The 100,506-nt window shown below is 32.4% G+C and carries 82 protein-coding genes (2 of these 82 cut by a window edge); 24 read left to right on the top strand and 58 right to left on the bottom strand.

Annotated features, from left to right (window positions below; genetic code table 11):
- From PBN93_RS01495 to PBN93_RS01450, 10 genes are all read right to left on the bottom strand, one after another.
- Positions 1-483: the 5' portion of an SDR family NAD(P)-dependent oxidoreductase gene (locus PBN93_RS01495; RefSeq protein WP_077398767.1), read on the bottom strand. The gene continues 282 nt to the left of window position 1, outside the view; only the first 483 of its 765 coding nucleotides appear in the window; the start codon lies at positions 481-483; the stop codon falls past the left edge of the window.
- A 42-nt stretch (positions 484-525) separates the two neighbouring features.
- Positions 526-2,151, bottom strand: coding sequence for an MFS transporter (locus PBN93_RS01490; RefSeq protein WP_271081247.1), 1,626 nt, complete (start codon positions 2,149-2,151; stop codon positions 526-528).
- A gap of 157 nt (positions 2,152-2,308) precedes the next feature.
- A complete protein-coding gene (locus PBN93_RS01485) occupies positions 2,309-3,013 on the bottom strand; it encodes a FadR/GntR family transcriptional regulator (protein ID WP_271081246.1) in 705 nt (234 codons plus the stop codon).
- A 190-nt stretch (positions 3,014-3,203) separates the two neighbouring features.
- The gene (locus PBN93_RS01480) at positions 3,204-4,106 is read right to left on the bottom strand and encodes a polysaccharide lyase family 7 protein (protein ID WP_271081245.1); all 903 of its coding nucleotides are present in this window, start codon (positions 4,104-4,106) and stop codon (positions 3,204-3,206) included.
- A gap of 10 nt (positions 4,107-4,116) precedes the next feature.
- Entirely contained in the window at positions 4,117-5,091 is a 975-nt protein-coding gene (locus tag PBN93_RS01475; protein ID WP_013619881.1) for a PKD domain-containing protein, read from the bottom strand.
- Between the two features lie 25 nt (positions 5,092-5,116).
- Positions 5,117-6,562 (bottom strand): RagB/SusD family nutrient uptake outer membrane protein, encoded by a 1,446-nt coding sequence (locus PBN93_RS01470; protein ID WP_271081244.1) that lies wholly within the window; start codon positions 6,560-6,562, stop codon positions 5,117-5,119.
- 25 nt (positions 6,563-6,587) lie between these two features.
- The gene (locus PBN93_RS01465; protein ID WP_271081243.1) at positions 6,588-9,689 is read right to left on the bottom strand and encodes a SusC/RagA family TonB-linked outer membrane protein; all 3,102 of its coding nucleotides are present in this window, start codon (positions 9,687-9,689) and stop codon (positions 6,588-6,590) included.
- Positions 9,690-10,038: 349 nt separating this feature from the next.
- Positions 10,039-12,300, bottom strand: coding sequence for a heparinase II/III domain-containing protein (locus PBN93_RS01460; protein ID WP_271081242.1), 2,262 nt, complete (start codon positions 12,298-12,300; stop codon positions 10,039-10,041).
- Between the two features lie 3 nt (positions 12,301-12,303).
- On the bottom strand, positions 12,304-14,634 hold the full coding sequence (locus PBN93_RS01455) for a chondroitinase-B domain-containing protein (RefSeq protein ID WP_271081241.1): 2,331 nt from the start codon (positions 14,632-14,634) through the stop codon (positions 12,304-12,306).
- Between the two features lie 451 nt (positions 14,635-15,085).
- Positions 15,086-15,850: an exodeoxyribonuclease III gene (locus tag PBN93_RS01450; RefSeq protein ID WP_077398752.1), complete on the bottom strand. Its 765-nt coding sequence runs from the start codon at positions 15,848-15,850 to the stop codon at positions 15,086-15,088.
- Between the two features lie 156 nt (positions 15,851-16,006).
- On the opposite strand from PBN93_RS01450, the gene PBN93_RS01445 reads away from it, so the two are divergent.
- Positions 16,007-16,957, top strand: coding sequence for a bile acid:sodium symporter family protein (locus tag PBN93_RS01445; RefSeq protein ID WP_077398750.1), 951 nt, complete (start codon positions 16,007-16,009; stop codon positions 16,955-16,957).
- Between the two features lie 33 nt (positions 16,958-16,990).
- Here PBN93_RS01445 and PBN93_RS01440 read toward each other — a convergent pair whose 3' ends face one another.
- The 4 genes from PBN93_RS01440 to gcvT are packed head-to-tail and all read right to left on the bottom strand — an operon-like array spanning position 16,991 to position 20,194.
- A complete protein-coding gene (locus tag PBN93_RS01440; RefSeq protein ID WP_271081240.1) occupies positions 16,991-17,278 on the bottom strand; it encodes a 4a-hydroxytetrahydrobiopterin dehydratase in 288 nt (95 codons plus the stop codon).
- 59 nt (positions 17,279-17,337) lie between these two features.
- Positions 17,338-18,171, bottom strand: a complete 834-nt coding sequence (locus PBN93_RS01435; RefSeq protein ID WP_271081239.1) for a sugar nucleotide-binding protein — start codon at positions 18,169-18,171, stop codon at positions 17,338-17,340.
- 15 nt (positions 18,172-18,186) lie between these two features.
- Positions 18,187-19,101 carry a glutaminase gene (locus tag PBN93_RS01430; RefSeq protein ID WP_077398743.1) on the bottom strand — a complete coding sequence of 305 codons (915 nt, stop codon included), beginning with the start codon at positions 19,099-19,101 and terminating at the stop codon, positions 18,187-18,189.
- 7 nt (positions 19,102-19,108) lie between these two features.
- Positions 19,109-20,194 (bottom strand): glycine cleavage system aminomethyltransferase GcvT, encoded by a 1,086-nt coding sequence (gcvT, locus tag PBN93_RS01425; RefSeq protein WP_077398741.1) that lies wholly within the window; start codon positions 20,192-20,194, stop codon positions 19,109-19,111.
- A 237-nt stretch (positions 20,195-20,431) separates the two neighbouring features.
- On the opposite strand from gcvT, the gene PBN93_RS01420 reads away from it, so the two are divergent.
- Positions 20,432-21,082 (top strand): SDR family oxidoreductase, encoded by a 651-nt coding sequence (locus tag PBN93_RS01420; protein ID WP_077398739.1) that lies wholly within the window; start codon positions 20,432-20,434, stop codon positions 21,080-21,082.
- On the opposite strand, the gene thrC is transcribed toward PBN93_RS01420, so the two are convergent.
- The 12 genes from thrC to PBN93_RS01360 form a co-directional block, all read right to left on the bottom strand.
- The gene (gene thrC / locus PBN93_RS01415; protein ID WP_271081238.1) at positions 21,079-22,374 is read right to left on the bottom strand and encodes a threonine synthase; all 1,296 of its coding nucleotides are present in this window, start codon (positions 22,372-22,374) and stop codon (positions 21,079-21,081) included. The genes PBN93_RS01420 and thrC overlap by 4 nt on opposite strands.
- Before the next feature lie 29 nt (positions 22,375-22,403).
- A complete protein-coding gene (locus tag PBN93_RS01410; protein WP_077398735.1) occupies positions 22,404-23,156 on the bottom strand; it encodes a shikimate dehydrogenase family protein in 753 nt (250 codons plus the stop codon).
- Entirely contained in the window at positions 23,128-24,147 is a 1,020-nt protein-coding gene (locus PBN93_RS01405; RefSeq protein WP_077398733.1) for a DUF368 domain-containing protein, read from the bottom strand. The genes PBN93_RS01410 and PBN93_RS01405 overlap by 29 nt, the downstream gene beginning before the upstream one ends.
- A gap of 5 nt (positions 24,148-24,152) precedes the next feature.
- Positions 24,153-25,166: a DUF368 domain-containing protein gene (locus PBN93_RS01400; RefSeq protein WP_077398731.1), complete on the bottom strand. Its 1,014-nt coding sequence runs from the start codon at positions 25,164-25,166 to the stop codon at positions 24,153-24,155.
- A gap of 36 nt (positions 25,167-25,202) precedes the next feature.
- Complete coding sequence (locus PBN93_RS01395) at positions 25,203-26,597, bottom strand: tetratricopeptide repeat protein (protein WP_077398729.1); 1,395 nt, start codon at positions 26,595-26,597, stop codon at positions 25,203-25,205.
- 101 nt (positions 26,598-26,698) lie between these two features.
- Positions 26,699-27,880, bottom strand: coding sequence for an aspartate aminotransferase family protein (locus tag PBN93_RS01390; RefSeq protein WP_271081237.1), 1,182 nt, complete (start codon positions 27,878-27,880; stop codon positions 26,699-26,701).
- 7 nt (positions 27,881-27,887) lie between these two features.
- Positions 27,888-29,609, bottom strand: a complete 1,722-nt coding sequence (locus tag PBN93_RS01385; protein ID WP_271081236.1) for an OstA-like protein — start codon at positions 29,607-29,609, stop codon at positions 27,888-27,890.
- Between the two features lie 134 nt (positions 29,610-29,743).
- Entirely contained in the window at positions 29,744-31,015 is a 1,272-nt protein-coding gene (locus tag PBN93_RS01380) for an adenylosuccinate synthase (protein ID WP_271081235.1), read from the bottom strand.
- Positions 31,016-31,028: 13 nt separating this feature from the next.
- Entirely contained in the window at positions 31,029-31,478 is a 450-nt protein-coding gene (locus PBN93_RS01375; RefSeq protein ID WP_013619861.1) for a Fur family transcriptional regulator, read from the bottom strand.
- A gap of 43 nt (positions 31,479-31,521) precedes the next feature.
- Positions 31,522-33,726 (bottom strand): RelA/SpoT family protein, encoded by a 2,205-nt coding sequence (locus PBN93_RS01370; protein ID WP_077398721.1) that lies wholly within the window; start codon positions 33,724-33,726, stop codon positions 31,522-31,524.
- Between the two features lie 43 nt (positions 33,727-33,769).
- A complete protein-coding gene (locus PBN93_RS01365; RefSeq protein ID WP_408612192.1) occupies positions 33,770-34,996 on the bottom strand; it encodes a M48 family metallopeptidase in 1,227 nt (408 codons plus the stop codon).
- A gap of 46 nt (positions 34,997-35,042) precedes the next feature.
- Positions 35,043-35,846 carry a TrmH family RNA methyltransferase gene (locus PBN93_RS01360; protein WP_171974445.1) on the bottom strand — a complete coding sequence of 268 codons (804 nt, stop codon included), beginning with the start codon at positions 35,844-35,846 and terminating at the stop codon, positions 35,043-35,045.
- An 87-nt stretch (positions 35,847-35,933) separates the two neighbouring features.
- Here PBN93_RS01360 and PBN93_RS01355 point away from each other — a divergent pair, with 87 nt between their 5' ends.
- Positions 35,934-36,743, top strand: coding sequence for a DUF6503 family protein (locus PBN93_RS01355; protein WP_077398718.1), 810 nt, complete (start codon positions 35,934-35,936; stop codon positions 36,741-36,743).
- Between the two features lie 76 nt (positions 36,744-36,819).
- On the opposite strand, the gene PBN93_RS01350 is transcribed toward PBN93_RS01355, so the two are convergent.
- The 3 genes from PBN93_RS01350 to PBN93_RS01340 form a co-directional block, all read right to left on the bottom strand.
- Positions 36,820-38,115 (bottom strand): amidohydrolase family protein, encoded by a 1,296-nt coding sequence (locus PBN93_RS01350; RefSeq protein ID WP_271081234.1) that lies wholly within the window; start codon positions 38,113-38,115, stop codon positions 36,820-36,822.
- Positions 38,116-38,145: 30 nt separating this feature from the next.
- Entirely contained in the window at positions 38,146-41,103 is a 2,958-nt protein-coding gene (locus tag PBN93_RS01345) for an amidohydrolase family protein (RefSeq protein ID WP_077398715.1), read from the bottom strand.
- Between the two features lie 137 nt (positions 41,104-41,240).
- Positions 41,241-42,308, bottom strand: a complete 1,068-nt coding sequence (locus tag PBN93_RS01340) for a DUF3810 domain-containing protein (RefSeq protein WP_077398713.1) — start codon at positions 42,306-42,308, stop codon at positions 41,241-41,243.
- Positions 42,309-42,384: 76 nt separating this feature from the next.
- Between PBN93_RS01340 and PBN93_RS01335 the strand changes: the two genes are divergently transcribed.
- Positions 42,385-43,836, top strand: coding sequence for an aminoacyl-histidine dipeptidase (locus PBN93_RS01335; protein ID WP_271081233.1), 1,452 nt, complete (start codon positions 42,385-42,387; stop codon positions 43,834-43,836).
- Positions 43,837-43,911: 75 nt separating this feature from the next.
- Here the strand turns inward: PBN93_RS01335 and PBN93_RS01330 are convergent, their stop codons facing one another.
- The 4 genes from PBN93_RS01330 to PBN93_RS01315 form a co-directional block, all read right to left on the bottom strand.
- Positions 43,912-44,991, bottom strand: coding sequence for a glycoside hydrolase family 5 protein (locus PBN93_RS01330; RefSeq protein ID WP_271081232.1), 1,080 nt, complete (start codon positions 44,989-44,991; stop codon positions 43,912-43,914).
- A 123-nt stretch (positions 44,992-45,114) separates the two neighbouring features.
- A complete protein-coding gene (locus PBN93_RS01325; protein WP_077398707.1) occupies positions 45,115-46,290 on the bottom strand; it encodes a peptidylprolyl isomerase in 1,176 nt (391 codons plus the stop codon).
- A gap of 21 nt (positions 46,291-46,311) precedes the next feature.
- Positions 46,312-46,857 (bottom strand): gliding motility-associated peptidyl-prolyl isomerase GldI, encoded by a 546-nt coding sequence (gldI, locus tag PBN93_RS01320; protein ID WP_077398705.1) that lies wholly within the window; start codon positions 46,855-46,857, stop codon positions 46,312-46,314.
- On the bottom strand, positions 46,854-47,870 hold the full coding sequence (locus tag PBN93_RS01315) for a DHH family phosphoesterase (RefSeq protein ID WP_077398703.1): 1,017 nt from the start codon (positions 47,868-47,870) through the stop codon (positions 46,854-46,856). Before PBN93_RS01315 ends, gldI begins: the two co-directional genes overlap by 4 nt.
- A 150-nt stretch (positions 47,871-48,020) precedes the next feature.
- On the opposite strand from PBN93_RS01315, the gene PBN93_RS01310 reads away from it, so the two are divergent.
- Together PBN93_RS01310 and PBN93_RS01305 are read left to right on the top strand one after the other, a co-directional pair.
- Complete coding sequence (locus PBN93_RS01310; protein ID WP_077398701.1) at positions 48,021-49,055, top strand: alkaline phosphatase D family protein; 1,035 nt, start codon at positions 48,021-48,023, stop codon at positions 49,053-49,055.
- Positions 49,056-49,168: 113 nt separating this feature from the next.
- Positions 49,169-49,588: a nucleoside-diphosphate kinase gene (locus PBN93_RS01305; RefSeq protein WP_013619847.1), complete on the top strand. Its 420-nt coding sequence runs from the start codon at positions 49,169-49,171 to the stop codon at positions 49,586-49,588.
- A 75-nt stretch (positions 49,589-49,663) separates the two neighbouring features.
- Here PBN93_RS01305 and PBN93_RS01300 read toward each other — a convergent pair whose 3' ends face one another.
- The 3 genes from PBN93_RS01300 to recF form a co-directional block, all read right to left on the bottom strand.
- Entirely contained in the window at positions 49,664-49,960 is a 297-nt protein-coding gene (locus PBN93_RS01300; protein ID WP_271081231.1) for a DUF721 domain-containing protein, read from the bottom strand.
- Entirely contained in the window at positions 49,960-50,385 is a 426-nt protein-coding gene (locus PBN93_RS01295) for a hypothetical protein (protein WP_077398697.1), read from the bottom strand. The genes PBN93_RS01300 and PBN93_RS01295 overlap by 1 nt, the downstream gene beginning before the upstream one ends.
- Before the next feature lie 122 nt (positions 50,386-50,507).
- Positions 50,508-51,587, bottom strand: a complete 1,080-nt coding sequence (recF, locus tag PBN93_RS01290) for a DNA replication/repair protein RecF (protein ID WP_271081230.1) — start codon at positions 51,585-51,587, stop codon at positions 50,508-50,510.
- A 124-nt stretch (positions 51,588-51,711) separates the two neighbouring features.
- Here recF and PBN93_RS01285 point away from each other — a divergent pair, with 124 nt between their 5' ends.
- The 6 genes from PBN93_RS01285 (at position 51,712) to PBN93_RS01260 (ending at position 56,937) form a co-directional block, all read left to right on the top strand.
- Positions 51,712-52,479 carry a tetratricopeptide repeat protein gene (locus PBN93_RS01285; protein ID WP_077398693.1) on the top strand — a complete coding sequence of 256 codons (768 nt, stop codon included), beginning with the start codon at positions 51,712-51,714 and terminating at the stop codon, positions 52,477-52,479.
- A 7-nt stretch (positions 52,480-52,486) separates the two neighbouring features.
- Positions 52,487-52,969, top strand: coding sequence for a 6,7-dimethyl-8-ribityllumazine synthase (gene ribH, locus PBN93_RS01280; RefSeq protein WP_271081229.1), 483 nt, complete (start codon positions 52,487-52,489; stop codon positions 52,967-52,969).
- 173 nt (positions 52,970-53,142) lie between these two features.
- On the top strand, positions 53,143-53,433 hold the full coding sequence (locus tag PBN93_RS01275; RefSeq protein ID WP_077398689.1) for a riboflavin synthase subunit beta: 291 nt from the start codon (positions 53,143-53,145) through the stop codon (positions 53,431-53,433).
- Positions 53,433-55,310, top strand: coding sequence for a DNA mismatch repair endonuclease MutL (mutL, locus tag PBN93_RS01270; protein WP_271081228.1), 1,878 nt, complete (start codon positions 53,433-53,435; stop codon positions 55,308-55,310). Before PBN93_RS01275 ends, mutL begins: the two co-directional genes overlap by 1 nt.
- The gene (locus tag PBN93_RS01265; protein ID WP_271081227.1) at positions 55,310-56,053 is read left to right on the top strand and encodes a rhomboid family intramembrane serine protease; all 744 of its coding nucleotides are present in this window, start codon (positions 55,310-55,312) and stop codon (positions 56,051-56,053) included. The genes mutL and PBN93_RS01265 overlap by 1 nt, the downstream gene beginning before the upstream one ends.
- A 2-nt stretch (positions 56,054-56,055) precedes the next feature.
- Positions 56,056-56,937 (top strand): rhomboid family intramembrane serine protease, encoded by an 882-nt coding sequence (locus tag PBN93_RS01260; RefSeq protein ID WP_077398683.1) that lies wholly within the window; start codon positions 56,056-56,058, stop codon positions 56,935-56,937.
- Positions 56,938-56,980: 43 nt separating this feature from the next.
- Here PBN93_RS01260 and PBN93_RS01255 read toward each other — a convergent pair whose 3' ends face one another.
- Positions 56,981-57,139 (bottom strand): hypothetical protein, encoded by a 159-nt coding sequence (locus PBN93_RS01255; RefSeq protein WP_271081226.1) that lies wholly within the window; start codon positions 57,137-57,139, stop codon positions 56,981-56,983.
- On the opposite strand from PBN93_RS01255, the gene PBN93_RS01250 reads away from it, so the two are divergent.
- A complete protein-coding gene (locus PBN93_RS01250) occupies positions 57,132-57,974 on the top strand; it encodes an endonuclease/exonuclease/phosphatase family protein (protein WP_271081225.1) in 843 nt (280 codons plus the stop codon). The genes PBN93_RS01255 and PBN93_RS01250 overlap by 8 nt on opposite strands.
- Here the strand turns inward: PBN93_RS01250 and PBN93_RS01245 are convergent.
- From PBN93_RS01245 to udk, 11 genes are all read right to left on the bottom strand, one after another.
- Positions 57,957-58,271 carry a DUF6122 family protein gene (locus tag PBN93_RS01245; RefSeq protein ID WP_077398679.1) on the bottom strand — a complete coding sequence of 105 codons (315 nt, stop codon included), beginning with the start codon at positions 58,269-58,271 and terminating at the stop codon, positions 57,957-57,959. The genes PBN93_RS01250 and PBN93_RS01245 overlap by 18 nt on opposite strands.
- Positions 58,264-58,896, bottom strand: coding sequence for a WbqC family protein (locus tag PBN93_RS01240; protein WP_077398677.1), 633 nt, complete (start codon positions 58,894-58,896; stop codon positions 58,264-58,266). Before PBN93_RS01240 ends, PBN93_RS01245 begins: the two co-directional genes overlap by 8 nt.
- A 132-nt stretch (positions 58,897-59,028) precedes the next feature.
- Complete coding sequence (gene lepB, locus PBN93_RS01235; RefSeq protein WP_077398675.1) at positions 59,029-60,723, bottom strand: signal peptidase I; 1,695 nt, start codon at positions 60,721-60,723, stop codon at positions 59,029-59,031.
- 102 nt (positions 60,724-60,825) lie between these two features.
- Positions 60,826-61,527: a 4-hydroxy-tetrahydrodipicolinate reductase gene (dapB, locus tag PBN93_RS01230; RefSeq protein ID WP_077398673.1), complete on the bottom strand. Its 702-nt coding sequence runs from the start codon at positions 61,525-61,527 to the stop codon at positions 60,826-60,828.
- A gap of 2 nt (positions 61,528-61,529) precedes the next feature.
- Positions 61,530-62,177 (bottom strand): DUF5683 domain-containing protein, encoded by a 648-nt coding sequence (locus PBN93_RS01225; protein ID WP_077398671.1) that lies wholly within the window; start codon positions 62,175-62,177, stop codon positions 61,530-61,532.
- Entirely contained in the window at positions 62,170-63,075 is a 906-nt protein-coding gene (locus PBN93_RS01220) for a ParB/RepB/Spo0J family partition protein (protein ID WP_077398669.1), read from the bottom strand. Before PBN93_RS01220 ends, PBN93_RS01225 begins: the two co-directional genes overlap by 8 nt.
- The gene (locus PBN93_RS01215; protein ID WP_013619830.1) at positions 63,075-63,848 is read right to left on the bottom strand and encodes a ParA family protein; all 774 of its coding nucleotides are present in this window, start codon (positions 63,846-63,848) and stop codon (positions 63,075-63,077) included. The genes PBN93_RS01220 and PBN93_RS01215 overlap by 1 nt, the downstream gene beginning before the upstream one ends.
- 189 nt (positions 63,849-64,037) lie before the next feature.
- Positions 64,038-66,185, bottom strand: coding sequence for a methylmalonyl-CoA mutase (scpA, locus tag PBN93_RS01210; protein ID WP_271081224.1), 2,148 nt, complete (start codon positions 66,183-66,185; stop codon positions 64,038-64,040).
- The gene (locus PBN93_RS01205; RefSeq protein WP_271081223.1) at positions 66,178-67,542 is read right to left on the bottom strand and encodes a methylmalonyl-CoA mutase subunit beta; all 1,365 of its coding nucleotides are present in this window, start codon (positions 67,540-67,542) and stop codon (positions 66,178-66,180) included. The genes scpA and PBN93_RS01205 overlap by 8 nt, the downstream gene beginning before the upstream one ends.
- Entirely contained in the window at positions 67,535-67,867 is a 333-nt protein-coding gene (locus PBN93_RS01200; protein ID WP_077398663.1) for an FtsB family cell division protein, read from the bottom strand. Before PBN93_RS01200 ends, PBN93_RS01205 begins: the two co-directional genes overlap by 8 nt.
- Before the next feature lie 7 nt (positions 67,868-67,874).
- Positions 67,875-68,483: a uridine kinase gene (gene udk, locus PBN93_RS01195; protein WP_077398781.1), complete on the bottom strand. Its 609-nt coding sequence runs from the start codon at positions 68,481-68,483 to the stop codon at positions 67,875-67,877.
- Positions 68,484-68,609: 126 nt separating this feature from the next.
- Between udk and PBN93_RS01190 the strand changes: the two genes are divergently transcribed.
- The gene (locus PBN93_RS01190; RefSeq protein ID WP_262487727.1) at positions 68,610-69,851 is read left to right on the top strand and encodes a multidrug effflux MFS transporter; all 1,242 of its coding nucleotides are present in this window, start codon (positions 68,610-68,612) and stop codon (positions 69,849-69,851) included.
- Between the two features lie 3 nt (positions 69,852-69,854).
- On the opposite strand, the gene PBN93_RS01185 is transcribed toward PBN93_RS01190, so the two are convergent.
- Both PBN93_RS01185 and PBN93_RS01180 read right to left on the bottom strand, forming a co-directional pair.
- Complete coding sequence (locus PBN93_RS01185) at positions 69,855-70,931, bottom strand: anhydro-N-acetylmuramic acid kinase (protein ID WP_271081222.1); 1,077 nt, start codon at positions 70,929-70,931, stop codon at positions 69,855-69,857.
- Positions 70,932-70,934: 3 nt separating this feature from the next.
- Positions 70,935-72,674, bottom strand: a complete 1,740-nt coding sequence (locus PBN93_RS01180) for a glycoside hydrolase family 3 protein (protein WP_271081221.1) — start codon at positions 72,672-72,674, stop codon at positions 70,935-70,937.
- Between the two features lie 134 nt (positions 72,675-72,808).
- Between PBN93_RS01180 and murQ the strand changes: the two genes are divergently transcribed.
- From murQ to trhA, 3 genes are all read left to right on the top strand, one after another.
- Positions 72,809-73,624, top strand: coding sequence for an N-acetylmuramic acid 6-phosphate etherase (gene murQ / locus PBN93_RS01175; RefSeq protein WP_271081220.1), 816 nt, complete (start codon positions 72,809-72,811; stop codon positions 73,622-73,624).
- Between the two features lie 454 nt (positions 73,625-74,078).
- Positions 74,079-82,502 carry a T9SS type B sorting domain-containing protein gene (locus tag PBN93_RS01170; RefSeq protein ID WP_271081219.1) on the top strand — a complete coding sequence of 2,808 codons (8,424 nt, stop codon included), beginning with the start codon at positions 74,079-74,081 and terminating at the stop codon, positions 82,500-82,502.
- Between the two features lie 87 nt (positions 82,503-82,589).
- Positions 82,590-83,198 carry a PAQR family membrane homeostasis protein TrhA gene (trhA, locus tag PBN93_RS01165; RefSeq protein ID WP_271081218.1) on the top strand — a complete coding sequence of 203 codons (609 nt, stop codon included), beginning with the start codon at positions 82,590-82,592 and terminating at the stop codon, positions 83,196-83,198.
- 6 nt (positions 83,199-83,204) lie between these two features.
- Here the strand turns inward: trhA and PBN93_RS01160 are convergent, their stop codons facing one another.
- On the bottom strand, positions 83,205-83,633 hold the full coding sequence (locus tag PBN93_RS01160; RefSeq protein WP_077398651.1) for a DUF4268 domain-containing protein: 429 nt from the start codon (positions 83,631-83,633) through the stop codon (positions 83,205-83,207).
- Between the two features lies 1 nt (position 83,634).
- A complete protein-coding gene (locus PBN93_RS01155; protein ID WP_077398649.1) occupies positions 83,635-84,312 on the bottom strand; it encodes a ZIP family metal transporter in 678 nt (225 codons plus the stop codon).
- An 86-nt stretch (positions 84,313-84,398) separates the two neighbouring features.
- Here PBN93_RS01155 and PBN93_RS01150 point away from each other — a divergent pair, with 86 nt between their 5' ends.
- Complete coding sequence (locus PBN93_RS01150; RefSeq protein ID WP_245799567.1) at positions 84,399-85,562, top strand: THUMP domain-containing class I SAM-dependent RNA methyltransferase; 1,164 nt, start codon at positions 84,399-84,401, stop codon at positions 85,560-85,562.
- 101 nt (positions 85,563-85,663) lie between these two features.
- Here PBN93_RS01150 and PBN93_RS01145 read toward each other — a convergent pair whose 3' ends face one another.
- Genes PBN93_RS01145 through rlmD form a run of 3 tightly spaced genes read right to left on the bottom strand, consistent with a single transcriptional unit; the run spans position 85,664 to position 88,388 of the window.
- Positions 85,664-86,449: a DUF6048 family protein gene (locus PBN93_RS01145; protein ID WP_271081215.1), complete on the bottom strand. Its 786-nt coding sequence runs from the start codon at positions 86,447-86,449 to the stop codon at positions 85,664-85,666.
- Positions 86,430-86,936: a DUF6452 family protein gene (locus PBN93_RS01140; RefSeq protein WP_271081214.1), complete on the bottom strand. Its 507-nt coding sequence runs from the start codon at positions 86,934-86,936 to the stop codon at positions 86,430-86,432. Before PBN93_RS01140 ends, PBN93_RS01145 begins: the two co-directional genes overlap by 20 nt.
- A 39-nt stretch (positions 86,937-86,975) precedes the next feature.
- Positions 86,976-88,388, bottom strand: coding sequence for a 23S rRNA (uracil(1939)-C(5))-methyltransferase RlmD (gene rlmD, locus PBN93_RS01135; protein WP_271081213.1), 1,413 nt, complete (start codon positions 88,386-88,388; stop codon positions 86,976-86,978).
- A 255-nt stretch (positions 88,389-88,643) separates the two neighbouring features.
- On the opposite strand from rlmD, the gene rocD reads away from it, so the two are divergent.
- Positions 88,644-89,924, top strand: coding sequence for an ornithine--oxo-acid transaminase (gene rocD, locus PBN93_RS01130; RefSeq protein ID WP_271081212.1), 1,281 nt, complete (start codon positions 88,644-88,646; stop codon positions 89,922-89,924).
- A 28-nt stretch (positions 89,925-89,952) separates the two neighbouring features.
- Here rocD and PBN93_RS01125 read toward each other — a convergent pair whose 3' ends face one another.
- Positions 89,953-91,005, bottom strand: a complete 1,053-nt coding sequence (locus PBN93_RS01125; RefSeq protein ID WP_077398638.1) for a S66 peptidase family protein — start codon at positions 91,003-91,005, stop codon at positions 89,953-89,955.
- Between the two features lie 39 nt (positions 91,006-91,044).
- Complete coding sequence (locus PBN93_RS01120; protein WP_271081211.1) at positions 91,045-92,352, bottom strand: carboxypeptidase-like regulatory domain-containing protein; 1,308 nt, start codon at positions 92,350-92,352, stop codon at positions 91,045-91,047.
- A gap of 223 nt (positions 92,353-92,575) precedes the next feature.
- Between PBN93_RS01120 and bshC the strand changes: the two genes are divergently transcribed.
- From bshC to PBN93_RS01095, 5 genes are read left to right on the top strand one after another with little or no spacing between them, the layout of a single operon-like run.
- Positions 92,576-94,177, top strand: coding sequence for a bacillithiol biosynthesis cysteine-adding enzyme BshC (gene bshC / locus PBN93_RS01115; protein ID WP_077398634.1), 1,602 nt, complete (start codon positions 92,576-92,578; stop codon positions 94,175-94,177).
- A 5-nt stretch (positions 94,178-94,182) separates the two neighbouring features.
- Positions 94,183-95,553, top strand: coding sequence for a pyridoxal phosphate-dependent decarboxylase family protein (locus PBN93_RS01110; protein ID WP_271081210.1), 1,371 nt, complete (start codon positions 94,183-94,185; stop codon positions 95,551-95,553).
- Between the two features lie 51 nt (positions 95,554-95,604).
- Positions 95,605-97,140, top strand: coding sequence for a glutamine-hydrolyzing GMP synthase (gene guaA, locus PBN93_RS01105; RefSeq protein ID WP_077398630.1), 1,536 nt, complete (start codon positions 95,605-95,607; stop codon positions 97,138-97,140).
- A gap of 2 nt (positions 97,141-97,142) precedes the next feature.
- Positions 97,143-99,560, top strand: a complete 2,418-nt coding sequence (locus tag PBN93_RS01100; protein WP_171974444.1) for a LysM peptidoglycan-binding domain-containing protein — start codon at positions 97,143-97,145, stop codon at positions 99,558-99,560.
- Positions 99,561-99,563: 3 nt separating this feature from the next.
- Complete coding sequence (locus PBN93_RS01095; RefSeq protein ID WP_271081209.1) at positions 99,564-100,100, top strand: DUF922 domain-containing protein; 537 nt, start codon at positions 99,564-99,566, stop codon at positions 100,098-100,100.
- A 61-nt stretch (positions 100,101-100,161) separates the two neighbouring features.
- Here the strand turns inward: PBN93_RS01095 and PBN93_RS01090 are convergent, their stop codons facing one another.
- On the bottom strand, positions 100,162-100,506 hold the final stretch of the coding sequence (locus tag PBN93_RS01090; RefSeq protein WP_077398624.1) for a lipocalin family protein. The gene runs 480 nt beyond the window's last position; the window shows 345 of its 825 coding nt (coding positions 481-825); the start codon falls outside the window, past its right edge — the gene reads right to left on this strand; its stop codon occupies positions 100,162-100,164.

Genomic DNA, 100,506 nt, shown 5'->3' with positions numbered 1-100,506 from the left:
TTTAGAAGTTCCGTAAATTCCTGCTCCTGGTCCACCAGCTGTCCAACCAGCGTTAGATGTATAATTAATTATAGATGGGTGTTCTCCTTTTTTTAAATATGGAATGGCCGCTCTAGAAGCAAAGAATACAGAATCTAAATTTAATGCCATAACAAATCTGTAAAATTCTGTTGTCATCTCCTCAAATCTAGATCTACCTCCAAGGCCACCTGCGTTATTTACAAGCACGTCTATTCTTCCGTACTTTTCACCAATTTTTACAATATTTTCAGTTACTAATTCTTCTTTAGTAACATCAAAACCAATGTATTCAGCGGTAATGCCATCATCAGTAAGTTCTTTTACTCTTTTAGCCCCAGCTTCGTCGTCTATACCGTTTAAAATAACAGTGTAACCATCTGTTCCTAATCTTTTAGCTACTTCAAAACCAATACCTCCTGTGGCACCTGTTACTATTGCTATTTTTCCTTTGTTCTTGCTCATTTCTATGTGTTTAATTTTTATTTAATTTGTTTTTAATTGATATTAATTTTTAGGTTTTAATGGTTGTATTTTAGGGCATAATATCCAAATAGCTAATAATGCTATTATTGCTAATGCCCCACCTATTAAAAATGCAGGTGTATAATTACCACCTTTAGTTATAAAAGTAACTAATAATGTAAGCCCAGCGGCACCCAGTTTTGCGGCCATACCAGAAAAGCCAGAAAGAGTACCAACTATTTTACCGCTAAATAGGTCACTTGGTAATGTTTGTATATTTCCAATTGCAATTTGAAATCCAAATAGTAATATGGCCATAATTACTACTGCAATTAATGCTGCAGTATTTCTAGCATTATTAATTTCAGATAAAGTGGCTAGTGCTGCAATCCCGGAGTCTGTAGGTGGGCCATATTTTGGTAATAAACGTTCTTCTTTTGTTGTTTCTGCTTTTGGTGTTTTCCAAACAGCAGATTGATATGCTTTATTAAATGTTGGATTAGATTTAATTTCATTAATGCTCTTTCCTGCAATACTTTTGATAAAATCTTTATCCGCTTTTAGATCCTTAAATGCATCATTATCCATTATTTTTTTTACTTGAGGATCTGCCATTGTTAAAGCTGCAGATTTCTCAACTCCAAAAACTCCTAAAATTTGAGGTGCACCTGGGTATTTTAATAGAATAAAACATGGAATCATTATGATACATCCCAATGTAATAACATACTTACGAGTCTTGTCTACAGTCCAAGCCGAATTAAGTTTCTTTTTAGCAAGAATACCTCCATACCATGCACCAATCATAGCACCTACATAAGGTACCCAAGCAGAAAATGCAATTTCTTTCACATTCATACCAAATACCTCCGATAGGTAAATAGGAATCCAAACAATAAACAGCCACCAAATAGGATCAAGTGCTGCTGAGGCAATTATTACTCCCCAACTTTCTTTATGTTTCAGTAATTTCCCGGTATCAGGGACATATCCATCATCATAATTACCATCTTCATCTAGATCTTGATTTTTTTGACCAGAAAGGATATATTTTTTTTCATCTTCTGATAACCAACGATGCGTTTTAGGTCCTGACTTTACAATAAATAGCCAAGGTAATAACCATAATAAACCTAAGAAGCCTACAACAATAAATATAGATTTCCAATCTAAGTAAGCAGCTAAGATTCCTATTATTGGGTAAGCAACGATACCGCCAATGGCAGCTCCAGAATTAAAGATTCCTTGTGCAAGAGCCCTTTCTTTTGTAGGAAACCATTCAGCATTTGCCTTTGCTGCGCCAGGCCAGTTACCTGCTTCTGCTATTCCTAATATAGATCTAAAAACACTAAAGCTAAGCATACCTTGTGCTAATGCATGTAATATGGTTGCAAAAGACCAAACTCCAATAGAGAGTGCAAAACCTATTCTTGTTCCTACCCAATCAAAAATTTTACCAAAAAGGGCTTGCCCACTGGCATATGATACGATAAATACTGTAGATATAGTTCCAAATATTACTTTATGACCATCTTGATCCATTTCAGGGAATAAATCCTGAGCAATTTTTGGCCACAATGCTCCAAAAGCTTGTCTGTCTATATAGTTTATAACCGCTGCTAATGCAACAAGTCCTACTACCCACCATCTTAAACCTCTTACTTTCATATTTTTAATGTATAAAAGGAGATAAATAGTTTATTTTAAAAGATAATGCTTGCAGTTTTGCATAATTTACCTATAAAATTTACTTCCCTCCTTAAGTGTTGTATATTATTAAAATGGTACTACGTGCAATATGTACCAGTTTAATAGTGTCAATTTGTTATTTTATATTATAGCAATATTGATATAAAGAATTAAAATGTTCTTTCATTTTTTGTTTACCTAGCATTGAGTCCTGTTTTTTTATTGCTTCATAAATTTCTGTATGTTCTTTAATTCCTTTAACTGTTTGATCTTTATCACAGACGTGATATTTTTCAAAATTGATAATTATTTGTGGAGTTATTGTTAACATAAAAGTATTTATAGTACTATTACCACACGCTTTTGCTATTGCTAAATGAAATAATAGATCTTCTTGTACTGCATCTTCACCGCTTACAGCTTTAGTTTCATAAGCATCTAAAGCAGCCTTAATATTTATTAGATCTTCTTCTGTTCTCCTTAAAGCAGCTAAACGAACAGTTTTTAATTCTAGTAAAATTCTTGTTTCAACTAAAGATTTAAAGTCTTGACTTTCTAACCTTAGTATGTCATCTATCATTCCGTTTAAAGCAATAACACCAATATTAGCGACAAAAGTTCCGCTCTGCGGAATTGATTTTAGTAGACCATAGAATTCTAATTTTTGAATTGCGTCTCTTACATTACTTCTGCTAACTTCAAATTTATCAGACAGCATACGCTCAGAAGGTAATTTGTCTCCTGGCTCCAAATTTTTTAAATTAATAAGATCTCTAATATTACTAATTATAGAGTTCTGTATTTGTTTGCTATCATTTGTTGGTTGTGCTTCTAACTTCATAATAAAAATTATTAACTTTTAAATGGTCTTAAACTAGCATTAAATATTAAATGTTTACTTAAGATCAAAAATAGTTAAGTTTTATTAGCTGTTATTGATTTTTAGTGTTTGTTAACACCAGAACTATAAAGCACTGGTGATAACAAAAACTAGAACTAACTATACGTATTACACGTAACTTAACTAAAACTTATTCTGTAATATTTAATTCATAATATTTAACTTTTGCATAAGAGTTTTTGTCTCTTGACTGAAAATAATTACCAGCTTTAAAATAGTTTTCAAAAACACCCCATTTTTTCATATGTATGTTTTCATATACTTTAAATTCATTGTTATTTAAAGAAACAATCATTTTTCCTTCAGATACTTTAACTTCTAGTGTGAATTTTTTAAAACCAACTTCTTCATCAAACGTGTGTCCTTCATCGTCAGTCCAAGCAGTTTCGTGTAAAATTTCAGTATTGGTTAAACTTAAACTCTTTAATTTTTTTGTTTTTACTCTAATTTTTCCATTCTGCCAATAAATTTTTAGCATTGGAGGAGCATTATTATCTTTTTGACCAATTAATTCTTTTTGTTGGTTAGTAAGTCTGCCGTGTATTTGCATAATGATGGTTTTGTGATATTTACCATTACTATCTTTAGAAATATCTTCTACAGCAAGCTTACCTTTTAACTCTCTACCTTGTTTAAATGTCCAATTAATGTTATTACTACCTGGTTGCATTTGCTCTCTAAGTTCTGTTCTAGAGTACTTAGTGTTTGCAGTAGTAGCGTTGCTAGGGTAGGCATAAAAAACAAGCGCACCAGAAACAGAGTCATTATACATAAATGGCATTAGTGTTTTGTTTGTGGCATAATTAATTATTTCTGGAGGCTCTATTTCTGTAGGCTTACCAATAGGTAAAGTAACTTTCCAGTGACTTAAATCTATTTCTGGCAACTTGTATTTTTTCTTTTTTCTTTTTTTCTTTTTAGTAATTTTAGTATCCGTTTCTACTACGCTGCTTTTTGCGGTTTGACAAGCAGCGGTAGTAGTAAGAAATACAATTGATAGTATAGTTATTATTTCTTTACGGAAATTCTTCATTTTTTTAATATTATGGAGCTGGTACAATACTAATATTATCTACGTAAGTATCACCTGTACTAACATTATCTATCCAAATAGCAATTTCACCAGTAGCGTTTGCTTCAAACTCAAAAGTTACTTCTGTAAAATTATTTTTTCCTAGAGCAACATCTCCATCAGCTTCAGCAATAAAACCAGTAGCTTCTAGTTCACTAGCATTATCCATCCATCCGTTAAGTATACCAACTCTTACTTTATCTCCATCGTTTTTAAGTGCGTAATGAAATGTTACAACATATTTTGCATTAGGCGTAACTGTTAAAGCTTGGTAAGATGCTCTATCATTACCTTCTCCTGTAGCAGGATATTTTGCTCCTTGAGTTTTTCCTGATGAGCTATCAAAAGGAACTGCATAAGCACCATCTGAACTTGTTTGGTGTACAGTTGCTCCTAAAATTCTCCAACAGTTAGTACCGTCGTTTTTTGGATCTTTAGGGGTTCCGTCTGCTTGTATAAATACACATCCAAGAGTATCACCGCCTTCTTCTGTACCATCTTCAAAAGCCCATTCTGAAATTACGGGTGTGATGACTGTTGGAACTTCTGGCTCTACAACTGTAATTGTTTCTGTATAAACACTTTCTACTCCTAGGTTGTCTGAGGCTGTTAATGTTACAACAAAATCGCCTTCTCCAGGAAAAGTGTGTTCTGGTTCTACTTCTGTAGACGTAACTACTTCTCCTGAATTATGTACAAACTCCCAGTTGTATTGTGTAGCACTGTTAGATTGATTACTAAATGTATATGTTTTCCAGGCATCATCTGAACCAGTGTTTTGACTTGCTGCAAAAAATGCTGTCGGAGGAGTTAAATCTTCAATTGAAGCTGTGTCTGCAATATCATACTCTAAATCACAAGAAGAAAAAGATATGATTAGTAAAAAGACTGCAGTTAATAGTCCTGCAGAGCTTTTTAATTTATTAGTATTTCTATTATTTTTCATAATTATATGTTTAAACTATAGTTTTTTAGTAACCAGGGTTTTGTGTTAATACACCTTTACTTAAGCCTATTTCTCTTTGTGGAATAGGTAATAACAAGTCTGTAGAAGAAAAACTATATCCATTTTCTGTAGCAAATTCTGATAAAACATTTACAGCTTCTCCCATTCTAATTAAATCAAACAAACGTTTGTTCTCAAACGCAAGTTCTACACGTCTTTCATTTAGCAATTCTTCTTTTGTAATAACACCGTCTTCATCATCAGGTAAGCCAGCTCTATTTCTAATAGAGTTAAATGATGTAAGTGCATTTGAGTTAGAGGTAGATTCACCACCGCCTAAAATGGCTTCTACATGAAGTAAAACAATATCTGCGTATCTTAAAACAATCCAATCATTACCAGCAGCTTGTGCATCAGAACTAAAAGTTCTTCCGTTGTCTCCACCGCTTTCTCCGTTTGGCAAATATTTAATTGCTTGGTTTTCTGTAGGCTGAAAAGGGTCTACTCTGTATGTATATTGAGTTCTGTCTCCACCCATTTCTTCTAACGCAGCAACAACATCTGTAGTAGCGTAGTTTACGCCACTAGTTCTGCCAACAGAGTTTAACCATTCTGCAGAAAAATTTTGACTGTTATTATTGTCTCCTTGTTCATAACCAATAGCAAAAATAACTTCGTTATTAAGTTCAGAGAAGAAGATATCACTGTAATTGGTTAATAAACTATAACCTCTTGCAGGGTTCATAACTTCCTCGCAAAGCAATTGCGCTTGTGCATAGTTAGGAGTTGGTAGAGATAAATATACTTTGGCTAGTAAGCCTTGTGCAGCAGCTTTAGAAGCTCTGTCTTTATAAGTATCATCTAAATTATCTACAGCAGTTTGTAAGTCTGCAACAATTACATTGTAAATTTCTGCAGAGTTAACTCTTGTAAAAGCTGTTTCTGTATCTAATGGTGCAATAACGTTAGTAACTAAAGGAACATCGCCATATAAACGAACCAAATTAAAGTATGCGTAAGCTCTTAAAAACTTAGCCTCACCTTCAATTTTACCAGCAGTAGCTTCTGATGCAGAACCAATGTTATCTAAAACAACATTTGCTCTAAAAATTACATCGTAAAAACTTCTGTAATAATCAGCTACAATACCGTTAGTAGCTTCTATAGCAAAACTTTCAAACTGTGCAGCTTCTCCTTCTTGACTTTTTGTTCTTGTATTATCACTACGCATTTCTGTAACGTAAAACTCTACTTGTGTTGCGTGGTTTAAGTTAGAGTTTGTAAGCTTAGATGCATTTACACCTTGCAAACCGTCGTAAATATTAATTATTGCAGCTTCTAATTCTTCATCGTTAGAATAAAAAGCATCTCCGCTTGTACCAGTTTTTAGTTCTGGTGATAAAAATGAATCTTCACAAGATACAGAGAAAATTGTAATGACTATTAATGTTAAAAATTTAAGTTTTTTCATGATTATATATTTTTAAATTAGTAGTTTAAAATTCTATGTTTAAACCTGCTGAGATTGTACTGAATACTGGAGAACCAGCTCTTTGGTAACCATAAGTGGTTGCAGATGTAGTATTAATAGACTCTGGGTTAAAACCAGTATAGTCATCTGCTGTTAGGTACATTATGTTTTGTGCAGATACATAAATTCTTGCGCTTCTAATTTTTAATTGAGATGCAACATCTTTACTAAAGTTATACCCAAGGTTAATATTACGTAATGCTATGTATGAAGCATCTTGAATAATGTCATTAGTAAATATTTTTTGTTTAATAAATTCTTGATTAGGAGTAGTTAATACATAATCTCCTGTAGGACCAGTTACAAAATCTTGAGAACTGTTAAAGTGGTTAAATATGTATTGGTCTCCCATATTTCTAATTTCTGCTCCGTGGCTACCTTGAAACATAAAACTAAAATCAAAATTGCCTATTTTAAAGTCGTTAGATACACTCCACACAAATTCTGGGTAAGGATTTCCTAATATAGTTTTATCATCATCATCAATAATGCCATCACCATTTAAATCTTTCACATAAACATCTTGTGCTTCACCGCCTACTGGGTGAAAAGGATTGTTTAAAAATTCTAAAGGAATGTCTCTTTCTACAACCCACCCGTAAAAAGATGAGATAGGGTTACCTTCTAAATTTATCCATTCTGAAGCTCTTTTAGAATCTACATTTTGTATTTGTCCGTTAGAGTCAGCAAAATCTGTTAATTCATTTTTATTGGTAGATGTAATAAAAGTTGTTGTCCATTTAAATTTAGGACCAGCAACGTTTCTAGTTCTTAGTTCAACTTCTACACCAGAGTTTTCTACCTCTCCAATATTTACAAGAGCATTAGTAAAACCAGTTGTAGAGGCAATTGGGTTATTTAGTAGTAGTTGGTCACTAGTTCTTTTATAGTAATCTACAGAACCAGATAAAATATTACCAAAGAAACCAAAGTCTACCCCAGGGTTAAACTCTACTTGTCTTTCCCATTTTAAATCTGGATTAGATATATTTAAAGGGTTAGCAGCATTTGTAACCACACCACCTGTAACACCAGAGGCAATAGAATTGTCTATTAAAGATAGGTAAGGGTAGTTGTTAATTAAGTTATTACCGGTTCTAAAAGAGTTGTTACCAGTTACACCATAACTAACTCTAAATTTAAGGTTATTAATTACATCACTATTTTTTAAGAAGTTTTCTCTAGAGATGTTCCAACCTAAAGAACCTGCAAAGAAGTTACCATATTTATTGTTTGGACCAAATACAGAAGCACCATCTCTTCTAAAACTAAAAGAAGCTAAGTATTTGTCTGAATACGCATAATTTACTCTTGTAAAGAATGATAGTAATGTACTTTCGTACTCTTCTTCATATTCATTAGTAATGTCATCTCTGTTAATGTAACGAGAACTATCATCTGTATAACCTTGTGAGCTAATAGTTTCAAATTCTGTTTTATATTGTTCACCAGATGCACCTAATACTATGCCAAGATCATGCTTATCAAAAGTTTTGTTGTATGATAATACATTATCTAAAGCTAAGTGTTGTGTTCTGGTATTTGTACTATCTAACTGAGCAGCACTTGCTCCGTTTCTGTTAGCCTCTACACCTTGCCATCTTTGTTGTCTGTATCTTTGGTAATCACCAGAAAGTGTAGTTTTAAAGCTTAAATCGTCATTAATTTTGTATTTAGCATAAAAGCTACCAAGAATTTTACTTCTAAAATCTCTACGGTCTCTTTCTAGTACTTTTGCAGCAGGGTTAGTGTTAGAAGTGTTACTAATACTTGTACCTCCACTGTCTGCAGGAGCACCAGCATCTAAATCATACCCATCAAAATGGTATTGTAAAGCATAATCGCCAACTTGTACGTCTGCCCATTTACCACCATCTTGCACTCTGTTTACAAATTGTATAGTGTTTTCATCATGGTAAACTGGTAGCCATGAAGGTTGTCTTAAAATATCATGTGTACTACCATCAAAACGTCTACGTTCTGTGTAAGAAGGAGTAGCACTAAGACCAATTGTTAAGTTATCTGTAACATCATAATCTAATCTAACTTTTACACTGTATTTTTTAAAATCATCAGTAAGTAAAACCCCTTCATCATGGTTGTAGTTTAGGTTTGTACTAAATCTTAATTTATCATTACCACCTCTAATACCTAAAGAGTGGTTTGTAATAATACCACCATCAAAAATAATTTCTTGCCAGTTGGTATCTACGCCAATTAACTGTTTGTATCTTGTACGGTCTGAAAGTGTATGTGTAAACTGTAATTCTGCAGCGGCAGTTTCTGCTACTGTAGAGTAGTAAGCATCACTCTGTCTTGCTGTTTTAACACCAGTTAATGTAGAGTAGCTAAACCTAGTTTCACCCGATTTACCAGATTTTGTAGTAATTTGTATAATACCATTACCACCTCTAGAACCATAAATAGCACCAGAAGCTGCATCTTTTAAAATTTCAAAAGATTCAACGTCATTCATATCTAAAGAACCCAAATAGTCATTAGGAACCACAACACCATCTACAACAACTAGTGGTCCAGAGTTACCTGTAATAGAACCTGTTCCTCTAATTCTAATTGTAGGATCAGAACCAGCTTCACCTTCTGTAGCTTGTATGTTAACACCAGATACTTGACCTACTAAGGCATCATCTACCCTAGAAACAGCAATTTGTCCTAAATCTTCGTTTACTACTTTAGAAATAGAACCTGTTAGGTGAGATTTTTTTTGTGTACCATAACCAATAACCACAACTTCATCTAACTTACTAGCATCTTCATCTAAAGTAACATTAATGGTAGTTTGGTCTGCTACAGTAATACTTTTAGTAATAAATCCAATAAAAGAAAATTGAAGAACATCACCTTTTTTAGCTTTAATTTCATAGTTGCCATCAAAATCTGTAGTTGTGCCTGTAGCAGTATTTTTAATGATAATGTTTACTCCTAAAATAGGTAAGTTGTCTGCAGAAGAGACTACCGTACCTTTTATAGGAAAGCTTTCTTGAGCTATAGTTATAGCACTACAAAATAGTGTCATAACCAAAATTAGCTTTGTTTTTAAGTTCATAATTAATTGTTTAGTTTAATTGAGTTAATAGTGTTCTGCAGTAACTAAAAACCAATTCTCTAGGCTAAAAGCAAATAATCATTACTTTTGTAAAGAATATGTTTTTATACTACATATTTATTACTTCCCTCCAAAGAAGTATTTGTAAAAGGATAGGCGTGCACCTATCCTTTTTTTGTGCTCTATTTAAATTTGGTTAACCAAACTGGTTAACCAGTTTATACTTTTCGAATATATGCAAAAATTTTGTTAAAAAAAAATTTAATACATATAAATGAGTTTTTTAAGTAAAACTCTCTGTTATAGGTAGTAACGGGCTTTTAATTTTGTCATATGCTAATAAATTAAGTTAGTTAAATATGTATGGACCTACCCAGTTAAATTCTTTATTATTTACACTAATAGTATGTGTAGCGTTCTTATCTGAGTTTGTATTACAAATAATAAAAAGCTTAGACTGTTTATTGTTATTTGTAATACGTATGGCACTATAGTTTTTACTATTTAACACTGTTTCTATTTTAGATATACTACTGTAGGCATTTATAGAGAACTCGGACACCGGACTATAACTACCGTGTGCTTCTATTGAATTTACGTATAGTGCGTTTTTTGTATTATTTTTTCTGATGATTAAAGTAGGATCTCTTCTTAAATTGTATTCTGGATCGTTAGCACCAATTCTTGCAAAAATAATTTTGTCTGTTGCTTGTGTAGCAGAAGTTAAAGTGTAAAATACATTATTGTGCATCCAATTAAATTTTAAATTATCCTTAGGAGCATCAGCTAAAGCCTCTACAAATAAATGTTGGTAGCCATTTTTGGTTCCAAGTGTTTTTAATGTATTTTGTTGATTATAATTTAAATTGGTTTGCATTATTTGACCTTGGTAATAAAAAGGCAAATCGTATTTGTTTGGAGATGTACCAGAAACATTGAAAATATCTAAAACAAATGGCTCTTGTATAAAAGTTGTATCTGAAATTAAGGCTAAAGTTCTGTGTAATTCCGTGCCAGGGTAGGCGTTATTTTCTTTAGCGCTAACCACTTTTATTTTTTTAGAAATATTAAATAAGTATTGGTTAGAATGATTTTTGCTACCTACACTGTATTCGCCATTAAAATGAGAAGTTTGGTTTTGCACTATTGTATTGTGAGCTATGGTTTGTTTTGCCCAAGTAGTATTTTCTTTTAAGTAATTACCACCACCTTTTTGTTCTATATTAACAAACCTTGCCAAGCCATAATCTTGTATAACCTCTGAGCCATTATTAAACATAAAAAATGATAATTTGTCGTAATGACCGTGGCTTAATCCTTGGGCAGTGTACTTAAAAATCACTTCTAAATTTTTATTGCGTAAAACAGTAATTCCTCCTTGTTTGCCGTTAGGCCCATCTGTTAACGTAACTGATTTTTTTATAAAAGGTTTTTCTAATTTATTTTTTAAACCTAAGGCTACGGCTAAGCCTGTATCGTCTAAATTAACTTTGTTTTGTTTTTTAGCAATGTTTAATAGTTCTGGTTTATTGCCTCCGTAATGGTAAGCAATATCTACAGCAGTTACCAATTCTCTAGAGAAATAAGACATTCCTTTTTGCGCATCATTAATTGTGTAGAACTCTCCATCTTTATCAGTTAGGTTAATTAATGCTTCTACAGCTTTTGTTAGTACTGCATTTTTATGCTCAAAAATTTTAAGTTCAGGTTTTTTATTTTCTAGTGCTTGTGCAAAAATTAAAAATGGGTACATAGCATACCTTTGGTAATAAGGACCTTCAGTATAATAGCCGTCAGGAGAAAAAGGTTCATCTAAATTTGCTAAAAAACCTACCTTTTGATTTTTATTTTTTATAAAGCCACCATCATCATCTTTTAAATTAGCAGCAATAGAATCTGTTTTTAATCCGTAAAGTGCTTTTTGTAATAACTCATCATTATCCATTACTAATGCAATCATACCAACAGCAACATTACCCCAGGTACTATGGTTGTGTACTCTATTAAAAAACTGTGGATTTTCTTCTGATATAAAATTAGCAAACGGAATAAATAAATCTTTTTCTAAATGATCTCTTTCTTCTTTAGATAACCAATTATAAATACAATCGTATGCTTGGCTAGCATATACCAACCAATTAGAGTCATTTAAGCACTGCCAAAAAAGTTTTCCTCTTGCATAAGATCTTTCTTGTGGGTGTAAAGGAAGTGTAGGGTACAATTTTGCATACTCTAGAAACATATCTCTTACATATACGGCATATTTTTCATCATCTAAAATTTGATAAAGAACACCAGCTTTTTGTAATATTAAAAAGTTCTTTTTGTGCTGTTCATGTGTATAGCCTCCAGAAAAATCTTTAGGGATAGGAACAGCAATACCTTTACTAATCTCCGCATTTACTTCTTGTTTAACATCTTCTAAAGTTTTATCAAACAAAGGTATTGTGCCAAGTTGAGCTTTAATATTTTTTACACCTTGTGCGGTAAGTATTAAATTTGGATGGTTAGTTACTTTTTGTTCTTTTGCTTTAGTAGCAACTACCTTATCTTTTTTGCAAGCACAAAGACAGCATAAAAGAACAATGTAAATATATTTTTTTACAATCATTATTTAATTATTACTTATTACACCTAAATTTTTACCGTCGGTACCATTGTTTAAAAGGCCTGTATTATTACTAGACAGTGTATAGCTACCTTTATTAAAATTAGGAGCTATATTCCATAGGTTTTTTACATTGTATTTTTGGTCGCCCGTAACTACTAGACCATCAGACTTATAAAAATTATTGTTTAAAATATCTACTATTGGCTCGCCAACTACTAAATGCATTTTTAGTGATTTTGTGTTGTTAAACAAGTTGTTGGTAATAGCATTAACTTGTACGCCATACAAATTAATGGCAGCGTTGTATTTGTTTCTTTTACCATACCCAATTTCATTAAAAGTGTTATGATCTAGTTCTAAAAATGGCCCAAAAGTACTTTCATCTTTTCCACCCCTGTATAAACTTAATACGGCTCCATTTACATTGCTAAAGCTGTTGTTTTTTATAATCACATATTCTGCATTGTAAATGCCAATATCTTCTGTTTCTTTATCTAAAGCCAATACGTTACCGCTAATGGTATTAAATTTTGAGTTTTTAATACTAATTGTATCTGCAAATGTGTTTTTGTAAACCATTACAGCATCAAAAGAATGATTGACATCTAAGTTTACAAAGTCACAATTATCTATAAATAATTTGTAGTTCTTATTCATAGAATACTTACTAGTTGTAATCACGGAATTTCCTGTTCTGTCTGGAGCGTTTTCACCATCAAAATTAATTCCATTTAGTTTTAAGCTACCACCATTATTAATTTCAAATAGGGTTTTCTTTTCAAACAATATGGTTGGTTTTTTATTTGAGTTTGATATTACACTTATAGGGTGATTAATAGCAATTGTTTTTGATAAAGTATATGTTTCACCAGCAGTAAGTTCTAATATATCTCCGGCAGAAGAATTATTTACAGCATTAAACAATGTATTTAAACCAGGTTCTACTGTAATTTTTTTTCCAGATCCAAATGCTATAGCAGTATCTTCTTTAGAGTACCAGTTAACACCAGTATCTTCTTTTTTAAGAATTGCGTTAGGTAACTTAGCGCCTGCTGTTATGTTAGCTTCTGTAGGAACTAACAATCCGTCTGTGTTTTTTTTCCATTTTAGATCTTTACTAACAAAACCTGTTTCTGTAATAGATTTTATATTTTTACTAATAATGTTATTTTTAAATGCTATACCACTTATGTCATCATAAACCGTAAATATAGAATCTTTACTTTCATTGTAAAATATGTTGTCTTCCATAATAGAATTAACAGGAGGAGCGCTACGTTCCTCATCACTACCAGCGCATAATTGAATGTGGTTGCTATTAACAAATGTGTTATTTTTTACAACAGCATCTTTAACTTGGTCGTACCTATTAATTGGTGAGTTGTAAATACCGTTCATTATAACAAAGGCACCTCTAAAACGGTATCCTGTTAAACCAATGCCATAATTATTTACTACAGTTTGTTCACCGTTAATAATTCTAATACCACCAGTGCTAGGTTTGTTGTTGCCTATAAATACATTGCCATCTACTAAAGTTCTGTTACCATGGCGCATAGTTAATGTACCTGTACATTCGTAAAAAACGTTATTTTTATATGTGTTTTGGCAAGATTTGTTAGAGATTATTTCATGTTCTCCGTTGCATCTGTCAAAAAAATTATTTTCTACTATAGTGTTAGAGTTTGTTCTTGAGAAATGACTTGTTCCAATACGCAAAGTTTCGCCACCGTTAGAACCCAAATTTTGCCTAGGTCCAAAATAGTTATGATCTATTTTATGATTGTTGTCTTGACTTTCTTTTGAGTTTAACCTAACCGTCATAGTAACACCTCTATTTTTTTTACCAGTTAAATGGTTGTGGTCAATTCGGTTATTTTTACCGTATATGGCAACCCAAGTATCTGGTTCATGACGTTCTGGGTTACTAAAATTATCTATTACACATTCTGTTAATCTGGTATTATTAGCAAGTGTTTTAGCATCTTGTTTAAAAGAGATGACCTCATTGGTAGGTGTATAACCATTTTTAAAAATTAAACCATTTATTACTAAGTGCTCTCCTGAAATACGTAAATTAGATTGGCCTTCTAAAGTAACTTTTCCTTTTTCTTCTACAGTTAATGTAATAGGCTTTTCTGCAGTTCCTTTGGCTGCAAAAAGTAGCTCAGTATTATTCCATACACCATTTGCTAGTGTAATTACATCTCCAGGCTTTGCATTTTTAACAGCAGTGTTAAATTCATTTAAAGTAGTTACAGTGTTCTTTTTTTTAGTACATGAAGTAATGCTTATAAGTACTACAAATGCTAGGTAAAATATATGTTTTTGCATAAAATATAAAATTGGTTAACCAGATTGGTTTACCAAATATAGATATTATAAATTAAAAATGTAATTTATTGGCTGTTAAATTATTAATAGTGTAAAAAAATAAACAAAAAAATACGTAGTTAGTAACGGGTTAATAAGGTGTTATTTTTTTATTATTGCATTGTTAATACTGGCGTGCAAGAGAATTGTACACTAGTAATTTATAGAATACCTGAAATGAAGAATTTTAACTCTGTGACAGAATATTTCTGTAGAGTTATAAAATGTTGTTTTATAACTTTTGTAATTTACGTCATATAGATACAATGTTATAATTTAAGGTAGTGACTAAAATATAAATATGCATTTATAAATATTTAATAACTTGAATAAATTATAAGAATTAATAACACTAAAAAACGCCTATAGAAATTTTTATTCTATAGGCGTTTTATGTATTTAATAGCTTTCGTTAAAAATCAATTTTAAGTCCAATAGGGCAGTGGTCAGATCCCATAATGTCACTAAAAATAGTAACTTCCTTTATTTTATCTTCAATAGATTTACTCACCAAAAAATAATCTATACGCCAACCCGTATTACGTTCTCTAGATTTAAAACGGTAACTCCAAAATGTATAGGCAACTTCATCAGGATGCAGTAGTCTAAAAGAATCTACAAAACCTTCTGCAATAAAATTATCCATACCATCAATTTCGGTTTGTGTGTAGCCAGCAGTTTTATTGTAGTTGCTTTTATCATTTTTTAGGTCTATTGCTTTGTGTGCCACATTAAAATCTCCACAAGCAATAACAGGTTTTTTCTTTTCTAAATTCTTTAAATAGGTTAAAAAATCTTTATCCCATTGTTTTCTATAGTCCAGCCTGTCTAACTTTTGGCCAGAATTAGGTACGTAAACATTTACTAAGTAAAAATTTTCGTATTCAGTACAAAGTACTCTGCCTTCGGTTTCGTGTGTTTCTATACCAATATCTTCTTTAACGCTTATAGGCTCAGTACTACTTAATGTTGCAGTTCCAGAATATCCCTTTTTATCTGCAGAATTAGAGGTTAAGTCAAAGTTTTTTAATGGAGAAAGTGCTTTAGCAACCTCATTGTCTTGTGCTTTAGTTTCTTGAATACAAAGTATATCTGGATTCATATATTTTACAGATTCAAAAAACTCTTTTTTTACAACAGCACGTATGCCATTTACGTTCCAAGATACTATGTGCATTAGTCTTTATTTTATGGTTTAAAATAGAATAGTGTATTTCTAGGATGAAATTAAAAAATTGAATTGGTTTAACCTTAAAAATAAATGTATTTTAAAGTAGAATATTTTAAAAGTAAAGCAACAAGTGCTTAATATTGTATTTTATAAAAATTGATTATGAAGATTGATAAATTTGTATTGTTTATAATAGTTGCCATTGTTTTTGCTTATTTTTTTCCGCAGTGGGGAGCTATGAATTTTATAAATACCATTAGCGGTATTGGTATTTCTTTAATTTTCTTTTTTTATGGATTAAAATTAAGTCCGTCTAAACTAAAAGCTGGTTTAAAAAATTGGAAACTACATATTTTAGTACAAGCAGCTACTTTTGTATTGTTTCCTGTTTTGGTTTTGTTAGTTAAACCACTTTTACAAAACCAAGAACAAGAAACTATTTGGCTTGCATTCTTTTTTTTAGCAGCATTACCATCTACAGTATCTTCATCTGTTGTAATGGTGTCTATAGCCAAAGGAAATATGCCGGCTGCAATTTTTAATGCAAGTATATCGGGTATAATAGGTGTTTTGGTTACCCCACTTTGGATGGGGTTATTTGTAACCAATGACCAAGCTAGTTTTAACTTTATAGACATTTACATAAAACTAATTGTACAAATAATAATGCCAGTTGTACTTGGCTTACTATTACAACGTTACTGGGGTACATTTGCACAAAAACATAGTAATAAAATTACCTTGTTTGACAAGTCTATTATATTATTAATAATTTACAAAAGTTTTTCATCTTCATTTACAGACAATGTTTTTAGTGCTATTTCTGTATTAGACTTGTTATTTCTTTTAGTTGGTGTGCTAGTTCTTTTTACTATTACTTATTTTAGTACAGGTTTTATAGCTGCAAAGCTTAATTTTAATATAGAAGATAAAATTACGGCTCAGTTTTGCGGCACAAAAAAATCATTAGTACATGGTACAGTTTTTTCTAAAATAATATTTGGTAATATGGCAGTAATAGGAATTGTATTGTTGCCCATAATGCTTTTTCACGCAACCCAAATTTTAATAATTAGTGTAATTGCAAGTAAATTGGCAAAAAGAAAGATATAAAAAAACCTAGCGTATAATGGCTAGGTTATATATTTATTCACTGTCTATAATCTCTTCAATAGTTTTAGCCAGTGCAAAATCTTTTTCTGTAACTCCTCCTGCATCGTGAGTATTAAGGCGTATGGTAAGTGTATTATAAACGTTAGTCCAATCTGGGTGGTGATCTTGTAATTCACATTCAAAAGCAATACGCGTCATAACGCAAAAAGTTTCTTTAAAATTTTTAAACTCAAACGTAGTTTCTAAAGCGCCATCAGTATAATCCCAACCATCTAAGTTGTTTAATTTACTTGTTATTTCTTCAGTTGTATATTTTTGCATCGGTATAAAATTTAGTGTATTGCAAAGTTACAAGAAGTAGTTATGTAATAATCTATTTATTAGGAAAAAAGATGATGATCTATAGTATCTTGGTAAGTAATTTGTAAATGTTTAGGTAGTTTATTGTTTTTTGGAAGCACGGCTAAATACCTATCATCGTTAGAAGTAAAAACTCTTTTATACACAGGGTTATATAATCCTATTTTAGATACTATTTCTTTAATAAAGTCTTCATGATGTACCAAATCTGTACTTCCTAAATGAAAAACACCAGTTTTTTTATGGTTAATGATGTAATGTAATTGTTGGGTAAGTTTGTCTATATAGGTAACATTAAAAATTAAATTAGGAAAAACCTCAATAGGTTCTTTAAGTTGAAGCAAATTTTTTATTTCCCTAATTCTTGGTGTGTTATTACCAAACACCATAGGTAAGCGTACAATAATAGCTTTATTTTTAGGTAATCTAAGCAACATATTTTCAATCTTAATTTTTAAACGCCCATAAATACTTAAAGACAATGTTTTGTCTAACTCATAAGAAGGGTATTTGCTGTAAGCATCAAAAACATTGGCCGAAGATAAAAAGATTAATTTGGTATTGTGCTTAGTAACATATTCTACTATATGTTGGTGAGCCAATACTTGTGCGGCAAAATTACCACGAATAGCAGATATAATATAATTAGGCTTTACAATTTCTAACAGTTCATAAATGTCTGTTTCTTCAACATTGTAATAAAAAAACTGTCCATTATCTTCAAATTTTTTGTTATTAAAGCAATAGGTGCCATAGGTGTCATAATACGCATACAGCTCTTTGTAAATTGCATTACCTATAAAGCCACTTGCTCCTAGAATTAAAATTCTATCTTTAGATTTCTTCTCCTTCATTACGCACTTTAGTTCTTAAAAAATAGAGATTTTAGTCTCAGTCGTAAATTGCTCCAAAGCTTGCATTCCTAATAATGAATTTCCTTTAGGGTTTAAGCCTGGAGCCCAAGTAGAAATAATAAAGTTATTTGGTAATAGCGCTACAATTCCGCCACCAACACCACTCTTGCCTGGTAAACCTACTCTAAAGGCAAATTCTCCTGCTTCATCATAAAAACCACAAGTAAGCATAATTGCGTTAATACGTTTTGCCTGGCTAATAGGTATGTGCTGTATATGGTTTATACACTTACCACTATTGGCAAATAAATAAAAAGCATTGGCTAATTGCGCACAGCTCATATCTATAGAACACTGGTGAAAATAAAAATCTAAAACATCCTCTACATTATTATTTAGGTTGTTAAAAGACTTTAAAAGGTTGGCTGCTGCATAATTTGTGTAACCAGTTCTTTTTTCAGATGCAGCTACATCCGTATTGTAATTTATTGTCTGGTCATTAGCAATGGTTCTTACATAGTTTAAAAAGTCTTTTTTAGGATTTTTTAAATGTGTAACCAATATATCTGCAATTACTAATGCCCCAGAATTTATTAAAGGGTTTCTTGGTATACCGTTTTCTAATTCTAGCAACGATAAATGGTTAAAAGGGTTTCCAGAGGGCTCAACATCTACACGTTGCCATATATTATTATCCTCAAACGCTATTGCTTTAGATAGTGCTAAAACTTTTGATATACTTTGTATAGAAAAAGGTGTGTATGCATCACCAACAGCATAACTTTCTCCATTAATACAATGCAGGTAAATACCAAAACTATTAGTGGTTTGTTTAAATAATTCTGGAATGTAAGATGCAACAACACCCTTAACCTCTTCTTTACTTAAGTTGTTATGAATGTTGTTGATAATACCTTGAAAATCTATCATATAAAAATTATGCCTTATAAAAAGGTAATTTTACAACAGTTGCAGCAACTGCCTTTTTTCTAATCTGTATAAAAATTTCTGTACCTGCACTAGATAAATCCGTTGGTACATAGCCTAAGCCAATACCTTTGTTAAGAGATGGTGACATAGTACCAGAGGTAACTACACCAATTTTAGCACCATCTGCATCTACTATATCATAATCGTGTCTAGGAATACCTCTTTCTGTAAGTTCAAAAGCAATTAGTTTACGTTCTGGTCCGTTTGCTTTTTGTACAGCTAAAGCATCACTATTAACAAAATCTTTGGTGAATTTGGTAATCCATCCTAAACCAGCTTCAAAAGGAGAAGTTGTATCATTTATGTCATTCCCATACAAACAATAACCCATTTCTAAACGTAGCGTATCTCTAGCAGCTAATCCAATAGGTGCAATACCAAAATCTGCACCTGCTTTAAAAACAGCATCCCAAATTTGTTTTACTTCTTCGTTTTTACAATAAATTTCAAATCCTCCAGAACCAGTATAACCCGTAGCAGAAATAATGACATTTTCTATCCCAGCAAAATCTGCAACTTCAAAAGTATAAAATTTAATAGTAGCTAAATCTACAGATGTAACAGACTGCATAGCTTCAATAGCCTTAGGACCTTGTATAGCTAATAAAGAGTATCCTTCAGATATGTTACGCATTTCTGCATTTATAGTTTCATTGTATTTAGTTATGTGGTTCCAATCTTTATCAATATTAGAAGCATTAACAACTAGTAAATACTGCTCATCTTTTAATTTGTAAACAATAAGATCATCTACAATACCACCAGTTTCATTAGGTAAACAGCTGTACTGAGCTTTACCAACTACTAATTTAGATGCGTCATTAGATGTTACTTTTTGTATTAAATCTAATGCATTAGGACCTTCAATTAAAAATTCACCCATATGCGACACATCAAAAACGCCAACACCGTTACGTACAGTTTCGTGTTCTATATTTACACCAGCATAAGAAACAGGCATATTGTAACCAGCAAAAGGAACCATTTTAGCGCCAAGTGCCTCGTGAGTAGATGTTAATGCAGTATTTTTCATTAAAACAATTTATATAATTAGACTATTGTTAGTTTTTTTGTCAAAGGTATCGAAAATTGTTTGTTTTATAAATTTGCATAGGTATTAAAATAGGTTGTTCTCTAGTTTTTTGACTTCTCATTGCGCTAAAAAAATAAGCAAAAATTAGTGTGTATAAACTATGTTAATTTCTATTAAGCTTACGTTAAACAAGTTAAAATTTTAGGAATTGGCCTTGTTAGATGTTATACTAAGAATATGGAAAATATATTAGTAGCCGGTGCCAATGGTACCACAGGAAAACAAATAGTAAACCTTTTAAAAGAATCTCAATATTTTAACCCTATAGCAATGGTTAGAAAAGAAGAGCAAAAAGAATATTTTAAAGCAAAACAAATAGATACTGTTCTTGGAGACTTAGAGGGCGATGTAGATAAAGTATTTAATAAAATAGAAAATGTAGATAAGGTGCTTTTTGCTGCCGGGTCTGGAGGAAAAAAAGTAGTAGAGGTAGACCAAGAAGGAGCAAAAAGATTAATTGATGCATCTAAACAAAACAACATTAAAAAGTTTGTAATGTTAAGTTCTATGGGAGCAGATAAGCCGGAGGAGGCAGAGGAGCTGCAAGAATACTTAAAGGCAAAGCATAACGCAGATGAATACTTAAAAACAAGTGGATTAAATTATAGTATTGTGCGCCCTGGATCATTAACTAATAAGGAGCCCCATAACCAAATAGAGCTCCAAGAAAAGTTACATAAAAGAGGTGAAATTAGTAGAAATGATGTTGCCCAAACATTAGTAAGAACATTAAATGATGATGTAGCAAACAAAGTCACTTTTGAAATTATTAAAGGAGATACTTTAATAGGTGAGGCTTTAGACAAATTTTCTACTGTAAAAGCTTAATTATTTAATAAATAAGATTTTAACTCATTGTAGCTGCCAATTTTGGTAGCTACTTTTGTTTTATGCATAACCTCTTGTATTTGCTCTGGTAATGGTTGTTTTTCTTTAATTACTTCTTCAACCACATCTAAAAATTTTGTTGGGTGTGCTGTTTCTAAAAACACACAATGTACATCTTTATTCTTTTTTAGATATTCTTTGCAGCCTAAGTAACCAACAGCTCCGTGTGGATCTGCAACATAGTTATAAGTTTTGTAAATATGTGCAAGAGCTTCTTTTGTTTCTTCATCAGAAAAGCTAAAAGAAGACAAATTATCTTTTAGGTCTGCAAAGTTATTTTTATATATTTCCTGTATGCGAATAAAGTTACTAGGGTTACCAACATCCATAGCATTACTTATGGTTTGTATAGATGGTTTTGGAGTATACTCTTCAGTTTTTAAATAATTAGTAACAACATTATTTTTATTGTTTGAAGCTATAAACTTACGAATTGGCAGACCTAACTGCTGCGCCATCATACCAGCACATATATTACCAAAATTACCGCTTGGTACAGAAAATACAATGTTTTTATGAGAATTGTGTAGTTGTTTGTATGCAAACATAAAGTAGAAAAGTTGAGGTAACCAACGAGCTACGTTAATTGAGTTTGCAGAGGTTAGTTGCATTTTACTTGTTAGTTCTTCATCTAAAAATGCACGTTTTACCATATCTTGGCAGTCATCAAAAACGCCATCTACCTCTAAAGCAGTTATGTTTTGCCCTAAAGTTGTTAATTGCTTTTCTTGTATGTCACTTACTTTTCCGCTAGGATATAAAATAACTACATTAACACCTTTTACACCTAAAAATCCATTTGCCACGGCACCACCGGTATCTCCAGATGTTGCTACCAAAACAGTTACCTCATTGGTGTTATCTTTATTAAAATAGCCAAGACAACGAGCCATAAAACGAGCCCCAACATCTTTAAATGCCATTGTTGGTCCGTGAAAAAGTTCTAATGTAGATACGTTTTCATTTAGCTGAATAACAGGAAAATCAAAAGACAGCGTTTCTTCTACAATAGTTTTTAAAACATCCTCTGGAATTTCTGGAGAAACAAATTGCTTAATGGCGGCAAAAGCAATTTCTATATTAGATAAATTATCTATGTTTTTAAAGAAATCCTCGGGTAAGGGGGTAATACTTTCAGGAAAGTATAATCCTTTATCTGGTGCCAAACCCTTAATTACTGCATTTTTAAATGTAGTATTGGGTGCTTTTTTGTTTAACGAGTAGTAATTCATTATTTAAGGTATTCTAAATTTAATTTTTTTTAGCTGTTCCAAATTCTCCAAGACTCTTCTGCTTGGTATTCTAACATATGTTGTCCGTTACTAATGGCAGCCCCTTGTTTTTCTCCTGCGCTTAAAAATGCTGTTTTGTCTGGGTTGTAAATTAAATCAAAAAGCAAATGTTCTTTTGTTAAATATTGGTAGGGAATAGCCGGTTTATCTGTAATGTTAGGGTGTGTTCCTAAAGGAGTACAGTTAACTATTACGGTATGGTTTTTTAAAATGCTACTGCTTAATTCTGCATATGTAAATTGATTTTCTTTAGGTGATCTGGAAACATATGTACATATAATATCTAATTCTTCTAATACATATTTTACTGCCTTAGATGCTCCACCAGTACCTAAAATTAAAGCTCTTTTGTGATGTTTTTTTAAATGAGGTTCTATAGATTTTTTAAATCCGTATGCATCTGTATTGTAACCAATTAATCCGTTTTCTGTAAATTTAATAGTGTTTACAGCTCCTATAGCTTTTGCTTTTGCGTCTAAACTAGTTAAAAACGGTATAATACTTTGTTTATAAGGTATGGTAACATTGCAACCTTTAATGTTGGTATTGTTTTTTAAGGTAGTTTTAAATTCATTAATATTTTGATAATCAAAATTTACATATACACAGTTGCTTAACCCAAGTTTTTTAAACTTTTGGGTAAAGTAGTTTCTGGAGAAAGAATATTCAATATCCTTTCCTATTAAACCATATTTATACTTTTGTTTTTCTGTTTTTTCCATACCAATCTAGGCCTAATAAAATACTTATTCCTATAACTACAAAAAAAACTGCCCACCAAGTTTCAGATATCACAAAATCTGGAAAATAGCGAGAATAATTCTGAATAATTTGGTTTCCGTTGGAGTCTATTAATATATTCCCAAACTCATCTACTTTATACACGGTTTTTTTCCAAGGCCAAACAACACCAAGAGAACCAGTTATAAAGCCCAAAATAACAGCTGTAGTTATATGTTTAAAGTGTTTTAAAACGTAACTTATGATATGAGATAGTGTTACTAAACCAACAGCAGAACCAGTAGTAAAAACACCAAGTATGGTTAAAGTGTTTAATCGCTCTGTATTTTTTGTAAAACTAAAATCGCCTTTAATTATTTCCGCAAAAGTGTCGTATAATGCGTTAACAGAATCCACTAAGAGTAATACGTAGTTTCCTAGTAATATTAAAATAAAAGAACCAGATAAACCTGGAAGTGTCATACCAGAAACACTAATAATACCACAAAAGAAAATAAACAAAAGATTGTCATTTTCTTTAGCAGGATTTAAAAAACTTATAGACACACCTATTAGTAACCCAATTATTGCAGCAAAAATGGTTTTCTTATTCCAATAGTCAAAGTCCTTAGCAATGTAGTAAATAGAGCCTATAATTAGACCAAAAAAGCAGGACCAAACGTTAAGCTCATTGTGTTCTAAAAAATAATCTAAAATTTTTGATACACTAAAATAACTTACCAACATACCAAAAATTAGCAAGCTAATAAAGTTGCCATTTATGTAAGTAAAAAAACTTTTAAGTCTGCCATTTAAAAGCAGTTTTAAAGCTTTAAAATTAAATTTTTGAAGAGAGTATATAAACTCTTCATAAAATCCAGCAACAAACGCCACTATACCGCCAGATACGCCTGGTACTTTATTGGCAGCACCCATACATAGTCCTTTTACAACAAGGAGAAACTTGTCTAAAGATGTTCTAGTATGTGCCATTATAGTTATTTGTTTTTTGTAGCTATTTTTTCTAGTATAAAAATAGTTAAAAAACCTGTTACCATTAATGCAATTGCCACCATAGTTTGTGGGTCTATATAATGGTTTAATTCTGAGTATTTTATTGGTATAATACTTTGCTCGGTAACTGTTTTTAAAGATTCAAAATTATTGATATTTTTTTGGTGTACAGCAAGTGTACCAAGATCCGAAACACTACTAAAAGGAACAATTTCTCCTGTTTCATCAATCATTACGGTTATTGTTTTTTTCCATGGCCACACTTTATTTAATGAACCTAGTATAAAACCTGTTAAAAGTGCCAGGGTTGTATTGTGGTAATTTTTAAATAACCATTTTAAAATTCTACTAAAACTAAGTAGCCCAATTAACGCTCCCGTAGCAAATAGAGCTATTTTTTTAAAATCAAAATCATGAAATGCATCACTTAATGTCTTATAAGCGCCCATTATTACTAAAATAAATGACCCTGAAATACCCGGTAAAATCATTGCGCAAATGGCAACGGCGCCGGCAAAAAGTAAGTAGTAAGGGTTTGTATTTGCCGCTAAAGCAGGTAAGCTAGTTATATAATAAGCTAAGCCCGCACCAATAATTAAAGCAATAACTGTTATGGCGCTCCATTTTGTAATTTGTTTACCAACAAAATAAATGCTCACTACAATTAAACCAAAAAAGAAAGACCATATTAAAATAGGGTGATATTCTATTAAGTATTTTGCCAAACGCATAAAAGAAATAAAGCTAATTATTATTCCTGTTAATAGGGCCAATATAAAATTACCGTTTGCTTGTTTCCAGAAGGCTTTAATACCATCTTTTTTTAAGGTTTTAAATAATGATAAGTTAACATTACTAATAGTGTTTATTAACTCTTCATAAATACCCGAAATAAAAGCAATAGTACCTCCAGAAACTCCTGGTACAGCATCTGCTGCACCCATTGCTAAACCTTTTAGTGTAATAATTAAATACTGTAGTAAGTTACGTTCTTTCATAATTGTAATAAAAAACGTAAAAATATAGATTTATTTTTAAGAGTTACTATATTCTACAATAATGTTGTTGATCCACTCATTATTTTTAAACTGAGGAAAATCTGCCTTAAATACCACTACTTTTTTAGCGTTAACTTGTAATGCTTTTACTAAATACTCTTTTGTTTTAATAGTCTGGTTTAAAACCATATGAGAGCCAGCAATTTTGTATAAAATTTCAGCATTATTTGGGTAAAACTCTAGCGCTTGTTGTAATATTTGAATTGCAGAGTGTAAATCTCCTTTTTTTATTACTAAACTACTCCAGTTTAACCAGGTTTTAAGTTCACAATCTCCTAGGTCTACCATTTTTTGATAGGCTATTTCTGCATCATCAATTATACCTAAGGCTTCGTGTATTAATGCACTTTTTTCCCAATAAAATAAGTTTTCTTCCTCTATATTAATGGCTTTAGTAATGTATTCTTTAGCCTTTATATAATTTTCTTGTTTAATGTAAAAGCTTGTAATTGCTAGCCATCCTTTATCTAATAAAGGGTCTTCGTGAACAGTTTTGTAATAAAATAATTTAGCTAGTTCTGTGTTTCCTATTTTTTCGTGACATTTTCCAATACGTAAGTATGCAAAAGCAGAAGGATCTTCTATTTCTATGGTAATTTCATAATTTTCTATAGCTTCATTGTAGCGTTTTAATTTTTCAAGAATTTTTCCTTTCTCAAAATAAGCGCCAACAAAACTGTCATCAGAAATAATAGCAAAGTCAAAAGCAGCAATAGCTTCTTTGTACATTCCTTTTTCTATATACTGTTTACCTAGTTGGTGCCAAGCTACCTCACAGTATGGGTTTTTTTCTAGGTAATCATTTAAAAATACAATTGCACCATCAAAATCTTCTAAAAAGTCAAAACAATAAATAATGTTATATAAAGATGCATAATCATGTTCATCAAACAAAACACATTGTATAAAATGTTTTTTAGCTTCTTCAAAATTATCCATAAAAAGGTGTTCCATACCTAATAAGGAATGTATGTCTATAGAATCTTCAGATAAGGTTAAGGCCTTTTCTAACAATTGTATAGCTTTGCTATGGTCGTCTTTTTTAGAAAATATATTTGCTCTTTGTATGTATATTTCTTCATTATTGCTATCAATAGTTTGTAAACTATCTAGCATACTTTCTGCAAGTTCAAGGTTGTTTTCAAAAACATGTACCTCTACTTCTAAAAGTTTTAACTCTATGGTACTTGGGTGTTGTGTTAAGCCAATTTTAATGGCTTTTTTTGCCAATGACATTTTTCCATTGTTTAAATAATGGTGAATAATGTCTTCAAAATCTTCCGCGTCAAAGAAGTAGACGTCATCTGTCTTTAGCATTGACTCAAATTTTGCTATTGGTCTATCAGGTCTTTCTTCAGCTTCAAATGCCATATAAATTCTTTCTTGCTTGATAAGATTAAAATAAAAGTAAGGTTTTAGGTTACTTTTTTTTGAATACTACAGTGTATATTATTAACAAAATAGTTAACAAATTACTTTTTGTAGGAGTCTAAAGCCTCTAAAATAAGCTTGCATCCTTTACTAATTTCTTCATTAGAAATAGTTAGTGGAGGAGAAATACGTAGTGCTTTGGGCTCAAATAATAACCAAAATAATATTAGTCTGTTTTTAGCGCAATGCATTACAACATGGTTTGTAATATCTACATTTATTAACATAACAGCTAGCATTAAACCTTTGCCCCGTATTTCTGAAATGTATTTGTGTTTTAGGAGCTTTTTAAACAATTTTTCTTTTTCTAGAGTATCATTAATAAGCGAACTTGTAGTTAATTCCTGCAAAGTAGCTAAACTTGCGGCAGCAATAACAGGATTTCCACCAAAAGTTGTAATATGTCCTAGTTTAGGATTGGTTTGTAGGTTTTTCATTATTTGGTTTGATGCCACAAAAGCACCCACAGGCATACCAGAGGCCATACCTTTACCAATAACTAAAATGTCTGGTATACAGTTGTAGTGCTCAAAAGCAAATAGCTTACCTGTTCTACCAAACCCTGGTTGTATTTCGTCTAAAATTAATAAGGCACCAACAGCTGTACAGCGTGCTCTTACTTTTTGTAAATAGTTGTTTGTTGGTACTATAAAACCAGCACCACCTTGTATTGTTTCTAAAATTACAGCAGCTGTATCTTTAGTAATTTTATCTAGGTTTTTATCAGAGTTAAACTCTATAAAAGTTGTGCCAGGCACTAGCGGCCTGTAAGCGCTTTTTTGCGATTCTGCACCCGAAACACTCATACTGCCCATAGTATTACCGTGGTAAGAATTACGAGCTGCAATAATTTTATGTCTTTTTGTGGTTCTTTTGGCTAATTTTAAGGCTCCTTCTATAGCTTCCGTTCCAGAATTAACCAAATAGGTAGTTTCTAAATTAGGGGGTAGTAGGGAAGCTAAAAACTTTGCATAGGTTACAGCTGGTTCTTGTACATATTCTCCATAAACCATAACGTGCATATATTCTGATGCTTGTTTGGTAATTGCATCTACCACTTTTGGGTGACAATGACCTAAAGTGCAAGCAGAAACACCTGCAACAAAATCTAAATGTGCATTGTTGTTTTCATCATAAATATAACTGCCGCTAGCTCTAGAAACTTGTAAAGTTAAAGGATGCGGACTAGTTTGTGCTTGGTAGTGTAAAAAGTCCTTTTTCACCTGTAATTTATTTTTGTTGCCTAAGTTTAGACTGTGGCTTGGATAATGTGGGTTTTGGAGTTCCTTTTTTTCTTGTAGCCTTAGTGTTTGGCGGATTATTTATGGGATCTCCTTGGTTTTTATGTCTTTCTTGTTCCTCAGCATCTATATCTATAGGGTTGCTAATTCCTCTAATTACGGGTAGAACAATGTTGTTATCATCTTCTCCAAAAATATCATCTTTGGTATAAATACGCTGGTCTCCGTACCACACAAAACCTTTTAATTTAACACCTGTTTCTGGTTCTTGGCCCTCAGGAAAAGTGTCGCCACTTGGATTAATATAGTACGTTATTACGTCTATTGCGTTTTCTTTCATCTCCATAGTAACTTTACCACAGAGCGATTTATCTATACCAATAAACTCATTTTGATCATTATAAGAGTAATAAATAACCTCTACATTTTGTACTAGATCTATAAAATTAAGTTCGTTATTAATAAACTTGCCAAATAGGTTTTTGCCTTTAGCTTGGTTGTAACCGGTTTTACTAATTGTATCTAAAGATATTATAAAAGCATTATTAATTACCTTTAAAGAGTCTAATTTATCCGTCTCTAAATCGCTTATTAAATGTATGCTATCTCCTGTCATTTGGTTGTCTATATTCCAAATAATAGGGTTTGTAATAAGTTGCGTTATTCCAGTTTTTTGATCAAAATGTATAGAATCACATTTACCACTTATATCTGTTTTAAAAAACTTTGCATCTCTAAACGCACGTATAATTCTATTGTCTGGTTTGCCAGTTACCATTAAAGTGTCTCCATGCATATATAAAGAGTCTTTCTCCATTACATTAATAGCAACAGCTCTTTTGGTAGCAAAAACAGAATCTTTTTCTTTGTATACTTCTGCGTAATGCGCTCTAATAACACCATCGTTTACGGTGTCGGTAACTACTATGTTATTAGTTGCAGATGCAAATTGTTTTCTTTTGTTAAAGTAAACGCTGTCTCCCTCAATAATTTTATTGCTGTAATCTATGCGTGTATTTTTTATACCATAACCCGTTTCTACTTTAGAATCGTAATATCCGCGTTCGCAATACATTACATAGTCTTTTCCTGTAATTGTAGACGGACCATACATATAAACGTGTTCTGAATCTGTGTAATAATCCATTTGCTCAGACAATACGTGGTATTTAGGATTTTCTACAGTAACACTATCCAACAACTGGTATTTGTTGGTTTCCATAAAAAACCTACCAATTCTACTTTTTATTGTATTAGCAGTGTCTACTATAGTTCCAAAATGTCTGTAGTAAGATTCTTGTTTTTCTCTGTCAAAATATAAAGTATCTGTGGTAAGTGTAGCATCTGGACTTTGTAAAACCACATTTTTAGATGCCTTTGCAAGTTTAATATCTCCAAAATATTCAAGTTTGCCACTATCCATTTGTATAGAGTCTCCTTGCTGCATACGTACATTGTCTATCGCAAGAAGTCTGTTTTCTTTTGGGTAAAACACAGCAACATCACACCAAAGGGTTGCTCCTTGGTGTTCAAACTCTACTTGTCTTTCACTATCTCTACTAAATATAGATGCACCAGGTAGCTTAACTTCATCTTTAGTAAAGTTAGCACCGTGTACTATTTTTATTTGTTTTTTTTCTGTTGATTTATTTTGTGCGTTAACACTAAAAACAAATAAGATTAAGCCAATAACTAATTTGTATTTAAGCAAGTCTTAAAATTTTGGTCAAAAATAGGTTTTTTTTGATTGTTCTGATAACAGATTGGCATAGATTTAAGATTATGCTCTTTTTAGTCTATTGTAGCATAAAAAAAACCACATTTTTAAAATGTGGCTTTTTATGTTTATCTATTAATTGTCTGTTTTCTATCTGGACCAACAGAAATAATTTTAATAGGAATTTCTAATTCTTTTTCTAGAAAATCTATGTACTCATTTAATTCTTTAGGGAATTGAGAAGGATCTGTCATTTTTGTTAAATCCTCTTTCCAACAAGGAAACTCGGTATAAATAGGTTTTACATTTTCTGGTTCTATGTTATAAGGTAAATGAGATATTTTTTCTCCTTTATACTCATAAGCAGTACATACTTGAAGGCTGTCAAAACCAGAAAGTACATCGCCCTTCATCATATTTAATTGTGTTACACCGTTAACTTGGCAAGCATATTTTAGCGCAACAAGGTCTAACCAGCCACAACGGCGAGGCCTACCGGTTACAGCTCCAAATTCATGGCCTACTTTAGCCATATTGGCACCAACTTCATCAAACAATTCTGTAGGGAATGGGCCAGAACCAACACGTGTAGTGTAAGCTTTAAAAATACCGTAAACTTCCTTAACCTTGTTAGGAGCAATACCTAAACCAGTACAAGCACCAGCTGCTGTTGTGTTAGAAGAAGTTACAAAAGGGTATGTTCCAAAATCAATATCTAATAAAGATCCTTGTGCGCCTTCTGCTAGTATTGTTTTACCAGATTTAATGGCTTGGTTTAAATATTCTTCACTATCTATAAAAGTTAATTCTTTTAAGCGTTCTACAGCATCAAAAAATTCAACTTCCATCTCTTCTAAATCATACTGTACATCTACATTGTAGAAACTAATCATAGTTTCATGTTTATCTGCTAAATGACGGTATTTCTCTTTCCAAGAATCTAATTCTAAATCTCCAACACGCATACCGTTTCTACCAGTTTTATCCATATAAGTTGGACCAATACCTTTTAATGTAGAACCAATTTTAGCTTTTCCTTTAGATGCTTCAGAAGCTGCATCTAATAAGCGGTGGGTTGGTAAAATTAAATGTGCTTTTCTAGAAATAATTAGTTTAGCCTTGTAATCTATATTAAACTGGTCTAAACCTTCTAATTCTTTTACAAAAACAACTGGGTCTATAACAACACCGTTACCAATAACGTTCATTGCTTTTTTATGAAAAATTCCAGATGGTATTGTTCTAAGTACGTGTTTAATACCGTCAAACTCTAAGGTATGTCCGGCATTTGGCCCACCTTGAAAACGAGCGATAATATCGTAATCTTTAGTTAATACATCAACAATTTTTCCTTTTCCTTCGTCTCCCCATTGGAGTCCTAGTAGTAAATCTACTGCCATTACTTGTAATTGGTTAGTTGTTTTCTTTTTTGTTTTTTGTTCCGTAAAAATATAGTGAGTGGTTTGTTATTTTAATATCAAACACATCTTCTATTGTTTTTTTTATTGACTGAATTCTAGGGTCACAAAACTCCATTACCTCACCTGTATCTGTTAGTATAACATGATCATGTTGCCTATCAAAATAAGATTTCTCATACTGAGCCTGATTTTTGCCAAATTGGTGTTTACGTACCAATTTACAATCTAATAAAAGTTCAATAGTGTTGTATAAGGTTGCTCTACTTACTCTATAGTTTTTATTTTTCATTTTAATATAAAGAGATTCTATATCAAAATGATCTTCACTTTCGTAAATTTCTTGGAGTATAGCGTAGCGTTCGGGTGTTTTTCTGTGTCCGTTTTCCTCTAAAAAAGTCGTGAAGACATTTTTTACAATGTCTTGATTTTTGTTACTACCCATAGTATTTTCTACAGCTTTTCGGTTTGCAAATGTAGTGTAAATTTTAAAGTCTAACTACTTTATCTATACCGTTAATTTTCTTTAAATTGTTAATAAGCTTAATTAAGATAGAATTATTTTTAACTACAACCGTTATTTTTCCTGAGAAAGTGCCGCCATCTGTGCTAAAGTTTACGCTTCTCATATTCACGTGCATTTGTTGAGAAATAATAGAAGTTAAGTCACTAATTAAACCAATATTGTCTATTCCGGTTAATTTTATATTTGCTGTAAATTCTTGCTGAGAAGAATCTATCCACTTAGCTTGTATAATTCTATATGCATAATTAGATTGTAAAGATATGGCATTTGGACAATTTTTAGTATGTACTTTAATACCTTCGTTTACACTAATAAAACCAAAAACATCATCACCAGGTATTGGGTTACAACACTGTGACAGTTTATATTTTAATTTTTCTTCTTCTTTACCAAAAACTAACTGATCATACTTTGCAGTAATCTCTTCTTTATCTATGTTTTCTGGTGTTGTATTTCTTCTAATTCTATTTTTAAAGAAACTGATAAAGGCGTTGCTATATGATGATGCAAAATCTTTAATTTGATTATTATCTATAGAGCCAGTGGCAATTCTGTAAAACAAATCTAAGCTTGTTCTTAGTTTAAAGTGAGACACCATTTTGTTTATAGTATCTTCATTAAAACTAATTTTTTGCGATTTTAATTTACGACGAAGAATTTCCTTACCTTCTTCTGCAATTTCTTTTTTCTCTTCTCTTAATGAAGATTTAATTTTAGATCTTGCGCGTGCTGTAGTAGCATAGTCTAGCCAGCTTTGGTTAGGTTTGCTTTTTTCTGATGTAATTACCTCTACTTGGTCTCCACTATGTAAAATAGTATTTAAAGGTACAAGCTTGCCATTTACTTTAGTTCCTCTGGTCTTTAATCCAATTTCAGAGTGTATATGAAAGGCAAAATCTAAAGAAGTTGCACCTTTTGGTAAGGATTTTAAATCTCCTTGTGGTGTAAAAACAAATATTTCTTTAGAATATAGGTTTAGTTTAAATTCCTCTACAAAATCTACCGCATTTGTATTGGCATTTTCTAAAGCTTCTTGTAGTCTATTTAACCAAACCTCTATGCCTTGTTCTTTTTGGTCTCCGTGTTTGTATTTAAAGTGTGCAGCATATCCTTTTTCTGCAATTTCATGCATACGCTCACTACGTATTTGTACCTCTACCCATTTGGCATCTGGTCCCATAACGGTAATGTGCAAGGCTTCATAACCCGTAGATTTAGGAGAAGATATCCAATCTCGTAAGCGTACGGGGTTAGGAGTAAAATTGTCTGTTACTACAGAGTAAATTTTCCACGCTAAAAATTTTTCATTTGCTTTATCTGATTTGTAAATTATTCGAATAGCAAACTTGTCATAAATTTCATCAAAAGGCACATTTTGTACTTTCATTTTTCTACGAATAGAAAAAATAGACTTCATACGGCCTTTAATGGTGTAATTTAATCCTTCTTTATCTAAAGAGTCTTGTATGGTATGCGAAAAAGAGTCTATGTATTCTTGTTGCTCTTCTTTAGTTTCTTCAATTTTATCTAAAATGTCATTATAAACTTCGGGCTCTGTATACTTTAAACTTAAATCTTCAAGTTCTGTTTTTATGTTGTAAAGTCCTATTCTGTGTGCAAGAGGCGCATAAATATAAAGTGTTTCAGAAGCTATTTTTAGCTGTTTATGCTCTGGCATAGAATCCATAGTGAGCATATTGTGATAACGGTCTGCTATTTTAATAATAATAACCCTAACATCATCATTTAAGGTTAAAAGCATTTTTCTAAAATTTTCTGCCTGTTGGGATACATTCATATCCTTTTTTAGGTGAGCAATTTTAGTTAAACCATCTACAATTTTAGCTACAGTTTCACCAAACAAACGCTCTATATCTGCAAGTGTATATTCTGTGTCTTCTACAACATCATGCAGTAGTGCAGAGGCTATAGATACAGCATCTAACCCTATTTCTGAAGCTACAATTCTTGCAACAGCTATTGGGTGAAAAATATAAGCTTCACCAGATTTTCTGCGTTGGTCTTTGTGTGCATCTACAGCAATTTCAAAAGCAGATCTAATGAGTTTTTTATCTTCATCAGAAAGTGTTAAGTAACTAACGCGTAGTAATTCTTTATACTGGCGTGTAATTTCTTTATTTTCTTTTTCTATTTCAGCTTCTGTCATATAAACTAAAATTACATTAAAGTTTGTTAATAATCAACAAAAATTATTTTTTTAAATTGTTAATTCTGTCAATTAAAGTAGGGTGAGAGTAGTTCATGAAAACATACGCAGGGTGGGGTGTAAGATTACTTAAACTTGTTTTAGAAAGTTTTTTTAATGATGTTATTAATGGCATAGATGCATATGTATTTTTTGCATAATCATCTGCTTGGTATTCAAATTTTCTAGATAAGTAGTTCATTATTAAGCTTGTGATTTCTGATATAGGACTGTATAAAATACCAAAACCAATTAATGCAGCATGAAAACTTGGTACATCTACACCAATGGCTAAAGAAATACTAGGTGTATTTATAAAGATAGATAAAATGTATAATGTTAAGCCCGTAAGTAAAATTGATGCTGTTAAATTAAATAAGATATGTTTGCGTTTGTAATGCCCAACTTCATGCGCTAAAACGGCAATTATCTCCTCTTCATTTAAATCTTTTACAAGCGTATCATACAATGTAACCCTTTTTTGCTTACCAAAACCAGAAAAATATGCATTTGCTTTTGTAGATCTCTTAGAGCCATCTATTATAAAAATATTTTGTAGCTCAAACCCAACTTTTTGGGCATACTCTTCAATTTTGGTTTTTAGACTGCCATTTTCTAAAGGCGTTTGTTTGTTAAATAGCGGCACTATAAGCTTGCTATAAAACATATTCATAAAAATTGAGATGATAGAAATTACTACCCAAGCATATATCCAAAAATTTGTTCCTGCCCAATTATAAAACCAAATTACTAGCGCCAAAAGGGCACCGCCAATAATAGCTGTTAAAAACCAACTTTTAATTAAGTCTATAAAAAATAACGTTTTAGTAGTTTTATTAAAGCCAAATTTTTCTTCTATTACAAAGGTGCTATAGTAAGATAATGGTACGTTTAAAATACTGTTTCCTATCATTATAATACCAAAAAAAATAATTGCAATTAAAATGGGGTTTTCTGTTATACTACGGGCAAAATTATCTACCCATGCAAATCCTCCAAAAAGCAAAAAAGAAATGGTTAATAGTACAGAAAAGCTGCCAGAAAAAACTCCAAATCTATAGTTGGCAGTCTTGTAGCGCTGAGATTTAATGTATTCTTCTTCATTAAAAATACCGTTTAATTCTTGCGGTATGGCTTCTTTAAATTTTTTAGCATTTAAATAATCTACAACTGCATCTATTGTAAACTGCAATACAATAATGCCTAGTATTACATAAAAAAGAATACTCATATATATAGTTATTGGTGGTGGTTTGGTTTTGTAAAAATAGTAAATACTATCTTCTTTGTCGTTTAGCTTCAAAAATAACTACAGCTGCAGCAACAGAAACATTCATAGAGTCTATTTGCCCTTCCATAGGAATTATAATATTTTGGTTAGAGTTGCTTAACCACTCTTTTGATAAACCAGTAGCCTCTGTACCAACTACAATGGCAGATCCGCTGGTATAATCTACAGTTGTATATGTTTTTGAAGCGGTTAATGCAGCGCAATACGTAGCAATATTGTTTTCTTTTAAATATGCTATAATTTCTGAAGTAGAGCCCGTTGCAATTTTAGTAGTAAATACACAACCAACACTAGAACGTATAATGTTTGGGTTGTACAGATCTGTTTTAGGATTAGCAATAATAACAGCATCTAAATTTGCTGCATCTGCAGTACGCAATAAGGCACCAATATTACCTGGCTTTTCTGGAGCCTCTGCAACCAAAATTAACGGTTTATTGTTGTAAAGTTCTAGGTTGGTTAAACTGTGATTTTTACTTTTTACAAGTGCTACTACACCTTCTGTAGTAGATCTGTATGCTATTTTTTGGTACACATCTAAGTTAACCTCTATAACATTTGTGGTGCTATTATTTTTAATTAAGTCTGTAATAGCCTGCTCAGAAATTAAATCTTTACAAAAAAACAAGGTGTTAATACTATAGTTTCCTTTTAAAGCAAGTTGTAACTCTCTAGCACCTTCTAGCACAAAAAGATTACTTTTTTTGCGCTCTCTAGACTTGTCTTTTAGTACTAAAGTTTTTTTAATAAGCGGATTTTGTAAGCTTGTTATTTGTTTAAATGTATTCATTACAACAAAAGTAATGTAATATTGTAAATTATAGATTAGCATTACGACGAATTGTAAATTATAACTAATAAATTAAATTTTTTTAAAATGAAGTATTTAGCATTGGCCTTATTTTCTGTGTTTATAGTCTCTTGTAAACAAGATAAAAAACAAATTCCTACAGTGGCAAAAGAGCCAGAAGAAGTATTAGAGGTAGAAATTAATACGTACCCAACTGAATTACAACAGGTTTTTGAGGCTCATGGAGGGATAAATACCTGGAAAAATATGAAAAGTTTAGTTTTTGATATTCCTAAGCCAAATGCAACCGAAACACATACAGTTAATTTACATACAAGAGAAGATAAAATAGTTACCCCAAACCATACTATTGGTTATAATGGTACAAAAACTTGGTTGTTAGATACTAAAGGTGAATTTAAAGGTGATGCTGTTTTTTACCATAACCTTATGTTTTACTTTTATGCAATGCCTTTTGTTTTAGGTGATGATGGAATTGTTTACGAAGAAACTGAACCTGTAGTTTTTGAGGGTAAAGGTTATCCTGGAATAAAAATTAGTTACAATCCTGGTGTAGGCGCATCATACAAGGATTTGTACTTTATACATTTTGACCCTAAAACTAAAAAAATGGCTTGGTTAGGTTATAGCGTTAGTTATAGAAGTGGAGAGGTTAGTAATAAGTACAGTTGGATACATTATAACGATTGGACCACTGTTAATGGTTTGTTACTGCCAAAATCTATTACTTGGCATAATGTAGAAAACGGCTTAATTAAAGATGCAAGAAAGACTGTTGCTTTTGAAAATATAAAAGTTAGTGAAGAGGCTAAACCATCATCATTTTTTGCAAAGCCTGATGCAGCAGTTTTTGTAGAGGGAAAAATACAGGAATAAGTTATTGTAACACACAAAATAAAAAAGCCTCCAAAACGTATGTTTTGGAGGCTTTTATTTTAAGTATACAAAAGAGTTACTCTCCTTTGTTATATTTACCCATATATCTTTTATATAATTCTGTTTGGTGCGTTTCTAAAGACACATCTCTACCATCTATAAAAGCTTTTTGTAGTTTGTTAGTGCGCATTTCTAAGGCATCTCCTTCAGAAATAAATAAGGTAGCACTTTTACCAACAGTCAACGTACCGTGTGTACCGTCAATTCCTAAAATTTTAGCTGTATTACTAGTAATTAATTGCAAAGCTGCTTCTTTTTCCATACCATAAGCTACAGCTTGGCCAGCATAAAATGGTAAGTTTCTGTTCTGGAAGTTTGCTTCACCATTATTTTGTATCCCAACTAGCAAACCACCATCTGTTAATAACTTAGCCATTTTGTATGGTAGGTCATAATCATCATCGTTGTTGCTAGGCAAATTATGCATTGCTCTTACTAAAACAGGAATATTGTTCTTTTTTAGAAAGTCTGTTATTTTGTAAGCATTATATCCGCCAACTAAAACAACATTTTTAATATCATTTTCTTTTAAAGTTGTTACAGCGTCTATAATTTCTTTTTCACCATCTGCATACACATATAATTTTTGTTTTCCAGAAAAAAGTCCTTCCATTGCGGCAAACTCTTGATGAAAAGGTTTAGCAGTGGTTTCATTATAAGCTTTAGCGTTTACAATAAAATCTACTACTTTAGAGATGTCTTTTGTGTAATTTTTATTTGGTTGTAAACCTCTTGGCTCACCCATCCACCAACGACCTCTTCTGTAAGAGTTTGGCCAGTGCAAATGTATACCATCATCAGTTTTAACTGCTGCATCTTCCCAGTTCCAAGCATCTAACTGTACAACGGAAGATGTACCTGGTATTACGCCACCTCTAGGAGCAATTTGTGCCATAAGCACACCATTAGGACGCATACTTTCTATTACTTTAGATTCAGAGTTGTAAGCAATTAAACTTCTTACGTGCGGAATCATTCCACCAATTTCTGCTTGGTCATCACTTGCTCTTACGGCATCTACCTCTACTAAACCTAAAACTGTGCAAGCAGCAATAAAACCAGGATAAACGTGTTTGCCTTTGGCATCAATAACCTTTCCTTTGCGGGCAATTCTCATTTTAGCATCTCCTACAAAGGTAATTTTACCACCTTCAAACATAATAAGAGAATTTTCTATAACTGTGCCATCACCTAGGTGAGCAACGGCTCCCTCTATGGTAATGGCTTCTTTTTGTGGGCTAGCAGGTGTTTGTTGTGCAAACCCATTTGCACTAAGGCAAAGTACTAGCAGTATGTATATAATTTTTTTCATTTCTGTAATTTTATATGTTGTCTATTACGCTTACCACTCCGTGTCCATAGTGTCACAATGGAACTTAGGTTTTTGTTTCTTAATAGGCTTTTGTGTTGGTTTGCCACCTTCTTTTTCTTCAAGCATCATAGTAATAAGCTTGTTTCTTTCGTTTTTAATAGCAGCTCTTTGTTGTTTGTCTTTTTCTAAATCAAAATATACAACACCTTCTATTAAAGTTTTTTCTGCTTTAGCGTAAACAGATAGTGGGTGGTTGTTCCAAAGTACTAAATCTGCATCTTTACCTTCTTTAATACTCCCTACACGATTGTCTAAGTGTAATAATTTAGCAGGGTTAATAGTTACCATTTTCCAAGCCTCTAGCTCTGTCATATCTCCGTATTTTACAGTTTTGGCAGCTTCTTGGTTTAATCTTCTAGACATTTCTGCATCATCACTGTTAATGGCAACAGTAACACCCTGGCTCTGCATTATTGCAGCATTGTATGGTATAGCGTCATTAACCTCATACTTGTAAGCCCACCAGTCACTAAATGTAGATGCACCAACCCCGTGTTCTTTCATTTTATCTGCAACCTTGTAACCTTCTAAAATATGTGTAAAAGTGTTAACTTTAAAGTTAAACTTTTCTGCAACTTTCATTAACATATTAATTTCTGACTGTACGTAAGAGTGGCAACTAATAAAACGTTCTCCGTTAATAATTTCGGCAAGTACTTCCATTTCTTCATCATAACGGTAAGGTTGGCCACTTTTTTTCTTTTCATCATATTCTTTTCCGCGCTGAAAATAATCTATAAACATTTGCTCTACACCCATTCTTGTTTGTGGAAAACGAGAGCGACTGCCCCAGTTACTTTGCTTTACATTTTCACCTAAAGCAAATTTTATAAACTTAGGAGAATTATCATAAATCATTTTATCTGCACTTTCTCCCCATTTTAACTTTAGTAAGGCAGAACGTCCGCCAATTGGGTTTGCAGAACCATGTAATAACTGAATAGAAGTAACACCACCAGCCAGATTACGGTAAATATCAACATCTTCATTATCTACTACATCTTCCATTTTAACTTCAGCAGAAGAATTTTGTCCGCCTTCATTAATACTTAAGCCTGCAATGTGCGAGTGTTCATCTATAATACCAGCCGTTAGGTGTTTTCCGGTAGCATCTATAACTGTTGCTCCGCCAGCATTTAGGTTGGTGCCTATTTTTACAATTTTACCTTTTTTTACAAGTACATCTGTATTTTTTAGTATGCCAGCCTCTTCACTAGTCCAAACTGTAGCATTTTTAAATAAAATATTTTCTTGTTTAGGTTTAGTAGTATAGCCATAACCAACATTAGGGTAGGTAACAGGCATTAATTCTGGTGTAGATATATCTTTTTTATCTTTATCTTTTTTATCTACGTCTCCAGTTTTTGTGGCAACAAAGGTAGACTCAGATCCATTTGGTAAAACAAGCTTACCGCTAATGTTGGTAGAGTTAGGAGTAACAATACCTGTCATTCTATATCTTTTTTCACCTTCATTAGTTGTAAAAGCAAGGTCTACCCAATTTTCTTTGTATGAGAATTTAGATTTAATGGTGGTAGAGTCTTGTTTTAAAGTTGCAGATGGCTTATCTGTAGCTCCTTTAATTTCTAACTTATAAGTTGTGCCATCAATAGCTAAATTGTAAGAACCACTTATATCTTTTACGTCTTTGTCTGTAATTACATTTTTTTGTCCCTGAACCCAGTTTTCATAAAGGGTAGTGTTTTTATCAAAAATATCTCCAGAGGTAATTAAAAAGTTTGCATAACTACCATTTTTAAGAGAACCTATTTGACCAGACTTTCCAAGTATTTGTGCTGGTACAGTTGTTAAAGCTTCTAACGCTTTAGTTTTAGGTAAACCATATGCAATTGCTTTTAATAACTTGTCTTTAAAAGCAGCAGGAGATTTTAGATCATGTGTAGTAAACGTAAAAGGAATACTGTTATCTGCCAATACTTTTGGGTTAGATGGTGCTTGGTTCCAACGTCTCATATCTGCTAAAGAAACATTATCTGCTTGGTATGGGTTAGATACATCATAGGCATCCGGAAAATTTATAGGTAAAATGTAAGTTGCATTTGTAGCTTTAATGTCTGCAATACTTTCGTATTCATTACCGCCAGCTAAAATTACATACTGTATGTTGTTTGCGTCTCCAATTTTATCTGCTCTAAGCGCGTGACCTTTGTCACCAGCTTCAAAAATTTGAACCAAACCTTTGTTTTTATTTAATGCTTCTAGTGACAAGTCTTTTGTTTCACTATTGCCGTTAGCGTACCAAGCGGCATCAGAATACATTTGTCTTAATAAAGCTAAAGAACCCATTAAGGAAGATGGGTAAGATTGATTTTTTACTGCGCTTCTTGTTAAAGAGAAGTATTGTGCAGATCTGTCGTCTATTATACGGTCACTGTTTGTACCATCATCATTAAGAGTAACAAGTATACCTGTACCGCGGGCAATACCATCTTGTATATGCGAGTTTACTACTCCAAAGCCAGCTTTTTGGTATTCGGCAGCTTTTTTAGCGTCAAATTTAAAAACACTTAAAGCATTGTTTTCAGGCATTATGTGGTCATTCCAATAATAGCCGTGTCTTGTGGCTTCGTACTGTGTAGATCTACCGCCAGAGGCTTTTGGTTTTTTAATACCAAAGTCCGAGTATATATCTATAAATGATGGGTAAATAGATTTTCCTTTTAGGTCTACTGTTACTGTATTTTTAGGTACAGTTACACTTTTGCCAACTTGTACTACTTTTCCGTTTTTAATAAGTAGTGTTCCGTTTTCTACAATTTGTGTTGGAGTAACAAAAATTTTAGCGTTTGTAAAGGCGGTGTAATTATTGTTTTTGGATTTTACACCAGTGTTTGTAGGGAAATAATCCTGTGCAAACACGGTAGCACTTGCCAAAAATAAGGCAAGCGATAGGAGTCGTATTCTCATATCGGTTTCTTTTTGAGTTGATTAGTAAATTAGTCTGTCTAAAGATAGATAAACAGTCATTTGAAAGTTGTAATAAAATGTTAAAATTACGTTGCTTGTTTGCTTATAAATTCAAGTTAATAATACGTAATTGGCTTTTATAATGAGTGTTTCTGATGATAAGCAACTAATAATGTTACTATTCTGCTATAACTTTTCATTCCATCTTTTTGGTTATTCGCTTTTAAAAAAGTACTGTAAACAGATTTTAAAACGGGTTCCATTGGATTTTCATAATTATTCCAAAAGGTACTTAACTCTTGATAGTTTTTTTTAACTCCAATATTTAATTTCGCATAAAGCTGATTAAATAGCTCAGGATCATTATATCTAATATCACTTAAACAGTAACTAAGTGCATAAGAATAAGCAGCATATTTAAAGTATTTGTCTTTATTGTTTACAGTTACTAAATAGCCAATAAAATTAGTTTCATTTTCTGCCGAATAGCCAATTTGGTGTCCGGCTTCATGACCTGCAACAACAGGATATCTGTATAAGGGTATTTTGCCATTAACTTGTGCTTCATTAGTAAACGGATTTAAATAACCGCCATAACCTGCATAGCTTAATCCTGTACTAAATAATGATGTTTTTAAACTAGGAGTTTGGTAATTAAATAGTGGATATTTTTTTTGCAGTTCTGTATATCCTATTGTGGTTAGGTTGTATATTTCTTCTTTACTATATGGCATTACCACAGCTTTGGTACTATCTGCGGTAATAGAAGTGTGTATGGTATTTGTTTTTTTTATTAACCTAGAAACAAAAGATTCTAATTCTGTTATAGAATGGTTTTCATTTATGCTAAACGTTTTATACAACGGCTCTCTGTAATAGTTTAATCCCCAGCAAAAATGAAAAGTAAAATATGCAATTGATAATACAACTACTATATTTCTTAAAAAAACTAATGGTTTTTTCTTAATATACTGTCGTTTAGTAATAAGGTATTTAATAGTAAGAATAATAAGGCTAGCATATAAAATATCACCAACAGAAAAAGGTATCCAACCTAATAAATACCTAAAAAAGATAGAAATGTATTGGTACAAACCATTACTGTAATATTCTTCAATAAAAGCAGGGTAGTTAGCCAACCATTTTACGAATACAATTTGTACCGGTAAAAAAAGAGCAATACCATTTTTTAATTTAGACTTCATTATATCAAAAATAAGCAATACAAGGTATAAAATCGTTTTCTATTATGTAATTTTGAAGTCTAGAAAATAAAAAGAAATGAGTAAAGATATAAGAGAGTTAGAACCTAAAGCAGTTTGGAACAAATTTGCAGATTTAAATGCCGTGCCAAGACCTTCTAAAAAGGAAGAGCGTGTAATACAGTTTATGTTAGATTTTGGCGCTTCTTTACAACTAGAAACTTTAAAAGATGAGGTTGGTAATGTTATTATTAGAAAACCAGCAACACCAGGTTTAGAAAATAAAAAAATGGTTACGTTGCAGTCCCATTTAGATATGGTACACCAAAAAAATAACGATACTATTTTTGATTTTGATACACAAGGTATACAAATGTATATAGATGGTGACTGGGTTAGGGCTAAAGGAACCACATTAGGCGCAGATAACGGTATGGGTGTTGCTACAATTATGGCTTTATTAGAAAGTACAAATATACCACACCCTGCACTAGAGGCCTTGTTTACTATTGATGAGGAAACAGGAATGACAGGAGCAATGGGTTTAAAAGGTGGTGTTTTGCAAGGAGATATACTTTTAAATTTAGACACAGAAGAGGATGATGAAATTGATATAGGCTGTGCAGGAGGTGTAGATGTTACAGCAAGAAGAATTTATGAACTAGAGCCTGTGCAAGCAAACTTTACTGGTTATAAAGTTACGGTTAAAGGTTTAAATGGTGGCCATAGCGGTATGGATATACACCGTGGTTTAGGTAATGCCAATAAAATAATGAATAGGTTGCTGTATAATATAAGTTTATACACAGATTTAGCCATTTCTGAGATTGATGGTGGTAGTTTGCGTAATGCAATACCAAGAGAAAGTAATGCTATTGTTGCTGTAAAAGTTACAGATGAGTTTTTGGCTAATTTTGAAAAATTGGTAAATACAATTAAATCTGAATTAAAAGTTACAGAACCAAATTTAGTGATTTCTTTAACGGAGGTTTCCTTACCCGAAAGTGTTATGGAAAAAGATGCTCAGCAAAAAATGCTACGTGGTATTTATGCAGCGCATAATGGTGTGTATGCTATGAGTGCAAGTATGGCAGACTTGGTAGAAACATCTAATAACATAGCAAGAGTTATAGTAAAAGACGGAGCAATTAAAATTGGTTGTTTAACTAGGTCATCTGTTAACTCTGGAAAAATGGATTTAGCTTACGCATTAAAATCTGTTTTTGAATTGGCTGATTTTAAGGTAGACTTTAGTGGTGATTATCCTGGGTGGAACCCAAACCCAGATTCAGCTATTTTAAAAGTGTTAAGTGCACAGTATAAAACCGTTTTTGGTACAGACGCTAAAGTTGTTGCTTGCCATGCTGGTTTAGAATGTGGTATTTTAGGACAAAACTATCCAGATATGGATATGATTAGTTTTGGACCAACTATAAAAGGAGCTCACTCACCAGATGAACGTGTTAGTATATCATCGGTACAAAAGTTTTGGAAATTTACTTTAGAAGTGCTAAAAAATAGTCCGGCTTAAAGCATTATATAACTTTATTAAAAAAATCCCCATTTGAAAATATCAAATGGGGATTTTTTAGTATTAAGGTTTTATTTAGAAAGTAGGATTCTTTTCTATTAATTCTGTACGTACTAATTTTCCAGATTCCGTTACTTGGTCTAGACTCCAATTGCCATTACCACTAGCTCCAGGAGTTAATGCAGCAGATTTTTCGTTTTTATCTGCTATAGACCAGTTACACCATGATATTTTATTTTCGTCTAAAAATGCCCACCAAGCTTTGCTTTCTGCCGCGTCTACATAACCATCACCAGTGTATTCTGTAGTGCCATATTCTGTAACAAAAATAGCCAAGTTGTTATCTATAGCTTGCTTGGCAATATCTCTTAAATATTGTTTATGACTAGCTGCATAGTAATGAAGAGTATACGCTACGTTGGCATCATTAATTTCATTGCCAATTACTTCATCTACACGTTGTGACCATACTCTTGTACCGCATACAACAATATTGTCTGGGTCATACTTTCTAATTTCTTTAATAACTGCCTCATGGTAAGGTTTAAGTGTGTTATTCCAAGATACACCATCTAAAGGTTCGTTATAAATTTCATATATAATGTTAGGCTTGTCTCCGTATTTTTGTGCAACCTCTGCAAAAAAACTTTTCGCTTCATTTAAATGGTTTTCTGCATGGTGACTGTGCCAATCTACAATAACATAAATACCTTGTTCTATAGCAGCATCTATAACGGTAAATACTTTAGCTTTTTCTCTTTCTGGGTTGCTTAAGTAACCATCGTTATCTTCTACAGCCATAGCTGCTCTTACAATGGTAACGTTCCAATCCTCTTTTAGCCATGATACGGTGCCTGTTGTATAGTATTGTGGCATCCATTGGCTCCAAAATAAAGACATACCACGTAATTGTATTGCGTTGTCATTTTTGTCTACAATTTTACTTCCTTTAATGCGTAGTTGTCCGTACGCATCTACAACAGTTTTTGCAGTGTTGTTACTGTTGTTTGTTTCTTCTTCATTAGTATTATCTTCTTCTGTAGTATCTCCATTATTATCATTAATAGCATCTAATAAGTCGTTAGATGAATTGTCACAGGATAAGAAGGATAAGAAAAATACTAGTAATACTGTTTTTAATGCAAATGTTTTCATAGCTTTTTATTAATTAAAGGTTTACTTGGGGAGAATTATTTGTAGTAAATGTATTACAAATAAAAAAGACTGCCAAAAGCAGTCCTTTAATTTATTGAAAAATTTTTGTAAATAAAAGATAGGTTATTGAATACCAGTAATTTCTACATCAAAAATTAAATCGGCGTTTGGAGGAATTGGTCCGCCACCTTGTTCACCATATCCTAAATGTGGAGGAATAAACAAACGAACTTTGTCTCCTACTTTCATACGTAATAAACCTTCTTTAAAACCTGCTGTTAACCTAGATTCCGGACTATAATCCATTGGATAAGGACTAAGGTCATTGCCGTGCATTTTGTAAATAATGTCGTACTTACCAAATTCTTTAGCAACATCTTCCATAGTAGTATCAAACAAGCTGCCATTACTTAACCAGCCGGCATAGTTTACTAAAGCTTTCTGTCCAATTTTTGGTTTTGGTCCAGTACCTTCTTTTAACACTAGCACTTTTAATCCAGATGGTAAAGTTTCTGCTTTTTTAATTTGCTCTGCAGTTTTAGCAGCAAAAGCAGCTTCTGTTTTTTTAGCTTCTTCAGCTAAAGCTAGTTGCCTTTTTTCTTCTTCTTTTTCTTCATCAAAGTAAGATGTCATCACTTTAATTGCATCAAAATTTTTAGCCTCCTTACCTTTTTTTACTATTTCTATGGTAGAGATAACAACATCTTCTATAGGTCTGTTTTTTGCAGCTACTTTTACATTTGCAATAGAGTCTATAACTTCTAAACCTTTAACAACTTCACCAAAAACAGAATGACATCCAACTCTAGGATTATCACAATTTTTTAAATTACCAAACTCATCTAAACCGTCTAAGAAAGGAGTAGGAGCATGGGTTATAAAAAACTGGCTGCCATTTGTTTTTGGTCCAGAATTAGCCATAGATAAAATTCCTTTTTTAGTGTGGCGTAGAGAGTCGCTAAACTCGTCTTTAAATTTGTAGCCAGGGTTACCCATACCAGTGCCTGTTGGGTCTCCTCCTTGTATCATAAAATCTTTCATTACTCTATGAAAAATAATACCATCATAATATTTTTTTCCTTTATACTCTTCACTTACAAACGGGCTTTTACCTTCTGCTAAGGAAACAAAATTAGCAACAGTAACTGGTGCTAAATTGTACTCTAACTTAACCAACATATCTCCTTTATTGGTTTTTATATCTGCATATAAACCGTCTTCTAGGTCTGCATATTGTCCCGATTTACAGCCTACCATTGCAGATACAGCTATTAATAAGATTAAAAAACTTTTTTTCATTTTTCCTTTTTTAGTTTATTTTTAATTTAGAATACTATCTTTTTCTACTTTTAATATAGATACTACTGCTTTTAAAGGTATGTTGGTTCCTATTTTATTATCGTCTCCGTGGTAGCCGTAGCCTAAAGAAGAAGGAAATAAAAAGGTAGCGGTTTCATTTTCCTTTAAGAGTTTTACACTTGTACGCAAACCTAAAAATAATTCCTGTTTGTCTACCTTGTATTTTATTGTTCCAATTTCATTAAAACCATAAATAGTATCATTATTAAGGTCTAGTAAGCTATAACGCATAGTAACCAAATCATCTGGTTTAATAGTTTTTATGTCTTCTTGGTTTTTACTATTGTAATAGTACCAAGCTCCGTTTGTACCACTTATGTAGTTGTGGGCAGTATCCTTTTCTATTATACGTTGTATAATTGCTTCTTCTTCTGCAAGTAGTAATTTATTTCGTTTTATAGATTGTTTTATGTAACTACCTGTTTTTACTTCTATAGGTCTTCTTGGTTCTGGACCATCACAACTTATAAAGCACAATATTAGTGCTAAGTATATAACTTTTTTCATCCTTTTAATTGATCTTTATAACTGTCTAACAAAGCAACAAATTTTGCTGTGGTTTCTTCTAAAGAAACATTGCTTTTACCGCCAGCGGCATTGTCGTGCCCGCCACCTTCAAAATGCGCTCTTGCAAATTCGTTTACAGAAAAATTACCTTGAGATCTAAATGATATTTTTATAATTCCTTCATCTTTATTTTCAATAAAAATAACGGCAAAAATTATATTGTCTAAAGTAAGTCCGTAATTGACTATACCCTCTGTGTCTCCTTTTTTAAAGTCGTTTTCATCTAACTCTTCTTGGCTAAGTGTAATGTATGCAGTATGGTAATCTTCTAGTATCACCATATTTTTTAGGGCACAACCTAAAATATGTAATCTACTAGGAGAATTGGTGTCAAACACCTTATTGTGTATAGCCATATTTTCTGCTCCTTTATCAATTAAATCTGCAACTACGCGGTGTGTTCTGCTTGTTGTAGATGAGTACTTAAAAGAGCCAGTATCTGTCATTATGCCTGTATACAAGCAATTGGCAATATCTGCAGTAATTTTAGAAGTATCTTCTACAGCTTCAATAAAATTGTAAACCATTTCGCAAGTAGAGCTCATATGCACATCAGAATAGGTAACTTTTGCATAATCTGCCGGTGCTTGGTGGTGGTCTATCATTATAAAGGTACCTTCTGCAGCCTCTAAGGTTTCTTGCATAAAACCAACCCTAGATAAATGATTAAAATCTAGCGTAAAAATTAGACTAGCTTCTGCAATGTATTTTTCTGCGAGATCTTTATCATTTTCAAAAATAATGATTTCTTCTTGTCCTGGCATCCATTTTAAAAACTTAGGAAAGTCATTAGGAGCAATTACAACTGCTTGTTGTCCTTTGTTTTTTAGGTAGTGCATTAATCCTAAGGTAGAACCTATGGCATCACCATCTGGATTTTTATGCGGTATTATAACTATTTTTTGTGGTGAGCTAAGTAAGGAGCTCACTACTTTACTATCTTCTATATTCATATGCACCAAAGATAGTGTTTTTAGTAAATGCTCAAAATACCGTTGGCTTTTTATAACACCAATCTTATGTTTTGGTTAATACCTTGTATAATGCTTTAGTATGTGAAAAAATAGTCTTAAAATTGTTACTTAAACTATAATTTTAATATTTTGAAGAAAACTATTTTTATACTTGGTTTATTGGTAGTGTTTGGCGCTTGCAAAACCACTAAAACAGCTAATACTGTTGTTTCTCCAATAACTAAATCTGATTTTACTATTGCTTTTGGCTCCTGTAACAAGCATGATGAGGTAAACCCTTTGTGGGATGATGTTTTAGCAGCCAATCCTAATTTGTGGATTTGGGGAGGAGATAATATTTATGCAGATACAGATAATATGGAGCAGTTAAGAGCAATTTACACAGCTCAAGACAATGTGCCTGGTTACAAAAAGTTAAAAGAAACTGTACCTGTAATTGGTACTTGGGATGATCATGATTATGGTTTAAATGACGGTGGAGTAGAGTTTAAGGCTAAAAAAGAAAGTGAACAAGAGTTTTTAGACTTTATGGATGTTGCTAAAGATAGTCCGCGTAGACAAAGAGAAGGTGTTTATGCAGTGCATAATTATAATTTGCCAAAAGGAAAAATAAAAGTACTGGTTTTAGATACGCGCTATTTTAGAACAGCACTAACGCCAGCTACAGACAACAAAAGGCGTGTGCAACCAAATGTTTACGGAGAAGGAACTATTTTAGGTAAAGAGCAGTGGAAATGGTTAACGGAAGAGCTAAATAATTCTGATGCAGATTTTAATATTTTGGTGAGTAGTGTTCAATATTTGTCTAACAAACACGGTTTTGAAGGATGGGGAAATTTTCCGCATGAGGTAGATAAACTTAAAAAACTTTTAGTACAAACTAAGGCTAAAGGCGCAATGATATTGTCTGGAGACCGACATATATCTGAGTTTTCTGTAGACACAGTAAAAGATTTAAATTATCCGCTGGTAGATTTTACAAGTAGTGGATTAACACATACATACACAGGTTTTTCTGGAGAAGAAAACCCATACAGGGTAGGAGATGTAGTATTTGTGAAAAGTTTTGGAGTATTAAATTTTAATTTTGACACTAAAACAGTAAACTTTAAAATGATTGGCGATAATGGTAAGGTGCTAGGAGAATTAAAACAAACCTATTAAGTTACTTACTGTTATAAACCTAACAATCTATTAACACTTGCTTTACAAGCTTTTAAACTAATTTGTTGCGTGTTATATTAAAAGCATTATTTTTGCAAAAAATTTAAAAGACGATGATTACAAACAGAACTTTTACAATGATTAAGCCAGACGGTGTAGAAAATGGTCACATTGGTGGTATTTTAGAGAAAATTACATCTGCAGGTTTTAAAATTGTAGCTATGAAATATACGCAGTTAAGCAAGAGAGATGCAGAAGCATTTTATGCTGTACATAGCGAGCGTCCGTTTTTTGGGGAGTTAGTAGAATTTATGACTAGAGGTCCTATTGTTGCTGCTATCTTAGAAAAAGATAACGCTGTTGAAGATTTTAGAGCTCTTATTGGTGCTACTAACCCAGCTGAAGCTGCAGAGGGTACTATTCGTAAATTATATGCAACTTCTATAGGAGAAAATGCAGTTCACGGATCTGATAGTGATGAGAATGCTGCTATTGAAGGAGCTTTCCATTTTTCAGGAAGAGAAATTTTCTAGATTTACATTACAACATACTAAAAAACCATCAAGTTTTTGCTTGATGGTTTTTTTATGTTTTAAAATGAAAAGTATTTAACGTAGTACTAATTTTTTTATCACTTCTTTTCCTAAATCTTCATTTATCATTTTAATAATTTTTGAATTGCCGTGACTTAATTCTTCTCGCAAAACAGAAGAACTTAGAGATACGTACAAAGTACCATTACGCAATTCTACAGCTGTAGTGTAGTTATTTACACCAGGCCCCATAAGGTTTTTCCATGCAGCACGCGTATCTACACCGTCTATACCTCGGTCTAGCTTATTTTCTTTTATAAAATCTTGTAAAAGATCTCCTAATTGTAGGTTTTCTTTTTTTCGTTTTGCCATTATTGCTCTATTTGTATAGGTTGGTAGCGTTTGTAAACGTATGTAATTTGTTCTGTGTCTTTAACAGTAAACGAGTCCTTTGTAAGGTTTATTAATTCTTCTTCTCTTTCCGTAAGGCTGTTACTGTATAATATGGTAAAGGTACTTTGTTTTTGGGTAATGGTAACCTTATCTATATCATTATTAGCTATAAAAGTGCCTCCAATTTTTGGTTTTACTTTTGTTCTAAATCCTTTTAGGTTGTTAATTTCAAAAAAGTCTATTACTGGGTTTGCTTTATACTCTTTGCTGGTGCCATCAGCAAAAAAAACTTTATTTATTTCCCAATAACCGTTAAGCAGCTTTATGTCTTCTTTTTTTACAGTTGTTGGGCTACCACAGGCAATAACTAGCAATGTTAAACATATTAGAGCTGTTTTTTTCATTTTTAAAAATATTTTAAATACAATTTTAGGGTTTGGGTGTGCAAATTTAAGTATAAAATAACGGCAACTTTTAATGTTATTTTGTTTTATGAATATAAAATATAAACTGTAAGTACAACTAGTTATATTTTAAATATTTTATAACTCTGGTGTATATTTTTTACCACATTTTCAGTTCGGTCTGCGTGTGTATCGCTAATAAAAATTTGTCCAAAATTATCATCATCTACTAAAGACACTATTTGTGCTACTCGGTTCTCATCTAGTTTATCAAAAATATCATCTAATAATAAAATAGGAGTTGTTTTGGCCTGCGCTTTAATAAAGTTAAACTGTGCTAACTTTAAAGCAATTAAAAACGATTTTTGTTGGCCCTGACTACCAAATTTCTTTACGGGATATTCATTAATTTCAAAAGATAAATCATCTTTATGCGTGCCAACAGTTGTATACTGTACGGCTCTGTCTTTTTCTAAACTTTCATTAAATAACTGTAGCAAATCTTTATGTAATAATTTACTGTTATAAGTAATTGTTACATTTTCTTTTCCGCCAGATATTGCAGCATATTGTTCTTTAAAAATAGGAATAAAATCATTTAAAAAAGCAACACGTTCTTGGTGTATAAATGTGCCGTATTCTTGTAATTGCTCATTATATATACTTAGTGTGGTTTTATCAAAAGTGTGGTTTACTGCAAAGTATTTTAAAAGAGAATTACGTTGTAAAAGTATTTTGTTATATTTTAAAAGAGCTGTTAAATATTCTTTATTAGATTGTGAAATAACACCATCTATAAACTTTCGTCTAGTATCACTTCCCTCTAAAATAAGGTCGCGGTCTGCCGGAGAAATAATTACTAAAGGTAAAAAACCAATATGGTCCGAAAATTTATCGTATGCTTTGCCATTTCGTTTAATTACCTTTTTTGCACCTTTTTTTAGGCTACAAATTATTTTTTCTTCTCTTTCATTTTTTAAAAATAAACCATCAATAACAAAAAAATCTTCGCCGTGTTTTATGTTTTGAGAAGCAATAGGGTTAAAGTAACTTTTGCCAAAAGATAAATGGTAAATAGCGTCTAAAATATTTGTTTTTCCTACGCCATTACTACCAACAAAGCAGTTTATTTTGGCGTCAAAATCAAATTCTTTAGAGTCAAAATTTTTATAATTTACAAGCGATAATTTCTTTAAAAGCATTCTGTTTTTGGCAAGTTTTATTTTAAAAATATAAGAGAACTCGCAAATTATTGAAAAATAACGAATAAATAAGGTTTTAGATTTCAATAAAAACTTTATTTTTGCGCGATTAATAAAATTAACTATGGCTACATATAAAAAGCGAGGATACAAACCAAAGACTAAAGAAGAACAAGTAGAAGTAGAAATACAAGAACAAGATAGTACAACTGCAGAGGTTTTTAATACGTTAGATGAAAGTGCGTCCAAATCTGAAGAGTGGGTTGCAAAAAACCAAAAGGCCATTTTAGGCGTTATAGGTGTTATTGCAGTTGGAGTATTAGCTTACTTAGCTTATGTTAATTTTGTTCAAAATCCTAAAATTAATGATGCTAATAACGAAATGTACTACCCACAACAGTACCTAGACCAAGCGTTAAATGATGCATCTGCAAATAAAGATTCCTTATTAACTTTAGCTCTTAATGGGTCTGAAGGTAAATATGGTTTTTTAGATATTATTGAAGATTACAGTGGTACTCCTACAGCTAACTTGGCAAATTATTCTGCAGGTATGGCTTATTTAAATTTAAAAAACTACCAAGAAGCTATTAATCATTTAGAAGATTTTAGTACAGATAATGTTACTTTAGGTGCTTTAGCAAAGGGTGGTATAGGAGATGCTTTTATGCAATTAAACCAAACGGAAGATGCTTTAGATTACTATGAAAAAGCAATTGCACAAGGTGATAATGATTTTACTACACCAAGGTATTTATATAAAGCAGGTGTGGCAGCACTAGAGTTGGGTAAAAAAGATAAAGCTTTAAAGTATTTTGAAAGAGTTAAAAACGAATTTTCTACATCTATAGAGGCAACAACAATTGATGCATTTATAGGAAAAGCTAAATAATATAGATATGGCTACGGCTAATAAAAATTTATCAGTTTACGATAAAACAACAATCCCAAACGCGAAAGATTTTCGGTTTGGGATTGTTGTTTCAGAATGGAACACAGAAGTTACAGAAGGGCTATATAATGGAGCTATAGAAGCTCTTTTAGATTGTGGCGCTGTAAAAGAAAACATTGTAAGATGGGATGTTCCTGGTAGTTTTGAACTTACTTATGGTAGTAAAAAAATGATTGCTACAAAAAAAGTAGATGCAGTTATTGCTATTGGCAGCGTTATACAAGGAGAAACCAAACATTTTGATTTTGTATGCAGTTCAACTGCACAAGGTATTAAGGACCTTAATGTATTAACAGATACACCTGTTATATTTTGCGTGTTAACAGATAATAATTTGCAGCAAGCAATAGACCGTAGTGGAGGTAAACACGGTAATAAAGGAACAGAAGCTGCAATAGCAGCAATAAAAATGGCTGCTCTAGGAAACTAATACTGCCAAATACAATTATTAATACTCTTAAAAAGTCTTTTAAATAAGATTTTTTAAGAGTATTTTTTTATACATCTTTTTTGTTTTTATGTTAATTTGACTTGTTAACAAGTTTTGGCATAGTATCTGTGCTATTTTTTGTGTTTTTAAGTACCTTTGAAAATCTAGTTATTATGGGAAAATTTACACGATTACGGAAAAATAAGTCGTACGACTACAAGCCTCGTTACTTTGATGATAAGGGTGAGGGCAACCCGTATAAAATTCAGCATAAACTAGATAAATACCGTACAACTGTTGGCCCAAAACAAGGATTAAAAAGTAAGTTTGGAAACGCTTTTTCTGATCTGCGTAAAGAGGGAGACAGAAATATGAAAATACGAATGGCAATTATAATTGCTATTTTGGTTTTCGCTTTTTTATACATTATAGACTTTGATCTTTCAATATTCTCCATAAAATAATGGCAGATATCATAAAACTTTTACCAGACCACGTTGCAAACCAAATTGCAGCGGGTGAAGTTGTTCAGCGACCAGCATCTGTAGTTAAAGAGCTACTAGAAAATGCAATTGATGCAGGAGCAACTAGCATAAAATTAATAATTAAAGATGGTGGTAAATCTCTAATACAAGTTGTAGATAACGGTATTGGTATGAGTGCTACAGATGCAAGACTTAGTTTTGAGCGCCACGCAACATCTAAAATACAAAGCGCAGAAGATTTGTTTAATCTAAACACAAAAGGGTTTAGAGGAGAAGCTTTAGCTTCTATTGCAGCAATTGCACGTGTAGATTTACAAACAAAAACTGCCAATGAAGAAATTGGAACTGCAATAGAAATTGAGGGCAGTGAAATTAAATCTCAAGAGGTAGTTGCTACACCACAAGGTACTTCTTTGGCGGTAAAACACTTGTTTTTTAATATTCCTGCACGTAGAAACTTTTTAAAGTCAGACGCTGTAGAATTACGCCATATTACAGATGAGTTTCATAGAGTAGCTTTAGCTCACCCGTCTATAGCGTTTAATTACTATAACAATGGCAGTGAACTTTTTAACTTGCCAGAATCTAATTTTAGACAAAGAATAGTAAATATTTTTGGAAAAAAGTCTAATGAGAAATTGGTTCCTGTTAATGAGGATACACAAGTTGTAAAAGTTTCTGGTTTTATATGCAAGTCTGAGTTTGCTAAAAAGAGTAGAGGTGAACAGTACTTTTTTGTAAATAACAGGTTTATAAAAAGTCATTATCTTCATTATGCAGTACTTGCTGCTTTTGAAGGTTTAATTAAGCCAGGTACACACCCTGGTTATTTTTTAAATTTAGAGGTAGATCCTTCATCAATAGATATAAATATACACCCAACTAAAACAGAGGTGAAGTTTGATGATGAGCAAACGTTGTATGCTATTTTAAGGTCTACTATAAAACATAGTTTGGGGCAGTTTAATGTTGCGCCTACTTTAGATTTTGATCATGACAGTAATTTGCAGACTCCTTATGAGTATAAAAATAAAAATGCTGTTTTACCTAAGGTAACCGTAGATTCAACTTTTAATCCGTTTGCAGAAGAAACCAAACCGGCACGTAGTAGTTCGTCTTCAGCTGCATCTAACTCTTTTGCATCTTACAAAAAGCCTAGTCCCCAAAGTTGGGAGAGTTTATATGTAGAAACGCCCAATACAGAGGTAAAATCTACTGGTTTTGAAGGAGTAAGTTTTGAGTCAGAGGTGAGTACAAAGTCTATTTTTGATGATACAGAAGATGATTTAGATACTTCTGCAATTACTTTTCAGTTAAAAAGAAAGTATATTGTAACTACCATAAAATCTGGTATGGTTGTAATAGACCAAGGAAGAGCGCACCAACGTGTGCTGTACGAGAAGTTTTTAAGAACAGTTACTTTAAATGAAGGTTTAAGTCAGCAGCTACTTTTTCCTATACAATTGTCATTTTCTTTAGCTGAAATTGATATTTTAAAAGATATAAAAGACAATTTAACTACTATGGGTTTTGTTTTTGGACAAATAAATGAAAATATAGTAGAAATAAATGGTATTCCGCCAATGGTTGCAGAAGCAGAGGTAGATACTATTTTTGATGAATTAATGGCAGATTGCCAACAAAATGTTGGTGCAGATGGTTTTTCACAAGCAGATATTTTAAGTAAAGCTTTGTGTAAATCTTTGGCTGTTAAAACTGGAGACGTTTTAGATAAATTATCTCAGGCTGCATTGGTAAACGATTTATTTGCTTGTACAGAGTCTATGGTTAGCCCGTTTAACAAACCAATTTATGTAACCATCACAGAAAACGATATTGATAAAAAATTTATGTAATGGGTAGACTTACAGATGTTATAAAACATTTAATAATAATAAATGTTATTTTCTTTTTAGCAACACAAACTTTAGGAGACCAAATGTACCAATGGTTTTCTTTGTGGTTTCCAGAAAATGAAAATTTTCAATTATGGCAGTTAGTGTCACATATGTTTATGCACGGTGGTTTTATGCATATTGCTTTTAATATGTATGCCTTGTATGCTTTTGGTACACCTTTAGAGCAAATGTGGGGTAAAAACAAGTTTTTATTCTTTTACTTTTCTGCAGGTATAGGTGCGGCATTAATACATACAGGTGTTAATTATTATTACTTTAATAAAGGATTAGATGCTCTTGTAAATTCAGGTATATCTAAGGAGCAAATAATGAGTATAGTAGCAGAGGGAAAGTATATGCCGGATTGGTATAACGTTGCTTCTAAAAATACAATAGATAATTTTTTAAGCGCTTACAATACGCCTGCAGTGGGTGCTTCTGGTGCCATTTATGGTGTTTTAGTTGCCTTTGGTATGATGTTCCCAAATGCCGAATTAATGATGATATTTTTGCCTATACCTATAAAAGCTAAATATTTTATTCCTGTTTTAATTGGTATAGATTTGTTTTCAGGCTTAACGGGTTATTCTTTATTTGGTGGCGGTATTGCACATTTTGCACATATAGGTGGTGCTATATTTGGTTTTATAATGATGTGGTACTGGAAAAAAAATCAGTTTAATAACAATCGCTGGAATTAAAAATGAACGGAGATTTAAAATATCAATACGCACGATTAAATATTGCAGAAAAATTAATAGCTATTAATGTGGTTATTTTTTTACTTAATTTAATTTTGGTTAATCTTTTTAGATTACCAAATATTGTAAACTGGTTTAGCTTGCCAGAAAATATTGGTGATTTTATACTTCAACCTTGGTCTATAGTTACTTATTCTTTTTTTCATAGTGGTTTGGGGCATATTTTTTGGAATATGCTAATGCTTTACTTTTTTGGAAGAACATTTTTAAATTTATTTGATGCCAAAAAGTTTTTAAATGTATACTTCTTAGGCGTAATAGTAGGCGGATTTTTGTTTATGATAGGCTATAATACAATACCTGCTTTGTTAAATCAGAATGGCGTATTAATAGGTGCTTCTGCAGGTGTTACTGCAATTTTAATTTATGTATGTACTTACTTGCCTAACCAAACAGTGCGTTTGCTAATAATTGATTTAAAATTATGGCACTTGGGTGTTATTATTGTAGTTTTAGATTTAGTAAGGTTGTCTACAGGACAAAATGTAGGCGGAATGCTTAGTCATTTAGGAGGTGCTGCTCTGGGTTATTTTTATGCTAAACAACTAATGAATGGTAAAGATATAGGTGCAGGTTTTGGTAGATTTATGGATAGTATTGCTAATTTATTTAAGAAAGATAAAAAAGCCCCTATGAAAACCGTTTACAGAAATACTAAGACCAAATCAACAACAAGTACAAATGCAACTGTTAGTTTAGATCGAAAAAAAGCAGATAAACAACGTAAAATTGATGCTATTTTAGATAAAATTAGCAAATCTGGATACGAGAGTTTGTCTAAAGAAGAAAAAGATTTTTTATTTATAGCAGGTAAAGAGGACTAGTGAAAAAGCAATCTTTTTTTTACAGAATTGTATTTGTTCTCAATTATTTGTTTGCATTACTGTTATGTGTCTCGTACTTGGCACCATTTGTATCAGTAAAAATACTACCTTTTTTATCGGTTTTTAGTTTGTCGCTACCGTTATTAGTGTTTGTAAATATTCTTTTTTGTATGTTTTGGTTGTTGGCCAAAAATATGCGCATATTACTTTCTGCAACTGTACTAATTTTAGGTTACTTTTTGGTAGACTCATTTATAAAATTTAATTTTTCTGAAGTAGAAACTTTACATAAAAATACTTTAAAAGTAATGAGTTATAATACTAGAGGATTTAATAAATATGAGTGGTCTAGTGATAAATCTCTTGGTGATAAGATTATTGATTTTGTTTTAAAAGAAGATCCAGATATTATCTGTTTTCAGGAGTTTAGTAGAATTCGGTACCACCAATTAAAGCATAGGTATAAATATAATTATGTAGCACCAGGGTTCTATGTAAACAAAGTAAACCAAGCAATATATTCTAAATTTCCTATAGTTAATATGGGAGAGTTACCGTTTAAGCATACAAATAACATTGCGAGCTTTGCAGATATACTTTATAAAAATGATACAATAAGAGTTTATAATTTACATTTAGAGTCTTTAAAGGTAGTGCCAGATATGGAGACAATTTCTAATGAGGAGTCTTCTAAATTATACGGGAGAATTACTAATTCTTTTAAAAAGCAGCAAGACCAAGCTACAATAGTAGAAGAGCATGTAAAGGCAACGCCATATAAAACTATTATTTGCGGAGATTTTAATAACAATCAATATTCTAATGTTTACCGCATTATTAAAGGAGATTTGCAAGATACTTTTAATGAAAAAGGAGTTGCTTACGGAAGAACTTATAATTTTAAATATTATCCTGTTCGCATAGATTTTATTTTAGCTAGTAAAAATTTTGAGGTTACAGCACATAAAAATTATAATATTAAATTATCAGACCATTTTCCTGTAATGGCTAGTTTTAACCTAAGCGTTAATAAATAAACAGTCTACAAAATCTGCTAGCATATGTAGTAGTAATGCTATTCCAAAAATTCTTGTTTTTTTTAAAAATAAAAAGGAGGTGTAAATGCCCATTGCCCAATAGGTATGTAAGGGGTGAAAGTTTAAGCTACACCTGTTAGCTTCAAAAATAGGTGTGGCTAGTAAGTGGTCTACATCTATTAAGATGGCTGCTAAAAGTATTATTATAGCTCTTGTGCGCTGTTCTTTATAAAAGAAATAGCCAATAATAATGGGCACAATAAAATGTATGCCATAATGCAAACAGAACCTAAGCATTTTTAAATGCTATACTATGGTTTTGTAAATAAGTAAGGGCATTAGTCCCCTCATTAAATAACAAATCTAAAATGCTACAGTTTTCTATAAAACCATTGCGGTCATCAAATACCTGAAAGTAGTTTTGTTGTTTAAAGTCTATTTTGTTTTTAGATGATATTAAAAAACGACCATCTGTAAAATTGGTAGGTTCTTTTTCAAATACTGTAGTTTTTTCTTGTGGCATATCAATTTGTAAACAATCACAAATTAGAGCGGTAGTTTCTAAATTTAAATCTAGTAAAAAATTGTGTTTTTTTTCAAAAAAAGGAGCAATTTCATCTTCATAAAATTCAAAAAAAGCAGATGTTCTATAGGCTGTTTCGAGCGTTCTCCAATGTTGTCTTTGCCAAGCATAGTCATTTTCTACTTTAACATCTTTGTACTTCTGCTTTCCTTTATCTTTACCAACGTGTTTTATGGGTATGTTTAGCATATGCTTACCAACATCCGCAGATATATATGATCTGTTTCTAAAAGTTTGTTTTTGATAGTTATCACTTACTTCCCAACATACGTTATTGTTTGCTATAGCAATAAAATTTGCAATATTTAAAAAATATCCAGGATGTAGTAAAATAGACATTAAATTTATATTTACAGTTTAAATACGATGCTCTTTTAGCTGGTTTGTTATTACATTAAGCGTTTAAAGAAATATAAACTTTTATGTAATTCAAAACCTTTAGTTGTATTTACCAAAGTTAAACTGGCATTCCTAATTAGTTTTCTTCTTCTTTTTTCTAAAGTAGTCAAAAACAAAATAAGCTACTAACGCAATAAGAAAGTATTTTAAATATGATACTGGTTCTCCAGAGCCACCAACAGTGGTAAAAAATCGGTTCCAACGAGGTTTCCAGTTCGCAAAACCATCATTAATACCATCTATACTCATCCAAATAAATACTGGTTTACCTACAATATGGTTCTCTGGTACAAAGCCCCAGTATCTACTATCTTCAGATTGGTGTCTGTTATCACCCATCATCCAAAAATAATCTTGCTTAAAAGTATACTTGTCTGCTACACTACCGTTTATAGTGATTTGGTTGCCAGCTTGTGCAAGAGTATTGCCTTCATACTCAGTTATTATTTTTTTGTAAAGCGGCAAGTTTTTAGCGTTCAAGTTAATTGTGGCACCAGCTTTAGGAATGTAAATAGGGCCTAAGTTATCTTCTGTTCCTGCTAAATTAGCATTTTGAGGAAATATTTTTGTAGACGGTTTTTTAAAGCTAAATTTAGTAACACTTTCTACAGCTGTTAATTTCTGAATCTTTTTAGCTTCTGCCTCAGTAAGGTTAAAAAGGTTCATATTTCTTACGTCTTCAGCTTTTAAATAGTTTTTTATTTTATCACTGGCAAAACTTCCTGTGTAATAAACATAAGCAGAATCTTGTTTTATTTCATCTAAACTAGTGCCTTTTTCCATTAGTTCTGGCACATTGTTTTTTTGTAAAACCTCTTTAGGTATGCGTGTAGTATAGCCAGTAAAGTTTTTTCTTCCTAAAACGTTAAGTACATTATTGTCTAAAGGGTTTTTAGTAGTTACTACGTGAAAAAACATCGGTTTAGCTCTATCTGGTAAAATTGTTTTTTTCTCGTTAATGTGTACATAGCCATCTATAACAGAGATGGTATCACCAGGTACGCCAACACAACGTTTAACGTAGTTAGATTTTTTGTCTATTGGTTTTTTAACGCCTTTTTCTTTTACAAAAAATTGTCTTACTGTATCTGCTGGCCAGCTAAAAACAACAATATCATTTCTTTTTATTTTTTGAAAACCAGGAAGCCTAAAATAAGGTAATTGAGGTTTGTTTAAGTACGATTTTAGTCCTACAACAGGTAATGTATCATGTACCATAGGAGCGGCAACTGTAGTCATAGGTGTGCGTGCTCCGTAATGAAACTTACTTACAAACAGAAAATCACCAACTAAAAGCGTTTTTTCTAATGATGAAGTAGGAATAACATATGGCTGTATAAAGTATGTGTGCACAAAAGTTGCAGCAACAATAGCAAAAACAATAGAACTTACCCATTCTCCCAATCCTGTAGTAGGGTGTAGGCTTCTGTCTTCTATATATTTAACATCTAATGCGTAGTTTACATAATAAATGTAAAACCCAAGTGTTAGTATCACTAACCAAGTGTCTGCTAGGCTGTTTTTACCATAACTTCTTATGGTTTCTACCCATATAACAGGAAACATTAAAAGGTTTATTATAGGTATAAATAAAAGAATTACCCACCATTTTGGTCTTCTAATAATTTGCATTAAAACAATAGCATTGTAAACAGGTACTGCTGCTTCCCAAGCTTTTCTACCAGCTTTTACATATAATTTCCACGTTCCTAAAAAGTGTATTACTTGTATAATTAGGATAAAAATGATCCACTGAGTTATATTCATTTTCTAAATTTATAATTTAAATCTACTGTTGTCTTAAATAGTAATTATTTAAAACTAAATTATTTTTTGCAAAACCCTGTATTTACAGTTGTTTTTTAACTTTTAATTAAGCTCCAGAACATCTTTCATAGAAAAAACACCAGTTTTACCTGCAATCCACTCAGCAGCTATAACTGCACCTAAAGCAAAGCCTTCTCTGTTGTGTGCAGTATGTGTAATGTCTATACTATCTACTTTGCTATTGTAGCTTACAGTATGTGTACCTGGTACTTCTGGTATTCTTTTAGCTACTATAGGTATGTGGTTTTCGTCAGCGTTATTAAGTTGCCAGCCTTTGTATTTAGAGTGTTCTAATACGCCCTCAGCAAGTGTAATTGCCGTTCCGCTAGGGGCATCTAATTTTTTTGTGTGATGAATTTCTTCCATAGTAACATTGTATTGCTCTAAAGACTTCATCATTTTAGCCAAGTAGCTATTTAACTCAAAAAAGATATTAACGCCTAAGCTAAAGTTAGATGCATAAATAAAAGCACCTTGCTTTTGCTTGCATAACGTAACAGCTTCATCGTATCTGTTTAACCAACCAGTAGTGCCAGAAATAATAGGAGTGTTGTTGTGTATACATTTTTCAATATTGCTAAAAGCAGCATCTGGTAAGCTAAAGTCTATAGCAACATCTATATTAGAAAAGTCTATTTCTGTAGTGTCTGCATCAATTTTAGCAACAATAGTATGGTTTCTGTTAATGGCTATTTGTTCTATCATTTTGCCCATTCTTCCGTAACCGAACAAAGCTATATTCATACTTAAAATTTTATTTGTAGTGCAAAACCATAATTAGGATCTGCTGTAATAGTGTTGTATTCTAAATAAGGTTTAATGTTAAAGCTAAGGTTGTCATCAACATTAAATTGTCTTAAATGAGCTTTTACATTGGCTTCAATAATATTTAAAGCATAAAGTCCAATTGTAATTAGTAGTGATAAATCTCTGTCTTCTTGGTAGCGTTCTTGTGCTCTTTGTAAGTCATCATCATCTAATCTAGGGTTTCCAGGATCTATTTCTTGTCCATTAAAGGCATAAAACTCATCATCCATAAAACCAGCTTTTCTTCTTTTAAAGGCATCTCTTGTTCTATTGTATTGCTTATTGTTAAAACTGTATGCATATACACCAGTACCTATTGCAGCGTAGACCAAAGGAACTTTCCAAACGTCTCCGTTATAAACTTGTCCTAAACCTGGTAATACTGCAGAATAAAAAGCTGCTTTACTTGGTTCTAAAGGGTCTATTCTTTCGTTTTTACTAATAAAAGCATCGTTTACAAGTACACCTTTTCCTTTTAAGTCTTCAGCAATAGAATCTTTTTCTTGTTTAGGCTTTTCTAGTTCTTGAGACCAGCATAAAGCAACAAAAAAACCAAAAAATAGTATAGTAGTTAGGTTTTTAAGCACCAGTAATTAATTTTTTTAGTCTGTCAAAATCCTCTGCAGAAGTAAACGAAATTGTAATTTTTCCTTTTCCTTTTTCTGAAGCTGTAACCGCTACTTTAGCAGCCAAATGCTTTTCTATTTTGGCAGAACCTTCTTTTACAAAATCTGGAGATTTAGCAGCTTTTTTTGCCGTAGGTTTTGCAGGCTTACCACCTTCTTGGTGCTCTTTTACAGCTTTTTCAGTTTCTCTTACAGATAAATTATTAGCTACAATTTTCTCGTACAAATCTATCTGATCAGATTTTTTTTCAATATTTATTAATGCTCTACCGTGCCCCATACTAACAAAACCGTCTCTAATACCAGTTTGTATAATAGGATCTAATTTTAAAAGACGTAAATAGTTTGTTATGGTAGATCTTTTTTTACCAACACGCTCGCTCATTTTTTCTTGAGTAAGTTGTATTTCGTCTATTAATCTTTGGTAGGATAATGCTATTTCTATAGGATCTAAGTCTTGCCTTTGGATGTTTTCTACCAAAGCCATTTCTAAAGACTCTTGGTCGTTAGCAATTCTTATGTATGCAGGTATAGTTTCTAAGCCCAGTAATTTAGATGCTCTAAATCTACGTTCTCCAGAAACAAGTTGGTACTTGTTAAATTCTAATTTACGTACAGTAATAGGCTGTATAACACCTAGTTCTTTTATAGATGTAGAAAGTTCTACTAAAGCTTCTTCGTTAAAATGAGATCTTGGCTGAAAAGGGTTAACTTCTATTAGATCTAAATCTAATTCAATTATATTACCAACAACCTTGTCTGCATTTTTATCATCAGCAGAATTAATATCATTTTCAGGATCTTTTAGTAAGGCAGATAAACCTCTACCAAGAGCCTGTTTTTTTGTTGCTTTCGCCATTATACTTTCTCCTTATTTTTTTTCATTATTTCGTTCGCCAAATTTAAGTAATTGGCAGCACCTTTACTACTGGCATCGTACTTAATAATGCTTTCTCCGTAACTAGGAGCTTCGCTTAGTCTAACGTTTCGTTGTATAATAGTATCAAAAACCATTTCCGAAAAATGTTTTTTAACTTCTTCTACTACTTGGTTAGATAGTCTTAATCTAGAATCAAACATAGTAAGTAATAAGCCTTCAATGTCTAACTCTGGATTGTGAATTTTCTGTACACTTTTAATTGTGTTTAACAATTTGCCAAGTCCTTCTAACGCAAAATATTCGCATTGTATAGGTATTACAACAGAGTCTGATGCTGTTAGGGCATTTAGTGTTAAAAGTCCTAAGGAAGGAGCACAATCTATAAGAATATAATCGTACTTATCTTTAAGTTCACCAATTGCTTTACGCATCATATACTCCCGTTGTTCCTTGTCTACCAATTCTATCTCAATTGCAACTAAGTCAATATGAGACGGAATTAAATCTACATTTGGAGAAGTGGTAGACATAATTGTTTCAGAAGCAGATTTGGTGTGCTCTAACAATTCATACGTACCAACTTCAACACTCTCAACATCTATACCTAAGCCAGAAGTTGCGTTTGCTTGGGGGTCTGCATCTATAAGCAATACTTTTTTCTCTAGTACGCCTAAAGAAGCTGCAAGATTAACAGAGGTGGTTGTTTTTCCAACTCCACCTTTTTGGTTAGCTATGGCTATTATTTTGCCCATTGTCATAGTAAGTTTAGTGAGGCTAAAAATACACTTTTTTACGACTATATAAAACCGAAGTTGTTAATAGTTTGTAAATAAAAAGCAGCTGTGGGCAGCTGCTTTTGTTTTTATAGTGCCAAAATTACAGTTAAATTTTAATTTTTTAACTCATTTTCAGCACATTTTATTTTAAATGTATTGTAAAATTTATGCCATTAAAATTTCTAAAATTTGAATAGCTGCATCACTAATTTTTGTTCCAGGTCCAAAAACTGCAACTGCACCAGCGTCAAACAAAAATTGATAGTCCTGTTTAGGCACTACACCACCAACAATTACCATTATATCTTCTCTGCCGTGTTTTTTAAGTTCTTTAATAACTGCAGGTACAAGAGTTTTATGACCAGCAGCTAATGAGGAAACACCTAATATATGTACATCATTTTCTACGGCTTGTTTGGCAGCTTCTTCTGGTGTTTGAAAAAGTGGACCTATATCTACATCAAAACCTAAGTCTGCGTAACCAGTTGCAACTACTTTTGCACCACGATCATGACCATCTTGTCCCATTTTAGCAACCATTATTCTTGGTCTTCTTCCTTCGGTTTCTGCAAACGCATCTGCCATTGCTAAAGCTTTTTTAAAGCTTTCATCATTTTTAATTTCTTTAGAGTACACGCCTGTAAATGATTGTATTTTTGCTTTATGTCTGCCAAAAACAGTTTCTAAAGCGTCACTAATTTCGCCTAATGTAGCTCTGTGTTTGGCAGCTTCTACAGCTAAAGCTAATAAATTTTTAGAAGCATTGTTATTTTCGCTGTTATTTTTACTCTCCTGCGCTGCTTTTGTTAAGTTGGCTAATGCAGTATTAACTAACTTAGTATTTCTAGTGGCTTTAATATGCTCAAGCCTTTCTACTTGTTGTTTGCGTACTTGCTCATTGTCAACCTCTAAAATATGTAAGTCATCTTCATTCTCTAGTTGGTATTTATTTACACCAACAATTACATCTTCATTACTATCTATACGAGCTTGTTTTTTAGCTGCAGCTTCTTCTATTCTCATTTTTGGTATACCAGCTTCAATAGCCTTGGTCATACCACCTAATTCTTCTACTTCTTCAATTAATTTCCAAGCTTTTTGCGCTATTTCTTCGGTTAATTTTTCTACATAATAGCTACCCGCCCAAGGATCTACCGTTTTTGTAATCTTGGTTTCTTCTTGCAAATAAATTTGTGTATTACGGGCAATTCTTGCCGAAAAATCTGTTGGTAACGCAATTGCTTCGTCTAATGCATTGGTATGTAAACTTTGTGTGCCACCAAATGCAGCAGCAGCTGCTTCTATTGTGGTTCGGGCTACATTGTTAAACGGGTCTTGTTCTGTTAAGCTCCAACCACTAGTTTGGCAATGTGTACGCAGGGCTAAAGATTTTGCATTTTTAGGATTAAATTGTTTTACTAATTTGGCCCATAACATACGACCAGCACGTAGTTTTGCAATTTCCATAAAATGGTTCATGCCAATAGCCCAGAAAAAAGATAGGCGAGGAGCAAAACTATCTATATCCATCCCAGTTTTTAGTCCTGTTTTTATATATTCTAAACCATCTGCTAAGGTGTAAGCTAGCTCTATATCTGCTGTTGCGCCAGCTTCTTGCATGTGGTAACCAGATATACTTATGCTATTAAATTTTGGCATAAACTTACTGGTATACTCAAAAATATCTGCTATAATTTGCATAGATGGTGTAGGCGGGTAAATATATGTATTACGCACCATAAACTCTTTTAAAATATCGTTTTGGATAGTACCAGCCAATTGCTCTAGACCAACACCTTGCTCTTGAGCTGCAACAATATAAAACGCTAAAATGGGTAAAACAGCACCATTCATAGTCATAGAAACCGACATTTTATCTAGGGGAATACCACCAAATAAAATTTTCATATCCTCAACAGAGTCAATTGCAACACCAGCTTTACCAACATCTCCAACAACACGTTTATGGTCACTGTCATACCCTCTGTGTGTAGGCAAATCAAAAGCCACAGACAATCCTTTTTGTCCTGCAGCTAAATTACGCCTGTAAAAAGCATTACTTTCTTCTGCAGTAGAAAAACCAGCATATTGTCTTATTGTCCATGGTCTGCGCACGTACATAGTAGAGTATGGACCGCGTAAGTTTGGAGCCAAACCAGCAGCAAAGTTTACATGTTCTACATCATCTATATCTTGTTTAGTATATGTTTTTTTTACAGGAATACCTTCTGCAGTGTTAAAAATAGAAGTATCAGATTTTTTAGCACTGTCATCTGTATTTAGTTCTAAGTGTTGTAAATCTTTTCTACTCATCTTTTAATCTGTTTTGTTCTAAGGTTTCTGCCAATCTTTTTTCAATAATTGGCTCTATAAGTGTTTTACGGGCATTTGTTTTTACAAAAGGGTATAACTCTAAGTCTTCCTTAATTTTATCTTCTTTGTTCTGATATTTGTTTGTGCCAACCAAAACTTCTTTTTCTTCATTAAAAAGTGCTTGTTCTTTAGCTGCACTTTCTTTTATTTTTTTCTGTATTTGATGAGATTTTAAATTTGATAAAAACCCGCCTGTTGTTTCTATAGATTTAAAAAGTTCTAATGCCTTTTCTGCTAATTGTTGGGTAATAGACTCTATATAGTACGCACCATCTGCTGGGTTATTTACTACATCTAAATAGCTTTCCTTTTTTAAAATAAGTAATTGATTGCGTGCAATACGCTCTCCAAACTCATTGTCTTTATGGTAAATAGCATCATAAGCTAAGTTGTAAATTGTATTTGCCCCTCCTATACTGGCAGCCATACATTCTGTAGTTGTACGTAGCATATTAACGTTATAGTCGTACAAAGTTTTATTACGTTTACTTGGTACTGCTAAAATAAAACAGTCTGCATTTGTGTTGTATTCTGCAGCTAATGTTTTCCATAATAAACGTAAAGCTCTAAGCTTTGCAATTTCAAAAAAGTAGTTGCCAGAAATACTTACGGTAAATGTAAAGTTAGGAATGGTGCAACTTTTAAAATGATTTAAATACTCATTAGCATGTGCCATAGCGTAAGCTAACTGTTGTACCATTGTTGCACCTGCATTTTGGTATGTGCTAACGTTTACACCTATAGTATTTTTGGCATTGGTGATTTCTGTAATTTTGTCTAATTCTTGGTGGTCTGTTGCAAGATTATGATACCAATTACCAGAACTTACTAAGTTACCAATTATGTCTACATTATAATGTACGTTAACTGTTTTGTCTTTGGTAAAATCTTCAACTTGTTTAATATATTCTGAAGATAAAAACTGAAAGAAAAAATAAACTGTTTTATTCTCAAGATTGATGTTTTTTAAAAGTAAGTCAATCTTAATTTTATCATTTGGAATTGTAAAAATTAAATCTTCTGCACCTCTTTCTAAAGCATTTAATGCTTTCTGGTTAGAAGCAATTTCGTTTTGCACAAATATAGCCTGACCAATATTCCAGTCCGGACTTGCGATATTTATGGTTTTTCTATCTAAATCATCAGTGTTGTAAAATGGTTTAACCTTTATATTTTCTGGAGACTCCCAAACTAATGTGTCATTATAATCTGCACCCTTTAAATCTACCTGAATTTTTTGTTTCCATTCTTTGGTAGTCACTTCAGAAAAATCATTAAATAATTTAGTTTTACTCATCTTCTTTAGTTTTTAGGCTGTCTTGGTATTCTATTAAATAAATTTCTTCGTCTTTCTTTTTAAGAAAGTATTGTTCACGTGCAAATTTTTCTAACTCTTTGGGGTCGCTTAGCTTTTCAATAATTTTTTTGTCTCTAGCTATCTCATCTTTTAAGTATTCTTTTTGCTTTTCTAAACTTTCAATTTGGTTTTGCAATTCGTTGTGAATAAAGAGCGAGTTTGTATCAAAAAAAATCATCCAAATAACAAAAACGGTGAGTACTAGCACATACATATTTGTAGCTATACCAAACCATTTTTTATTTCTAAGCTTTTTAAATATCATCTAAAAGTTACACTAATTTTTCGTTTATAATGGTACGTACAATATCTATAGCTACTGTATTGTGCTTGTTGTTAGGTATAATAATATCTGCATACTCTTTACTAGGTTCTATAAACTCTGCATGCATTGGTTTAATAGTGCTTTGGTATTTTTCTAGGGTTTCATCTAAATTCCAACCACGCTCGTTAACATCTCTTTTTATACGTCTAATTAAGCGTTCATCAGAATCTGCGTGTACAAAAATTTTAATATCCATCATTTTTCTAATTTCAGGATCTGTCATAATTAGAATACCTTCTACAATTACCACTTTTCTTGGTTCTGTAGGTACGGTTTCATCTGTTCTGTTACACTCTAAAAAAGAATATACAGGTTGTTGTATTGTGTTTCCCTTTTTTAATTCTTCTAAATGCTGCTTTAGCAATTTAAAATCAATAGAAAGAGGGTGGTCAAAATTTGTTTTTCTTCTTTCTTCTAAAGGTAAATGAGAAAGATCATTGTAGTAAGAGTCTTGAGAAATTACGCATACTTCATCATCTGGTAATTCATTAATAATCTGGTTTACAACAGTTGTTTTTCCGCAACCAGTACCACCAGCTATCCCAATTATTAACATAAATTTAATTTTTTTTGTCAAAAATACAATTTTGCTATTATATATTTTTGATTATTACGTTTAGTGTTGATTTTATTACGTTAAATGCACTTACTTTAACTTAAAATTAAATGCTCTTAGCCTGTTATTTTAAAGCAAGTAAGTTACTTTTGCAGGATGCAAAAAAACTCTTCAAAAAAACAATTTGAATTTGTAGCCCTTATGGCATCTTTAATGTCTATAGTTGCTTTAACAATAGATGCTTTATTGCCTGCAATTTCTCATATAGGAGAAGCTATAAATAGTGTAGATCCAACAAAAAATCAGATGTTAATTACAATGATATTTTTAGGGTTGGGAGTAGGGCAATTGTTTTTTGGACCATTATCAGACAGTTACGGTAGAAAACCAATTGTGTATACCGGTTTTGCAATTTTTACTTTAGCTAGTATTGTTTGTGTAAATGCAACTTCTTTAGAGGTAATGGTTGTTGGTCGTATTTTTCAGGGTATTGGGTTGTCTGCACCCAGAACCATTACCATTTCTATAATTAGAGATATGTATAAAGGAGATTATATGGCAAAAATTATGTCTTTTGTAACCGCCTTTTTTATTTTGGTACCTGTTATAGCTCCAGCGGTTGGTAAAACCGTATTAAATATGTACAATTGGCAAGCTATATTTTATGTGCAATTATTTTTTGCTTTAGTAGTGTCTATTTGGTTTTGGAAACGACAAAAAGAAACATTAAAACCGGAGTTTAAAATTCCTTTTAAGGCTTCTATATTTTTAGACGGATTAAAAGAGTTTGTTAAGCATAAAGAAACGATAGCCTTTACCTTAATATCTGGTTTAATTACAGGTGCATTTTTAGTTTATTTAAGTGCAGCACAACATATTTTTGAAGATCAGTTTAATTTGGTAAATGAGTTTCCATACATTTTTGCAGGTTTGGCGGTATCTATAGGTTCTGCAACTTTTTTAAACGGAACATTGGTTTTGCGTTTTGGTATGCGTAAACTAATATTTATAGCACTAAGTTTATTTTGTGCAATTAGTATAACATATTCACTCTTATTTTTTGGAAGTGCAAATCCACCTTTACCCGTTTTAATAGGTTTTTTAGCCATACAATTCTTTTGCTTAGGTTTTATTTGGGGTAATTCTAGATCTGTAGCTATGGAGCCCATTGGCCATATTGCTGGTGTTGGTGCTGCAATTAATGGTTTTGTGTCTACGGTAATATCTATACCAATTGCAACATTAATTGGTAGTTATGTAAATGATACAGTACTCCCATTATTTATAGGCTTAGCCGTTTGTGGTAGCTTGTCTCTTTTTATATTTATGTTAATTAAAAAAACGAGAACAGCAGCTTTGTCTAAATAAGTTTTATTGTGGAATGTAAATTACACCGCAACTAGAATCCTTTTTTGCACCAGTAACTGATGCCAATACATTAGGTTGTTCTAAGTGACGTAGTACACCCATAAATGCAAATATTAATGCTTCTTTAAATTCTATAACTGTTTTAGATGTGGTATCTATTGTAAAACTAGTACCTAACTTACTTGTTAAAGTACTCATTAAAAAGCCATTTAAAGCGCCTCCACCAGTAACTAAGAGTATGTTTTCTGCTTTATTTGATGCATTTAATAAATCATTAGAAATAGTATCGCAAATATGAACTGCAGAAGTATGTAAAATGTTCTCAATAGTATCTGCTGTCTTTTCTATAATTGGAATAATTTCTTTTTTAAACCATTCATAGCCTGTAGATTTTGGATAGGGGAGTTTGTAATATTCTAAACTGTTTAATTTATGAAGTAATTCTTTGTTTAAAACACCACTTTTAGCTAGCTCTCCGTTTTTATCGTACGCTAAATTAATGGTGTTAGTTACATAGTTTAGCAGCATATTAGCTATGCCTATATCATAAGCTACTCTTTTGTTGTTTTGTTTAAAAGATACATTACTTATACCGCCAAGATTTAGGCAAAAATCGTATTCAGAAAACAAATGCATATCACCAATTGGCACTAACGGAGCACCTTGTCCGCCAAGGGCAACATCATTACTTCTAAAATCGCAAATAGTTTGTATGCCACTAGCGTTAGCTAAATGTTGTCCAGAACCAATTTGTAAAGTGAAGCCTTTTTCTGGTTTATGGTGTGTAGTATGTCCGTGACTGGCAATAAAATTAACCCTTAAGTTATGCTCATTTACAAACAGCTTTACTTGTTCTCCTAACCAAGTCCCGTAGGAATTATGCAGCTCTGTAAACTCTGGGACAGCTAAATTTATAGCATTTTTTAGTTGAGCTTTAAATTGAGGCGTATAATCTACACTTTTTGTGTTTAGTATTTTAAATTCCCAAGTCTCATTTTTTCTTGTGAACTGACAATACGCAAGATCTAAACCATCTAAAGATGTACCAGACATTAACCCTATTACGTTGTATGTTTGCATATGTTAATTTATTGAAACTGATAATTTACCTTTAGCATCTACCTTATTTAAAAAGTGTTCTGCAGCATTTTCCTGAAAAACAGGAAAGTTTTGGTATGCTACAATTACATTTTTAGCATTACTGGTGTCTAATTTTGTTAATACATATGGGTTACCAAACACATATAATATTACATTTTTAGTAGTCATTAAATTGGTTAATAATTCTAATTCATTATTAGAAATACCAAAGTTATTTTTTGGTTTTATACTTGGCGGATATAAAGCTATAACCACATTTTCTTCAGTCTTTACAGCTTCTTTTATTTTAGATATTGTAGTTTTAGTTGTGTTGTAACTTGTAAATTTTAATTCTTCTTTTACCGTATAAAAAAAAGGATTCTCTTTATTATTGGTTATTTCAATACCAACAAACCCATCAGACTTAAAATTAGAAATGGTATTGTTATTACCTTTAACAACGGTTAAACTTTCTGTGGCTAATTTTGTGTTTAAGCTTTTTGCAGTGTAATAGCTTTTAGACGGGCTAATAACAATATTCATTGCTTTTTCTTTAAGTTGCCAAACTCGTTTAAAACTTTCTTCAATTTGTTGCTTTGTAGCATTTTTTAAAATAGTAGCTATACCTTCTTTAGGGTTTTCTGCAAAACATAATACATCATTACCAGCATCAAAAGCAATCCACTCTAACTCTCCTTTAACAGGGTATAACTTAGAAACACTTTTCATATTTAAGGCATCAGAAATAACAACATTATTAAAATTCATTTCACCTCTTAAAAGTCCTTTTATTGTTTTTTTAGATAGGGTAGTGGGTGTGTTTTTTTCTTCGGTTAGCGCAGGTACAGCCAAATGACCTATCATAACACTTTCTACTCCGTTATTTATAAGTTGCTGAAAAGGGTATAACTCATTTGCTAATAAAGCTTCTTTGGATTTATTTATTACAGGTAAGCCAATGTGCGAGTCAGTAGCTGTGTCTCCGTGACCCGGAAAATGTTTAAGACAACTAATTATTCCTTGATTTTGCATACCGTTAACAAAAGCAATGGCATTTTTAGTTACAAGTTCTTTGTTTTCTCCATAAGACCTATAACCAATAACAGGATTATTTGGGTTGTTGTTAATATCTACCACCGGAGCCAAGTTCCAATGTATACCAGCTTCTTTACAATCCTTAGCAATGTTTTTACCAACTTCATAAATAAGAGAATCTTTATTCTGCATTGCACCAAGTGTAATAGCATAGGGGTATTGCGGAGTGTTGTCTACACGCATTGCTAATCCCCATTCTGCATCAATAGCAATTAACAGTGGATATTTTGCAGCCTTTTGGTATCTTTTAATTAAAGATTTTAGTTTACTTAAACTAAGTGTGTCGTTTTTATTTTTTGCGTCATAATTAGCAGCTGCACTAATCCTGCTTTTAAAAAAGCAAAGTGCACCAATGTTTTGTTCTTTAATAAGTTGTTCTAGTTTAACAATTTCTTCTTCAGTATCATTTATATATGCAGCAGGCATAAATAGCTGACCAATTTTTTCTGTCGTACTTAATTTTTGTGTAGCCTCTGCGTAAGAGCTTATTTTATTTAAATTTTTTGGTTTGGCCTCTTTTGTAGTAGCTGTTTTAATATTAGCAACTTCCTTAGGCTTGTTATGGCAGCTGGCACATACAATTGCCATAACAATAAGTATTATATATAATGGGCTAAAAGAAGCTCTTAATTTAGTACAAGTTTGCATATCTAATTTAAATAAGTTGTTGTGCTAAAATAGGTTTTTTATTGCGTGATTTAGAATGGTGTACTTAAAAAAAGATACTCAAAGAAGATTAAAAAACTTAAATTTGATTAATTTTTGAAAAAACACTTCTATAAATGTTAGACTATACTAAAGTTACCGAATCCTCATCAAACTATACAGATTTAGAATTAATGAATACTAGTACTATTTTAACTAGTATGAATAATGAAGATAAAAAAATTGCAGATGCAGTTGCATTATGTATTCCTGAGATTACAAAATTGGTTGATGCTTTAACAGAACGCTTTAACAAAGGAGGAAGATTGTTTTATATAGGTGCGGGTACAAGTGGCAGATTAGGCATTTTAGATGCTTCTGAAATACCGCCTACTTTTGGCTTGCCGCATACTAAAGTTATTGGTATTATTGCCGGTGGCGATACAGCAATAAGGTTACCCGTAGAAAATGCTGAGGATAATAAAGAACAAGCTTGGAAAGATTTAGAAGCTTATGATATTAACCAGAATGATACTGTTGTTGGTATAGCTGCATCTGGTACAACACCTTATGTAATAGGAGGGGTAACAAAGGCTAAGAAAAACGGATTGCTAACAGCTTGTATTACTAATAATCCCGGTTCACCATTAACTAAAGCAGTAGAAATTGCAATTGCAGTTTTAGTAGGCCCTGAGTTTGTAACAGGTAGTACACGTATGAAAAGTGGAACATCACAAAAATTAGTGCTTAATATGATTTCTACAGCACTAATGATAAAAATTGGTAGAGTTAAAGGAAACAAAATGGTAAATATGCAGCTTAGTAATGATAAGTTGGTAGACCGTGGAGCACGTTATGTGGTTGAAGAGTTAAATATTCCTTATTCAGAAGCTGAAGCTTTATTAATTAAACACGGATCTGTAAAAAAAGCGGTAGAATCTTATAAAAAATAATTTTTAAAAGTATTTTATAGAGATTTAAATGTGTTATGTATAGTAAGCTCGATTTCCTTTTTTGATAGCATATTATTTTTGACACATAAAGTTTAAAAACACGGTAATTTATATATTTTTAATGGGTTACTGTGTTTTTTATTACAACATAGTTATAAATGTAACTTTAAATTATGCGTGACGTTCATCGAATTTTAAGTGATGATGTTAAAAATAGTTGTTATTTTTGTAGTAAAATACGCACTATGTAAAGTTGTTAAATGTGGCGTTAACTGTTGTATAATGTACTTTTATAGATTAAATACATAAGTACAGACACTATTTTACATTTTTTGACGTTTATATAGACCTAAGAGTTATAATAATTAAAAAAATAAAGTTTTTATAAAATTACTCTAAGAGTTTATTGCAATTCCCCAAGTTGCCATACTCTTTACAAAAATTGACTTAACCTATGCAACCAAGTAAAAGAAAACTTGCGTTATGTGCTATGCTATTAGTTTTTGGCTCTATAGTATGCACTACCGCTATTGCTAACCCTAAAGTATACGGCTTTTTAACAGACGTAATTACTTTTGATGATGCTTTATTTAAAGCATTAACATTGGAGGAGAAAAAAGAAGCTCCTACCAAAGAAAAAGTTAACTTTCTAAAAACATCAAGGAAAAAAACGGAAAGGACTAGCACTTTGGCTGCTCCGGTAATGTTTGCAACCATTATAAATGGAGCAAACGAAGAAAGTACTTGTCCGGATGATGGTAGTACTTTAGCTAAATTTTTCTTGTGTGGTACTGGTGATGATAGAACGGTGTCTTTAAGCACATCTGGTAGTTCATATGTCTGGCAAAAATTGGGGGCTGGTTGTTCTTTTGTTGGTTCAGATGATTGCCCTACATACAATAGTGCTTGTAGCGGAGATTGGGTAACAGTGGGTAACGATCCTACTTTTTTGTTAGATGCTAGCAACTCTAATGTAGAGGGTGAATATAGAGTACGGGTAGATTCTGGTGTTTACTATCATTTTAGAGTGTCATCAAACCCATTGGATCCTCAAATTACATCAAAAAATATTATTTGTGGTAACCCAGGAAATATAGAAGTTACTAACGTACCAGCTGGCTATGAGTATAGTTTAAATTCTGCTTCAGGGCCTTTTCAAGATAGTCCTTCTTTTGATATTACAACACCTGGTAACTACCAAGTGTTTGCGCAGTTAAAAAATGCACCAGCTACTTCTTGTATTTTTCCATCAGAAATAGTAACAATTTCAGAGGAATCTATGACTGTAGATGTTACAAAAACAGATATAGTTTGTAGCGGTGAAAAAGGGAATGTAGGAGTATCTGTTTCTGGAGCAACAGGTTTTTATAGTTATAGACTTTTAAAAAATGGTGTAACATTAGATACCTTTGGCCCTAGTGCAAATACAAATCATACGTTTAATAATTTAGGCCCTGGTACATACTCTGTACAAGTAGAAACTAATGATTGTGATGTTACAGTTACAGAAATTGCAGGAGACCCAATTACAATTGGTAATGGTTTAGCACCTATAGATGCAACTGCTTTTGCAACTGATAGTTTTGGTTGTGGCGCAACAAGTGTAGATGTAACTTTAGAGGTGTCTGGAGGAACGTCACCTTACCGTTATAGTTTGGATGCAGGAGCAACTTACAGTTCTACTTTTGCAAGTTCGGTTGTTTTTGCTGTTAGCTCTGCAGGAACATATAATATTTTAGTTGAAGATGTAAACGGTTGTACAAAACAAGCGGCCGTTGAAGTACAAAATATACCACCTCCAGTTTTTAATATAACTGCAGAAGATGCCAATTGTGGTGGGGCTAATAATGGTAGGTTAACGGTTAATGTAACAAACAGTAATGGTTATGCTTTAGAATATAGTAATGATAATGGTGTAACTTTTCAAAATAGTAATGTATTTTCTAGTTTAGCACCTGGTGCATACGATGTTGTTGTAAGGTACCAACAAGATACTTTTGTTTGTACAACTACACCAGTATCAGAAAGCATAGGAACTCCTTCTTCAATATCATCATCGGCATCTGCTACAGCAGACCCAAGCTGTACTAATGAAAACGGAGGAGAAATAACCTTTACACCAGCAAGTGGTGGTACAGGTCCTTATGAATATAGTATAGGCTCTGGTTTTGTAACTGGTACTACAGTTTTTCCTGGTTTATCACAAGGAAGTACTTATACACCACAAATTAGAGATGCTAATGGTTGTGTAGAGACCTTGCCAGATATAACTTTTGCTTCTTTAAATAAACCAACTGATATAGATTTTACTGTTTCTAGTATTGATTGTGTAACAGGTACAGCTACTGTAACTTTAGCTGTTACTGGCGGAGGAACAATTGCAAATTATGACATTGTTGCTCCAAGTCCAGTTTCTAACGGAACAAGTAATATTTTTACAGGCTTAGGCATAGGAAGTTACACGTTTAGAGTAACAGATGATGGCGGATGTTCTTACACAGAAAGTTTTGCAATAAATGATATAAGCTCAATAAAAGTTACTGCGCAATTACAAGACAATGTAACTTGTGTTGGAGATACAGATGGGCGTGGCCGTTTTGTTGTAGATGGGTTTGAATCTACATATGCGTACCAAATAGATTCAAATCCTACAGTAACAGGTCATTCAGATAATTTTATTAATGTTAGTGGATTAGGGGCAGGTAGTTATACAATAACAGTTACTGATGAGGATACTAATTGTGTAGAAACGGCAACATTAACTATTAACGAACCAACGTCTGCATTAACAATGGCACCAACTCTAACACCAATGAGTTGTGCTAATAATAACAGAGGTTCTATTACAGCAAATGCTTCCGGTGGTTGGGGAGGCTATAGTTATACTCTAGAAAGACCAGGTACTTTATCTGATATTGGTCCAAGGAGCAACTCTAACTTTACAGGCTTAAGTTACCCAGGAGATTATGTTTTAATAGTAGAAGATAGTGAGGGCTGTTCAACAAGTTTTAATTTTACACTTACGCCGTTAAGTTCGCCAACATTAGTTATAAATAATGGCGCATCAGATTTTTGTTTTGATAGTACAGATGCGGCAACAATAAATGTAACAGCTTCAGGTGGTGATGGCAATTATGAATATAGGGTAAATGGTGGTGCTTGGTTTGCAGGAACAGCAAATGAATCTATTGCTGCACCTGGTCCTGGTAGTTACCAAATACAGGTTAGAGACGGTAATGGTTGTACAGACACTGTAGGTAGAAATATTAGACCAGAAATGACAACTACAGTGGCTATACAAAAAGAGTTAACGTGTAGTTTAGTTCCAGGAGATGGAGATGCAGAGATAAGAGTAAATGTATCTAGCGGAAACACACCATATCAAACTTATGAGGTAAGCTTTAATGGATCAGCATATAGTCCTGCTGTAGGCTTTACAGGCTCTTCATTTGTATATACTACAGCTCTAGATGGTACATATCAATTTAGAATAACAGATAATGAAACGTGTACTGTAGAAACCAATGTTATTACACTTAGTCCAACAGAGACCATAGCAGCAACTGCTAATGTTACAGATCCTACTTGTGGAGATGATACAACTGGTAGTGTAGAGTTAGTTCCAGATACCACTGTTGGTGTGCCTCCATATCAGTATAGTTCAGACAATGTAACCTATACAAATCAGCCTGTATTTAGTAATTTATCTCCAGGTAATTATACTTATTTTGTTAGAGATAGCAGAGGTTGTGATGTTGCAGTTCCTTTTACTGTTGGCCCTGCGGCACCTGGTGTAGATGCTACCGTAGATTTTGTAGGTCCTACTTGCGGTGTAACACCAGCAGACGGACAAATAAATGTAACAGCAGTGTCTAACGGTACAGCTCCTTACACTTATACTTTATTAGACACAGCAGGTAATGTTATAGCAACGGTTGGCCCTACAGCGGCAACAACAGCTAATTTTCCTGGTTTGGCGGAGGGAGATTATGTTGTAGAAACTACAGATGCTAGTACTTGTGAAGACAGAGATGTAATTAATTTAAGACAAAATAACTTAACAATAACTCCAGTTCCAACACCTGGCCCAGATTGTTCTACGGCTTTTACTTTTCTTGTAGATATTGCAGGGGGTACAGCACCTTATTTAATTGGTTTGGTAGGAGAAACGTTAGTATCACCAAATGTAGACGCAGATACACACGATTTTACGGGACAAGTGGAGTACGGAATAACTTATTTTGTTGAGGTTTTAGATGCAGCTGGTTGTACACATATTCAGCAAATAGATCCAATTCCTACATTAAATCCATTAACTGTAGACGCAACATCTTCAGCAGCTTCTTGTGCTACTCCAGATGATGCCGATATAGATTACACAGTAGACGGTTTACCTAATGGTTCTGATATTATTATCTCTTTAACAGATACAGATACGGGCGCAATAATAAGTGGTCCAACTACAGTTAACAATGTAACCTTTCCTTACACAGGTTCTTTTACAAACTTACCAATAGGAAATTACCAGGTAATAGTTACAGAAGATACTGGGGCAGCAAATTATTGTAATGCAAGTGATTTAGTCTCTATTACCAATGATAATCCAAGACCTGTGGTAGAGCGTAATACAAATGCTAACTGTTTAAATCCAAACGGACAATTAGTCTTGCGTGGCGTGGGTGGTTCACCAGCATATACCTTTGGTGTAGTACCTACAGGAGATCCAGCACCAGCATTAACAAGCAATAATATATACGATTTGTCTCCTGGCACATACGATGTGTATATAGAAGATAGCAAAGGCTGTTCTTCTTTATTAACCGGTGTGGTAATAGATATGGATCCTACCTTAGCAAGTCCAACAGTAGATGTAACTAACCAATGTTTTGCGGTTGCCAATTATACTATAGATGTGACTTCTCCAATTTCAACAGGTAGTGCTCCAGAAACTACTTTTCAGTATGATATTGGTAATGGTTTTCAGGACAGTCCAAACTTTACTGTACCAAATGCAGGTACATATACTGTAACGGTTCGTGATGGTAATGGTTGTACAAGTAGTACGGTTGTAGAAGTATTTGATTTCTTTTCTATATCTGCAAGTGCATCATCACAACCATCTTGTAATAATGCAGACGGTATTGTAGAAGTAGAAACTACAGGTGGTAGTGGGAGGTTTAGATATGAACTAGATGATGGCACAACAGTAATTACACACGAGCCAACAGATACAGATCCAGAAATTTTTACAGGTTTGGCTCCTGGTAGCTATACCATAACAGTAACAGATTTAGATTCTAATACAAGTCCGTTATGTTCAGATATAACTACTGTAGACATAATTACAGTAAATACACCAGTAATTGATAATACTGTTGTAGAAAATGTTTCTTGTAACGGAGCAGACGATGGTAGTATAACTGTAGAGCTAGACCCAGCTTCTGCTACAGATGCACCATTTACATATAATATTTATGTAGGTACTAGCACAACACCTTTACAATCTATTGAAGATGCAACTTTTGAAAATTTAGCACCTGGAACTTACCAAGTTGAGGTAGTTTCGGATAGAGGTTGTGCTGTTAGATCTGGAAATATTAATGTTATAGAGCCAACCATATTAGAGGTTACTCCTGTAGCACCAGATTTTACTTGTAACCCTTCTGCTAACTCATTTAGTACAACAACTATTACTATTTATACAGATGATAACGGAGATGGTACAGGTACAAATACGGGTAATGGTAATTACAGCTACAGCTTAAATGATGGAACTCCTTTTTATGATGGTACTAACTTTCAAACCTCTAATACGTTTGAAATTATAGATAGAGGAGTAGACCAAACTATAGATGTTATTGTAAGAGACGATAAAGGTTGTGAAACAACAGAAACAATTACCATACTAACACCAACAGATTTAACTTTTAATTTTAATATGTTAAATCCTATTACTTGTGATGCCACAGGTTCTGGAGCATCGGCAGGTCAATTAGAAATTATTGTAGACCAAGGTCCAGGTAATTATGAAGTACAAGTATTACCACTTGGGTCGCAACCAGCTCAGCTTTCTGGAGGATCGGATCGTGTTGTTTGGGATGTTACTGTACCAGGAGATTATATTTTTGCAGTAAGAGATATAGATAGTGGTACCTGTTTGTTTGTAACACCAACAGCTACAGTTCCTGATTTTAACGTTATAAATGCCGTAATTAATGAAGTAAAACCTGTTTCTTGCTTTGGAGCAAGCGATGGTGAAATAAGTATAGAGGTAAACGATTATAATGGAGCTTATAATTATGAGGTGTTTTTAGTAGATAATACAGGAACCGAGATTACAACTGGTGTTACAGGATCTTTTGATACTACAGCGCCAATTGCAACCCCAGAAATTATTACAGGCTTGCCAGCGGGTAACTTAATAGTTAGGGTAGAGGCTTTAGCATCACCGTTTTGTGATACAACAAGTAATACAGCCCCAGTTAGGTCTCCAGACAGAGCGTTAACTACCTTAGCAGAACAAACAGCTTATGTTACGTGCCAGGTTCCAGGATTAGGAGAAATTACAGCAACATCAGACGGTGGTTGGGGTACTTATGAGTATCAGTTAGAAAAAGAAACAGCAACACCAGGTACGTATACAGTAGAGGTTGCTTATGGGGCTTCTCCAATATTTAGTGACTTATCTGAAGGGAACTACAGAGTAAGTAGCAGAGATGCTGGTGGATGTATTGTTTTTGATGATATAACACTTAGTTTACCAGTTGCTATTAATGCAGATATAGAAATTGTACAACCATTACTTTGTCCTGGAGCAAATGATGGTGTTATTAGAGCATTTAATGTAACAGGTGGTGAAGATTTAGATGGAAATGGAGAAGAGTATTTATTCCAGTTAAACAGATTAGATGCTTCTGGTGCAATTACAAACACCAGTGGATTACAAGAATCTGCTACTTTCCCTAATTTACCTTCTGGGTATTATACAATTACTGTTTTTGATGGTTGGGATTGTAGCTTTACTACACCACAAATATATATTGTAGATCCAGAACCTGTAGAGGCAGAATTAGTAGAAATTACACCTCCTGGTTGTGGAGATTTAGGAAGAATTGGCCTTAGTGTTACAAACCCAGTGGCTGGTATGGAATATTTTTACAGAAGATCAGGAACAACAGATGCTTTTGTGAGCTTTGGAGGACCAGATGTAACTTCTGTTACTATTACTATTCCAGACATTGATGCAGACCCAGGACCATTTCAATATGATGTTCAAAACGGTAATGGTTGTCCAGAGCAACAATCTAATGAGGTTGGTTTAGATAAAGCACTTCCTTTAGTTGTGGCATTAGATTTAGTAGATGCAGAAATTAAATGTCAGGGTGAAGCAACTGCCATAGTAAGGTCAGAAGCATTTGGAGGAATAGGAAATTACAGGTACACATTAGTGAATAATAATTTAGGAGGTGTACCAACGGCTCCTACTGCAGCAGATATAGTAAGACCAGAGCAGGCTTCAGGTGTATTTAGAAACTTAAGCCCAGGAACATATTATGTATATGCAACCAGTGGAGGATGTTCTGCAATATCTGATATTATTGAAATTGAACCAAAAGTACCACTAGAGGTTGTTATGTCTGAGGCAAACCCAGTAAGTTGTACAGGAGATTTTGATGGTAGTATTAGAATTGAAGCAAGAGGAGGTACAGGCCAAATTAAGTTCTCTATATCAGATACGTTAAGTGAGTTTTTTGTAGGTGACGAAAATCCAAACACAATTACTTTTGAAGATTTAGCACCAGGTACATACTCTGTATTAATACAGGATGAGGTTGGTTGTAGTATTTTAAGAGAAATTACAGTTACAGAACCAGAAGTGTTAGTTGTTGCAGATGTAGATACCACACCGGAGTTGTGTATTAATGCAGCAGATGGTACAGCTACACTGTCTATAACAGGTGGTACACCTTTTGTAGATCCAGTTACTGGAGATGAGTATTATGAGACTAGTTTAAATTCCTCAGACCCTGCAGATTTTGTTAGAAATGATGATCTATTCTTTGATAATTTAGCAGGTGGAGAAACTTATGTTGTATTTATTAGAGATGCTAATTTATGTGATACTAACGCTATTATTAATGTAGATTATGGAGTAGATTTATCTGCAACACCAATAATAGAATATGGATGTAGAGGTATATTCCCTTTTAGTACCGTAACTATAGATATGACAGATAGTAGTTTAATGTCTGACCTTATGTTTTCTTTAGACGTAGATGATATTAATGTGGCTACAACACAACATGTTTTTGGAGATTTAGAGCCAGATACAATGCATACGGTGTACATATACCATAGTAACGGATGTTCTACTTCTGTAGATTTTACATTAGATGCTTATGATCCGTTAACTCTTTCAGCAATAAAAACAGGACCTAATGAAATAACTGCTTTAGCGCAAGGAGGATATGGAGGTTATACTTACTTTTTTCAAGGAAACTCACAAGGTAGTAATACAATTTTTGAGTTAAATGAAGATGAAACAGTTACCGTGCGTGTAGAAGACGCACAAGGTTGTGTTGCTGAGGTTAAATTAGAATTTGAATTTACAGGTAAAATAGATATTCCTAATTTCTTTACTCCTAACGGAGATAATGAAAATGATAGATGGGCACCTAAAAACAGAGAGTTTTTCCCAGACATAGAGATTATTATTTATGATAGATATGGTAGAGTAGTAGCACGATTAGATGATGTTACCTCTTGGGATGGTACTTATGAAGGTAACGAAGTGCCTACTGGAGATTATTGGTATGTAGTTAATGCTAATGATAAAGAGAAACAACGATACGTTGGTCACTTTACGTTGTACAGATAATTAAAAATTAAAAAGGCGCTTTTAGCGCCTTTTTTAGTTAAAAGAGTCAAAAGTATTGGGTAATTTTGTGCCAAAGCTATTATTGCTATGAATGAGGAAAGATTAAATACAGCATCGCACGCTATTGGAGCTGTTTTAGGAGTAGTCGGATTTTTTGTATTAGTCTATTTTAATACCAATAAAACATCTTTTGCACTATTTAGTTTGGTTGTTTATGCAGCTTCAATAATAATGTTATACACGGCATCTACCTTATATCATGCAGCTACAACAAAAGTTTTAAAAGAAAAATATAGGATATTAGACCACAGTAGTATCTATGTTCTAATAGCAGGTACTTATACACCAGTGGCACTAATAACGTTAGAAAATGGTAATGGTTGGCTTATTTTTTGGGTGGTTTGGGGTATAGCCATTGTGGGTATTATTCTAAAACTGTTTTTTACAGGTAGATTTGAGGCTTTGTCATTATTACTTTACTTAGTAATGGGTTGGCTTATTGTTTTAGATTATTCTAGTTTAGTTGCAAACGTAAGTCCCACGGCATTAAACCTATTGTTTTTAGGTGGTGCATTTTATACTGTAGGCATTGTATTTTACGCAATACGCAAAATACCTTACAACCATTTTATTTGGCACTTGTTTGTTTTGGCGGGTAGTGTAGCACACTTTTTCTTTATACTAATGTTAATATAAATAGCATTAAGATTTAATTATATCACTATAATCTTCAAAAAAGGCTTCAAACTTTTGCATATTTTCATTTAAAAAAACCATAGTTTCTTGCCAAGTGTTTTTATTGTGTATGCTAACATTTTCTTTAATCACATAAATTCTAGAAATTTCTTTTTTGTTATCTAAAATGTAAGCGTCAGTAAAAATAGCATCTGGCAAAAAATCTGTAGTAATAATAGATTTTAGGGAAGATAATTTTTCCCAAGTATCTATTTGCTTTTCTAAGTCATTATGCTCTAAATCTAAAGTTACCATTGCAGTTTTTTTATCAAAATAAAACTTAAAAGATAAATTTTTAATTCCTGTATTGTAAAGTATCCACTTTCTTGGAAACGATTTTCCAAAAGAAATCCAGAACTCTTCACGCAATTTTTTAGATTCTTCTTTACTAAACATATTATATAAAGTAAGCTATAATTATACCTAAAGTAATAACTAGTAATTTTCTTAAGTTAAATTTATGCCCTTCAGAACTTTCAAACAAAATAACTGTAGAAATATGTAGCAAAACTCCAATTACCAATGCTGTAATTTGTATATGGTACGTTTTTAAAAAAGTTAAATTGGAACTTAATAAACTACCTAATGGTGTCATAAAAGCAAATAGCGTAATAAATAATACTGCTTGTGTTAGTTTAATTTTAGAGTTAAGTAAAAAAATACTTAAAATTATAGCAATAGGAATTTTATGAACCAATATGCCATAAACAAAATTGTGGTTGTGTTGGTGAGCAAGTGGCATACCTTCTAATAAAGAGTGTACAGACAAGCTTATAAAAAGCATTACAGGTAAATTAACACTATCTGCGCTAATATGCACGTGGCCGTGTTCTGCTCCTTTAGAGAAAAATTCTAAAAATATTTGTAGCAAAATACCCAGCATTATAAACACGCCAACTTGTTTTGGGTCTCCGTGTTCATAAACTTCCGGAAAAAGTTCAAAAAAAGTAATGGCCAATAAAAAAGCACCACTAAAAGCTAATAGTAGTTTAAATATTTCTTTATTTTTTGGTTTGGTAACGTAAACAAAAATAAAACTAAGTAATACCCCAAGAATAGGTAATATATAAATCATAAATAAAATTGGTGTTACACAATTTTGCAGACAAAATGCAATAAGGGGCAAAATTAATGTATTTTTGCGTATTCTTTAAGATACCTATGGATAATTATAAAATGATAGCCAAAACCTTATTTGGTTTTGAAGAGATTTTAGCAAAAGAATTGCGCAATTTAGGCGCGGTAAATGTAAAAGAAGGCGTGCGTTGTGTCTTTTTTGAAGGAGATAAAGGTTTTATGTACAAAGCAAATTTATGCCTGCGTACAGCTATTAAAATTATAAAACCTGTAACTTCTTTTAAGGTGTATAATGAGCAGGATTTATACAGGAAAATGTATGCTATAGATTGGGGAGAATTTTTAACTACAGATACTACTTTTGCTATAGATACTACTATTAAGTCTGATATGTTTACGCACTCTTTATATGTGTCGCAAAAAGTAAAAGATGCTATTGTAGATAAATTTAGGGATACTGAAGGTGAAAGACCTAATGTAGATGTTAAATTCCCAGATGTGCGTTTTAATATACACATACAAAATGATACTTGTAATGTTGCGTTAGATTCCTCTGGTAGATCTTTACACCAACGTGGTTACAGAACAGCAACCAACATTGCACCAATAAATGAGGTATTAGCAGCTGGTTGTTTGTTATTAAGTGGTTGGGATGGTCAGTGCGATTTTATTGACCCTATGTGTGGTAGTGGTACATTTTTAACCGAGGCAGCTATGATTGCGTGTAATATACCAGCTAACATAAATAGAAAAGAGTTTGCTTTTGAGAAATGGGCAGATTTTGATGAAGATTTATTTGACAAAATTGTAGACAGTAGTTTAAATAAAACCAGGGATTTTAAATTTAAAATAAAAGGTTTTGATAAAGCACCTTCTGCTGTACGTAAAGCTCAAGATAACGTAGAAAATGCTAATTTAGATGATTATATAACTGTTGAGCGTAAAAACTTTTTTGATACAGAAAAAGAGGTAGATGGTCATTTACATATGGTGTTTAACCCGCCATACGGTGAACGATTAAATATTGAAATGGAAGAATTTTATGCTAGTATAGGAGATACATTAAAGCAAAAATACCCAGGAACAGATGCTTGGTTTATAACATCTAACTTAGAGGCATTAAAACACGTAGGTTTACGTCCGTCTAGGAAAATAAAAGTATTTAACAGTCATTTAGAGTCTAGGCTTGTGAAATATGTAATGTATGAAGGGAGTAAAAAAGCTAAGTTTAATAAAGATAGAGAGTAAACTACTAAAAAATATTAGTAGTAAAAAGGGGCAATAAACAGTGTTTATTGCCCCTTTTTCTATTTAAAAGCTCGCTTTAATTAGTGTTTTATTGTGTGTTATTATCTTTTGGGTCTTGAGCCTTCTTCAGGTTTAGGCTTTTCCTGCTCCTCTATAGGTTCTTTTTTCTTCTTTTTAGCTCTTTTGTATAAAGGTACTAAATAACTTAAGCTGTAATTATAACCTGTTCCAAAATTACTGCCTTCGGTAGTTTTATTAAAGCCAGGAATCCAAATATTAGCAAAGCCATCATCAGCTTTATTACTAATTAAGTAACCCAAACGTACGCTGGCACCTAAATATAAGTTTTTAAATATTTCTACTTTTGTGCCTAAAACAAACTCTAGCCAAGATGCATTTAAACCATCAAACTCAGATAAATTTTCTGTGCCAGGTAAAAAATCATCTTGCCAATACCTATTACTATCATAAATTTGGTAACTGTTTATTTTGTGTTTAAATGTGCTATAAGCATATCTACCTCCAATATAAATAGAGTTGTTCATACCATACCAATTGTCATATACATTTAAATCTACACCTAATTTTAAGTAGCTTCCTGTAGTTATAAAATTAAAAGTATCTTCATCTCTAGTATTTTCTTCGTTGCCAAGTTCTGCTGCAACGTATAGGTTTTGTGATAGTCTATAATCTCCTGTAATTTCTAAACCTTTGTAATCTTCTCTGTAGAAATTTTGGGCAAGCCTATTTATGTCAACACCCAAACGTATACCGTATGGTTGCTCATAAACAAGCGTATCCTTTTTGTTTAAGTCAATGGTTTTACTCTGCGCAAAGCCATTAAAAACAAAACTAAAAATACAAATACTAGTGATAAATTTTAACATGTGTTACGGCTATGTTTTCTACTGTGGTTTCTACTACTTCTACGTTTTTAATCCAATTTTCTGCATCTTCATTAAGTGTGCTAGCTAATTCATTGTAATGAATAACATAACCGCAGGCTCTAGAAATATAAACTTCATTGGTTGCATAATTAAATGTTACGGTATCTGTATTACCAGTTTCGTCTCCATCTTCATTATCAGCAGAGTTAGAAATTAAATTATAGGTTGTGGTGGTTTCATTTGCACGCAAAGGAATACTAACGGTTGTTAAGTCAGTCCTGTCTACAACTGTGTCTACAGTGGTATCTTGACCTTCACCAACAACTCTAAGTTTAGTAACTGTTTTTTCAGTTTCTTCTTCAGCTTCAAAATCATAAAAATTTACAATTAACAAAGCAGTGTCACCATCTACGCAAATATCATCTTTTTCACAAGATGTAAAGCCTGTAAACAGAAGAATTGCAGCTAATATTCCTATTTTTTTCATCAATATATAGTTTGATTTCTTTTTAATTTGGAACAATTATTATGCCCTCTTTTTCAAAAGTACAACATTTTCTACGTGATGCGTTTGCGGAAACATATCTACAGCTTGCAGTCTTGTAATCTCATACATATCATTCATTAACTCTAAATCTCTTGCTTGCGTAGCACTGTTGCAACTTACGTAAACCACTTTATTAGGGGCAATAGCTAAAATTTGTTCTACAACATCTTTGTGCATACCTTCTCTTGGAGGATCTGTAATAATTACATCTGGTGTACCGTTTTGAGCAATAAACTCAGTATTAAAAATCTTTTTCATATCACCTGCATAAAAAACAGTATTATCTATTTTATTATGCTTAGCATTGGCTTTAGCATCTTCAATAGCTTCTGGTACAGCCTCTATGCCAACAACTTTTTTAGCTTTTTTAGATACAAACTGAGCAATAGTTCCTGTACCTGTATATAAATCATATACAAGTTCATCTCCGCTAAGCTCTGCAAAGTCTCTAGTAATTTTATACAACTCATATGCTTGTTCTGAGTTAGTTTGATAAAAAGACTTTGGGTTTATTTTAAATTGAAGACCTTCCATTTCTTCAAAAATATGATCTCTACCAGCAAAACAAACAATGTCTTGATCGTAAATGGTATCATTTTGTTTTTGATTAATTACATACAATAAAGCAGTAATTTCTGGGAACGTAGTAGCTAAGTGGTTTAAAAGTGCTTCTCTGTTTTCTTTATGATCATCAAAAAATTGAATAAGTACCATAATTTCCCCTGTAGAGGAAGTACGTATCATTAGGGTACGTAGCTCACCTGTGTGGTGTCTTGGGTTAAAAAAGGTCATATTATTTTTAGTAGCAAACTCTTTTGTTTCTAACCTAATTGCATTAGATGGGTCTGCTTGCAAATGACATTTTTTAATGTCTAAAATTTTATCCCACATACCAGGAATATGAAAACCTAAAGCGTTACGATCTTCAATTTCCTTATCTGATTTTACTTCATCTAATGTTAACCACCTGCTATCAGAAAAAGAAAACTCCATTTTATTGCGATAAAAATATTGTTTTTCTGACCCTAAAATAGGAGTAATGGCAGGTAATTGTAAGTGTCCAATTCTGGTTAAATTATTTTCTACCTCTTTTTGCTTGTAAAACAGTTGGTGCTCATAGCCCATATGTTGCCATTTGCAACCACCGCAAACACCAAAATGTTGACACTGTGGTTCCGTTCTTTTGTCAGATAAGGTATGGTAATTTATGGCAGTACCTTCAAAATAAGCTTTTCTCTTTTTTGTAGTTTGTACATCTACAACATCACCAGGCACAGCGTTGTTTAAAAAAATAACACGCCCGTCTGGAGCTTTTCCTATAGTTTTTCCTTTTGCACCAGCATCTACTACTTCTACATTTTCAAAAACTACTCTTTTTGTTTTTCTTCGCATAGCGCAAAAATAGTAGAATTATTTGTTATCTAAATACTTGCTTATTATTAATTGTGAATAAAATTGAGCCTAATTTTAGTTTTCTATTTCAATGTTATTTTGATGAATTATAAATTAAAGACGATTTAATTATTAATGTCTTAAATTTTTTATGCTCCAATAGCAATTTGTAATTTGCAAAATATTAAAAAATAAGGTTGATTTCTCTCCTTTAAGCAGGAATCGTTTAAGTTTTATATTTAAAAGAATTAGATTATGTCAATTATTCAAGGATCGGCATCTGCAGACGCAATTGCATTAGAAGAAAAGCACGGAGCACACAATTACCACCCACTACCAGTTGTATTAAACAAAGGAGAAGGTGTATATGTGTGGGATGTAGAAGGTAAAAAGTATTATGATTTTTTATCTGCTTATTCTGCAGTAAATCAAGGCCATTGTCACCCAAAAATTGTAGGTGCAATGGTAAACCAAGCACAAACATTAACACTTACCTCTAGAGCATTTTATAATGATATGCTAGGTAAGTTTGAAAAGTTTGCTACAGAAACTTTTAACTACGATAAGTTATTACCTATGAATACAGGTGCAGAGGCTGTGGAAACTGCGCTAAAATTATGTAGAAAATGGGCATATGAAGTAAAAGGTATTCCTGAAAATGAAGCAGAAATTATTGTTTGTGAAAACAACTTTCACGGACGTACAACCACTATAATTTCATTTTCTAACGACCCTGTTGCTCGTAAAAACTTTGGACCATACACTAGTGGTTTTATTAAAATTGAATATGATAATTTAGTTGCTCTTGAGGCTGCTCTAGAAAACAACAAAAACGTTGCAGGCTTTTTGGTAGAACCAATACAGGGCGAAGCTGGAGTTTATGTACCAAGTGAAGGGTATTTAGCAGCTGCTAAAGCTTTGTGTAATAAGCATAATGTTTTATTTATAGCAGACGAAGTACAAACGGGTATTGCACGTACAGGACGTTTATTAGCTACATGTGGTAACTGTACTTGTGCAGATAAAAATTGCTCTGGAACACCAGAGGTTAAAGCAGATATTTTAATATTGGGGAAAGCATTGTCTGGTGGTTCTTATCCTGTTTCTGGCGTTTTAGCTAATGATGATATTATGAATGTTATAACGCCTGGTAACCACGGTAGTACATTTGGTGGTAACCCTGTAGCAGCTGCAATTGGTATTGCTGCTTTAGAGGTTGTTAGAGATGAAAAACTGGCAGAAAACGCTCAGGTTTTAGGAGAGCTTTTTAGAGAAGAGTTAGGGAAGTTTATAGAGACTAGCGATTTAGTTACTTTGGTAAGAGGTAAAGGGTTGTTAAATGCTATTATAATTAACGATACAGAAGATAGCTCTACAGCTTGGGATATTTGTATGGCATTAAAAGAAAATGGTTTACTAGCTAAGCCAACACACGGTAACATTATTAGGTTTGCACCACCATTGGTAATGACTAAAGAACAATTGCTAGAGTGTGTTGCTATTATTAAAAAGACTTTAACCGAGTTTAAAAAGTAATAATTACTTTGTATAAATAAAATAAGAATTAAAGCACGGCTTTTTCTAGGATGGTTAATGTCATAGAGGCCGTGTTTAATTTTGCTTTAATTCCAATAGGGAACGTAAAATTTTCAGGTATATGTCCAAAAGACATTCCGTATACTGTAGGTATATTTAAGCCTTGTAGCCTCTCTGTTATAACTTCTTTTAATGTAAATGTTTTTGTTTTGTTTGTTGTTTCACAGCCAGCAAAAACGCCTAGTGCCAATCCTGCAGCATTTTTAAAAGTTTTGCCTTCTATAAGCTGTGTTAACATACGATCTATGCGGTAAGGAGATTCTTCTACATCTTCAATACACACAATTTTATTAGTAAAATCTATTTCATGTGGTGTACCAATTAAAGCATTAATTAATGTTAAGCTACCACCAACCAAAACACCTTTAGCATTGCCTGGTGTAATAACATATCTATTGTATTCTGTATTTTCTTTTTGTTCTTCAGTTAAGTCAGAATTATGAATTACAACACTTTCTTTAGGGTTAATAACCAGTTGTTTTAGCATAGAAATTCCGTATTCATTGTCTAGTGTAGTGCCAACAGGTCCGTGAAAGCTAACCAAGCCAGTTTCTGTATAAAAACCGTTTAATAGGGTTGTAATATCGCTAAAACCAATAAAAACCTTAGGGTTATTTTTAATTATTTCATAATCTATCAATTGCATAATGCGTGTGCATCCATAACCGCCACGAGCGCATAATATACCATCTACATTTGGGTTTGCAAACATATGATTAAGGTCTGCGGCTCTTTCGGCATCTGTGTTACTAAAATATCCGTAATTACCAATAATACGTTCTGTGTGGTATGGTATAAACCCTATTTTACGTAGTGTTACTTTAATTTGTTCTAATGCTTCTAAAGAAACGGCATACCCAGGAGCAACCAAACCAATAGTATCTCCTTGTTTTAATTGCCTACCTTTTAGCAATGTATGTTTTTTAGTACTGCAACTTATAGTATTGCTAAGGGTAATTGGTAAAAAACTAGCTGCTGTTGTGCTTAATGTATTTTTTATAAATTTTCTTCTTTTAAGCATAGTAATACAAAGTAATAGAACATCTAAAATATGGCGACATTAAGGATTAACGGCAGAGCCATTACCTTTTGTTCTTTTTAACTGGCGTTTAATTTTTTTAATTGCAGACTCAATAGATTTTTCTGGTTCAATAATATTGTACTCGCCCCAAAAGTTTGGGTCTGAAAAGCCTACGGCTTCATCTCCTAAAATAATAGACATTTTTACTTTATCTTTTCCTTTAGGTAAAACTTGGTTTTCATTTTTTTCCCAATCTGTAATAGCCATTTCACAACTCATACTATAAACCGAGTTAAATAAGCGACTGTCCCAATCAATTTTAAATTCTAATATAGCACTACTGTAACTATAATACCATTTGTTGTTTTTTTCTCTGTAATCTACACGGTAAGCTACATCTGTAGGCCAAACATTAGCTTTGTTTGGTTTTTTACGCACAAAAAGCTTAGCTGCTTTTTGTTTATCTATAATATTTAAAGAGTAAATGGCACTAGTAAGTATTTTTTTGTCTGCATCTATATATAGTTTACCCTTGTAGAGTGGCTGTTCAGTTTTATTGTTTTGTTTAAAACTAATAACATAAATTAATTTATTGTTGATGCGCGTAGAGTGGTCAAAACTAAATTCATAAAAAGGTAAAACATCTAAACCAAAAATGTATTGTGGATATTTCATAACATCTACATACAAAGCATTAAATGGGCCGCCTTGTAGTTTTAGAGCAAGAGTATCCATTTTAGAGTAGTTTGTACTTTTTCTTGTTTTATAAAGTTCAACCACATCTTTACGTGAGTTAGAGTATGGAGCTTTGTAAATGTTAACTACAGCTTCGGATAGTGATATGTTTTTTCTTCTTTTTTTTATGCTTTCTCTATAAAAAGCGGTCATTAATGTTGGGTCTTGAAAATAATTGTCACCTCTTTTTTTAAGCGTTTCTAAAACTAATGCTTTTGGGTCCTTTGGAGCAGAAATATTTATTTCACTTAGAGCAGTAACAGTTATATCTAAATATATTTTATTGTTCCCAGATTTTTTTAATGATTCTAATGCTACTTTTTTTGTTTTATATCCTAAAAAAGACACAACCAAATCTCCTGTAGATACCTCATTAGGCACTTTTAAAGAAAACTTACCTTCTGCATTACTAATGCTGCTAATATTGGATCCGGCAATAGATAATGTAGCAAAAACAAGAGGTTTTTTAGAATCACTATCTAATATTTCTCCTTTAAATTGATGAAATTCTTGTGCACTGGCAGTTGTTGTTCCAAAAAATAATAAAATGAAACTGAAAAGAAAAGAGTGTAATACCGACAATTGTTGAGGTTTAGTTTGTGAGAGTATCATAGCAAATTTATTTAAGTGTGTTAGTTATATACAAGCCGAGCCTTTTAAAGATACGTTTTTTTAACATATATTAAGGTTTTTTTAGCAATGATTTATAATAATCTAAGTCTTAATTTAGAGGTAAACTTACAAATGAATGCTTAGTTTTATAGTTTTTTTACACAGTTTTTATTTAGAATAGATTGGTAAAGAATTTTATCTTTGCCTTTATATAATCGTATTTATGAAAGTCAGCAATATTCCGTACCACAAAACAGGTTACTTCTCTAGTTTAATGTGCGATTATTTAGAAGAGAAGAAAGAATTACAATCTTTTTACAACAGATTTCCCAACTTAAATAATTTTAAATTACAGATAGTAGAAAAGACTAAAAATTTTCCTGTAGAAAACAGGTTAGTATTAGCTAATGCTTTGGTAAACCAATATGCAAGCATTACAGCATCAGAAAAAACTAAAACAAATATATCTTTATTAAAAGAACCCAATACATTTACCGTAGTAACTGGTCACCAGCTTAATTTGTTTACTGGTCCCTTGTATTTTTTATATAAAATAATATCTACTATTAATTTAACAGAGGAGTTAAAAAGGACCTATCCAGAGCAAAATTTTATTCCTATTTATTGGATGGCTACGGAGGATCATGATTTTGATGAAATTAATTATTTTAATTTTAAAGGGAAAAAAATACAGTGGAATAAAAATGCATCTGGCGGAGTAGGTAGGTTAAATACAGAAGGTCTGGGCCAAGTGTTTAATGCTTTTTCTAGCACTATTGGTGGAGGTAAAACAGCAGAGGAATTAAAAACTTTATTTACACAGGCTTATTTAGAGCATTCAAATTTAACAGCAGCAACACGGTATTTAGCAAATGAACTTTTTACTAACTACGGTTTAGTTATTGTAGATGGAGATGACAAAGAGTTAAAGAAATTACAAATTCCGTATGTAAAAGAAGATCTATTAAACCATACAGGATTTTCTAAGGTAGAAGAAACAAATGTAAAACTTAGTGCTGTTTCTGATGGCTATAAAATACAGGTAAACCCAAGAGAAATTAATTATTTTTATTTGGTTGATGGTGTAAGAGAACGAATTATTAAAAAAGATGATTTATACCTTATTAATAATACAGAAATAACATTTACTGAAGAAGCTATTTTAAAAGAGCTTAATGAGTTTCCGGAGCGTTTTTCTCCAAATGTTGTTGGCAGGCCACTTTACCAAGAAATTATATTACCAAACCTTTGTTACATAGGTGGTGGCGGTGAATTGGCATATTGGTTAGAACTTAAATCATATTTTGAGAGTCAAAATGTAACTTTTCCAATGTTATTACTACGCAATTCTGCGTTGCTAATAACCGAAAAACAATCGGAAAAATTAAAGAAACTAAACGTAAGTATTGAAGACTTGTTTTTAAAACAAAATAGTTTAGTAAATAAAAAAATAAGAGAAATATCTAACATAGATATAGATTTTACGCCTCAAAAAAAACACTTAGAAGAGCAATTTAAAAATCTGTATACATTAGCAGAACAAACAGATAAAACTTTTTTAGGAGCAGTAAAAGCACAAGAGGTAAAACAAAAAAAAGGACTACAAGCATTAGAAGATAGGTTGTTGCAAGCACAAAAGCGCAAGTTAAAAGACCACGTTATACGCTTAACAGAAATACAAAACCAACTTTTTCCTAACAAGTCTTTGCAAGAAAGAAATCAAAATTTTTCTGAACCATACTTAGAGTTTGGTCCAAGTTTAATTCCTAATTTAATTGCAAGTTTAAAGCCTTTAGACGGCAATTTTTTAATACTAGAATTATAATTTAAATGCATAAAATAGATTTAGGTTTAGTAGAAATGACAATGGATGTTATGAAATATGCCATTGATAGAATATCTGCTACTGAAAGAGAAATAGGAAAACCAATTAAAGCCGAAGAATTGAAGAATTTAGTTGGAGAAACTATAACCAATAAAGGAATTGGAGGAGAAAATGCATTTAATTTATGGAAGAAACATTTGGCTAATGCAAATGTGCAAATAGACCATCCAAGGCATTTAGCATTTGTACCAGCTTCACCAACTAGAGCTGCCATTATGTTTGATTTAGTTACCTCTGCATCTAGCATACACGGAGCTTATTGGATGGAAGGTGCAGGTGGTATTTTTTGTGAAAACGAAGCAATGAAATGGATTGTTTCTTTAACAGGATTACCTAAAGGTGCTTTTGGTGTTTTTACTAGCGGTGGTACTGCAGCTAACTTATCTGCATTGGTTACAGCAAGAGAACACTTTAGAGAAAAAGAAGAAAACAGAGGGAAAAAAGGCTTAATTATAGCATCAATTGGTGCGCATTCTTCTGTAAAGGCAATGGCCAAAGTTATAGATGTAGATATTCTTTTAGTAGATTCAGAAGAGAGTTTGCATCAATCAGAATTAGAAGAAACAATTGCTAGTTTATCTTTAGAACAGCGTAACAGACTATTTGCAGTAGTTGCAACTGGTGGCACAACAAATGCGGGTATTATAGATGATTTAAACGGTATTGCTGCGGTATGTAAGCAACAAAATTTATGGTTTCATGTAGATGCAGCATACGGCGGAGGTGCTTTAGTTGCAGATTCTGTTAGGCACTTGTTCAATGGTATAGAGCAAGCAGATAGTATTACTATAGATCCTCATAAATGGATGTTTTCTCCGTATGATTGTGGAGCGGTACTTTATAAGGATATGCAATTGGCAAAAAACGCACACTCCCAACAGGGATCTTACTTAGATATTTTTAAGGATGAAGGTGCACATGGGTTTAATCCAACAGACTACCAAATACAGTTAACACGTAGAGTAAGAGGACTTCCTTTGTGGTTTTCATTAGCAATGCACGGAACAGATAGGTATAAAGAAGCTGTAGAACGCGGATTGGAACTTGCGCAAATTGCGGGTAAAATGATAGAAGAACATCCAAATTTAGAGTTGGTAAGAGAGCCAAGCTTGTCTTGTGTGTTGTATAGGAGAAAAAGTTGGAAACCAGAAGATTATACACATTGGACTTATGAGAATCATAAAAAAGGATTTGCTTTGGTAACACCAACCAAATACAAATTAGGTAATACTTATGAAACTGTTTCTAGGTTTTGTTTTATTAATCCGGATACTACAGAAAAAGATATTGAGCAAATATTGAAAACAATGGAGTAAAATTTCAATACTTTCGTTTAGCTTTTTTATAATTAAATATTACTTTTGCGCATGCAACATGACAAGGTATTAATTTTAGACTTCGGATCGCAGTACACACAACTTATTGCGCGTAGAGTTAGAGAGCTTAACATCTATTCCGAGATTCATCCATTCAACAAAATTCCAACAAACTTAGAAGAGTACAAGGCAGTTATCTTATCAGGTAGCCCAATGTCTGTACGTTCAGATGATGCTTTTCATCCTGATTTAAAAGGTATTAGAGGAGAAAAACCAATGCTAGCCGTATGTTATGGCGCACAGTATTTGGCACACTTTTCTGGCGGTGAGGTAGCCCCTTCTAATACCAGAGAGTACGGTAGAGCAAACTTAAGTTATGTAAAAGAAAATGAAACTTTTCTTAAAAACATAAGTGCAGGTAGCCAAGTTTGGATGAGTCATAGTGATACTATAAAGTCATTACCAACTAACGGAACTTTACTTGCAAGTACACATGATGTACAAAATGCAGCATATAAAATAGAAGGTGAAACAACATATGCAATACAATTTCACCCAGAGGTTTACCACTCTACAGATGGTAAACAATTATTAGAAAACTTTTTAGTAGATATAGCCAATGTAAATCCAGATTGGACGCCTAATGCATTTGTAGAAGAAACTGTAGAAGCATTAAAACAAAAAATTGGTAATGATAAAGTTGTTTTAGGTTTATCTGGAGGAGTAGATTCATCGGTAGCAGCAATGTTATTGCATAAAGCCATAGGAGAAAACTTATACTGTATATTTGTAAATAACGGTTTATTACGTAAAAATGAATTTACAGATGTGCTAGAGCAATACAAAGGTATGGGCTTAAACGTTAAAGGTGTAGATGCTTCGGCACGCTTTTTGGACGCATTAGCTGGGTTAAGTGATCCAGAACAAAAGCGTAAAGCCATTGGTCGTGTATTTATAGAGGTTTTTGATGATGAAGCTCATCAAATACAAGGAGTAAGCTGGTTAGCACAAGGTACAATTTATCCAGATGTTATAGAAAGTGTTTCTGCAACAGGAGGGCCAAGTGCAACAATAAAAAGTCACCATAATGTAGGAGGCTTGCCAGATTTTATGAAATTAAAAATAGTAGAGCCATTAAAAGCTTTATTTAAAGACGAAGTTAGGCGTGTAGGAGCCTCTATGGGTATGGCAAAAGACCTTTTAGGGCGCCATCCTTTTCCAGGACCTGGACTTGCAATACGTATTTTGGGAGATATTACACCAGAAAAAGTAGCTATTTTACAAGAAGTAGATGCTGTATTTATAGGAGAACTAAAAAAAAGTGGCTTATATGATAAGGTTTGGCAGGCCGGAGCCATACTTTTACCCGTAAATAGTGTAGGTGTAATGGGGGATGAACGTACGTACGAGAAATGTGTAGCTTTACGTGCAGTAGAAAGCACAGACGGAATGACAGCAGATTGGGTAAACTTACCATACGAGTTTTTACAAAAGGTGTCTAATAATATTATAAATAAAGTAAAAGGCGTTAATAGAGTAGTTTACGATATTAGTTCTAAACCGCCTGCAACAATAGAATGGGAATAATTATGAATAGTAAATTTTTTAAAACAGTTCTTTCTTTTTTGTTAATTCTTTTGGTTACAGCCAACTCTTATGCACAAAAGTATAAGACACACCCTGTAAAAAGAGGAGAGTCCTTAGAGAGTATTTCTAAAACATATAATGTATCTATAGAGGATATTTTAGTTTACAATAAGGAGATTAAGAAAGGCCAAAAACTGACTCCAAATACTATCTTGATTGTTCCGTTGGATAAAAAAATGGCAGCTGTAACGGCTTCCTTGGCAGGCGATAAGCCTGTAAAGGTTACTCAGGTTAAGCAAGAGAAGCCAATTCGTTTTATAGAGCATAAAGCAAAAAAAAGAGAAACCTTATACAGTCTTGCTAAACAATACAATGTTACAGAAGATGATATTAAAAGATACAATACACAATTGTATGCAGAGCAATTAAAAAAGGGAACTGTTTTAAAAATTCCTGTTTATAAAAAAGTAGTTATAGATACTTCTGAGGCTCCAGCTTCTACTACCAATAACAATGTTTCTGTTAGTTATGAAGATACACCATATAAATTTACAAACTATAAGGTTAAAAAAAGAGAAACACTTTATGGTATTTCTAAGCAGTTTAAAGTTTCTCAGGATCAAATAAAAAAATACAATACAATTTTGTATTCTGATGATGTAAAGAAAGGAATGATATTAAGAATTCCTCACTTTAAAAAAGTTGAAGTAAAAGAGGTTGTTTTAAAATCTTATATTGTAAAGGCAAAAGAAACACGCTGGAGTATAGCAAACAAATATGGCATTACTGTAGATAGTTTACTTCTTTTAAATCCAGATTTGCCAAAATCTTCTAATTATTTGGCAGAAGGTCAGGAACTTAAAATACCAGAACGTAATATACTAGTTAGAGATAGCTTGGTTAAAACTGGTTCAGAAAAAGTGCCAAATTTTATAACTTATACTGTACCTGCAAAAATGACTTTTTATAGGTTAGAAAAGGCATATGGAGTTTCTGAAGAGCAAATAAAACAGGCAAATCCTTTAGTTAAAGAAAAAGGACTACAAGAAGGAATGAATATAAAAATTCCTACTTTAAAAGGTCAGTCTGCGTCAGATGCACAGGTAGTAAATTCAGAAAACTATATATTTTATGTAGTTCGTCAGGGGCAAGGAGAAATGTCTTTGTCTAGAGATTTGGGGGTGTCATTTGCAGAGTTAACAGCATTTAATCCTGCTTTAAAAGAAGGTATTAAAGCTGGAATGGTTTTAAAATTACCAAAAGCTAGAAGCAGTAATTTTACCGTTAAAAACTCATTAATTCTTCCAAAAATTAATTTAGTAGATAGCGTAAATGTTGCAATTAGACCAAAAGTAATGGTGTTATTACCGTTTAGGTTAGATAAAATTGATATTAATAATACATCTGAAGCTAAAAGGGATATAGAAAAAAGACTGGATACAAAAATTAGTTTAGGTTTTTATTCTGGTATGCAATTAGCGTTAGACGCTATTAAGAAAAAAGGTGTTTCTGTAGATGTAACAGCTTATGATACACAGTCTACAAAAAGTGTTGAAAAGGTAAAGGAGATTTTAGAAAAAGAAAATATTGGTGATTATAGAGCAATTATTGGTCCTTTAGATCCACAATCTATACAAGAAGTAGCTAAAAAAACTGCAGGACTTCAAATACCTGTTATTTCTCCTAACTTAACAGAGCAAGAAATAGGTTTTGGTAATACATTTTACTCATTACCATCTAATGAGGTTTTAAGAACAAAAATATTAGATTACGTTTCTAGTATTTATACAAATCAAAATATTGTAATTATTGCAGACTCTAAGCATAAGGCAGAGTCTGATGCTATAACAGAAAGGTTTCCTAAAGCTAAAAAGGTTAGTTTAATTAAAGATTTAACAATAAATATTAATAAACTAAAATATTTATTGTCAAGAAACGTAGATAATTTTGTTTTTGTAGAGACAAGTAATTTGGCTTTGTCTAAGCATGCAACATCTGTTGTAAACTCTTTAAATGCCAAGGATACAAAAATTAGAATGTTTACAACAGACCTTAATAAAGCTTTTGATAGAGATGAAGTAGATAATATGCTTTTATCTAATTTAAACTTTACATATCCATCAGTAAATAAAGAAATTACAGATGAAGGCTTTAATAAATTGTATAGATCAAAATTTGGTGCTAACCCAGATAAATACGCAGCTAGAGGTTTTGATATTATGTATGACATATTATTAAAACTAGCTTATAAAAACGATTTATTTGAAGTTTCTAAAATAGTAGGAGAAACAGAATACACTGCTAATAAATTTAACTACGTTAATAAGCAAAATGCCGGATTTACTAATACTGCAGTTTACATTATGCAATATAATGATATGAAAATAGAAGAAGTGGAGAAGGTGGTACCTAAAAAATAAGGTATGCTAATCTTTAAAAAAACGTTTTTTTTATTGTCTGTATTGCTTGTTATAAGTAGTAATGCGCAAACAGAAGAAACAATTGTATGGAAGCCCAATTTAGTTTTAAATTGGGCTAATTTTAAGGGTAAAACATCAAAAAATAATAGAGCTGCAGCTGTAACAGCTAGTGGTATAACATATAAGTATACTACTTATTTTAACAGGGAAAAGGGCAATAAATTCACTTATGAAGTTATTGCTCTTTTTTATCCTAATAAATCATGGTATAGGCCTAGTATATCTACAAATGTTACATTAGCTCATGAACAATTACATTTTGATATAGCTGAAATTTATGCACGAAAAATGAGAAATCGTTTAAGTAAAATTAAGCCTTCAAAAAATACTAGAAAAGAAGTTAAAGAAATTTATAGCGCCATAAATAAAGAGTTAAATGCGTATCAAGATTTGTATGACGCAGAAACAAATTACTCTAGAAATTTAGAAAAGCAGCTTTTATGGCAAACCAAGGTTAAAAAACAACTAAAATTAAAATAATTGTATAGGTTAAAAAAAGCGACATCAAGTGTCGCTTTTTTTAACTTCAATTTTATTTATCTTATTCTTTATTTAGTGTAATTACTAACGTTCCTTTTGTGTCTAAATCTACACCTCCTGTAGTTACAATTCTATTTACTTCAGTTTGCAAAACAAGTGTTTCATCAGTTAAGCTAATTACTTTGTATGTACCATTAACGGTATCATTAGCGTCAAGTTTTAGTGTGTCATTATCTAATGACCAATCACCAGAACTCAGCGGACTTTCAGATGTTATGGTTTCTGTATAATCAGTTCCTAAAAACGAGAAATTAATTACAGTGATATATTCTCCTGTGCTAATAATTTTATTAGGGTTTTCAGTAAATGTAGCAGTAGAGTTTTCGTTTGTAGAATTTGCTGTATA

The organism is Cellulophaga omnivescoria (assembly GCF_027915275.1).
GTDB classification, from domain to species: Bacteria; Bacteroidota; Bacteroidia; order Flavobacteriales; family Flavobacteriaceae; genus Cellulophaga; species Cellulophaga omnivescoria.
The sequence above is the reverse complement of the archived record's forward strand: the minus strand, read 5'-3'. Positions and strand labels throughout refer to the sequence as shown.

Excerpts from the sequence above, each read along its gene's own strand:
- PBN93_RS01155 (WP_077398649.1), bottom strand. The coding sequence starts at position 84,312 with ATGATTTATATATTACCTATTCTTGGGGTATTACTTAGTTTTATTTTT.
- PBN93_RS01475 (WP_013619881.1), bottom strand. The coding sequence starts at position 5,091 with ATGAAAAATAATAGAAATACTAATAAATTAAAAAGCTCTGCAGGACTA.
- rocD (WP_271081212.1), top strand. The coding sequence starts at position 88,644 with ATGTCAATTATTCAAGGATCGGCATCTGCAGACGCAATTGCATTAGAA.
- PBN93_RS01205 (WP_271081223.1), bottom strand. The coding sequence starts at position 67,542 with ATGAGTAAAACTAAATTATTTAATGATTTTTCTGAAGTGACTACCAAA.
- gldI (WP_077398705.1), bottom strand. The coding sequence starts at position 46,857 with ATGAAAAAAGTTATATACTTAGCACTAATATTGTGCTTTATAAGTTGT.
- PBN93_RS01120 (WP_271081211.1), bottom strand. The coding sequence starts at position 92,352 with ATGATACTCTCACAAACTAAACCTCAACAATTGTCGGTATTACACTCT.
- gcvT (WP_077398741.1), bottom strand. The coding sequence starts at position 20,194 with ATGAAAAATACTGCATTAACATCTACTCACGAGGCACTTGGCGCTAAA.
- PBN93_RS01095 (WP_271081209.1), top strand. The coding sequence starts at position 99,564 with ATGCTAATCTTTAAAAAAACGTTTTTTTTATTGTCTGTATTGCTTGTT.
- PBN93_RS01400 (WP_077398731.1), bottom strand. The coding sequence starts at position 25,166 with ATGAAAGAACGTAACTTACTACAGTATTTAATTATTACACTAAAAGGT.
- lepB (WP_077398675.1), bottom strand. The coding sequence starts at position 60,723 with ATGAATATAACTCAGTGGATCATTTTTATCCTAATTATACAAGTAATA.
- PBN93_RS01140 (WP_271081214.1), bottom strand. The coding sequence starts at position 86,936 with ATGAAAAAAATAGGAATATTAGCTGCAATTCTTCTGTTTACAGGCTTT.
- PBN93_RS01445 (WP_077398750.1), top strand. The coding sequence starts at position 16,007 with ATGAAGATTGATAAATTTGTATTGTTTATAATAGTTGCCATTGTTTTT.
- trhA (WP_271081218.1), top strand. The coding sequence starts at position 82,590 with ATGAATGAGGAAAGATTAAATACAGCATCGCACGCTATTGGAGCTGTT.
- PBN93_RS01480 (WP_271081245.1), bottom strand. The coding sequence starts at position 4,106 with ATGAAGAATTTCCGTAAAGAAATAATAACTATACTATCAATTGTATTT.
- ribH (WP_271081229.1), top strand. The coding sequence starts at position 52,487 with ATGGCTACGGCTAATAAAAATTTATCAGTTTACGATAAAACAACAATC.
- PBN93_RS01185 (WP_271081222.1), bottom strand. The coding sequence starts at position 70,931 with ATGCAAACATACAACGTAATAGGGTTAATGTCTGGTACATCTTTAGAT.
- PBN93_RS01305 (WP_013619847.1), top strand. The coding sequence starts at position 49,169 with ATGATTACAAACAGAACTTTTACAATGATTAAGCCAGACGGTGTAGAA.
- PBN93_RS01125 (WP_077398638.1), bottom strand. The coding sequence starts at position 91,005 with ATGCTTAAAAGAAGAAAATTTATAAAAAATACATTAAGCACAACAGCA.
- PBN93_RS01250 (WP_271081225.1), top strand. The coding sequence starts at position 57,132 with ATGCGCATATTACTTTCTGCAACTGTACTAATTTTAGGTTACTTTTTG.
- PBN93_RS01450 (WP_077398752.1), bottom strand. The coding sequence starts at position 15,850 with ATGCACATAGTATCTTGGAACGTAAATGGCATACGTGCTGTTGTAAAA.
- PBN93_RS01395 (WP_077398729.1), bottom strand. The coding sequence starts at position 26,597 with ATGGCATTTGAAGCTGAAGAAAGACCTGATAGACCAATAGCAAAATTT.
- PBN93_RS01295 (WP_077398697.1), bottom strand. The coding sequence starts at position 50,385 with ATGAAAAAAACAGCTCTAATATGTTTAACATTGCTAGTTATTGCCTGT.
- PBN93_RS01215 (WP_013619830.1), bottom strand. The coding sequence starts at position 63,848 with ATGGGCAAAATAATAGCCATAGCTAACCAAAAAGGTGGAGTTGGAAAA.
- PBN93_RS01240 (WP_077398677.1), bottom strand. The coding sequence starts at position 58,896 with ATGTCTATTTTACTACATCCTGGATATTTTTTAAATATTGCAAATTTT.
- PBN93_RS01315 (WP_077398703.1), bottom strand. The coding sequence starts at position 47,870 with ATGAATATAGAAGATAGTAAAGTAGTGAGCTCCTTACTTAGCTCACCA.
- PBN93_RS01420 (WP_077398739.1), top strand. The coding sequence starts at position 20,432 with ATGGAAAATATATTAGTAGCCGGTGCCAATGGTACCACAGGAAAACAA.
- thrC (WP_271081238.1), bottom strand. The coding sequence starts at position 22,374 with ATGAATTACTACTCGTTAAACAAAAAAGCACCCAATACTACATTTAAA.
- PBN93_RS01430 (WP_077398743.1), bottom strand. The coding sequence starts at position 19,101 with ATGATAGATTTTCAAGGTATTATCAACAACATTCATAACAACTTAAGT.
- PBN93_RS01465 (WP_271081243.1), bottom strand. The coding sequence starts at position 9,689 with ATGAACTTAAAAACAAAGCTAATTTTGGTTATGACACTATTTTGTAGT.
- PBN93_RS01405 (WP_077398733.1), bottom strand. The coding sequence starts at position 24,147 with ATGGCACATACTAGAACATCTTTAGACAAGTTTCTCCTTGTTGTAAAA.
- PBN93_RS01370 (WP_077398721.1), bottom strand. The coding sequence starts at position 33,726 with ATGACAGAAGCTGAAATAGAAAAAGAAAATAAAGAAATTACACGCCAG.
- PBN93_RS01350 (WP_271081234.1), bottom strand. The coding sequence starts at position 38,115 with ATGAAAAAAATTATATACATACTGCTAGTACTTTGCCTTAGTGCAAAT.
- PBN93_RS01380 (WP_271081235.1), bottom strand. The coding sequence starts at position 31,015 with ATGGCAGTAGATTTACTACTAGGACTCCAATGGGGAGACGAAGGAAAA.
- PBN93_RS01470 (WP_271081244.1), bottom strand. The coding sequence starts at position 6,562 with ATGAAAAAACTTAAATTTTTAACATTAATAGTCATTACAATTTTCTCT.
- PBN93_RS01460 (WP_271081242.1), bottom strand. The coding sequence starts at position 12,300 with ATGATTGTAAAAAAATATATTTACATTGTTCTTTTATGCTGTCTTTGT.
- PBN93_RS01365 (WP_408612192.1), bottom strand. The coding sequence starts at position 34,996 with ATGAGTATTCTTTTTTATGTAATACTAGGCATTATTGTATTGCAGTTT.
- PBN93_RS01150 (WP_245799567.1), top strand. The coding sequence starts at position 84,399 with ATGGATAATTATAAAATGATAGCCAAAACCTTATTTGGTTTTGAAGAG.
- PBN93_RS01245 (WP_077398679.1), bottom strand. The coding sequence starts at position 58,271 with ATGCTTAGGTTCTGTTTGCATTATGGCATACATTTTATTGTGCCCATT.
- guaA (WP_077398630.1), top strand. The coding sequence starts at position 95,605 with ATGCAACATGACAAGGTATTAATTTTAGACTTCGGATCGCAGTACACA.
- recF (WP_271081230.1), bottom strand. The coding sequence starts at position 51,587 with ATGCTTTTAAAGAAATTATCGCTTGTAAATTATAAAAATTTTGACTCT.
- PBN93_RS01330 (WP_271081232.1), bottom strand. The coding sequence starts at position 44,991 with ATGAAAACATTTGCATTAAAAACAGTATTACTAGTATTTTTCTTATCC.
- PBN93_RS01435 (WP_271081239.1), bottom strand. The coding sequence starts at position 18,171 with ATGAAGGAGAAGAAATCTAAAGATAGAATTTTAATTCTAGGAGCAAGT.
- PBN93_RS01410 (WP_077398735.1), bottom strand. The coding sequence starts at position 23,156 with ATGGAAAAAACAGAAAAACAAAAGTATAAATATGGTTTAATAGGAAAG.
- PBN93_RS01440 (WP_271081240.1), bottom strand. The coding sequence starts at position 17,278 with ATGCAAAAATATACAACTGAAGAAATAACAAGTAAATTAAACAACTTA.
- PBN93_RS01485 (WP_271081246.1), bottom strand. The coding sequence starts at position 3,013 with ATGAAGTTAGAAGCACAACCAACAAATGATAGCAAACAAATACAGAAC.
- PBN93_RS01200 (WP_077398663.1), bottom strand. The coding sequence starts at position 67,867 with ATGATATTTAAAAAGCTTAGAAATAAAAAATGGTTTGGTATAGCTACA.
- PBN93_RS01260 (WP_077398683.1), top strand. The coding sequence starts at position 56,056 with ATGAACGGAGATTTAAAATATCAATACGCACGATTAAATATTGCAGAA.
- PBN93_RS01340 (WP_077398713.1), bottom strand. The coding sequence starts at position 42,308 with ATGAAGTCTAAATTAAAAAATGGTATTGCTCTTTTTTTACCGGTACAA.
- udk (WP_077398781.1), bottom strand. The coding sequence starts at position 68,483 with ATGTTAATAATTGGGATAGCTGGTGGTACTGGTTGCGGAAAAACAACT.
- PBN93_RS01275 (WP_077398689.1), top strand. The coding sequence starts at position 53,143 with ATGGGAAAATTTACACGATTACGGAAAAATAAGTCGTACGACTACAAG.
- PBN93_RS01335 (WP_271081233.1), top strand. The coding sequence starts at position 42,385 with ATGAGTAAAGATATAAGAGAGTTAGAACCTAAAGCAGTTTGGAACAAA.
- PBN93_RS01220 (WP_077398669.1), bottom strand. The coding sequence starts at position 63,075 with ATGGCGAAAGCAACAAAAAAACAGGCTCTTGGTAGAGGTTTATCTGCC.
- PBN93_RS01100 (WP_171974444.1), top strand. The coding sequence starts at position 97,143 with ATGAATAGTAAATTTTTTAAAACAGTTCTTTCTTTTTTGTTAATTCTT.
- PBN93_RS01345 (WP_077398715.1), bottom strand. The coding sequence starts at position 41,103 with ATGAGAATACGACTCCTATCGCTTGCCTTATTTTTGGCAAGTGCTACC.
- PBN93_RS01355 (WP_077398718.1), top strand. The coding sequence starts at position 35,934 with ATGAAGTATTTAGCATTGGCCTTATTTTCTGTGTTTATAGTCTCTTGT.
- PBN93_RS01490 (WP_271081247.1), bottom strand. The coding sequence starts at position 2,151 with ATGAAAGTAAGAGGTTTAAGATGGTGGGTAGTAGGACTTGTTGCATTA.
- PBN93_RS01180 (WP_271081221.1), bottom strand. The coding sequence starts at position 72,674 with ATGCAAACTTGTACTAAATTAAGAGCTTCTTTTAGCCCATTATATATA.
- dapB (WP_077398673.1), bottom strand. The coding sequence starts at position 61,527 with ATGAATATAGCTTTGTTCGGTTACGGAAGAATGGGCAAAATGATAGAA.
- PBN93_RS01300 (WP_271081231.1), bottom strand. The coding sequence starts at position 49,960 with ATGGCAAAACGAAAAAAAGAAAACCTACAATTAGGAGATCTTTTACAA.
- bshC (WP_077398634.1), top strand. The coding sequence starts at position 92,576 with ATGAAAGTCAGCAATATTCCGTACCACAAAACAGGTTACTTCTCTAGT.
- PBN93_RS01360 (WP_171974445.1), bottom strand. The coding sequence starts at position 35,846 with ATGAATACATTTAAACAAATAACAAGCTTACAAAATCCGCTTATTAAA.
- PBN93_RS01255 (WP_271081226.1), bottom strand. The coding sequence starts at position 57,139 with ATGCGCATATTTTTGGCCAACAACCAAAACATACAAAAAAGAATATTT.
- murQ (WP_271081220.1), top strand. The coding sequence starts at position 72,809 with ATGTTAGACTATACTAAAGTTACCGAATCCTCATCAAACTATACAGAT.
- PBN93_RS01285 (WP_077398693.1), top strand. The coding sequence starts at position 51,712 with ATGGCTACATATAAAAAGCGAGGATACAAACCAAAGACTAAAGAAGAA.
- PBN93_RS01325 (WP_077398707.1), bottom strand. The coding sequence starts at position 46,290 with ATGAAAAAAAGTTTTTTAATCTTATTAATAGCTGTATCTGCAATGGTA.
- PBN93_RS01110 (WP_271081210.1), top strand. The coding sequence starts at position 94,183 with ATGCATAAAATAGATTTAGGTTTAGTAGAAATGACAATGGATGTTATG.
- PBN93_RS01145 (WP_271081215.1), bottom strand. The coding sequence starts at position 86,449 with ATGTTAAAATTTATCACTAGTATTTGTATTTTTAGTTTTGTTTTTAAT.
- PBN93_RS01375 (WP_013619861.1), bottom strand. The coding sequence starts at position 31,478 with ATGGGTAGTAACAAAAATCAAGACATTGTAAAAAATGTCTTCACGACT.
- PBN93_RS01265 (WP_271081227.1), top strand. The coding sequence starts at position 55,310 with ATGGGTAGACTTACAGATGTTATAAAACATTTAATAATAATAAATGTT.
- PBN93_RS01170 (WP_271081219.1), top strand. The coding sequence starts at position 74,079 with ATGCAACCAAGTAAAAGAAAACTTGCGTTATGTGCTATGCTATTAGTT.
- scpA (WP_271081224.1), bottom strand. The coding sequence starts at position 66,185 with ATGAGTAGAAAAGATTTACAACACTTAGAACTAAATACAGATGACAGT.
- mutL (WP_271081228.1), top strand. The coding sequence starts at position 53,433 with ATGGCAGATATCATAAAACTTTTACCAGACCACGTTGCAAACCAAATT.
- PBN93_RS01160 (WP_077398651.1), bottom strand. The coding sequence starts at position 83,633 with ATGTTTAGTAAAGAAGAATCTAAAAAATTGCGTGAAGAGTTCTGGATT.
- PBN93_RS01455 (WP_271081241.1), bottom strand. The coding sequence starts at position 14,634 with ATGCAAAAACATATATTTTACCTAGCATTTGTAGTACTTATAAGCATT.
- rlmD (WP_271081213.1), bottom strand. The coding sequence starts at position 88,388 with ATGCGAAGAAAAACAAAAAGAGTAGTTTTTGAAAATGTAGAAGTAGTA.